This is a genomic window from Pseudomonas sp. P1.31, from assembly GCF_001269815.1.
In the GTDB taxonomy this organism is placed as follows: Bacteria; Pseudomonadota; Gammaproteobacteria; order Pseudomonadales; family Pseudomonadaceae; genus Aquipseudomonas; species Aquipseudomonas rustica.
This window is the reverse complement of record NZ_LHVN01000007.1, coordinates 346,030-461,372: the sequence shown is the minus strand read 5'-3', so window position 1 is coordinate 461,372 and position 115,343 is coordinate 346,030. Positions and strand designations below refer to the sequence as shown.

Genomic DNA, 115,343 nt, shown 5'->3' with positions numbered 1-115,343 from the left:
CACCTCACCGCCTTGCACGCGCAAAGCGCCGATCAGCGGGCACTTGGCGTCGGGGCTGTCGGATTGCCGGGTGACGCGCAGATCAGAGCTGCTCAACGCTTGAGCGCAAAGTTCTGGATCACTGCGCAAGCGCATCAGCTTGTAACCGGTGAGCCAATTAGGCGCGGCTTTCACGTCCAGCGGCGCCCAAGGATTCCATTGCGGCGGCACCTGCAACCAGCCGCGCCAGACACTGAACGCGGCACCGCCGATCATCAACAGCACCAGGCAAAATATCCATCGCCCCATGTTCAGCCTTTGAAGAACTGATTGGCTTTGGCGTACGGCATCGACTGCGAGGTGAAGCCGAACGTGCCGGACTGCTGAATTTCTTCAGCGGCGCGGAAGAACTCGCCGAACGCCGCCAGCGCCAATGCCGAACCGGTGCTGATGCGGCGCACGCCCATGTCCTGCAAGTCTTGCACGGTCAGTTTCAAACCGCCGGACATCAACACGTTGACCGGTTTCGGCGCCACCGCGCGCACCACCGCCAACACTTCTTCGGCGTTGCGTAAACCCGGCGCGTACAGCACGTCGGCGCCTGCGTCGGCGAAGGCTTTCAAGCGGCGAATGGTGTCATCGAGGTCAGGATTGCCGTGCAGATAGTTCTCCGCACGCGCGGTGAGGATGAAAGGAAATGGCAGCGTGCGCACGGCCGCGACAGCGGCTTCGATGCGCGCGACGGCATGTTCGAAACAATAGATCGGCGCATCCGGGCGGCCCGTCGCATCTTCGATCGAACCACCGACCGCGCCCGCTTCGGCGGCACGCAACAAGCTTTTCGCGGACTCGGTCGGGTCATCAGAAAAGCCGTTTTCCAGATCCACCGCCACCGGTAAATCGGTCGCAGCGACAATCGCGCGGACGTTGGCCAAGGTCTCATCAAGACTCAACGCGCCATCGGCCTTGCCCTGGGAAAACGCATAACCGGCACTGGTCGTGGCCAAGGCCTGATAGCCGAGGCTGGCGAGCATCTTCGCCGAACCTGCATCCCACGGATTGGGAATGACGAAGACTTGCGCACGCTCATGCAGCGCTTTGAAGGCGTGGGCTTTACGGGTTTGTGCTTGAAGGTCTGAGGCGTCCATCGGCTGGCTCCCGGGCAGGAAAACGAATCCGCCTCAGAGCAGGCCAAGTTGCTCGGCGGCGGGTTCTCTGTATAGCTCAGGCAGCGGTGGCAGGCCAGGCAAACGTTGCATCAATTGTGCGTGAAAACGTTGCGCCAGCTTCGCCGCCAACAGGTTGTCGGCGGTGTGCAGGAAGATGTACGGCGTGCGGCCCTCTTCGATCCACTCGGCGATTTTCGCCACCCACGGCACGAGGAACGTATCGTTGGCTTCAAGCTCGGGATGGCCGATGAAGCGCACCTGCGGGAATTGCGTGAACGCCGCCGGGCGCGTCGGCACGCGGGGCTTTTTCGATTGCGCGTGAATCACCGAGGATTCGGTCGACAGGCAACTGAACAGCGCACGCGGATCAAGGCAGATGCGCTCGACGCCACGGTCGAGCAACAAGCGATTGAGCAGGCGTTCGCTCTCACCCTTGGCGAAGAACTGTTCATGGCGCACTTCCACCGCCAGCGGGCAATCCAGCGCATCGATGAACGCCGCCAGTTCCGGCAGCCGATGTGGCGTGAAGCTTTTCGATAATTGCAGCCACAACGGCGAAACACGCTGACCGAGGGGTTTGAGTAATTGCAGGAAGGTTTCGGCGGCGGTCAGTTGCTCGCGCAAGTCGCCGCTGTGGCTGATGTCGCCGGGGAATTTGGCGGTGAAGCGAAAGTGTTCGGGCATGACCTCGGCCCATCGCTGCACGGTGGCCGGCGACGGGCTGGCGTAGAAGGTCGTGTTGCCTTCGACGGCGTTGAACACTTGAGAGTAGAGACTGAGGAAGTCAGAGGTTTTTGCATCTACCGGGTAGAGATACTCGCGCCAGGCGTTTTCGCTCCAGGACGGGCAACCGAGGTAGTAAGGCAAATCCATCAGATGTACAGATCGAGGCCCAGCACGTCTGCATCCCAATCGACAAAACCGGCAGTGCTCAGGTAGCTGGCGAGGGCCATCGCTACGCTTTTGCTCATGGCGCGGTGGTAAATCATGTCTTGTTGGCGGGCGGGCAGATTGGCCAGGCGTTGTGCGGAAGCTTTGGCAGCGCGGGCGGCCAGTTGCTCTTCAGTCGGGAATTCCAGCTCGCCGTCGATATCGTCGACGGATTCATCCACGGTCACATTGCCTTTGCGAGGCTTGCGCTTGATGGGATAGGACTGAGAGGAGAGGCCGTCTATACGCATAAGTTCATGCTCGGTATCGATGATGGCAATTTAGCGGCACCGGGCCGACTTAGCAAACTGCCGAGTGATAACTAGAACACATAAAGCGCAAAAGGTTTAAAGCGAGGGGGTGGAAACTGACGATTGGCAGACTTCTGGCAGCGCACTGCCCACTGTGGGAGCGAGCTTGCTCGCGAAGAGTTCAGCACATTCAACATTGATATAGGCTGACACGACGCCTTCGCGAGCAAGCTCGCTCCCACAGGGAATGTGTTGAATCAGCGAGCCTTGGGGGTGGCGACTTTGTCGCGCAGGTAAACCGGTTGTGCGTCATCTGCCGGGATCGACTCGCCGCGCTCCCAAGCGAAGCGCGCCAGCGTCAGCAAGTCTTCAGCGTGAGGAAGCATGCCCGCATCCGAGCCCGTCAGATTGACGGCGATGCGCTCGGAATAGCCCCAACCGGTGCCGGCACCAAACCAGTCGCCACTGGCATCCGCCGGCAGCGCGACCACTTCCGGCGGCAGCACCGCTTCGGCGCCGACCAGACGCATCTCCCCCGCCGTCTCGCGGTAGCAGCCCCAATACACTTCATCCATCCGTGCATCGATGGCCGCCGCGACCTGGCTCACGCCATGTTCACGCAAAGCCCGCTGCGCCAGCACCGCCAGGTTGGACACCGGCAACACCGGGCGATCCAGCGCAAACGCCAGGCCCTGCACGACACCAATGGCAATCCGCACCCCGGTAAACGCACCCGGCCCGCGACCGAAGGCAATCGCATCGACCGCTTGCAACGTGGTGCCAGCGTCGGCCAGCAGTTGCTGAATCATCGGCAGCAGCTTCTGCGCGTGCAGGCGCGGGATCACCTCGTAATGGCTCGTGACCTTGCCGTCATGCAGCAAGGCAACGGAGCAAGCTTCAGTCGCGGTGTCCAGGGCCAGCAAGGTGCTCATCGATGTTTCCAAAACAGGGGTGGGAAAAAGTGCGTCAGTATAAACAACTACGGCCCGCAAGCGGGCCGTGGATGATGCTGCGATTCAGACTTTTCAGCTCAGCGCTGCCAGCACCTTGGCGGTGATTGCATCAACCGAACCTACGCCTGGAATGTGGCTGTACTTCGGCTTGCCAGCATTTTTGGCGGACAGGTTCTGATAGAACTCCACCAGCGGCTTGGTCTGCGAGTGGTAAACCGACAGGCGATGACGCACGGTTTCTTCAGTGTCGTCCTTGCGCTGTACCAGCTCTTCGCCGGTGATGTCGTCTTTGCCAGCGATTTTCGGCGGGTTGTAGACGATGTGGTAAACGCGGCCGCTGGCTTCGTGAACACGACGACCGGCGATGCGTTGAACGATTTCTTCGTCTTCAACTGCGATTTCAACCACAGCGTCCAGCTCGACGCCGGCGGTAACCAGTGCTTCGGCCTGCGGAATGGTGCGCGGGAAGCCGTCGAACAGGAAGCCGTTGGCGCAGTCAGGCTGAGCGATACGATCTTTTACCAGTGCGATGATCAGGTCATCCGACACCAGGCCGCCGGCATCCATGATGCTCTTGGCTTGCACGCCCAGCGGAGTACCGGCCTTGACCGCTGCACGCAGCATGTCACCGGTGGAAATTTGTGGAATGCCGAATTTTTCGGTGATGAACTTTGCCTGAGTACCTTTACCGGCCCCGGGAGCTCCCAGCAGAATGACGCGCATTAGATGTGCTCCTCAATTTTTTTATAAAAAGCTTTTACAAAACAAAGGATTCGCCTCTTGGGACGAATCCTGAAAATACGGGACGTGGCCGCAGAAACGGCCAAAGGCTGATCAAGATACACAGCAGGCTGCGCCCACACAAGACGCCAAAAGTCGGAGAAACCTTCGCCCGCCGCGACCCTGCGACGCGGTGACCCAAGTCGCAACCCCATCATTAACTGTCGCCTGGCGGCACTTTCACCCGTCAGGCAAAGCGGCAACCGACGCCTGTGGCCGGTGCCGCATGTCGCCACAAAATCGTTAGCCGGTGTTGCGCAAACCGGCGGCGATCCCCGCCACAGACACCAGCAACGCCTGTTCCACCGGGCTGCCCTGCTCGACATTCTGCTGCCGTGAACGGGCCAGTAACTCGGCCTGCAATAGATGTAGCGGGTCAAGGTAAGTATTGCGCAGACGGATGAATTCGAGGGTGTCCGGGCTATGCGCCAGCAGCTGCGACTGACCGGTCAGACCAAGCACCACCGCGCACGCCTGCGACAATAGGTCGCGTAACTGCGCGCCCAACGGCAGCAAATCCGCCTCGACCAGACGCTCGTCGTAGGACAACGCGATGTCCGCGTCGGCCTTGGCCAGCACCATTTCCAGCATGTCGATGCGCGTGCGGAAGAACGGCCACTGCTCACGCATCTGCCCGAGCAACTCGCCTTCGCCGCGCTCCAGCGCTTTGCTCAACGCCGATTCCCAGCCGAGCCACGCCGGCAGCATCAGCCGCGTCTGCGTCCAGCCGAAGATCCACGGTATCGCCCGCAGACTTTCGATGCCGCCCGCGCGGCGTTTCGCCGGACGACTGCCGAGCGGCAAGCGGCCCAACTCCTGCTCCGGTGTGGACTGACGGAAATACTCAACGAACTGCGGATTCTCTCGCACCACCTGACGGTAAGCACTGACACCATCGGCCGCCAATTCATCCATCAGATGGCGCCATTCCGGCGTCGGTGGCGGCGGTGGCAGCAACGTCGCTTCAAGCACCGCCGCCAGATACAGATTGAGGTTTTGCTCGGCGATGTCCGGCAGGCCGAATTTGAATCGAATCATTTCCCCCTGCTCAGTGGTACGGAAACGCCCCGCCACCGAGCCTGGTGGCTGCGACAGAATTGCCGCGTGCGCCGGGCCGCCGCCACGGCCGACGGTGCCGCCGCGACCGTGGAACAGCAGCAATTCAACTTGCTGCTCACGACAGATTTCCACCAAGCGTTCCTGCGCACGATATTGTGCCCAGGCCGCTGCAGTGGTGCCGGCGTCCTTGGCCGAGTCGGAGTAACCGATCATCACTTCCTGCGGGCCTTGCAGCCGTGCGCGGTAGCCCGGCAACAGCAAAAGTCGCTCCATCACCGGCCCGGCGTTGTCGAGGTCGGCGAGGGTTTCGAACAGCGGCACCACACGCATCGGCCGCAACACGCCGGACTCTTTGAGCAGCAGTTGCACGGCGAGCACATCGGAAGCGGCGCCAGCCATGGAGATCACGTAGGAGCCGAGCGAAGCGCCCGGTGCGGCAGCGATTTCCTTGCAGGTGTTGAGCACTTCTGCGGTGTCGGCCGACGGTTTGAAGTGCGCCGGCAGCAATGGCCGGCGATTAGTCAGTTCTTGCGTGAGGAAACGGATGCGCTGTTCTTCATCCCAATCTTCGTAGCGACCGAGGCCGAGGTAGTCGGTGATTTCAGTCATCGCCGAGCTGTGCCGCGACGAATCCTGACGCACATCGAGGCGCACGAGGAACAGGCCAAACGTCACCGCGCGACGCAGGCAATCGAGTAACGGCCCGTCGGCAATCACGCCCATGCCGCATTCGTGCAGCGAGTTGAAACACAGCTCCAGCGGATCGAGCAGGTCGCGATTGTTGCTCAGCACATCGGCTGGCGCAGGCGTTGGCGCGGTCAGTGCGGCGTGTGCCCAATTGCGCGTGGCACGCAGGCGTTCGCGCAGTTGCTTGAGGACTGCGCGGTACGGTTCGGCGCTGTCGCCCGCCTTGGCTTTGAGCGCATCGCTGGCCTGCTGCATCGACAGCTCGGCCGCCAGATGATCGACATCGCGCAGGTACAAATCGGCGGCCATCCAGCGCGCCAGCAGCAACACTTCGCGGGTCACTGCGGCGGTGACGTTGGGATTGCCGTCACGGTCGCCGCCCATCCACGAAGCGAAGCGAATCGGCGCGGCTTCCAGTGGCAGCCGCAGGCCGGTCGCTTCAAACAAGGCCTTGTCAGCCTTGCGCATATGGTTGGGAATCGCCTGCCACAGCGAATGTTCGATCACCGCGAAACCCCACTTGGCTTCGTCAACCGGCGTCGGTCGCGTGCGGCGGATTTCTTCGGTGTGCCAGGCTTCGGCGATCAGCCGTTGCAGAGTGTTTTGAATTTGCTCGCGTTCGGCGCTGGTCAGGTCGCGATGATCCTGCGCGGCGAGTTGCCCGGCGATCGCGTCGTACTTCTGGATCAGCGTGCGTCGCGCCACTTCGGTCGGGTGCGCGGTCAGCACCAGTTCGATTTCCAGTCGCGACAGCTGGCGGGCCAGCGATTCGGCGCTGTGGCCTTCGTTGCGCAAACGTGCGAGCAACTCGGGCAATACGCGGGATTCGAACGGCGCCGGCTGCGACTCTTCGCGCCGATGGATCAACTGATACTGCTCGGCGATGTTCGCCAGATTGAGAAACTGGTTGAACGCGCGCGCCACCGGGAGCAATTCGTCCTCGCTCAATTGATTGAGGCTGGCGCTCAGTTCAGCGTCCATCGAGCCTCGGCGGTCGGCCTTGGCGCCCTTGCGAATCTGCTCGATCTTGTCGAGGAACGCCTCGCCGTACTGGTCTCGAATCGTATTGCCCAACAGCTCTCCGAGCAGGTGAACGTCTTCGCGCAAGCGTGCATCAATATCGGTCATCAGCAATTCCCCAGCAGTAATCCGGACGGCTTAGAAACGAGTGCATGACCTAGAGAGTGCCGCTCTGCGCCGCTTCTTACAAGCATCCGACCAAGGGACTTTAAACCTTGTGGCCGAAAGCTAGTCTCAACAGTAAGCCGTACAACGGCTTGCCGCCGGCCCCGGCGGACACTCACCCAGACCTGCCATGAGCAGGTGCGAAATGAGGTCATCATGAAAATTCGTGAACTCGCCCAGCATTGGGAAGAAAACGCCAAAGGTCGCCTGACTGACACTGGCTACACGATTCATCTGGACGTTGAAGCGGCTGCGCGACTGGCCGCGATTGCCGAGATGTACCCCAAACGGCATGCCGAAGAATTGCTCGGCGAACTGATTGGCGCAGCGCTTGAGGAGTTCGAAGCGAGCCTGCCGTATGTGAAAGGTTCGACGGTAGTGGCGACGGATGAGGAAGGTGATCCGCTTTACGAGGACGTCGGGCCTACGCCGCGTTTTCTGGCGCTGTCGCGGCGGCATTTGCATGACCTCTCGGCTGTTGAAGGCAAGCAAAAACACTGACACAACACACATCAAACTGTAGGAGTGAGCCTGCTCGCGATAGCGGTTTTTCATTCAACATTTTTATTGTCTGATACGACGCCATCGCGAGCAGGCTCACTCCTACAGAAATCGTATTGCAAGCCGAAAATCGTTTGTTTTCTGGCTTTTAGAACCCCGCGCGTACCGCTCTATCCCGCCAAAGTTCCCGCTTTAGAGCCTTGTCCATTCAGTCAAAAAATATTTTGGCGATTAGCCATCTTTTCTGAACTTTTGAAAAATCACTCCGGTCGGAACCTGTAACCACGCCTGGAACGAGCGTTTCAAAAACGCCTTTCACACGACGCTTTTCGGCTCCTCGACCAGGATGGATTTAGATGTTTTCAGGAGATGCCTAATGGAGTTGAAGACCATGAAAAACCAAACCTCGTTTACCCACCTGCGCGGTCTGAAACTGGCTGCTCTGGCGATCGGCACCAGCTTCGTTCTGGCCGGTTGCGCCGGTAATCCACCGACCGAGCAATACGCCGTGACGCAATCGGCCGTGAACAGCGCCGTCAGCGCTGGCGGTACCGAGTTCGCAGCAGTCGAGATGAAGCAAGCGCAGGACAAACTGAAACAAGCCGAAATCGCCATGCACGACAAGAAGTATGACGAAGCCCGCACCCTGTCCGAGCAAGCCGAGTGGGACGCTCGCGTAGCCGAACGCAAAGCTCAGGCAGCCAAGGCTGAACAAGCCGTGAAGGATTCCCAGAAAGGTGTTCAGGAACTGCGTCAGGAAAGTCAGCGCACCGTGCAATAAGCGCGCATCCCGACCGCAAAGCTGAAACTTTTATCGATAGAAAGGACGACAAATTATGCGTAAGCAACTGATGATCCCAGCTCTTCTGGCCGCAAGCGTTGCCCTGGCTGCCTGCTCCACTCCGCCTAACCCGAATCTGGAAAACGCGCGCACCAACTACGCCGGCCTGCAAGCCAACCCGCAGGCAAGCAAAGTCGCAGCGCTGGAAACCAAAGACGCCAGCGATTACCTGGACAAAGCCGACAAGGCTTATCTGGACAAGCAAGACGCGGCCAAGGTTGACCAACTGGCTTACTTGACCAATCAGCGAGTAGAAGTGGCCAAGCAGACCATCGCCCTGCGCACCGCTGAAAACAACCTGAAAAACGCCGCTGCCCAACGTGCTCAAGCGCGTCTGGATGCCCGTGATCAGCAGATCAAACAACTGCAGGACAGCCTGAACGCCAAGCAGACCGATCGCGGTACGCTGGTGACTTTCGGTGACGTACTGTTCGCTACCGATCGTGCTGACCTGAAATCCAGCGGTCTGGTCAACATCAACAAACTGGCGCAGTTCCTTCAGGAAAACCCGGATCGCAAAGTGATCGTCGAGGGTTACACCGACAGCACCGGTACTGCCAGCCACAACCAGACCCTGTCTGAGCGTCGCGCCAACTCCGTGCGTACCGCACTGGTGAAAATGGGCGTTGATCCAGCGCGCATCGTCGCTCAGGGTTATGGCAAGGAATACCCGGTTGCCGAGAACAGCAACGCTTCGGGCCGTGCGCAAAACCGTCGTGTGGAAGTGACCATTTCCAACGACAACCAGCCGGTTGTGCCACGTTCGGCTGTTAGCTCGAACTAAGCTGTAGGCTGTAACGCAAAAGCCCCGCCTGAGTGATCAGGCGGGGCTTTTTTCAGATCAAAAGATCGCAGCCTTCGGCAGCTCCTACAGGGAACGCATTCCAATGTAGGAGCTGCCGAAGGCTGCGATCTTTTGCTTTTATGGCTGGAGCTTTTGCGGGGTCTCTTCACCCATGCAGCGCACGGCTTTTTTCTGCGCATTGATCAGCACACCGGTCAAACCTTTCTGCTCGGTATCAAACAACACCAGCACGCCATCAATGCACTGCGCCACTTGCGCTGCCGGCTCCAGCGAAACTTTGTAATCCTCCCCCGGCACCGTTTTGAGCATGGTGAATTCGTTGAGCAGCAACGCATCCTCGGGTTTGGCGAAGTGCAGGTAACCGTAGTACCACAGCGCCCCGACGGTGCCGAGGATGCTGCAGATACCGGTGATGATCAGCGGGATGGCGTTGCGTTCTTCAGTCATTGCGGACTCTCATCTTCAGAATTCGGGGGTGTCGGGTAATTGGGGATTTCACCGAGGCGGCGCAGGCCGTTGAAATGCTCGGGATCTTCCAGATAGCGCAGCATCACCTGGCGCCACACCGGGTCGCCGAAGGTTTGCACATGGCCGCCGCGAGTCAGTTGCAGCACGCGCGGTGGCGGCGCAGCTTGATACAGACGGATGCCGTTGGAAAGCGGAACCAGCGGATCGTCGATGCTGTGGAAGATCAGCTTCGGCACGCCATTCAGCTGCGGCATCGAGTTGATCGCACTGTCGCCATCCGGCACCAGCCACGACAGCGGTACTTGGAATGGCCAGGTCAGCCACGACGTGCTCAGCGCGTATTGGCCGACGCTGCGGTAACTGGCAGGTACGCCGTCGAGCACCAGCGCCTTGAGCTGCTTCTGCCGCTCCGGATGCTGCACCAGCCAATGCACGGCCATCGAACCGCCAAGGCTCTGGCCGAGGAGCACCAGCGGTTTGCCTTTGACTTCCGGCGCCTTGTCGAGCCAGGCGAACGCGGCGTCGATGTCCTGATAGATCGCCGGCAAACTCGGTTCGCCCTCGGACAAGCCATAACCGCGATAGTCGACCAGCAGCACTTGATAGCCGTTCTTCGGCAACCACCAACTGCCGCCCAGATGCATCGGTAGATTACCGCCGTTGCCGTGCAGGTGCAGGACGGTGCCTTTGACCTCGACGCCGGGCTTGGCCGGTAGCCACCAGGCGTTTAGCTTGAGGCCATCGGCGGTGACCAGCGTGACGGTGCGGTATTCGAGCTTGGCTTTTTCCGGGGTGAAGATCTGGCCCGGTTCGGGGTAGAACAATAACGAGCTGCAACCGCTGAGGGTCAGGAGCAGGCAGAAAATGCCGAGGATTCTCATCCGGTGAAACCTCGCAGAATTTGATAGTACGGTTCGGAGAAAAACCTATAACCCTGTGGGAGTGAGCTTGCTCACGAAGGCGGAGTGTCATTCGACATATGCGCTGAATCTCAGACCGCTTTCGCGAGCAAGCTCGCTCCCACAGGTTAAGGGTGTGGGTTAGAGGATATTGGAGTAGTCCGCTTCGATCCGGTCCAGGCTCAGGTGATTGAGAAAGTTGGAGAAGCACATCCACGCCGACAACGCGTTCAAATCGCGGAACTGATCCGGCAAGTATTTCGGCGCCACCACCAATCCCTCATCCACCAACTGACGCAAGGTACGCATGTCTTCCAGCGTGGTCTTGCCGCAGAACAACAGCGGGATCTGCTCGAGCTTGCCCTTACGCACGGCCAACTGAATGTAGTTGTAAACCATGATAAAGCCCTTGAGATAGGACAAGTCTTTGGTAAATGGCAGCCCCGTCGGCGTCGATCCACGGAACACGCGACTGGCGTTGCCGTAGCTTTCCGCCATCTCGAAGCCCTGCTCGCGGAAGAATTCGAACACCTGCAAAAAGTCCGCGCCCTCCTCGACCATGTGAATCGCGCGGGTACGGTTGGTCAGTTTGCGCAGGCGGCTCGGGTAGGAGGCGAAGGTGATGATTTCCATCAGGATCGCCAGGCCTTCCTGGGTCACCGTCGACGACGGCGGGCCTTTGGAGAGGAAGGTGCAAATCGGCTGATTCAAACCGTTGAGCGTGGTGCCGACGTGTACCAGCCCTTCGTGAACTTCCAGCGCGCGCACGTCGCGATCGTTGAACATCGCGTCGGTGCGGATCTTGATGTAATCCGCGCCCGCCGCCGCGTCAGCGACGATGCCGTCGGACTCGAACACGCGAATGGTTTCCTCGGCCTCACCGAAGACTTTGTTCAGACGCGTCTGCAACAGGTGCACGGCGTCTTTGGCGGTGAGGGTTTTCGGCTCATCCTTCAGGTCGCCACGGCCGTCGATGTTGTTGAGGTAGTCGGACATCATCAGGCCAAGGTCGGCCAGGGTCGGGTCGCCGGCGTGGAACGCATCGGACGCGGCGCCATACAGCTCTTGCGAGATCAGACCGAAATCCTCGGTGCCGCGCGCTTCGAGCATGCGCACGACCATGCGGTATTCCTTGCACATGCGCCGCATGATCTGCCCGACCGGGTTGAACTGGCCGAGCTGACGGGTGATGTCGCGCTCGATGTTCTGGAATTCCAGTTTGACCTTGCTCGAATCGAAACTCAGTGGCCGATTGAGGTAGTAGTCGCGGTCGATCGCCGGCATTTCCTTGCCTTTGGCCTTGAGAAAACCCTTGCGGATGTTCTCGTCCCACTTGACCGCGTCGAGGACACGGATCGGCGTTTGCGCCAGCACAATGCGGTCGGACAACATGCGTATCGTCTGCTGGTAATCGTCCACCCGAAACTCCTGTAGATACGTGACGTACTGAATTTATTTGGCGCGGGCCTGGCGCTGGTAACGCACGGCCTCGACGAAAACATCGGAATTGGCCGGATCATCGAGGTAAGCAAAGACCTTGTCGAGGCTGCTGTCGACCTGCACGCCGTCGCCATCGTCGGTCTGGAAGGCCTGACCGTCGAGGGCTTTTTGCTTGATCGCTTGATTGATCTGCTCGAGATCGAGGTTGTAGACCACCAATTCGTGTTTGTCGGTGAGCTCGAAACCGGCGATGGTGAAGTGGCCGCCGTACTGCGCCGGGACTTTTGCCGACAAGTACCAGCGGTTGCCGTGGCGCGAGACGGTGAACGGATAGGCTTCGCGTTCGCGGGGTTTGGCTTTGAAATACGCGACCGCCTGATAGCGATCATTGCCCAGGCGCGTCAGCTCGAGGTTCATCGGTTCACCCCAGGCGTTGGTGCTCGACCATTTGCCGAGCAAACCTTTGGGCGCCGGCTCACTGGCGTTCAGCGGCTCCTTGAACGTCACCAGACAACCACTGAGCAGCAGGAACGACAAGGCGATCAGCACGCTACGCCAGGCTTTCATTCGATACTCCCTATGAACATTCGCCGCCCTTGAATACGCCACCGAAACTGTGGGAGCGAGCTTGCTCGCGAAAGCGTCAGCACAGCCAACATTAACGTTGAATGTCAGTCCGTCTTCGCGAGCAAGCTCGCTCCCACAGGGTTCGGTGTTTCCCCAGAGGATCAGACCGACGCGAGCACCAGGTGCATGTAGCGCGTCAGAATGCCGAGCATGTCCTCTTCGGCCAAAGGCTCGGCGTCGTTGAGCAGGCCCTGATATTCCATCCGTCCGATAATCGCCGTCAACACCTTGGCATCTTGCTGCGGTTCGCGCGAGCCCAGCACCTGAAACAATTGGCAGGTGCCCTGCAACAGAATCTGCTGATGCGAGCGCACCAGAATCGCCAGCCCCGGGTTAAGCAACGCTTCCTGTCGGAACGCCTGCTCGGCCATCAAATGCTCGCGACGGTTGACCAACTGCCGGTGCACATAGTCGGCCATCAACCGCGCAATATCGTCCGCCAGTTGCGAACGCGACTCCGGGCTGCCATCACCGCTGACGACCATCTCACGCAACAGGCCTTCGTTGTTGTTCCACAACTTGGCCATGTATTCCGCGCTGCGCTCGACATATTGCGCGAAGGTATCGGTGAGCAGGTCATCGATGTCCTTGAAGTAATACGTAGTCGCCGACAGCGGCACACCGGCCTCGGCCGCCACCGCACGATGACGCACGGCGCGCACACCATCACGCACGACAATGCGCATCGCCGCGTCGAGAATGTCCTGGCGACGCTGCTCGCTGCCCTGTCGGCTGGCCTTGCGACCCTGGTACTGAACACTTTCAGCGACCGCAGTGGCGATACCCGCTGCACCTTCTTGAGCTATTGCACCCATCACGACCGGACTTCCTCTGCTAATTCCAAAGTAACCAATTGATACATTTGTACCAGACAGGCAATAAAAAGCCGCCTGTTTTAGGCGGCTTTTTAACTGAAACGTTTACGCTTGCGGTCGCATGTGCGGGAACAGGATCACATCGCGGATCGACGGTGAGTTGGTCAGCAACATCACCAGACGGTCGATGCCGATGCCTTCACCGGCCGTTGGCGGCATGCCGTACTCCAGCGCGCGAACGAAGTCGGCGTCGTAGTGCATGGCTTCGTCGTCGCCGGCGTCCTTGTCGGCCACCTGCGCCATGAAGCGCTCGGCCTGGTCTTCCGCGTCGTTCAACTCGGAGTAGGCGTTGGCGATTTCACGGCCACCGATGAACAGCTCGAAGCGGTCGGTGACGTTCGGGTTGTCGTCGTTACGGCGAGCCAGCGGCGACACTTCGAACGGGTACTGAGTGATGAAGTGCGGCTGTTCCAGCTTGTGCTCGACCAGTTCTTCGAAAATCATCACCTGCAGTTTGCCCAGACCTTCAAAGCCCAGCACCTTGGCGCCGGCCTTCTTGGCGATGGCACGGGCCTTGTCGATGTCGTTCAGATCATCGGCAGTCAGCTCAGGGTTGTACTTGAGGATCGAGTCGAATACCGACAGACGTACAAACGGCTCGCCGAAGTGGAACACCTTATCGCCGTACGGCACGTCGGTGCTGCCCAGAACCAGCTGCGCCAGTTCACGGAACAGTTCTTCGGTCAGGTCCATGTTGTCTTCGTAGTCGGCGTACGCCTGGTAGAACTCCAACATGGTGAATTCTGGGTTGTGACGCGTCGATACGCCTTCGTTACGGAAGTTGCGGTTGATCTCGAAAACCTTTTCAAAACCACCAACCACCAGACGCTTCAGGTACAGCTCCGGGGCGATACGCAGGAACATTTCCATGTCCAGCGCGTTGTGGTGGGTTTCAAACGGCTTGGCTGCGGCGCCGCCCGGAATGGTCTGCAGCATCGGCGTTTCGACTTCGAGGAAGTCGCGCTTCATCAGGAAGCTGCGGATGTGCGCGATCACTTGCGAACGCACGCGGAACGTCTGGCGCACTTCTTCGTTGACGATCAGGTCAACGTAACGCTGGCGGTAGCGTTGCTCAGTGTCGGTCAGGCCGTGGTGCTTGTCCGGCAGCGGGCGCAGCGACTTGGTCAGCAGGCGCACGTTGGTCATTTCAACGTACAGGTCGCCCTTGCCGGAACGCGCCAGGGTGCCTTCGGCGGCAATGATGTCGCCCATGTCCCAGGTTTTCACCGCGGCCAAGGTGTCTTCCGACAGGGTTTTACGGTTGACGTAGACCTGAATGCGACCGGTCATGTCCTGAATCACCATGAACGAGCCACGGTTGAGCATGATGCGACCGGCAACCTTGACCGGGATTGCAGCCTCTGCCAGCTCTTCCTTGGTCTTGTCCGCGTATTTCTTCTGCAGATCTTCGCAGTAGTTTTCGCGGCGGAAGTCGTTCGGGAAGGCGTTGCCCTTGGCGCGCTCGGCAGCCAGCTTTTCCTTGCGCAGGGCGATCAGGGAGTTTTCTTCCTGTTGCAGGGCTTGCGGGTCGAGTTGTTGGTCGCTCATGTCTTTAGATATTCCATCACAGGTTCGTTACCCCCGGCGTGGCGCCGGGGTTCGCGGGCAAGCCTTGCTCCTACAGGGTCGCGTATTACCGCGACCACTGCAGAGCAGGCCTTACAGCCCTGATTTCAGGCTGGCATACAGGTATTCGTCGATGTCGCCGTCGAGTACCTTGTCGCAGTCGCTGCGTTCGATGTTGGTGCGCAGATCCTTGATCCGCGACGCATCGAGCACGTACGAGCGAATCTGGTGACCCCAGCCGATATCGGACTTGGTGTCTTCCAGCGCTTGCGACGCGGCGTTGCGTTTCTGCATTTCCTGCTCGTACAACTTGGCCCGCAGCATTTTCATGGCGGTGTCTTTGTTGGCGTGCTGGGAACGTTCGTTCTGGCAGCTGACCACGGTGTTGGTCGGTACGTGAGTGATACGTACGGCCGAGTCGGTGGTGTTTACGTGCTGACCACCGGCACCCGAGGAACGATAGGTGTCGATCCGCAAGTCTGCCGGGTTGATTTCGATTTCCACCTTGTCATCGATCTCTGGCGAGACGAAAACCGCGGAGAACGAGGTGTGACGACGGTTGCCGGAGTCGAACGGGCTCTTGCGCACCAGACGGTGTACGCCGATCTCGGTGCGCAGCCAGCCAAAGGCGTATTCGCCCTTGATGTGCACGGTCGCGCCTTTGATACCGGCGACTTCACCGGCCGACAGTTCCATGATGGTCGCGTCGAAACCGCGCTTATCCGCCCAGCGCAGGTACATGCGCAGCAGAATGTTGGCCCAGTCTTGCGCTTCGGTGCCGCCGGAACCGGCCTGGATGTCCAGGTAGGCGTTGTTCGGATCCATTTCATGGCTGAACATGCGGCGGAATTCCAGCTTGGCCAGATTTTCCTCGAGACGGGCCAGCTCGGCGACGACATCGCCCACTGCACCTTCGTCGTTTTCTTCGACGGCCATGTCCAGCAGATCGCGGCAATCGGCCAGGCCGGCGTTCAGTTCATCGAGGGTGTCGACGATCTGCGCCAGCGCCGAACGCTCGCGGCCCAGCTCCTGGGCGTATTCAGGTTTGTTCCAGACACTCGGATCTTCAAGCTCGCGATTGACTTCAGTCAGACGCTCATGCTTTTGATCGTAGTCAAAGATACCCCCGAATAGTTTCGGAGCGCTCGGACAGGTCCTTGATGGTGTTCAGGATCGGGTTGATTTCCATGACGGGCAGCACTCGTTGGCGAACTTTTGAAAGCCGGCGAGTATAACGTAATCAGGCTGTGACGGCAGCCCGTCTGGCGGGTGTGGCGGCGATTCACTTGACGCCTTTCACCTGTAGGAGCCGCCGAAGGCTGCGATCTTTTGACTTTGATTTTAAAAACAGATCAAAAGATCGCAGCCTTCGGCAGCTCCTACAGGGGATTGCGGTGGTTATTCGATCCCGACTTGGTTACGGCCATTGTTTTTGGCCAGATACAACCCGCGATCTGCCGCCGAAATCAGCAACCGGCAATCCGTGCCCGACTGCGGCACCATGGTCGCCAGACCAATGCTGATGGTCAGGCTTACGCCTTCCGCCGGGGTGTTGTGCGGGATTTTCAGCGACGCCACGGTCTGCCGCAGCTTCTCCGCCACCAACCGCGCCCCACCCGGCGAGGTGTTCGGCAGCACCAGCGCAAACTCTTCGCCGCCATAGCGCGCTGGCAAGTCCGACGGTCGCGCACTGGCGTCGCGGATCGCCGTTGCCACTTTGCGCAACGCTTCATCCCCTTCAACGTGGCCAAAACTGTCGTTGTAGGACTTGAAGTAATCAACATCGATCATCAGCAACGACAACTGGCTCTGATCACGCAACGAGCGGCGCCATTCCAGTTCAAGGTACTCGTCGAAATGGCGACGGTTGGACAGCCCGGTCAGGCCATCGGAGTTCATCAAGCGTTGCAGCACCAGATTGGTGTCGAGCAACTGTTGCTGACTGACCCGCAGCGCGCGGTATGCCGCATCGCGCTGCAGCAACGTCATGTACGAGCGCGAGTGATAGCGGATCCGCGCCACCAGTTCGATGGTGTCCGGCAGTTTCACCAGATAATCGTTGGCCCCGGCCGAGAACGCCGCGCTCTTGATCAGCGGGTCTTCCTTGGTCGACAGGACGATGATCGGGATGTCCTTGGTCGCCGGGTGATTGCGGTATTCGCGCACCAGGCTCAGGCCGTCGAGGCCGGGCATCACCAGATCCTGGAGGATCACCGTCGGCTTGATCCGCACCGCCTGGGCGATGGCCTGATGCGGGTCGGAGCAGAAGTGGAAGTCGATGTTTTCCTCATTCGACAGCCCACGGCGCACGGCTTCGCCGATCATCGCCTGATCGTCCACCAACAACACCATGGCGGCGTTTTCGTCGGTTTTAATGTCGTCGATCTGTAAATCAGTCATGGGCGGTCACCTGAGTACTGCGGGGGCCAGGATTGCGGATAAATCGGTTCATTTGGGGAAAATCTCCAGCAATCGTGGCGCTATCTTTTCCAAGGGGCGGATTTCTACGGCGGCATCGATCGCGGCGGCGGCCTTGGGCATGCCGTACACCGCACTGCTTTGCTGATCCTGCGCGATGGTCAGATAACCCTGTTGACGCAAAAGCTTAAGCCCTTGCGCGCCGTCGCGTCCCATCCCGGTCAATAAAACCCCGACCGCATCACCGTTCCAGTAACTGGCGACACTTTCGAAAAACACATCAATCGAGGGTCGGTAGATCTCGTTGACCGGTTCGGCGGTGTAGGCCAGCGTGCCGTTCTTGAGTAAACGAATATGATGGTTGGTGCCGGCCAGCAACACCGCGCCGGCTTGCGGCGGCTCGCCTTCGCGGGCCAGACGCACATCGAGGCCGCTGGCGCTGGCCAGCCATTCGGCCATGCCGGCGGCGAACACCTGATCGACGTGCTGCACCAGCACAATCGCCGCCGAGAAGTCCCGCGGCAGGCCTTTGAGCAAGACTTCCAGCGCTGCCGGGCCACCCGCCGATGAACCGATCGCCACCAGTCGCTGGCGCGAGCCGGAGCTTCGCGGAGGTGTCGGTGCCGGGCGCGAGCGCGGTGCCTTGTCGCCGATCAGCCAGCCAATATTAAGGATCTTTCGCAGCAACGGCGCCGCCGCTTCCCGCGCGTCGCCGGCACCGAGGGCCGGGGTGTCGACCACGTCCAACGCGCCATGGCCCATGGCCTCGAACACGCGATGGACGTTCTGCTGGCGATCAACCGTGACAATCACGATCGCGCACGGCGTTTCGGCCATGATCCGCCGTGTGGCTTCGACGCCGTCCATCACCGGCATGATCAGATCCATGAGGATCAGATCCGGGGTGTTTTCGGCGCACAGTTGCACCGCCTCGGCGCCGTTGCGCGCGACCCAGACCACCTGATGCGCCGGCTCGAAGGCCAGCGCACGGCGCAGCGCCTCCACCGCCATCGGCATGTCGTTGACGATTGCGATCTTCATGCCCGCGCTCCTCCGATGAGCTCGACCACTGCGTCGAGCAGGGCGTCGTCATGAAAACTGGCTTTGGCTAAATAATAGTCCGCCCCGGCGTCCAGTCCACGGCGGCGATCCTCTTCACGATCCTTGTACGACACGACCATCACCGGCAGCGATTGCAGACGGTTGTCGCGGCGCAGCAAGGTGACCAGCTCGATGCCGTCCATGCGCGGCATGTCGATGTCGGTAATCAGCAAATCAAAATCCTCGGAGCGCAGGGCGTTCCAGCCGTCCATACCGTCCACCGCCACCGCGACGTCGTAGCCGCGATTGAGCAGCAGCTTGCGTTGCAACTCGCGTACGGTCAGCGAATCGTCGACCACCAGCACGCGTTTGCGCGCCGCTTCCACAGCCTGATTGCCATGGCGGGCGATGCGCTCAAGGCGCCCGGTATTGAGCAGTTTGTCCACCGAACGCAGCATGTCCTCAACGTCGACGATCAACACCACCGAACCGTCGTCGAGCAAGGCGCCGGCAGAGATGTCCTGCACTTTGCCCAGACGCTCATCCAGAGGCAAGACCACCAAGGTGCGCTCGCCAATGAAGCGCTCCACGGCCACGCCATAAATCGCGTCGCGCTCGCGGATCACCACGACTTTCAGGGTTTCGCCGCTGTTCTGGCTGGCCGGGCGATTGAGCAATTGACTCGCCGCAACCAGCCCGACATGCCGGCCTTCGTGCCAGAAATGCTGGCGACCTTCGACCTGCACGATGTCTTCGGGCTCCAGATCGCACATGCGTTCGATGTGCGCGAGCGGAAAGGCGTAGGCCTCCTCGCCGACTTCTACCACCAGACTGCGCACCACCGACAGGGTCAGCGGCACCTCCAGATGGAAACGACTGCCCTCGCCCGCCGTTTGCTCCAGCTCTACCGCGCCGCGCAACTGGCGCACCATGTGCTGCACCGCGTCGAGGCCGACGCCACGGCCGGACACTTCGGTGACCGTGTCGCGCAGGCTGAAACCGGGCAGAAAGAGGAACGTCAGCAGTTCTTCTTCGCTCAACTGCGCGGCGGTTTCGGCTGGGGATAACTGCCGTTCAATAATGCTGCGGCGTACCTTTTCCAGATCGACGCCGTTGCCGTCATCGCTCAGCTCCAGCACCAGCAAACCGGCCTGATGCGAGGCGCGCAGACGGATCAGGCCTTCCTCGGATTTGCCCTTGAGCAGGCGCTGCTCCGGGGTTTCGATGCCGTGATCGACCGCGTTGCGCAGCAAATGCGTTAGCGGTGCTTCGAGTTTTTCCAGCACGTCGCGATCGACCTGGGTCTTTTCACCTTCGATCTCCAGCCGCACCTGTTTGCCGAGACTGCGGCCCAGATCACGCACCATGCGCACCTGACCGGTGAGCACGTCGGCGAACGGGCGCATGCGGCAGGCCAACGCAGTGTCGTAAAGCACTTGCGCGCGCTGGCTGGCCTGCCAGGCGAACTCATCAAGTTCGGCGTTTTTCTCGCTGAGCAGTTGCTGCGATTCAGCGAGCAAGCGCCGCGCGTCTTCCAGAGCTTCCAGCGCTTCAAGGCTCAGCGCGTGTTCCTTGAGGTGCACGTTGAGGTTTTCCAGTGCGCGCAGGCCGTTGTTCTGCATGCGCTTGAGGCGCTGCATGGTCGCCAGATGCGGCTTGAGGCGCTGGGTTTCGACCAGCGATTTACTCGACAGATCGAGCAGGCTGTTGAGGCGTTCGGCGGTCACGCGCAGCACGCGTTCGCCACCCTCGGTGGTGCGTCGGCTTTTCTGAGGCGTGGGCTCTGGCGTTTCAACCGGCGGCTCGAAAGCAGGCGCAGCCGGCGCTTCGAGTTGCAACTCGGCCATCAGCGGCGCAGCGACGGCAGTTGGCAGCGCTGACGGATCGAGCAACTGCCCCATCAACGCCACGTACGCTTCGATATCGCGCGGTTGCGGCGCATTCGTCGGCGTCGCAATGCGCATCAACAGATCGGTGCCCTGCAACAACGCATCGATGTGTTCCGGGCGCAACAGCAATCGGCCTTCCTGCGCGCTGACCAGACAATCTTCCATCACATGGGCAACGCTAACGCCGCTGTCGATGCCGACGATCCGCGCCGCACCTTTAAGCGAGTGCGCCGCGCGCATGCACGATTCGAGTTGATCGGCCTGGGTCGGATTGCGTTCCAGCGCCAGTAGCCCGGTGCTGAGCACTTGGGTCTGCGCTTCGGCTTCGAGGCTGAACAGCTCCAGCAAGGAGGCGTCGCGCATTTGCTCGGGGGTCATGTGAGGCTCCGGGTCACGGCGGACAGCAACTGTTCTTCATCCAGCCAACGCAGGCTGCGACCGCGAAATTGCAGGACGCCACGGGTGTATTTGGCACTGGCCTGCGCCCCGGATTGCGAGGCGGCATCGAGGATGCGCTCGTCAATCGCGTGAATGCCGTCGACTTCATCCACCGGCACCACCACCGGCCCTCCATGCGCAGCGATGATCAGCATGCGCGGCATCACCCGCCCGGTGCTGACCGGCACGGCATTGGCGTCCAGATCAAGCAACTCAACCAGCGACAGACACGCCACCAGTGCGCCGCGCACGTTGGCCACGCCGAGCAAGGCGCGCGAACGCTGGTGCGGCAACGAGTGGATCGCCTGCATCGGCGCCACTTCGACCAGACTGCGCGTTGCCAGCCCAAGCCATTCTTCGCCGAGACGGAACATCAGCAACGAACGGGTTTTGACGTCGGTTTCAACCACGCTGGCGACCGGATCGCGCTCATCCTGCTGCAGCGAGTAACGGTCGAGCAATCGCGTGGCGGCGGCGGAATACACCGAGCAGTTGCGGCAATGAATGTGTTCTTCCAGCAGCGGACAGGACTTGTCGCCATGGATGCCGATGCGGTTCCAGCAATCGTCGATGGCCCGGGCGTCTTCGTGGGTGACGTTCAAGGTGTCGGACGCGATCATCGTTTACGCTCACTGTCGGCGGTGCGGCCGCTGCGGGCAGCGCGCTCCTGCAATCGTCTGGCACCGGCGCTGTCACCCTGGGCCTGCAGCAATGCGGCCAGGTGCATCAGCGCTTCGGGGTGTTGCGGTTCGAGGTACAAGGCCTTGCGGTAGAAGCCTTGGGCTTCAAGGGTCAGGCCGGCGACATCGCTGAGCAGACCGAGCCAGTAGAACACCTGCGCCACCGGTTCGTGGCTGCGCAAATACTGTTCACACGCAGCGCGGGCCTCGGCGCTTTTGCCTTCGTTGGCCAGCGCGGCGATGTTCGCCAGCAGCGTTGCCGCGTCCGGGTTGGCGCTGGCGCGGGTGGTCGGCATTGGCGTCACTGCGCTGAACGGCCGATTGCGTACCGGCGTTGGCGGCATGCTGCGCGGCGGTGGGCTGATCGGCAACGTGACCGGTTTTGGCGTCGGCAGCGGCTCGGGATGCGGATCGCTGTGACGACTGAACGCGAACGACTGCGGGATGCCGATCGAACGCATGCCCAGACGCCCGAGCAGACTGCCCTCGGCCGGGCCGATGAACAGCACGCCGTCGTCATGGGTGAGGCGTTTGAGCACTTCGAACACTTGCTTCTGCGTCGCTTGGTCGAAATAGATCAGCAGGTTGCGACAGAACACAAAATCGAACGGCGGATCGCTGGCCCACAACGTTGGATCAAGCACGTTGCCCACCTGCAAACGCACCTGCTCGCGAACGTTCTCGTTGAGCAAATGACCGTCCTGTTGCGCACTGAAATGGCGCTCGCGATAGTTCAGTTCATCGCCACGAAACGAGTTCTTGCCGTACAGCGCGCGCCGGGCCTTTTCCACCGACAAAGGGCTGACGTCCATGCCGTCGACTTTGAATTGATGCGGTTTGAGCCCGGCATCGAGCAAGGCCATGGCAATCGAATAAGGTTCTTCGCCGGTCGAACACGGCAGGCTGAGGATGCGCAGCGCACGCATGTTGTTTAGCTCGCCAAGGCGTTTGTGCGCCAGTTTGCCCAGCGTCGCGAAGGATTCCGGGTAACGGAAAAACCACGTTTCCGGGACGATCACCGCTTCGATCAGCGCTTGCTGTTCATCGCGCGAACCTTGCAACAACTGCCAGTATTCTTCGGCGTTGGCCGCTTGCGACAGCGTGGTGCGCTGACGCACCGCACGCTCGATAATCGCCGGGCCCACCGAGGTCACATCGAGGCCGATGCGCTCTTTGAGGAAGTCGAAAAAGCGCTGATCGCTGCTCATGGCTGCCCCTCGAACTGCGCCGGACTCAGCGGCGGATCAGGGAACAGCAAGGCGCGCACGCCGTCATCGAGCAAATCGTTGACCCGCACCCATTGCACCAGCCCCTGAGCATCTTCGCGCACCGGGCCGAGATACGGCGCCTCGCGATTGTCGAGGCCGTACGGCTGAAAATCCTGCGGGTTGCAGCGCAGCGTGTCGGTGGCCTGTTCAAGAATCAGCCCGAGCCATTGCCCCGGCTGCGACTCGTCCGGGCGGTAATGCACCAGCACCAGTCGCGTGCTGGTGCGCGCCTCGGCCGGTTGACCGAATGTCAGCGCGCTGAGGTCAATCACCGGCACCACCGCACCACGATAAGCGAAGACCCCGGCGACCCATTGCGGCGCCCGCGCGATCGGTTTCAACGGCAGGCGCGGCAGCACTTCCGCCACCTCGGTCGCGCGCAACGCGTAACGTTCGCTGCCAATGCGAAACAGCAGGAATAACACCTGCTTCGCCAGCGGTGCGACGTTACGTTTGGCGATGATTTCGCTCATCAGACTTTGAATCGCGAAACGCCGCTGCGCAGCCCGACGGCTACCTGGCTCAGTTCGTCGATGGCGAAACTGGCCTGACGCAACGATTCGACGGTCTGGCTACTGGCATCGCCCAACTGCACCAGCGCGTGGTTGATCTGCTCGGCGCCGGTGGCCTGCGCCTGCATGCCTTCGTTGACCATCAACACGCGCGGCGCCAGCGCCTGCACTTGATGAATGATCTGCGACAGTTGCTCGCCGACCTGCTGCACTTCCGACATGCCGCGACGCACTTCTTCGGAAAATTTGTCCATGCCCATCACACCGGCCGACACCGCCGACTGAATCTCGCGCACCATTTGTTCGATGTCATACGTGGCGACCGCAGTCTGATCCGCCAGACGTCGCACTTCGGTGGCGACCACGGCAAAACCACGGCCGTATTCACCGGCCTTCTCGGCTTCGATCGCGGCGTTGAGCGAGAGCAGGTTGGTCTGGTCGGCCACTTTGACGATGGTCACCACCACCTGATTAATGTTGCCGGCCTTCTCATTGAGGATCGCCAGTTTGGCGTTGACCAGATCGGCGGCGCCCATTACCGAGTGCATGGTGTCTTCCATGCGTGCGAGGCCTTGCTGGCCGGAGCCGGCGGCCACCGACGCCTGATCGGCAGCGGTTGAGACTTCAGTCATGGTGCGCACCAGATCGCGCGACGTGGCGGCGATTTCGCGGGAGGTCGCGCCGATTTCGGTGGTGGTCGCGGCGGTTTCGGTGGCGGTGGCTTGCTGCTGTTTGGAAGTGGCGGCGATTTCAGTCACCGAGGTGGTCACCTGCACCGATGAGCGCTGCGCCTGGGACACCAGCGAGGTGAGCTCGGTCATCATGTCGTTGAAGCCGGTTTCCACCGCGCCGAATTCGTCTTTGCGGTCGAGGTTCAAGCGCGAGCTGAGGTCGCCGGTGCGCATGATTTCGAGGATTTTCACGATGCGGTTCATTGGCGCCATGATCGCGCGCATCAACAGCAGACCGCACAAGCCGGCGGCCAGAACGGCGACCAGCAGGGAAATGATCATGCTGACTTTGGCGGCTGCCACAGCCTCATCGATATTGGCCATGGCCTGATCGGCGACTTTTTTGTTTTCGCCGATGATGTCGTTGAGCTTCATGCGGCCGGCGTACCAGGCTGGCGTCAGCTTTTCGTGGAAGACCTTGATCGCATCGGCTTCCATGTTGCGTTTGTGCAAGTCGAGCACCACGTCCTGAAGTTGCAGATAGGCGTCGTGATACTTCTCGAACGCGGCGAACTCGCGGCGATCCTCGTCGGTCGCCATGGTCTTGCGGTAATTTTCCATCTGCTCCAGCAGGCGCGACTCGAACGACTTGTAATCGGCCTCGTCTTCGCTGCTGATGCCCTGCCCTTCCTTGAGCCCCAACAGTTCCTGAGTCTGCAAATAGCTGTCGACCCACGCGCCGCGAATCATCGAGCTGTAATAAACCCCGGGAATCGCGTCGTCGCGGACACTGTTTTCACTGGCTTCGATCTTCAACAGTCGCGAATAGGAGAGCACCACCATCAGCAACATGATGGCGATAATCACCGCAAAGCTCGCCAAAATGCGTTGGCGCAACGTCCAGTTCTTCACAGTGATTCCTCGTGCCTAGGTCGAAATGCGGGGAGTATAGCCGAGGGCGGTGTTTCATTTATAAGACGCTTTTTAACCCCCGGGCCTGCCCGACGCGGTTGGCGGGAGGCTCTGGGGTGGGACTGTCCGACAATCAGGGGTGGGCGTGCCAGCGATGAAACGGCAAAAAGAGGCGGCGCAATGGCCATTACGCAGATGACTGGGCTGCAAATGCGATCAACTGTAGGAGCCGAGCTTGCTCGCGAAAGCGGTGGATCAGTTGCCGATGATGTTGGCTGACACACCGCTTTCGCGAGCAAGCTCGGCTCCTACAAATTTCAACTGCGTTGCGAGATTTAGGTCAACGCCTGGCGTACCTGCTTCTCCAGTTCGATTTTCAGACCGGGCTCCAGCTTCAACTGCCGCGCCAGTTCATCCAGATACGACCTCTCCATGAAGTTCTCTTCGTCCACCAGCATCACACTGGCGATGTACATCTCGGCGGCCATTTCCGGCGTACTCGCGGCGCGGGCGACGTCGGTGGGATCCAGAGGTTTGTTGAGTTCAGCGTGCAGCCAGTGTTGCAGCTCCTGATCGTTGTCGAGTTTGGTGAATTCACCTTCGATCAACTGGCGCTCACGATCATCGATGTGGCCGTCAGCCTTGGCGGCGGCGACCAGTGCTTTGAGAATCGCCTGACTGTGTTGTTCGACTTGCGCCGCTGGCAGACGGTCGATCGTCTGCGGTTCAGTTTGCGGCGCGATGCCTTTCTGCGCGTTGTAGTTGCCATAAGCCTTGTAAGCCAGGACACCGAGCGCCGCGAGGCCGCCGTAGATCGCGACTTTGCCGCCGACCTTGCGCACTTTCTTGTTACCGAGCAGCAGGCCCATCGCGCCAGCCGCCAGCGCTCCGCCACCCGCGCCTGACAACAGGCCGCCGAGGCCACCGGAGCCAGATGCTCCACCGAGCAAGCCGCCCAAGCCTCCACCGGAGGATTTGTTCTGCGAACCACCGGCCTTGTTCTGCAACAGATCCTGGCCGGACTTGAGTAGTTGATCGAGCAATCCACGGGTGTTCATGTTCCGCCTCCAAAACAGGGGTTATCCGGATCTATAAGGCCTCCAGCCTAGTTCGAAAGTGCCCGTGACCGGCCTGCGAGTGTGCTTCCAGATGTTGCTCGCTGCCCGCAGGCCTTCGTGAAAATAGATATACACTCAGATCCATCTATAAAAACCGCCCACCGGGTATTCCCGTCATGATGACCCTGCGTCAGATTCGTCACTTTATCGCTGTGGCCGAGACAGGCTCGATCTCCGCCGCCGCGCAAACCGCGTTCATTTCCCAGTCGACCCTGACGTTAGCGATCCAGCAACTGGAAGAAGAAATCGGCGTCAGCCTGTTTAGCCGTCACGCCAAAGGCATGACCCTTACGCACCAAGGTCATCAATTCCTACGTCAGGCGCACCTGATTCTTGCGACTGTGGACAACGCCAAACGCAGTCTGCAACAGAGCACCGACCAAGTTGCCGGGCAGTTGATCATCGGCGTGACCAGTCTGGTTGCCGGTTATTACCTGGCGGATTTACTCACGCGTTTTCAGCGTGCTTACCCGAATGTCGAGATTCGGGTGATGGAAGACGAGCGCCCGTATATCGAACATTTGCTGGTCAGCGGCGAGATCGACGTCGGCGTGTTGATCCTCTCCAACCTCGAAGATCGCCACGCCTTGCAGACTGAAGTGTTGACTCACTCGCCGCACCGTTTGTGGCTCCCGGCCCAGCATCCACTGCTGGAGCACGACAGCATCAACCTCGCCGATGTCGCCCGCGAGCCGTTGATTCAACTCAACGTCGATGAAATGGATCGTAATGCCCAACGCCTATGGCGCGGCGCCGGCCTGCAACCAAAAATCACCCTGAGAACCGCATCGACGGAGGCTGTGCGAAGTCTGGTCGCCGCCGGTTTGGGCGTATCGATCCAGCCAGACATGACCTATCGCCCTTGGTCACTCGAAGGCGACATCATCGAAGCAAGACCGATTGCCGACTTGAATCAAACCCTTGACGTCGGCCTGGCCTGGCGCCGTGGCACCGCGCGCCCCGCTCTTGTCGATCCATTCCTGACCGTCGCCCGAGAACAACCCCACGGCGGGCGCAAGCCATCTATTTAATCGAATGCTGCCTTCAGTATTTAGAATTTGTCGACCTCGGAGCCGCGCACTAGTCTTGCTGCATCTATAAGACGGTCGGCTCCCGATATCAGGGAGCAACAATGGCCACACAAGAAAAGAGAACGCGGAAAATGGCTGGCGCGCAGACCCCGATGTGTACCGCGTTGTTGATCGACGGCGAATTGGTCGCCGGGGAAGGTTTCGTCGAGCCAATTCTCAACCCGGCCACCGGTGAAATTCTCACCCACATCGCCGAGGCCAGCACCGAGCAAGTCGAAGCCGCCATCCTCGCCGCCCACCGCGCCTTCGCCGAATGGTCGCGCACCACGCCGCAGCAACGTTCGAACCTGCTGCTGGACATCGCCAACGCCGTCGAAAAACACGCCGACCACCTCGCCCGCCTCGAATCGCTGAACTGCGGCAAGCCATTGCACCTGGCGCGTCAGGACGATCTGACAGCGACCGTCGATGTCTTCCGGTTCTTCGCCGGCGCCGTGCGTTGCCAGACCGGTCAGCTCAGCGGCGAATACCTGCCGGGCTACACCAGCATGGTGCGCCGCGATCCGATTGGCGTGGTCGCCTCGATTGCGCCGTGGAATTACCCGATCATGATGGCCGCGTGGAAAATCGCCCCGGCCCTCGCCGCCGGCAACACGCTGGTGTTCAAACCCTCCGAACACACGCCGCTGTCGATCCTCGCACTGGCGCCAGCGCTGGCCGAAATCCTCCCGCGCGGGGTGATCAATATCATCTGCGGTGGCGGCGAAGGCGTCGGCAGCCATTTGGTCGGCCACGCGAAAGTGCGCATGGTCTCGCTGACCGGCGATATCGTCACCGGCCAGAAAATCCTCCAGGCCGCCGCGAAAACCCTGAAACGCACGCACCTCGAACTCGGCGGCAAAGCCCCGGTGATCGTCTGCAACGACGCCGACATTCAAGCCGTGGTCGAAGGCGTGCGCACTTACGGTTACTACAACGCCGGCCAAGACTGCACCGCCGCGTGCCGAATTTACGCGCAGGCCGGGATTCACGACAAATTGGTCGCCGAACTCGGCGCCGCCGTCAGCAGCCTGCGCTTCGCCGGCAAACGTGATGCCGACAACGAGATTGGCCCGCTGATCAGCACCCGCCAGCGCGACCGCGTCGCCAGTTTCGTCGAACGCGCCCTCGGTCAGCCGCACATCGAACGCGTGACCGGTGCAGCCGTGCATTCCGGTGCCGGTTTCTACTATCAACCGACCCTACTCGCCGGTTGCAAACAGACTGACGAAATCGTCCAGCGCGAAGTATTCGGCCCGGTGGTCACCGTGACCCGTTTCGACGAACTCTCGCAGGCCGTGGATTGGGCCAACGACTCCGAGTACGGCCTCGCCTCGTCGGTGTGGACACAGAATCTAGACAAGGCGATGCAGGTTGCCGCGCGCCTGCAGTACGGCTGCACGTGGATCAACAGCCATTTCATGCTGGTCAGCGAAATGCCCCACGGCGGGCTGAAACGCTCCGGTTACGGCAAAGACTTATCCAGCGATTCGCTGCAGGACTACAGCGTGGTGCGGCACATCATGGCCCGGCATAGCCGGGAGCTTTAAGCGGCGAGCTACAAGCCGCAAGTTAAAAGCAAATCCGCTGTGTCTTGCAGCTTGGGGCTTGCAGCTTGCGACTACTCTTAACAGAAATCTAAAAAACGAAGAGGTGTGTCTCATGTTCGTGCACAAGACCGCACTGCTCAGTGCAATCACCACGGCCCTGCTGGCCAGCGCCAGCCTGCAAGCCGCCGAGCCGTTGAAGGCCGTCGGCGCCGGCGAAGGTCAGCTGGATATCGTTGCGTGGCCGGGCTACATCGAACGTGGCGAGAGCGATAAAGCCTACGACTGGGTGACCGGTTTCGAGCAGGAAACCGGCTGCAAGGTCAACGTGAAAACAGCGGCCACCTCGGACGAAATGGTCAGCCTGATGGCCAAGGGTGGTTACGACCTGGTCACCGCGTCGGGCGATGCGTCGCTGCGATTGATCGTCGGCAAGCGTGTGCAACCGATCAACACCGCGTTGATCCCGAACTGGGACACCCTCGATCCGCGCCTCAAAGACGCGCCGTGGTACGTGGTCAACAACCAGACTTACGGCACCCCGTACCAGTGGGGCCCGAACGTGCTGATGTACAACACCAACGTGTTCAAAACCGCGCCGACCAGTTGGAACGTGGTGTTCGCCGCGCAGGATCTTCCCGACGGCAAGCCGAACAAGGGCCGCGTGCAGGCTTATGACGGGCCGATCTACATCGCCGACGCGGCGCTGTATCTGAAGTCGACCAAGCCAGAACTGGGCATCAAAGACCCGTATCAACTCACCGAAGATCAATACAAAGCCGTGCTCGATCTGTTGCGCGCGCAGCAGCCGCTGATCCACCGCTACTGGCATGACACCACGGTGCAGATGAGCGACTTCAAAAACGAAGGCGTGGTGGCATCGAGTGCCTGGCCGTATCAGGTCAACGGTTTGATGAACGAGAAGCAGCCGATTGCTTCGACCATTCCGAAAGAAGGCGCCACGGGTTGGGCTGATACCACCATGTTGCACGCCGAGGCCAAGCACCCGAACTGCGCGTACAAGTGGATGGACTGGTCTCTGAAACCGAAAGTCCAGGGCGATGTGGCGGCGTGGTTTGGTTCGTTGCCGGCTGTTCCTGCGGCGTGCAAGGACAGCGAGTTGCTTGGCGCTGAAGGTTGCAAGACCAACGGTTTCGACCAGTTCGACAAGATCGCCTTCTGGAAAATCCCGCAGGCTGAAGGTGGCAAGTTTGTGCCGTATAGCCGCTGGACGCAGGACTACATCGCGATCATGGGCGGCCGCTAGCTCTCGACAACGACGCGGTCTGCTCCCTTTCCCCCTCGCCCCCTTGGGGGAGAGGGCTGGGGTGAGGGGGTAGCTTTTGACTTTGCTCTTGATCTCAGAGCAATGGCCGAAACCGCCACCCTCACCCCCCGCCCTCTCCCGGAGGGAGAGGGAGCTAAAAGCAATCTCAGCACCCTGCACACTTCCTGTAGGAGCTGCCGCAGGCTGCGATCTTTTCGACGCACACACGACTTTTTTGAAAGCCCGTTTTACCGGAGCACCGCACCATGACGCTTGCAGTCCAGTTCACCAACGTTTCCCGGCAGTTCGGCGAGGTGAAGGCCGTTGACCGGGTTTCCATCGATATCGAGGACGGCGAGTTCTTTTCCATGCTCGGCCCTTCCGGCTCGGGCAAAACCACCTGCCTGCGCCTGATCGCCGGGTTCGAACAACCGAGCGCCGGTTCGATCCGCATTCACGGTGCTGAAGCGGCCGGTCTGCCGCCGTACCAGCGTGACGTCAACACGGTGTTTCAGGATTACGCGCTGTTCCCGCACATGAACGTGCTCGACAACGTCGCCTACGGTTTGAAGGTCAAAGGCGTCGGCAAAAACGAGCGGCACAAACGCGCCGAAGAAGCCTTGGACATGGTCGCCCTCGGCGGTTATGGCGCGCGCAAACCGGTGCAGTTATCCGGCGGTCAGCGCCAGCGCGTCGCCCTCGCCCGCGCCTTGGTCAATCGTCCGCGCGTGTTGTTGCTCGATGAGCCTCTGGGCGCGCTCGATTTGAAATTGCGCGAACAGATGCAAAGCGAACTGAAAAAGCTGCAACGCCAACTCGGCATCACTTTCATCTTCGTCACCCACGATCAAACCGAAGCGCTGTCGATGTCCGACCGCGTTGCCGTGTTCAACAAGGGTCGCATCGAACAAGTCGACACGCCGCGCAATCTGTACATGAAACCGACTACCACATTTGTCGCTGAATTCGTCGGCACCTCGAACGTGATTCGCGGCGATCTGGCGCGTGAAATCAGCGGTCATCCGCAACCATTTTCGATCCGCCCCGAACACGTGCGTTTCGCCGAAGGCCCACTCGCAAGTCACGAAATCGAAGTCAGCGGTCTGCTCCACGACATCCAGTACCAGGGCAGCGCCACCCGTTATGAATTGAAGCTGGAAAACGGCCAGACTCTGAGCATCAGCCACGCCAACAATCAGTGGATCGACAGCAGCGCACAACACCAGACCGGCCAGCGCCTGAGCGCGCGTTGGGCGCGGGAAGCGATGATTCCGCTGCATGACACCGTGGCGAGCGGGGTGTGACATGAGCACGCTCGCGATGACAACATCGCCGCCGTTGCGCAGGTTTTCCAACCTGCTCTACCGCAAGCCGAACCTGTATCTGTCGATGCTGCTGGTGCCGCCGCTGCTGTGGTTTGGCGCGATTTATCTCGGCTCGCTGCTGGTGCTGTTGTGGCAGGGTTTCTACACCTTCGACGACTTCACCATGGCGGTCACCCCTGACCTGACCCTGGCGAATTTCGCCGCGCTGTTTCAGCCGTCGAACTTCGACATCATCCTGCGCACGCTGAGCATGGCCATCGTCGTGTCGATCGCCAGCGCCATCGTCGCGTTCCCGATTGCCTACTACATGGCGCGCTACACCACCGGCAAGACCAAGGCGTTTTTCTACATCGCGGTGATGATGCCGATGTGGGCCAGTTACATCGTCAAGGCCTATGCGTGGACGTTGCTGTTGGCCAAGGGCGGCGTGGCGCAGTGGTTCGTGCAGCACTTGGGATTGGAGCCGGTATTGCAGTTCATTCTGGGGATTCCCGGGGTGGGCGGCAGCACTCTGTCGACCTCGCATCTGGGGCGATTCATGGTGTTTGTTTATATCTGGCTGCCGTTCATGATCCTGCCGATTCAGGCGTCACTGGAACGTCTGCCACCGTCGCTGTTGCAGGCCTCCGCTGACCTTGGTGCGAAGCCGCGTCAGACCTTTATGCAGGTGATTTTGCCGCTGTCGATTCCGGGCATCGCGGCAGGTTCGATCTTCACGTTTTCGCTGACCTTGGGCGACTTCATCGTGCCGCAACTGGTCGGGCCGCCGGGGTACTTCGTCGGCAGCATGGTCTACGCGCAGCAAGGTGCGATTGGCAATATGCCAATGGCGGCGGCGTTCACGCTGGTGCCGATCGTGTTGATCGCGATTTACCTGTCCATCGTCAAACGACTGGGGGCTTTCGATGCGCTCTGATTCTTCATCACAAGGGCATGCCTCTCTAGGCCTGAAAATCGCAGCGTGGGGCGGGTTGGTGTTTTTGCACTTTCCGATCCTGATCATCTTCCTGTACGCCTTCAACACCGAGGAAGCCGCGTTCAGCTTTCCGCCGAAGGGCTTCACGCTGCACTGGTTCAGCGTGGCGTTTTCGCGGCCGGATGTTCTGGAGTCGATCAAGCTCTCACTGCAGATCGCAGCGATCGCCACGTTGATTGCGATGGTGCTTGGCACACTCGCATCGGCCGCTTTGTACCGCCGGGATTTCTTCGGCAAACAGGGTATTTCGCTGATGCTGATTTTGCCGATTGCGCTGCCGGGGATCATCACCGGGATCGCGCTGCTGGCCACGTTCAAAACCCTGGGGATCGAGCCGGGGATGTTCACCATCATCGTCGGCCACGCGACCTTCTGCGTGGTGATCGTCTACAACAATGTTATCGCCCGCCTGCGCCGTACTTCGCACAGTTTGATCGAGGCCTCGATGGACCTCGGCGCCGATGGCTGGCAGACCTTTCGCTACATCATCCTGCCGAACCTCGGCTCGGCGTTGCTGGCCGGCGGCATGTTGGCGTTTGCGCTGTCGTTCGACGAAATTATCGTCACCACGTTTACCGCCGGGCATGAGCGCACGTTGCCGTTGTGGCTGCTCAATCAACTGAGCCGGCCACGGGATGTGCCGGTGACCAACGTCGTCGCGATGCTGGTGATGATGGTGACGATGCTGCCGATCCTTGGCGCGTATTACCTGACGCGCGGTGGCGAAAGCGTCGCTGGCAGCGGCGGAAAATAAACATCTATCGGACACCAAGATCCACTGTGGGAGCGAGCTTGCTCGCGAAGAGGCCATGACATTCAACATTGATGTCGGCTGACACACCGCCTTCGCGAGCAAGCTCGCTCCCACAGGTTTCTTGATTCGGCCAGAACAATAAAAGCGTTAGTGAGGACAACAGACATGCAAACCAAACTCTTGATCAACGGCCAACTGGTCAACGGCGAAGGCCCGGCGCAACCGGTGCTCAACCCTTCGCGTGGCGAAGTCCTGGTAGAAATCAACGAAGCCACTGAAGCCCAGGTCGATGCCGCCGTACGCGCTGCCGATAACGCCTTCGCCGACTGGTCGCAAACCGCGCCGAAAGATCGCTCGCTGCTGCTGCTCAAACTCGCCGACGCCATCGAAGCCCACGGCGAGGAGTTGGCCAAACTCGAATCCGATAACTGCGGCAAACCCTACAGCGCCGCGCTCAACGACGAGATTCCGGCGATTGCCGACGTGTTCCGTTTCTTCGCCGGTGCCAGCCGTTGCATGAGCGGTTCGGCCGGTGGCGAATACCTGCCCGGCCACACCTCGATGATCCGTCGCGACCCGGTCGGCGTGATCGCCTCCATCGCGCCGTGGAACTACCCGCTGATGATGGTCGCCTGGAAAATCGCCCCGGCGCTGGCCGCCGGTAATACCGTGGTGCTCAAGCCGTCGGAACAAACCCCGCTGACCGCGTTGCGACTGGCCGAACTGGCGTCGGAAATCTTCCCGGCCGGTGTACTCAATCTGGTGTTTGGTCGCGGTCCTACCGTTGGCAGCCCGCTGGTTACTCACCCGAAAGTGCGCATGGTCTCGCTGACCGGCTCCATCGCCACCGGCGCCAACATCATTTCCAGCACTGCCGACAGCGTCAAACGCATGCACATGGAACTGGGCGGTAAGGCGCCAGTGATCATCTTCGACGACGCCGACATCGATGCGGCGGTGGAAGGAATTCGCACGTTTGGTTTCTACAACGCTGGGCAGGATTGCACCGCCGCCTGCCGGATCTATGCGCAGCAAGGCATCTACGACAAGTTCGTCGAGAAGCTCGGCGCGGCGGTCAGCAGCATCAAGTACGGCTTGCAGGATGATCCGTCGACCGAGCTGGGGCCGTTGATCACTGCACAACATCGCGACCGTGTTGCCGGGTTTGTCGAGCGTGCTGTGGCGCAGTCGCACATTCGTTTGATTACTGGCGGCAAGGCTGTCGACGGTAACGGCTTCTTCTTCGAGCCGACCGTGTTGGCCGATGCGCAGCAGGACGACGAGATCGTTCGCCGCGAAGTGTTTGGGCCGGTGGTCTCGGTGACCAAATTCACCGATGAAGCGCAGGCGCTGGAATGGGCCAACGATTCGGACTACGGCCTCGCGTCCTCGGTGTGGACAGCGGATGTAGGGCGCGCGCATCGCATGTCAGCGCGTTTGCAGTACGGCTGCACGTGGGTGAACACGCACTTCATGCTCGTCAGCGAAATGCCCCATGGCGGTCAGAAATTGTCCGGTTACGGGAAGGACATGTCCATGTATGGACTGGAGGACTACACCACGGTTCGGCATGTGATGTTCAAGCATTAACGGCGAAAAGATCGCAGCCTGCGGCAGCTCCTACATGATGGACACCGCTCCCCTGTAGGAGCTGCCGCAGGCTGCGATCTTTTCCGCGACACACGGATGATGTCGGCGATTCACCACCAGGCTTCACCGAAACCAAAACAACAACTACCGAACCGGACGGCGCCTGCATGGCCCCGCCACGGCCTCGGCCATCCGAAATCTGCCGATTTCACGGAGCAAAACACACATGAGTTCCTCACCCGATCTCGCCACAGCCGTTGCCGACAGCGATGCCGAACAACTGCGCAAACTGGGTTACACCTCGAATTTCAACCGCAGCATGAGCCTGTGGGAAAACTTCGCCTTGGGCTTCACTTATCTGTCACCGGTCGTAGGGGTTTATACCCTCTTCGGCCTGTGCCTTGCCGCTGGCGGGCCACCGATGTTCTGGGCCTATTTGCTGGTTGGATGCGGCCAATTGCTGGTGTGCCTGATCTTCGGCGAAGTGGTTTCGCAATTCCCGATTTCCGGCGGCGTTTACCCTTGGGCACGTCGCTTGGTCGGTAAAAAATGGGCATGGATGGTCGGCTGGATCTACTCCATCGCCCTCTGCGTCACCATCGCTGCCGTTGCGGTCGGCGCTGGCCCGTACTTGGCCGCGATGCTCGGTTTCGAGCCAAGCAACAACACCAACATCGTCATCGCCCTGGTGCTGACCCTGTTCGCCACACTGGTCAACCTCAGCGGCACCAAAGTGCTGGCACGCATCGCCATGTTCGGCTTTCTCTGCGAACTGGTTGGCGCGGTGATCGTTGGCGTTTACTTGTTGGTGTTCGAACGCCATCAACCGCTCAGCGTGCTGTTCAACACCTTCGACATCAGCGTAGACGGTTCATACCTGCCGGCCTTCCTCACCGCATCGCTGGCGGGGATGTTCCTCTACTACGGCTTCGAGGCCTGCGGCGACGTCGCCGAAGAAACCCCGAACCCGAGCGCAAAAATCCCGGTGGCCATGCGCATGACCATCTACATCGGCGGCATCGCGGCGATGTTCGCCTGCCTGGCGCTGATCCTCGCCGTGCCGGACATGCAAGCGGTGATCAACGGCACCGACAAAGACCCGGTCACCACCATCCTCAACAACGCCTTCGGCCCGGTCGGTTCGAAAGTAGTGATGGGCGTGGTGATGATTTCTTTCATCTCCTGCGTCATCAGCCTACAAGCAGCGGCGAGCCGTCTGCTCTACTCCTACGCTCGCGACGAAATGGTCATCGGCAGCCGACTGCTGAAAAAGATTTCTCCTACAACCCAAGTACCGGTTGCCGCACTGTTCGTGTCCGGCGTCCTGCCGGCGCTGATCATCGCCCTCGGCTTCTTCCTGCAAGACGCCGTCGCGACCATCGTCAGCTTCGCCGCCATCGGCATCTACCTCGCGTTCCAGATGATCGTCCTGGCCGCGCTGTACGCCCGCAGCAAAGGCTGGAAACCGAGCGGCAAATTCACCCTCGGCGCATGGGGCTGGCCGGTGAACATCGGCGCGCTGGTGTACGGCGTCGGCGCAATCATCAACATGGCCTGGCCACGCACGCCGGATGCGCCGTGGTATGTGAACTATGCGATGGTGTTGAGCACGGCGATCGTGATTGGCTTGGGGCTGGTTTATATGTGGATTGGCAAGCCGTATGACCATGGCAAGGCGCCGGCTGGAGATGCTTGGAAGGTGAGTCGCTAAAGCAGAATCGCCCCGGTAGGTTCATTCTTATCGGGGCGATTTGCGAGACCGCTCGTCGTGTAGCAATCCATAAGCTCAGGACGGCGTTATCAATTCGACTGAAGGGAAATAATTGCGGTAACGCTTGGAGTCTCTCGTCAACAAGGGTAATTTTTTTACGGCCGCATGTGCTCCGATGAAAAAATCCGCCAGAACATTATGCTTTCCACCGCCAACCTTCCGATACTTCACGAAGGCCTTACCAGCTAAAAACAGTGCGGGTCTAGGAATGTCCTGCATGACCAATCCCAGTTGACTCACTACTCCGTCCAATGTCTCAAACGTCGAAAATGTCTGTGATAGCTCTGCATAAACTATCGGGTTGATGGCTAACTCATGGATCAGTGATTGAGCACGAAGTTGCTGAATCGACCAATCGGCCCAGACCGGATCGTCTTCGAGCACATCAATCAACACATTCGTATCGACCAGCACCATCAATCATCCCCTCGGAGCAAGGCCATTAAATCATCGGTTCGCCATTTGATATCGGCTTTGCCCCTTACGGCATCAAATCGATCAGGAGCTCGCGCTTTTCCCGATTCGCGCTTAGCACTATGCAGAACCACTTCGCCATGATCATTGACGCTGAACTCAATGGCCGAGCCCGGCGTAAGATGCAAAGCATCACGAATTGGCTTGGGGATTGTAACTTGCCCCTTGCTGGTCATGGTCGTCGACATGTCATACCCCTAAAGTATTACTCAATGGAACAACGTATTACTTGATCGAGATATCTGCAACCGCCGCTTATCGCAGGATTATTTTTACCGGATTGCAGGCCTCGACCTCTTAGCCCTGATGGCACTCATGCAGTTCATTCCGTGGATCCGAATAGATAAAGGAAAAACTACGGCTTGGGCGGTCGGTTGCTGCTGACACTGCAAAATCAGGCATTTCCTACAGATACTGCCTTCAGAGACAAGCCCGCTTTCCTACAGCAGGTATCGACAGAGCCGACTTGGCGTATTGGGTGGCTAGCCGATAGGCTTTCTCTCGGCGGCGAAATCAGCGGCCCGGTGTCGGAGCCGGAATAAATATCAACACGGCGTGACCGCACTCATTTGAGTGGCGGCTCTATTCTCAATATTGGAGTCGACAAATGCCTAACTGCGTACAAATTCCTTCTGAAAGCTCCGCTTTCTTCACCCCCACCATCTTCACCCGCCACAACCGCTTCCTCCACGCCTTCATGCAAGACCACGAAGCCTGGTTCTGCGTTCAGGATCTCGGTCGCTTGATGGGCTATCCGCTGAACGAACGTCTCACCCTGAAACTCGATCCCGACCAGCGTCGCAATGTCCTCCTGCGCAAGGACGGCGAAATCGTCGATTGCGCGATGGTCAGCGAATCCGGACTGTTCGCCCTGCTCGTCCACCACGTCGTCCCGGAAAACCGCTACCTGCGCCAGTGGCTGAGCCATGAAGTCATCCCGATGATGCGCGAAACTTATTCAAGCCCAATGGAAAACCACCCGAGCCTGAGTTCGATGCATTGGGCAGGCGTCACCGTGCCGCTGCTGCACTGGCAACAGAAGGCGTGGGTCAAATGGCGGGATGTGCCGGAGTTGATGCACGGCCAACGGCCGTATCCGGTTCTGGCCACTTGCAGCTAAAGCTCATAAACAAAAAACCTATGGCGAGGGAGCAAACTCCCTCGCCATAGGTTTAGCGTGCCCATCTCTAACGAGTTGAATTCAAATGAGTAGAACCGTACTCAAATTTCCTCAGATTGAGGAAGTCATTCCCTGTGATGAAAGCTTTGCGATCTCTTACCTGAAACCAAACGACGATACCGAGCTTCAGAAAGCCATTCACGTCGGCATCGCCGATGCCGACGCAGGCAAATTGATTGATCTGGCCAACGTAAAAGCCAAATGGCTTTCACGGTGCCCACCCCAGCGTTAAAACCGTGAAACACTCCGCATCGCATCCACCAGATACCGCATCGCGATCCGGTCACTTTCCGACAGCTCGCGATAACGCTCCACCAGCTTCAGCTCCTCCGAGTTCAGCCGACGCCTTCTGCGCCCGCTGCCCAAGCAAGGAAAGATGCCCAACATGTCGGTAATGCCTTGTATTTTTGCCATGGACGATGTCCTTCTCTAGTACCGCAAAGAATTGCTTAAACACCACATCGCCCTGCCCCTTACAGCAGCGCCTTGTGCCCTGCCGGCCAAATGGGTCGCGCCGGTCATGCCCATAGAATAGAAATTTATTCGGCGCTGAAAAGCAGTTTTTAGAGTAATTAGTCGAAAAAAGCAGATATGCCATGTAAATCAGACAGGCCTGTCAGATTTTTAACCGACATGTCTTGTTTCATTGACACCCTGTCGTACTGAATCAACGAATTTTGCATTGCGAGCGAACGGTTTAAGCTAGCGGGCATCTGTTTATAGTCCGTTGCGTTTGGCCGAAGGCTTGTCCGAACCGTAATTTCTGATCCAGCACGCGCCAGGAACGGCGCGGGATTGCACACGACAGGTTGTATCTATGCACCGCAGGAATTTGCTCAAAGCGTCCATGGCCATTGCGGCTTACACCGGTCTTTCGGCCACCGGCCTGCTGGCGACCCGCGCATGGGCGGCCAGTGGCGGCGCCGCTGATGGCGAGGCGCAGGCCTTCGATTTCGAAGCGCTCAAGCGCCAGGCCAAGCAGCTCGCTGGCAGTGCCTATCAGGACACTAAACAGGTGCTGCCGCCGACGCTGGCGACGATGACGCCGCAGAATTTCAACGCGATCCGCTACGACGGTAATCATTCGTTGTGGAAGGAAAACAAGGGCCAGCTCGACGTGCAGTTTTTCCACGTCGGCATGGGTTTCCGCCAGCCGGTGCGCATGTACAGCGTCGACCCGAAGACCCGTACCGCGCGCGAGGTGCATTTCCGCCCGGCGCTGTTCAACTACGAGAACACCTCGGTCGACACCCAGCAGCTCAAGGGCGATCTCGGTTTTGCCGGTTTCAAACTGTTCAAGGCGCCGGAACTCGATCGCCATGACGTGGTGTCGTTCCTCGGCGCAAGTTATTTCCGTGCGGTGGATGCGACTGGCCAATATGGCCTCTCCGCGCGCGGTCTGGCGATCGACACTTACGCCAAGAAACGCGAAGAATTCCCTGACTTCACCAAGTTCTGGTTCGAGACCCCGGATCAGAACGCCACGCGTTTTGTGGTCTATGCCCTGCTCGACTCGCCGAGTGCGACCGGCGCGTATCGCTTCGATATCGATTGCCAGGCCGAGCGTGTGGTGATGGAGATCGACGCGCACATCAATGCACGCACCGCCATCGAGCAACTGGGCATCTCGCCGATGACCAGCATGTTCAGCTGCGGCAACCACGAACGGCGCATGTGCGACACCATCCACCCGCAAATCCATGACTCGGATCGCCTGGCGATGTGGCGCGGCAACGGCGAGTGGATCTGCCGTCCGCTGAACAACCCGGCGACTCTGCAATTCAACGCGTTTGCCGATACCGATCCGAAAGGTTTCGGCCTGGTGCAGACCGACCATGAGTTCGCCAACTATCAGGACACCGTCGACTGGTACAGCAAGCGTCCGAGCCTGTGGGTAGAACCGACCACTGCGTGGGGCGAGGGCTCTATCGATCTGCTGGAAATTCCTACGACTGGCGAGACGCTCGATAACATCGTCGCGTTCTGGACACCGAAAAAACCGGTGGCTGCCGGGGATTCGCTGAACTACGGCTACAAGCTTTACTGGAGCGCTTTGCCGCCGGTGAGCACGCCGTTGGCGCGGGTGCAGGCGACTCGTTCCGGGATGGGCGGTTTCGTTGAGGGTTGGGCACCGGGCGAGCATTACCCGCCGGTGTGGGCGCGTCGTTTTGCTGTGGACTTCACTGGCGGCGGTCTGGATCGTTTGCCGCAGGGCACCGGGATTGAGCCGGTGGTGACGTGCTCGAACGGCAAGGTGCAGGATTTCAGCGTGCTGGTGCTGGATGACATCAAGGGTTACCGGATTCTGTTTGACTGGTACCCGACCAGTGACAGCGTTGAGCCGGTGGAGCTGCGGTTGTTTATTCGCACCAACGATCGGACGTTGAGCGAGACGTGGTTGTACCAGTACTTCCCGCCGGCGCCGGATAAGCGCAAATACCCTTGATGTTTCTTTAGCGTCTGATTGGGCCTCATCGCGAGCAGGCTCACTCCTACATTTAATCTGCGTCGAACACACATTCTGTGTACGGCAGAATACCTGTAGGAGTGAGCCTGCTCGCGAAAGCGTCCGCCCAGGCAGTACAAAAACACCCATCAAAAACAAAGCCCCGGCCATCACTGACCGGGGCTTTTTGCTTTATCGCTAATTAATCAATCGCGCAAATCAGACTCATGAATCGGCTGATCACGATGCGTCGCGCGCTGATACTGCGCCGGCCACACCGCTTTGCGCCCCCCGAGATCATCGTCGGCGTGCAGCGGCCAGTACGGATCACGCAGCAGCTCGCGGGCGAGGAAGATGATGTCGGCCTGACAGGTGCGCAGAATGTGCTCGGCCTGCGCCGGCTCGGTAATCATTCCCACGGTGCCGGTGGCGATGCCTGACTCCTTCCGGACACGCTCGGCGAAGCGCGTCTGATAACCCGGCCCGACGGGGATTTCGGCATTCGCTGCGGTGCCACCCGAAGACACATCGATCAGATCGGCGCCAAGGGTGTGCAGGCGTCGCGCCAGCTCCACGGTTTCATCCGGATTCCAGCCGTCCTCTACCCAGTCGGTAGCCGATACGCGGACAAACAACGGCAACTCTTCCGGCCAAACCGCCCTCACCGCTTCAGTCACTTGCAGCACCAGACGAATACGATTTTCAAACGAACCACCGTACTGATCGCGGCGCTGGTTGCTCAGCGGCGAGAGAAATTGATGCAGCAGATAACCATGCGCCGCGTGCACCTCAACCACACTGAAACCGGCCTTGAGCGCGCGTTTGGCAGCATCGACAAAGGCCTGGATGACGTCGGCAATCTGCCCTTCATCCAGCTGTTTCGGTTGCGTGTGTTGCGGGTCAAAGGCAATCGGCGACGGTCCGACCGGAGTCCAGCCGCCGTCATCGGGTTTAACGCTGCCATGCTTGCCGAGCCAAGGCCGATGGGTGCTGGCCTTGCGCCCGGCGTGGGCCAGTTGAATGCCGGCGACCGCGCCTTGGGAGGTAATGAAGCGAGTGATGCGTTGCAGTGGTTCGATCTGTTCGTCGTTCCATAGGCCAAGGTCTTCGGCGGTGATCCGCCCGTCGGCAGTGACCGCCGTGGCTTCGGTAAATACCAGACCGGCACCGCCCACCGCGCGGCTGCCGAGGTGTACCAGGTGCCAGTCGTTGGCCAGGCCGTCGACGCTGGAGTACTGGCACATCGGCGAGACGGCGATGCGGTTTGGAAGGGTCAGTTGGCGAAGGGTGAAGGGTTCAAGCAGCAGACTCATGGGGCACCTCTCAAATCAGTGGGCAGGCTCCAGGGTTCTGTTTGAATAGTCGACGAGTGACAGGAAAAGGTGCAGCACCCGCCCCCGCGGGCAAAAAATTCGACAAGACGTCACAAGGCCAATCAAGCAGTGCTTAGAGCCTAGTCGACAACGGGGGATCGGGGGAAATTCAAGAAAAGATCGCAGCCTTCGGCAGCTCCTACAGAAAAGCGCATTCCCATGTAGGAGCTGCCGAAGGCTGCGATCTTTTGATCTTCAGCGCGGTTCGATATGAGCAATCATCAACTGAACGGTCTCATTACCCCGAAACTCGTTAACATCGAGCTTATAGGCGAGCTCAACCCACTTGATCGTCGGATTCGGCCAGATATCCCGGTCAATCCCAAACGCGATGCCATCCAGCTTTACCGAGCCACACTCGCTCTTCAGCACCACTTTCAAATGCCGCTCACCGACCACCCGCTGTTCAACCAACTGAAACACCCCGTGAAACAGCGGCTCCGGGAAGTGCTGCCCCCAAGGCCCAGCGTGGCGCAGAGCGCGAGCCAGTTCGAGGTGGAATTCTTCCACCGCCAGCGTGCCGTCCGAGAGCATGCGCCCGGTCAGATCTTCCTCGCGAAGTTGCCTACGCACCTCAGCGTCAAAGGCCTCGGCGAACAGCGGAAAATTCTCCTGCGGCAAGGTCAGACCGGCGGCCATCGCGTGACCACCGTACTTGGCGATCAGGGTCGGATGCTGCGCTGCAACAACGCTCAGCGCGTCACGAATATGGAAGCCCTGCACCGAGCGCCCCGAGCCCTTGAGCAAGCCATCACCCGCATCAGCAAAGGCAATGGTCGGACGGAAATAACGTTCTTTCATCCGTGATGCGAGGATACCGATCACGCCTTGGTGCCACTCCGGATCAAACAGGCACAGACCAAACGGCATCGACTCCACCGGCAAGTCCTTGAGCTGCGCCAGCGCTTCACGCTGCATACCCTGCTCGATGGATTTGCGATCCTGGTTCATACCGTCCAGTTGCGCGGCCATTTCCCGGGCAACGTTGGCGTCGGCAGTGAGCAGGCATTCGATGCCCAGGCTCATGTCATCCAGACGCCCGGCAGCGTTCAGGCGCGGGCCGACGATAAAACCGAGATCGGTGGAGGTGATGCGAGTGGCGTCACGCTTGGCCACTTCAAGGATCGCTTTGATCCCCGGCCGTGCGCGACCGGCGCGAATTCGCTCCAGGCCTTGGTGCACCAGAATCCGGTTGTTGGCGTCCAGCGGCACCACGTCGGCAACGCTACCCAGCGCGACCAGATCAAGCAACTCGCCGATGTTCGGCTGCGGCTTGTTCTCGTACCAGCCGAGGCTGCGCAAACGCGCGCGCAACGCCATCAACACATAAAAAATTACGCCGACGCCGGCCAGTGCCTTGCTCGGAAACTCGCAGCCAGGCTGGTTCGGATTGACCAGCGCATCGGCCTGCGGCAGCTCTTCGCCGGGCAAGTGGTGGTCGGTGATCAAGACCTTGAGGCCAGCCTTCTTCGCCGCCGCAACACCTTCGACGCTGGAAATACCGTTGTCGACAGTGACCAGCAAATGCGGCTCGCGAGTCAAAGCGACTTCGACGATTTCCGGGGTCAGGCCGTAGCCATATTCAAAGCGGTTCGGCACCAGATAATCGACGTGCGCCGCACCGAGCAAACGCAAGCCAAGCATGCCGACCGTGCTGGCCGTCGCACCGTCCGCATCGAAGTCGCCGACGATGAGGATGCGCTGGCGTTGCTCCAGCGCCGTCACCAGCAAGTCCACCGCCGCATCAATGCCCTTGAGCTGCTGGAACGGGATCAACCGCGCCAGGCTCTTGTCCAGCTCTGCCTCGGACTGCACGCCCCGCGCCGCGTAGAGGCGGGTCAGCAGTGGCGGAATATCACCGAGAAAAGGCAGAGTTTCGGGCAGTAGGCGAGGTTCGATGCGCATGGGGTGACGGAGACTTCTCTTTAATACGTGGGATTAATCAGCTACAGGCGCGGGATCAGCCGCGCTCACCTTGCAGCCATTGCAACTGGACTTCGTGCTGACCACGGTCGTCGGTGACAAAGATCGTCCCTTCACTGATCATCACGTCCCACTTGATAACGCGGGGCATGTCCTTGGCCAAGGTCTCCAGCACTTCCTGCGGGACGGCGGCGATGTTGACGTTTTTCAGGTTCTTGATCGCCGGGATCACTTTGGTTTCCCAAACGCGCAGGCTGCCGTAGGCCAGCAAGCTGGTGCGCTCGGTGCGACGCGAGCACCAGGTCAGGCGATCGGCGTCTGGCTGGCCGACTTCGATCCAGTGCAGAACGCGGTCGTCCAGGCTCTTTTCCCACAGCGCAGGTTCATCCACGTCTGACAGACCGCGACCAAACGACAACTGCTCGTTGTACCAGAGGGCGTAGGCCAGCAGCCGCACGGTCATGCGTTCTTCGGTTTCCGAAGGGTGACGGGCGATGGTCTGCTTGACGCTCTCGTAGACGCTGCGGTCGAGGTCGGTGAGGTTCAGTTCAAATTTGTAGGTAGTGGACGGCTGGGCCATGAACGGGCTTCTTGATACGAGGAAAGGCGGCAAGTCTAACCGATGCGGTAGGCAATCATCGAATTGATGGCGATCAACCTGCGGCGTCTGACAGCCGGCTATGTTAAAACGCTGTATCCGCACAGCCTTGTCCTACAGGATTCAGCATGCCGTTTTCCAACAAGCCGCTCAGCGGCGTGAAAGTCATTGAATTGGGTACGTTGATCGCCGGGCCGTTTGCCTCGCGTATTTGCGGCGAGTTCGGCGCTGAAGTGATCAAGATCGAATCGCCGGATGGCGGTGATCCATTGCGCAAATGGCGAAAAATGTATGAAGGCACGTCCTTGTGGTGGTTCGTGCAGGCGCGCAACAAGAAATCGCTGACGCTGAACCTCAAGCATCCTGATGGCCTGACGATTCTGAAAAAGCTGCTCAGTGAAGCCGACATCCTCATCGAAAACTTCCGCCCCGGCGTGCTGGAAAAACTCGGCCTGAGTTGGGAAACCCTGCACGCGCTGAACCCGAAACTGGTGATGGTGCGTCTGTCCGGTTTCGGCCAGACCGGGCCGATGAAAGATCAGCCAGGCTTCGGCGCGGTTGGCGAATCCATGGGCGGTTTGCGCTACATCACCGGTTTTGAAGACCGCCCGCCCGTGCGCACCGGGATTTCCATCGGCGACTCGATTGCCGCGCTGTGGGGCGTGATCGGCGCACTGATGGCGCTGCGTCATCGCGAAGTCAATGGCGGGCTCGGCCAAGTGGTCGATGTGGCTTTGTACGAAGCGATTTTCGCGATGATGGAAAGCATGGTGCCGGAGTTCGATGTGTTCGGGTTTATCCGCGAGCGCACCGGCAACATCATGCCCGGCATCACACCTTCCTCGATCCACACCAGCGCCGACGGCAAGCACGTGCAGATCGGCGCCAACGGCGATGCGATCTTCAAGCGCTTCATGCTGATCATCGGTCGCGAAGATCTGGCTAATGACCCGATGCTGGCCAGCAACGACGGGCGCGACAGTCGCCGCGACGAGTTGTATGGCGTGATCGATCGCTGGGTCAATTCGCAGCCACTGCAAACGGTGCTCGATCTGCTCAATCAGGCCGAAGTACCGGTCAGCCGTATTTTCAGCGCCGAAGACATGTTCAGCGACCCGCAATACCTCGCCCGGGAGATGTTCCTGTCCGCCAAGTTGCCGGACGGCAAGGACTTCAAGATGCCGGGCATCGTGCCGAAACTTTCCGAGACACCGGGCAGTTCCGAATGGGTCGGGCCGACGCTGGGTGAACACAATGCGCAAGTGCTCAACGACCTCGGTTACGACGCGCAGCAGATCGCCCGATTGCGCGAAGACGGAGCCATTTAAGCTGAAAAACCTGCATCCCTCAGACGCCAACCGCGCTCACCAATGGTGGACGTGGCGTCTGTTCGGCCTGTTGTTTTTGCTGGCCTCGCCAACGTGGGCGCAGGCGAAGCCAACGTTGATCTGGTTGCTGCGCGATTTACCGCCGATGACGATTTTCGAAGGCCCGAAAAAGGGTCAGGGGGTGATCGATCATTTGATGCCGCAACTGATTGCCGGCATGCCGCAGTACGAACACAAGATCATGCGCGTCAACCGTGCGCGTGGTTTGCAGATGCTGCACGAAAACCCTTTCGCTTGTGACCCTGCGCTGCTGTGGAACAAAGAGCGCGCGCAGTGGGTGGCGTATTCGATTCCGGCGATTCGCGCTGTAGCCAATGGCTTGGTGGTGCGTCAGAAAGATCGCGCGGTACTTGAACCGTATTTGGTGGACGGTGCGGTGGATTTTTCTGCGCTGCTGGCCAGTGGTGAGCGAAAAGTCGGCGTAGTTGCCGAACGCAGTTACGGCGAATACATCGACGGACTGTTGCGCCACGCCCCCAGCGGCGCATTGACCCCGCACTACGGCAATGATGCACTGAGCAATTTGCTGTCGATGCAGCGGCTGAACCGATTACAGGTGGTGCTCGGCTATTGGCCAGAGATCCGCTATCAGGCGAAACAGGCACAAATTCCGGAAGATGAGCTGGAGTTCTATTCGATTCGCGGCACCGAGAAATATCTCTCAGGCTATGTCGCTTGTTCCGACACCACGCAGGGCCGTCAGGCCATCAGCGAAATCAACCAACTGCTGCGCACCCTGCCCCACGAGCATTTGAATCAACTCTACGCGGCGTGGCTGGATCCCGAACGACAAGCGGATTATCTGCAGCAGGCGCGGACGTTTTTCGAGCAGCAAGCCGCGCAATAGACAAACGCCAGACAAAAGAAACCCCGAGAAGTGGGGAGACGACTCGGGGTTAAACGTGGCCTACATAAAGACCAGTAGCAGCAAGCGACAAGCACCGGAGCACAATGCTTGATCCTGCTGTTACTGGGTCTGACTGACAGGGATGCAGGAAGGTTCCCACAAAAAATATTTCATCTTTACAGCGTCGGACGTTTATCCAGCGCTGCGTTGCGCAATGCCGCGATCACACAGGGTTCCAGCCGTCCTTCGGCAATCAGCACGTCACGGTGCAGGCCGTCGACGACATCGGTCAGCAAGCGTTTGTCGCTCAACTGCGCCTGATTGAATTCGCGTTCCACCACAATGGCGCCGTTGCTGTTCTTCAGGGTCACCAGGCATTCGCCATGGCTGCCGCGAGGGGTCAACGTCACTTGATACGGGCTCAGAGCCTCACCGAGCAATAGACTGATACTTTCCATCTCGATCTCCACTCAATAGTCCGAAAACACAGTGCCTGGGGCGTGTTCACAATAAATGACCACCGGCCCGAGAAGAAAGTTCTGCCTGCGATTGCTCCATCCCTGGAGCCTTACCGGTCTATGGAGCATGCACGGCGAAGATGACAGTAAAAATACCCGGCGTTTCAAGCCCCGACAGGTTGATGCAACGCGCTGAGGTATTGATCAAGCAAACCGCGCATCAACACCGCCGAAACCGGCGTTTGCAGGCGTCCGAGCAGTTGCAGCTCATGCGCGTGCAGCAGCGTTTCAAGGTCGGTCAGCAGGCTCGGCGCCACGTTGCCCAGCAGAATCAATGCGCGTGACTGCTCCTGCCGGGTCAGATGATGGATCAACGCCAGGCCATCGCCGCCCTTGAGTTGCGGATCGCAGATGGCGATATCGATGACGCCGCTTTGCTCCAGCGACCCCAAGGCCGAACTCAGCGACGGCGCGGTCAGTACGTTGTAGATGCCGATGGCGTTGAGCATCTGGTGCAACGCCATCAGCTGGAACGGATTGGGTTCAAGGATCAGGACTTTGAGCGAACGCATAGGCGACCTCTGCAACGGCGGGTGCGGACTCTCACCGCAGACACCGTTCACTCTAGGGCAGCCGTCCTCAGCCTCCCATCGGAAAAGGCCTCAGGGGTTATAGGACTTTTCCCAAACTCAGTGCAGACGTCCGCTCATGTCTGTCCAGCCACCGAGCAGTCCGCGCAGTTTTCCGTCGGCGCTGTAAAACGGCACCGTCCATTGGTAGATCTCCCGCGAGCCGTTTTTGAATTGCAGTTGGCGCCGGCAGAATCGCGTCTTGCGCGTCTGCAACTGCGCCATGAATTCGTCGTGAAGCATGCGCGACGTGATCTGTGGCAGGGCATCAACCTCCATCAGCGAGCGTCCCTGAACTTGATCGAAACGAATGTCGAGCGCCTCCTCATAACTGCGATTGCACATGATCAAGCGACCCAGCAGGTCGCGGACGAACACCGGATCGGGCATTGAATTGATCAACGCATGCTGAAACGCCAACTGGTCGCCGAGATCTTTTTCAGCTTCAGTGCGTTGCCTGATTGCCGCGCGCAATCGGCGATTCCAGACCAGCGACAACAGACCGAACGTGCCAATCACGGCCATCGCCCAACAGCCCCAACTGGCGATGCGCTGCCACACAGAGGGCACCCGCAACGGGGAAACACCGTCGAGCCATTTGAGCCGAATCGCGCGCAACTCCTCCGGCGGAAAAGCCTCAAGCGCCTTGTTGAGGATGCTCAACAACTCCGGCTGGCCCTTGCGCACCGCCAAGTGATCTGCCTCCCATTTTCCTTCGAGCAAATCGCCGACCCTGAGCAATCCGGAAGGAAACAGCTGCGCGCCAATCTCGTTTTCAATCGTGGCATAAGCCTCACCGCTTTCGACCAACGCCCGTGCTTCGGCATAGGTTTTCACCGAGCGGATCTCAATGGCCGGATAGTCGCGGCGAATGATGCCTTCCAGCGCGTGCCGGGCCGGCAGCACCAGCACACGTTTGGCCAACTGCTCCAGCGACTGAACCTGTGGTTCGCCAACACGCCCGACAAACACCCAGCCGGCACCGCCAAAGGCATGACTGAAATCGAGGAACGCCTTGCGCTCATCGCTCATCGCCAGCGTGGTGCTGATGTCCGCTTCACCGCGCTCCAGCCGTTCGAGCAGGTGGTCGGTGGAAAAAGACTCTTGATGCACAAACTGCAGGCCAGTCATCGCGCTGATGCGCCTGAGCACATCACTGTTCAGGCCGTTCCAGTGCGCATGTTCATCCTGGAACAGGTACAGCGGATACTGCACGGACGCGACGATGACCCGCGGATTGTCGCGGATCCATTGCTGCTCTTCTGCGCTGAGCTCGATGGGCTGAAACTTGCTGACTTCGCCGTCATGCTGCATCAGTTGCGCCGCTACCCCCCAGCGCATGAACCCCAGCATTGCCAATAAAAACAGCCAGCACAGGGCTGGCTTCAAATCTCTGGAAAACCACATTGCCACTTCCTTCGTGATCAACTCACCCGTCCTTCGTGGGTGAAAACCCGAGCAGTGTGGCAGCAGAAACAAAAAAGCCCGTCAGGAGACGGGCTTCAAAATGTGACAGCTTTTGCGGCTTACAGCGGCTTGCCGCGGTTGCCATGCTGGCTGACAAAGGCTTGCACGGCTTTCAGCTCGTTTGGCAGAACGGTGCAGCGCTCATTTCGCTCAAACAAATCAGAAAGATGTGCAGGTAGTTCGAGCGCTTTTCCTACACCGGCTTTCTCTACGGCTTCAGGGAATTTCACCGGGTGAGCGGTGCCCAGGATGACCATCGGGATATCCAGGCTGCGACGGCATTCACGCGCAGCTTTAACACCGATGGCGGTGTGCGGATCCAGCACTTCGCCAGTCTGCTCGTAGACTTCAGCGATGGTTTCGCAAGTCTGCGCGTCATCCACGGCCAGCGAATCGAACAGCTTGCGCGCTTCGGTCCAGCGTTCTTGCTCGACGCTGAAACCGCCGCCCTGCTTGAACGAATCCATCAGACCGGCGATTGCTGCGCCGTTGCGACCGTGCAGGTCGAACAGCAGGCGTTCGAAGTTCGACGAGACCATGATGTCCATCGACGGCGATAGCGTGGCGTGCAGGGTGTCCTTGACGTACTGATTGCCGCTCATGAAGCGGTGCAGGATGTCGTTGCGGTTGGTGGCGACGATCAACTGGTTGATCGGCAGGCCCATGTTGCGCGCCAGGTAACCGGCAAAGATGTCGCCGAAGTTGCCGGTTGGCACCGAGAACGACACCGAGCGCGCCGGGCCGCCCAACTGCAGGGCGGCGTGGAAGTAGTAAACGATCTGGGCCATGATCCGCGCCCAGTTGATCGAGTTCACCGCGACCAGACGCGTGCCTTTGAGGAAGCTCTGGTCGGCGAAGCTCGCCTTGACCATTTCCTGGCAGTCATCGAAGTTGCCTTCAATGGCGATGTTGTGGATGTTCTCGCCGAAGATCGTGGTCATCTGGCGACGCTGCACTTCCGACACGCGCTTGTGCGGGTGCAGGATGAAGATGTCGACGTTTTCGCAGTGCTTACAGCCTTCGATGGCGGCCGAACCGGTATCACCGGAGGTGGCGCCGACGATCACTACGCGCTCGCCGCGTTTTTCCAGCACATAGTCGAGCAAACGACCGAGCAGTTGCAGGGCGAAGTCCTTGAACGCCAGGGTCGGGCCGTGGAACAGCTCCAGCACCCATTCGTTGCCGTTCAGCTGACGCAGCGGCGCCACGGCGCTGTGGGCGAACACGCCGTAGGTTTCTTCAAGAATCTTTTTGAAATCGGCATCCGGAATGCTGCCGGTGACGAACGGGCGCATCACCCGGAAGGCCAGCTCGTGATACGGCAGGCCGGTCCAGGAAGCGATTTCTTCCTGGGTGAAACGTGGCAGGTTTTCCGGAACGTACAGACCGCCGTCGGTCGCCAGACCAGCCAGCAGGACGTCTTCGAAATTCAGGGCCGGTGCCTGGCCGCGGGTACTGATGTAACGCATAAGGGCAAACCTTCGGTTTGGGCTTCAAGCTACGAGCTACAAGCTGCAAGTAAAAGCCAGACCGCTTTTCTTTTGCCGCTTGCAGCTCGAAGCTTGCAGCTGCTTCTATTTAGTTCAAGTGCTCGACGCGGATCCGTACGACCGGACCATTCACGCCAGCCAGCGCTTCGAGGGCGGCGATGGCATCGTTGATGCGCTGCTCGACCACACGGTGGGTCAGCAGGATCATCGGCACCAGACCGTCGTGTTCCTCAACTTCCTTCTGCATGATCGACTCGATGTTGATGCCGCGCTCCGAGAGGATGCTCGCCACCTGAGCCAACACACCCGGATGATCCTTGGCCTGAATGCGCAGGTAGTAAGCGCTTTCGCAGGCTTCGATCGGCAGAATCGGGTGGGCCGACAGAGAGTCCGGCTGGAAGGCCAGGTGCGGCACACGGTTTTCCGGATCGGAGGTCATGGCGCGAACCACGTCGACCAGATCGGCGATCACCGACGAAGCGGTTGGCTCCATGCCGGCGCCGGCACCGTAGAACAGCGTCGAACCGGCGGCGTCACCGTTGACCATCACCGCGTTCATCACGCCGTTGACGTTGGCGATCAGACGATCGGCCGGGATCAGCGTCGGGTGCACGCGCAACTCGATGCCGGCAGCGGTGCTGCGCGCCACACCGAGGTGCTTGATGCGATAGCCCAGCGCTTCAGCGTAATTAACGTCAGCGGTGGTCAGCTTGGTGATGCCTTCGGTGTAAGCCTTGTCGAATTGCAGCGGAATGCCGAACGCGATCGAAGCCAGAATCGTCAGCTTGTGCGCGGCGTCGATGCCTTCAACGTCGAAGGTCGGATCGGCTTCGGCGTAACCCAGTGCCTGCGCTTCGGCCAACACGTCTTCGAAGGTACGACCCTTCTCGCGCATTTCGGTGAGGATGAAGTTACCAGTGCCGTTGATGATCCCGGCGACCCAGTTGATGCGGTTGGCGGACAGGCCTTCACGGATCGCCTTGATCACCGGAATGCCACCGGCCACGGCCGCTTCGAACGCCACGATCACGCCTTTCTCGCGAGCCTTGGCGAAAATTTCATTACCGTGAACGGCAATCAGAGCCTTGTTCGCGGTGACCACATGCTTGCCATTCTCGATGGCCTTGAGTACCAGCTCGCGGGCAACGGTGTAGCCGCCCATCAGCTCTATAACGATGTCGATCTCAGGGTTTGTGGCCACTTCGAAGACATCGTTGGTAATCGCAATACCGGTCGTCTGGAACTGAGGCTTTGGCGTGCGCATGGCAATTTGTGCCACTTCGATTCCACGCCCGGCACGACGAGCAATTTCCTCGGCGTTGCGCTGAAGTACGTTGAAGGTACCGCCACCGACGGTGCCTAACCCACAGATGCCTACTTTGACCGGATTCACTGTGAACTCCCCATAAAACGGCCGACGCTGGGTCGGCCGGAAAACAACCGCGTACTCGCGGCTCTCTATTGATGGCCCGGCAATGTTGCTGCCGGACCATGATCGTCAGCGGATGACCGTGACGATGCGAATTACTTCGCGCCCAGCGCCAGTTTGGCGACTTGTGGCGCAGGCTGGTAGCCCGGAATGACTTGTCCGTCGGCCAAAACGATGGCCGGTGTACCGTTCACGCCAATCGACTGACCCAGAGCGAACTGTTTGGAAACCGGGTTCTCGCACTTGGCGGCCTTGATTTCCTTGCCATCGACCATTTTGTCCATGGCAGCTTTCTTGTCTTTCGAGCACCACACGGCTTGCAGTTGCTCGTCACCCGGCGAACCGAGGCCCTGACGCGGGAACGCAACATAGCGCACTTCGATGCCGCGCTTGTTCAGCTCAGGCACTTCGGCGTGCAGCTTGTGGCAGTACGGGCAGGTGGTGTCGGTGAACACGGTGATGTGCGATTTGGTTTCGCCAATGGCCGGGTAAACCACGGTTTCGGCAACCGGAATGGCGTTGACCAGTTTGGAGACGCCCAGGCGTTCGGTTTTCTCGGTCAGGTTGACTGGTTTGCCGTCCTTGAGCTGGAACAGGTAACCCTGAACGATGTACTGGCCATCGGCGCTGGCGTAGAGCACGCGGCTGCCTTTGAGTTTGACTTCGTACATGCCTGGCAACGGGCTGGCATTGATGCTTTCTACCGGAACCTCGAGTTCGAGTTTTTCCAGGCTTTGACGAATCGCTTTGTCGGCCGCGTCATCGGCGACGGCAAAGGTGCTGACCAACGCAATGGCTGCGGCGGCGAAAATCTGGGTCAGACGCATGAGAACTCCTGAAGGCGGACAAATGGAACGATCAGAACGCCCGTGCCGGAACACCGGGTCATAACCGTCCATCGTGCAAACCGGCAAAGCCTAACACATAAGGCCACGGTGGCCGAATGCGCCTGTCGCCATACATCCATGTGTAACTGACACACCTTCATGCTTGTACAACTGACCCACAACGACATTCATCTGACACTCATTATTGTGGCGAGGGGATTTATCCCCGATGGGTTGCGAAGCAGCCCCAAAACCATCCAACCCGATCTATCAGACAAACCGAGCAAGCCAGGTTTGGGGCCGCTGCGCAGCCCGTCGGGGATAAATCCCCTCACCACAGATAAGTATTTCAAACAAAGGGGATGTGTCAGCCGCGCGGGTGGTGTTTGGCGTGCAGCTCTTGCAGACGGGCGCGGGCGACGTGGGTGTAGATTTGCGTGGTTGAAAGGTCGCTGTGGCCCAACAACGTCTGCACTACGCGCAACGCATTGCCTCTGCAACTGCTACCCCATATGTGACTGACACACATTATTGTGGTGAGGGGATTTATCCCCGCTGGGTTGCGAAGCAGCCCCAAAACCATCCAACCCGATCTATCAGACAAACCGAGCAAGCCCGGTTTGGGGCCGCTGCGCAGCCCGTCGGGGATAAATCCCCTCACCACAGATAAGTATTTCAAACTTTGCGTGGTGGAGAGGTCGCTGTGGCCCAACAACGTCTGCACCACGCGCAACGCATTGCCTCTGCAACTGCTACACCCACATGTAACTGACACACATTATTGTGGTGAGGGGATTTATCCCCGCTGGGTTGCGAAGCAGCCCCAAAACCATCCAACCCGATCTATCAGACAAACCGAGCAAGCCAGGTTTGGGGCCGCTGCGCAGCCCGTCGGGGATAAATCCCCTCACCACAGATAAGTATTTCAAACAAAGGGGATGTGTCAGCCGCGCGGGTGGTGTTTGGCGTGCAGCTCTTGCAGACGGGCGCGGGCGACATGGGTGTAGATTTGCGTGGTGGAGAGGTCGCTGTGGCCCAGCAGCATCTGCACCACGCGCAAATCCGCGCCATGGTTGAGCAGGTGCGTGGCGAACGCATGGCGCAACGTATGCGGCGACAACGACTTGCCAATCCCCGCGACCTTGGCCTGATGCTTGATGCGGTGCCAGAATGTCTGCCGGGTCATCTGCTCGCCGCGCTGACTGGGGAACAGCACATCGCTGGGCCGCCCGCCGAGCAGTTCACCGCGCCCATCGCGCATGTAGCGCTCGACCCAGACAATCGCTTCCTCGCCCATCGGCACCAGCCGCTCCTTACTGCCCTTGCCCATCACCCGCAACACACCCTGACGCAAGTTGACCTGTTCCAGCGTGAGGCTGATCAATTCGGTCACCCGCAGGCCGCAGGCATACAACACTTCAAGCATGGCGCGATCACGCTGACCGATCGCTTCGCTGAGATCCGGCGCCTTCAGCAGCGCTTCCACGTCAGCTTCCGACAACGACTTGGGCAACGGCCGACCCAGCTGCGGCATTTCGACACGTAACGTCGGGTCGACGGAAATCATCTTCTCGCGCAGCAAGTAGCGATAGAAGCCACGCACCCCGGAGAGAAATCTCGCCGTCGAGCGCGGTTTGTAGTTTTGCTCAAGCCGCCAGGCCAGATGATCGAGGATCAATTCGCGACCGGCATTGATCAGCTCGAGATTTTTCTCCTGCACCCAGCCGTTGAACAACGCCAGGTCACTGCGATAGGCGTCACGGGTGTTGTCGGACAGGCCTTTCTCCAGCCATAAAGCGTCGAGGAATTGATCAATCAGCGGGTGGTCAATGGCAGCCATGGGCACTCTGCACGCACACGCAAAAGCGCTGTACGCAAATAGAAAATGAACAGTAATAATGCGCGCTAGTCTTTCACAGCGCGCCATTTCAAGGAACAGGGAGCTTCAATGAACGAGCAGCAAATCCTATTGGCATTCGGTGGCATCGGTGTCGCCGCATTGGGCTGCCAATGGCTGGCATGGCGCCTGAAGCTGCCGGCGATTCTGTTTCTGCTGGTGACGGGGATTTTGGTCGGGCCGGTGTTGGGCCTGCTCGATCCACAGGAAATGTTCGGCCCTTTGCTGATGCCGCTGGTATCGCTGGCGGTGGCGCTGATTCTGTTCGAGGGCAGCCTGACGCTGCACCTGTCGGAATGGAAGGAAATCGGCAGCGTCGTGCATCGTCTGGTGACCATCGGTGCGCTGTCGACCTGGGTCGTCATCGCCGTCGCCACGCACTATCTGCTGGGTTTCGACTGGATGCTGGCCATCCTCTTCGGCAGCCTGACGCTGGTCACCGGCCCGACGGTGATTGTGCCGATGCTGCGCGTAGTGCGGCCGAAATCTTCCATCGCCAACATTCTGCGCTGGGAAGGCATCGTCATCGACCCGATCGGCGCCCTCCTCGCCGTTGTGGTTTACAGCTTCATTATTGCCAGCGCTGAAGGGCATGGGCTCAAACAGAGTCTGTTTACGTTTGGCGGGGTGATTCTGTGTGGCGCGGTGTTCGGCGTTGTCGGTGGCTGGCTGCTGGGGACGGTGATCCGCCGGCAATGGCTGCCGGAGTATCTGCATAACCTCGCGTCGCTGGCGGCGGTGCTGGGGATTTTCATTGCCTCCAACGAGGTGATGCACGAGTCCGGTCTGCTGGCGGTGACGCTGATGGGCATGTGGCTGGCGAATATGAAAGGCGTGGACGTGCGGCACATTCTGCACTTCAAGGAAAACCTCAGCGTGCTGCTGATTTCCGGGTTGTTCATTTTGCTCGCGGCGCGTCTGGATTTGTACGCGTTGATGGGCCTTGGGCCGTTGGTACTGATTTTGTTGGTGGTGATTCAGTTCATCGCCCGACCGCTGAACGTGCTGCTCAGTACGGCCGGTTCGAGCCTGAGCTGGCGCGAGCGTGCGCTGCTGTGCTGGATCGCGCCGCGCGGAATTGTCGCGGCGGCGGTGTCGGCGATTTTTGCGATTCGTCTGCACGAGGCCGGACATGAAGGTGCGCTGCTGCTGGTGCCGCTGACCTTTGCGGTGATCATCGGCACGGTAGTGCTGCAAAGCGCGACGGCGCGCCCGTTGGCACGTTTGCTTAAGGTGGCCGAACCGGCGCCGAGCGGCTTCCTGATCGTCGGTGCCAATGGCCCGGCACGCGAACTGGCCAAGTCACTGCAGCAATTGGGCAGCCGGGTATTGCTGACCGATTCAAGCTGGGAAAACATTCGTGCGGCGCGCATGGAAGGTTTGCCGACGTACTTCGGCAATCCGGCCTCGCAGCATGCCGATGCGCATCTGGATCTGGTCGGGCTGGGGCATTTGCTGGCGCTGTCGCCGTCGGGTGAGCTGAATACCTTGGCGGCGATGCGTTTCCGTCATGACTTCGGGCATCAGCGCTTGTTTGGCTTGGCGAGTGGTCAGGAAAGCCGTCGCAGTGACAAGCACCGGGCGAGTCTTGAGCATCGTGGCAATCAGCTGGGCAGCGAGGCGTTTACCTACGCGAAGCTGGCCAGTCAGATCGGCCAAGGGGCGGAGTTGTACAGCACGACGTTGACGGATGGCTTCAGTTGGGATGATTACCGGGCGCTGCATGGTAATCGCGCGACGTTGCTGTTTATGCGCGATGACAGCGGCTGGGTGCATGTGGTGACGCCGGAGACTGTCGTGAAGCCGGGGTCGGGGTGGACGTTGTTGGCGTTGATTCAGCCTGAGGCACAGCAGGCTTAAAAGCAAAAGATCGCAGCCTTCGGCAGCTCCTACAGGGAAAACGCATCACATGTAGGAGCTGCCGAAGGCTGCGATCTTTTAAAGATTCAAGCTGCAAAACCCGGCAGCACCGGCACCGGCCGCTTATCGTCATCAATCGCGACAAAGCTGAACTGTCCATGAATCGCTTTCTCACGACCATCACAGCTCATGCTTTCAACAAACACTTCCACCTCAACCTTGAGGCTGGTGTTGCCGACCTTGATCACCTTGCCCACTAACTCAACGATCGAACCCGCCGGGATCGCGTGGTTGAAGTCGATGCGGTCGGTGGACACGGTCACCAGTGGCAAGCGGCAGAAACGCGTGGCGGTGATGAACGAGACTTCGTCCATCCACGCCAGCGCCGTGCCGCCGAACAGGGTGTTGTGGTGGTTGGTGGTCGGCGGGAAGACGGCTTTGGTGACGCGGGTCACCGAGAGTTCGGTGCGGCGTTCGATTTCCTGGTCGCGGGTGGTCATGTCGGGCAGCTCGTAAACAGTGGATTGCCGATCGAAAGCAAGATCAAAAGATCGCAGCCTTCGGCAGCTCCTACAGAGGATCGGTGAAATTCGGGCAACAAAAAAGCAGCCCGTAGGCTGCTTTTTTCTGCATCGGAAGCTGGACTTAAGCCAGTTTTTCCTTGATGCGAGCTGCTTTACCCGACAGGTCGCGCAGGTAGTACAGCTTGGCTTTACGTACGTCACCGCGACGTTTAACAGCCATGCTGTCGATCTGCGGGGAGTAGGTCTGGAAAGTACGTTCTACGCCAACACCGTTGGAGATTTTACGAACGGTGAACGCACTGTTCACGCCGCGGTTACGCTTGGCGATTACAACGCCTTCGAACGCTTGCAGACGGGAACGATCGCCTTCCTTCACTTTCACCTGAACGACAATAGTGTCGCCTGGGGCGAAGGTAGGGATTTCTTTGGTCATCTGCTCTGCTTCGAGTGCAAGGATGATTTTGTTGGTCATGCTGTGCTCCTAAGGTAAATCGTTCGATCTACCATCGATACGTTGTTAACTATCGTCCCGCTCGCGGATGTATTCCTCGAGCAGCTTCTTCTCTTCTCCAGAAAGCGAGCGGCTTTCCAGAAGATCGACGCGTCGTTCATAGGTCCTACCAAGGGACTGCTGTAAACGCCAACGCCGGATATGCGCGTGATTGCCACTTAGCAACACGTCGGGAACACGCTGATCCGCATACACCTCAGGTCGGGTGTAGTGCGGGCAATCCAGCAGACCATCCGTAAAGGAATCTTCCTCGGCGGAGTCCGCATGCCCTAAAGCTCCAGGCAGCAGTCGTGTAACCGCATCGATCATGACCATTGCCGGCAGCTCGCCGCCAGACAATACATAGTCACCAATCGACCACTCTTCATCGACATGAGCTTCAATAAAACGCTCGTCAATGCCTTCATAGCGGCCGGCAATCAGGATCAATGCATCCGATTGTGCCAACTCGCGCACCGCCGACTGAGTCAGTTGACGGCCTTGGGGGGACAGGTAAATCACCTTCGCCGCCTCCCCGGCTGCTGCCTTGGCCTGAACCAGAGCATCTTCCAGGGGCTTGATCTTCATCACCATGCCCGGACCACCGCCAAACGGGCGATCGTCCACAGTGTGATGCCGATCCGTCGTGTAATCCCGCGGGTTCCAACAGGTCAGCTGCAAGAGCCCCTGTTTGACCGCTCGACTGGTGATGCCGTAGTCGCCGATGGCGGAAAACATCTCGGGAAACAAACTGATCACTTCTACGCGCAATTTAGCCACGCTTAGAAGTCCGCATCCCAATCCACCTTCATCTCGCCCGCTGCCAGATCAACTGCCAACACACACTGCGCCGTATAGGGCAGCAAGCGTTCGCGATCATCCAGGCTGCCAGCACAAGGCTTGACTACCATTACATCATTGGCGCCGGTTTCCAGAAGATGATCGACTTTCCCGAGCATTTGCCCCAGTTGATCGATAACCTTCAGACCTTCCAGCTGGTACCAGTAGTACTCGCCGTCGGTCAATTCAGGGAACAGGTTGCGCGGCACGCAGATCTCATAACCGGCCAGAAGACGAGCTTCTTCACGATCATCAAGACCCTTGAGCTTTGCGACCAGGAACTTATCGCTCCCGCGTCCACTGACCAGCTCGACCTGTTTGACATTGCCTTCGCGCTTGAGCGTCCAGGTTTTGTACTGCAACAGGTTTTCAGTCGGATCAGTAAAGGAATAAACCTTCACTTCGCCGCGAACGCCATGAACAGAATAAATTTTGCCGATAACGATCAAATCATCAGCAACAGCTGGCGTCGCGTTCATATTGCTCAGGCCGCAGCCTTTGCAGAGTCCTTCAGCAACTGAGCAACACGCTCAGAAGGCTGTGCACCAACGCTCAGCCAGTAGGCAACGCGCTCTTGGTTCACGGACAGACGAACTTCCTGACCACGGGCAACAGGGTTGAAGAAACCAACCTGTTCTTTGTGGGAGCCGTCACGCGGGTTACGCGAGTCGGTTACGGTCAGGTGGTAAAACGGGCGCTTTTTGGAGCCGCCAAGGGCAAGACGGATTGTTAGCATGTGAACATCGTTCCTGTAGTCGGTGCTGCAAATCTAAATGCACAGCGGGCATGGGTGCCCGAAAGGCCGCATATTCTAAGTAATATCCGGACTTTTGCAAATGACTTTTTCCGGCGCCTATGGCATGCCGTGCAGATCTGCATATAGAGCCGTCGATAAAAACGGCCGGTCAGCTCCCGCCGTGTGCGGGTTTGCTGTTGATCCTGCGTCCTTGCAGGGTCTGCGCCGGTGCGACGACCGGCGCGGATTCTTTACATTTTCGGCATGCCGCCGCCGGGCAACATTCCGCCCATGCCGCGCATCATTTTCGCCATCCCGCCTTTCGCGGTGAATTTCTTCATCATCTTCTGCATCTGCTTGTGTTGCTTGATCAAGCGACCGATGTCCTGCACCTGAGTACCGGAACCCATGGCGATACGGCGTTTGCGCGAACCGCTGATCAGCTCAGGGTCGCGGCGCTCGGCCGGGGTCATGGAGTTGATGATGGCTTCCATCTGTTTGAATTGTTTCTCTGCGGCGTTCTGGGCATTGCCCATTTGCGACAGGTTGACGCCGCCGATGCTCGGCAGTTTGTCCATGAGGCCGCCGAGGCCGCCCATGTTCTTCATCTGTTGCAGCTGATCGCGGAAGTCTTCGAGGTCGAAGCCCTTGCCCTTCTTCAGCTTCTTGGCCAGTTTGTCGGCCTTGTCTTTGTCGAGGGTCGCTTCGGCCTGTTCGATCAGGCTGAGCACGTCGCCCATGCCGAGAATGCGCGAGGCGATACGCTCAGGGTGGAACGGATCGAGCGCTTCGCTCTTCTCGCCCATACCGATGAACTTGATCGGCTTACCGGTGATGGCGCGAACCGACAGCGCAGCACCGCCACGGGCGTCACCGTCGACCTTGGTCAGGATCACACCGGTCAGCGGCAGCGCATCACCGAAGGCCTTGGCCGTGTTGGCCGCATCCTGACCGGTCATGGCGTCAACCACGAACAGGGTTTCGACCGGGTTGATCGCAGCGTGCAGCGCCTTGATCTCGCCCATCATCTCTTCATCGATGTGCAAACGACCGGCGGTATCGACGATGACCACGTCGATGAATTTCAGTTTTGCTTCTTTAATAGCAGCTTGCGCGATGTCGACCGGCTTCTGGCTCAGGTCGGACGGGAAGAAGGTCACGCCCACTTCACCGGCGAGCATTTCCAGCTGCTTGATCGCTGCAGGACGATAAACGTCCGCCGACACGACCATGACCGACTTCTTCTTGCGCTCTTTCAGGAAGCGCGCCAGTTTGCCGGCGGTGGTGGTTTTACCGGCACCCTGCAAACCGGCCATCAGAATGACGGCGGGCGGCACGGCGCTCAGGTTCAAGTCTTCGTTGGCCGCGCCCATCAGGCTTTCGAGTTCGGCCTGGACGATCTTCACGAACGCCTGGCCCGGCGTCAGGCTGCGCGACACCTCGGTGCCGACAGCGCGCTCCTTGACCGAATTGACGAAGTCCTTGACCACCGGCAGGGCGACGTCGGCTTCGAGCAACGCCATGCGCACTTCACGCAGGGTGTCTTTGATATTGTCTTCGGTCAGCTTGGCCTTGCCGGTGACATGGCGCAGCGTCTGCGAGAGACGGTCGGTTAAGTTTTCAAACATTGCGCGATCCTTTCAGGCCCTGTGTAGACCGGGATAATGGCGGCCCAGACCGGAATCAACATGTGCTCGGCGAGCCTGCGGCGTGGGCAGGTCGCGGATTATAGCGAAGACTGCGGCTGGCGGACACCTCGCCGTCAGCTTCCTGAGTCTTTCGTGCCATGGCGGTTCTATGCCAAACTCAGCCCCTTTCGGGCTTGCCTAACAGGATTTATGCTCCCCTTGTCACCCAGTTTGCTGACCACCCTCGCCGCCGCCCTTCTATATGCCGCTGCGACTCTCTATCAAGGCACGCGTCTGGCCGCCGGTGCCAAGGCGAACAAGCGCCTGCTGGTTACGCTCGGCGTGCTCGCCGTGGTGGCCCAGTTCGCCAGCCTGTTCACGCATTTGCTGACGCCGATTGGCCTGGGCCTGGATTTTTTCAGCGCCTCCAGCCTGATCTCGGCGGCGGTGATCGCCCTGACCTTGATCGCCTGCTCACGGATTCCGGTGGAGAACCTGCTGGTGCTGCTGTTCCCGCTCGGCGCGGTCACGGTGTTGCTGGCGCAGTTCGCGCCGACCGGCACTGTGCAGATCATCGACGAGGAGCCGGGCATTCTCGCGCACATTCTATTGTCGCTGCTGGCCTACGGCATGTTCACCATCGCGGTGTTCCAGGCCTTGCTGGTGCTGGTGCAAGATCACCAGCTCAAGCACAAACACCCGTCCGGACTGATCAAGAACTTCCCGCCGCTGCAAACCATGGAAAGCCTGTTGTTCGGCTTCCTCTGGGCCGGCTGGACGCTGTTGTCACTGTCGCTGATCTCCGGCTGGCTGTTCGTCGAGAACCTGTTTGCCCAGCATCTGGTACACAAAACCTTGCTGGCGTGTCTGGCCTGGATCGTGTTCAGCGTGCTGCTGTGGGGCCGCAACCGTCTCGGCTGGCGCGGTCACAAGGCGATTCGCTGGACTCTCGCCGGTTTCTGCCTGCTGATGTTGGCGTATTTCGGCAGCAAACTGGTTCGTGAATACATCCTGCACATCTGACGGGCGGCATAAATGGACGGTTTGCCCATAGGGCCGATGCTCGCGGTATTTGTCCTGCTGATTTTATGGTCAGGGCTGTTTACCGCCGTCGAAATCGCGCAGCAGCATCTGCTCGCGCAACGCACCGCCTCGCGCGCCAGCGATAAACCGCTGGCGAAGCTGAGCTTCCCGCTCGACAGCCTGATTCTCTGCAACACCTTGTGCCGAGCACTCGCGGTGGTCATCGCGACGTTGCTGGCGATTTTCCTCTGCGAGGAAAACGGCCCGTGGGCAGCGTGCCTGGGTGCCGGTGCGGTGTTGCTGGTGTTCGCCGATTACTTCCCGCGCACCCTCGCCCAACGTTATCCGGATGCCGTGCTGGCCTTCGGCAATTCGTTGTTGGCGGTTCCGCTGAAGATTGTTTACCCACTGGCCTGGCTGTTCAGCCGTGTCAGCGTTTTGCTGATCCGCCCGTTCGCGCGCAAGCCGCAAGTGGTGCAGCAGAGCGACGACGACGCGCCCGGCGATCGTCGTGATGACCCCGAGCATCCTGTTCACGCACACCCGGTTTCGGGAATTCATGCGCTGGACAACATCACCGTCAACGACATTCTGGTGCCGCGCAGTGACGTCGACGGCATCAACCTCGACGATTCGATTGAAGCGATCATTGAGCAACTGCGCCAGAACAAGCGCACGCGCCTGCCGATGTTCCACAGCGACATCAATCAGGTTGAAGCGGTGCTCAATACCCGCCAGATCCGTCATTTACTGAACAACGGCGATCTGACGCTAGAGGCGTTGTTGGCGGCGAGTTACGAGCCGTATTTCGTCCCGGAAAGTACGCCGCTGCAACTGCAACTACTGAACTTCCACAAGCAGCAGCGGCGCCTGGGCATGGTCGTCGATGAGTACGGCGAAGTGCTCGGCATCGTTACGCTGGAAGATATTCTTGAAGAGATCGTCGGCGAGTTTGAGAGCGAGCACAGCCTGGAGAACCCGCACATTCATCCGCAGGCTGACGGGCGGATGGTGATTGATGGCACCGCTTCGATTCGCGAATTGAACAAGTGCCTGGGCTGGCATTTGCCGAGTGATGGGCCGAAAACGCTGAACGGGTTGGTGACTGAGGCGCTGGAGACGATTCCCGAGAGTGCGGTTTGCTTGAAGATCGGGCGCTATCGACTGGAGATTCTTGAGACTGAGGAGAACCGGGTGAGCAAGGTGTTGATCTGGCATACCTCGTCTGTGCCTGCTTTGGTGCCGGCCCGATAGAAGATCAAAAGATCAAAAGATCAAAAGATCGCAGCCTTCGGCAGCTCCTACATTGGAATGCGTTCCAAATGTTCCAAATGTTCCAAATGCCCCAAATGCCCCAAATGTCCCAAATGTCCCAAATGTCCCAAATGCCCCAAATGCCCCAAATGTTCCCAATGTCCCATATGTCCCAAATGTAGGAGCTGCCGAAGGCTGCGATCTTTTGCTCTTGTTTGATTGTTAGCCCCCTTCCTATAATCAAATCCGCTTACCCAAGCGTTGCCAAACCGCGTGCTTACCCCGCACCAGACCGGTTTCGGCCATTTCCGCTGTACTCCGGCGACTGTTCCTACCTGAAACAGCGACCGCGCCTCATCCCACATCCCTGGGTGTTCGACCATAATAATTCGCTCCAACGGAGCTCATGACTGTCAGGGATCACCGCATGACGACCAGTACCGCTTTCAGCGACACCGCGCCTGCCCAACCGACCAACTCCGCCACCCGCGTGGCGACGGCGAGTTTTATCGGCACCGCGATCGAGTTCTACGACTTCTATGTTTACGCCACGGCGGCTGCGCTGGTGATCGGGCCGGTGTTCTTTCCGCAGACGTCCGGCACGGCGCAGATGCTTTCGGCGTTTCTTACTTTTGGCATCGCTTTTCTGGCCCGACCGTTGGGCTCGGCGCTGTTCGGCCATTTCGGTGACCGTATCGGGCGTAAATCGACGCTGGTCGCATCTCTGCTATTGATGGGCGTGTGTACGACGCTGATCGGCGTGCTGCCGGGTTACGCCACGATTGGCGCGTGGGCGCCGATTCTGTTGTGTGTGCTGCGCTTTGGTCAGGGCCTGGGATTGGGCGGTGAATGGGGCGGTGCTGCACTGCTCGCCACGGAAAACGCGCCGAAAGGCAAACGCGCGTGGTTCGGTATGTTTCCGCAACTCGGCCCTTCGATTGGTTTTCTTGCGGCCAATGGCTTGTTCTTGACCCTGGCCATGACTCTCGATGACGAGCAGTTCCGCAGTTGGGGCTGGCGCATTCCGTTCCTGCTTAGCGCGGTACTGGTGATGGTTGGCCTGTATGTGCGCCTGAAACTTCACGAAACGCCAGTCTTCGCCAATGCCATCGCGCGTCAGGAACGAGTGAAAGTGCCGCTGGTTGAACTGTTCAGCCAGTATTGGGCACCGACCTTGTTGGGCGCGGCGGCGATGGTCGTGTGCTATGCGCTGTTCTATATCTCGACGGTTTTTTCCCTGAGTTACGGGGTTTCCACGTTGGGTTATAGCCGCGAGACATTCTTGGGGTTGCTGTGCTTTGCCGTACTGTTCATGGCGGCTGCGACGCCATTGTCGGCTTGGGCCAGCGATCGTTATGGGCGTAAACCGGTGTTGATCATCGGTGGCGTGCTGGCGATTCTGTCCGGGTTCTTGATGGAACCATTGCTGACGCAAGGCTCGACCTGGGGCGTGGCGCTGTTTCTGTGCATCGAGCTGTTTTTGATGGGCGTGACGTTTGCACCGATGGGCGCACTGTTGCCGGAGCTGTTTCCGACCCACGTGCGTTATACCGGTGCTTCGGCGGCGTATAACCTGGGTGGGATTGTCGGGGCCTCGGCGGCGCCGTTCTTTGCGCAAAAACTGGTGGCGATGGGTGGTTTGAGCTATGTCGGCGGGTATGTGTCGGGGGCGGCGGTGCTGAGTTTGATTGCGGTGCTGTGTCTGAAAGAGACGCGGGATAACGATCTGAATCGGGTGGCCTGACAGACCGCCATCGCGGGCAAGCCTTGCTCCTACAGATCAGCGTCGCAACGCGACCTTATGCAGGAGCAAAGCTTGCTCGTGAATGCCGCGACCCGGTTTAGAGTTCTACGACAACAGCCTGAGCAGCACGGGTCGCCTTGGCACGCGCAGCCTCGATCGACTCATCCCGCGCCAGCGCCACGCCCATACGGCGCTGGCCATTCACTTCTGGCTTGCCGAACAAACGCAACGCCGTGTCCGGCTCGCTCAACGCCGCACCCAGATTGGCGAACGCTGTCTGGGTCGACTGCCCTTCCACCAGAATCACCGCCGAAGCCGAAGGCCCGAACTGACGGATCAACGGCACCGGCAGTCCCAGAATCGCGCGAGCGTGCAACGCGAACTGCGACAGATCCTGGGAAATCAACGTGACCAGACCGGTGTCGTGCGGGCGTGGCGAGACTTCGCTGAACCATACCTGATCACCTTTGATGAACAGCTCAACGCCGAACAGACCACGGCCACCCAGCGCCTCAGTCACGGCTTTGGCAACACGCTCGGATTCAGCCAGGGCAATCGGGCTCATGGCTTGTGGCTGCCACGATTCCTGGTAGTCGCCCTTCTCCTGACGGTGGCCAACTGGCGCACAGAACGTGGTGCCGCCGATGTGGCGCACGGTCAGCAGGGTGATTTCGTAGTCGAAATCGATAAAGCCTTCAATGATCACCCGACCTTTGCCGGCGCGACCGCCCTCTTGCGCGTAATCCCAGGCTTTCTGCACGTCATCGGTGCTGCGCAGCAGGCTCTGGCCTTTGCCCGACGAGCTCATCACCGGTTTGACCACGCATGGGAAACCGAGGTCTTCAACGGCTTTGCTGTAGTCCTCGAAGGTGTCGGCAAAATGGTAAGGCGAGGTCGGCAGATCCAGCTCTTCAGCGGCCAGACGACGGATACCTTCGCGGTTCATGGTCAGTTGTGCAGCGCGCGCGGTCGGGATCACGGTGAAGCCTTCGGCTTCCAGTTCAACCAGGGTGGCGGTGGCGATGGCTTCGATTTCCGGCACGATGAAGTGCGGCTTCTCGGCTTCGATCACCGCGCGCAGGGCGGCGCCGTCGAGCATGTTGATCACGTGGCTGCGATGGGCGACTTGCATGGCCGGCGCGTTGGCGTAGCGGTCAACGGCGATCACTTCAACGCCCAGGCGCTGCAGCTCGATCACCACTTCCTTGCCCAACTCACCACAGCCACACAGCAATACGCGGGTCGCGGTTGGCGACAACGGAGTTCCGATACGGGTCATCTCAGGTCCTCAAAGCAGCGGATCATCGAGGAAAGCGACGCCAGACGCGCTTTCCATGGGGAGAAAGCGCGGCATTTTACATGAACCCGAGGCTTTGGCTTCAGCTGGCGACGGCCTGTTTGCGATCGCGCCAGGCCATGATCAGCCAGACGACGGTTACACCGGCGAATTTCGACAGCAGTGCGGTGATGATCACCGGTGGCGTCATGGCGTCGATCATGCCGAAAAAGATGAAGGTATCGAGAGGAATGCTCAGCGCCGAGCTGATCCACAAGCGGTCGCGCAACGGACGTTTGGTGATGCTGAACACCAGCCAGTCGATGATTTCGGAGACCGCGAACGCCGTGGCGCTGGCCAATGCGATGGAGGGGTCGGAGGTGACGTAAGACAGCACCAGCGCCGCCAGCATCGCCGCGATTGCACCGTGACCGAAACGGATTTGCACCATGTCGCGCAGCACGAACACCAGACCGCCCCAGGCCGACCAGATGATGTCCAGGTGCGGCGCGGTGGAGAAGGCGAAGTTGATCAGCACGACACTGCTGATGTAGGCGATGAGGAAAATCATGGGGGCGACCTGGCAGATTGGCGCACAGATTACTTCAGCCAAAGCAGAATCAAAAGATCGCAGCCTGCGGCAGCTCCTACAAGGGAACGCATTTCAAATGTAGGAGCTGCCGAAGGCTGCGATCTTTTGATCTTAATGCCCGGGTGTCTTACCAATCATCCACACCAACCCACTCGCCTTTGCCCGTTCATGACACAACCCCAGCACCACCCGGCGCTCGTCATTGTTCATGCGGCCCCAGCGCGTAATCTCTTCCACCGTACGCTGGCACCCGGTGCAAATATCATCCTCATCCAGCGCACAAATATTCACGCACGGCGAGGCAACCGGTCTTTCTGGCGTGTTCATTCTTCCTGCTCAACCAGATCACGCGCATAACGCTGGGAGTTATGCACATAGTGCGCGGCGCTGGCTTCAAGCATCTTCTTCTGCGGCTCGGTCAGCTCACGCACAACCTTGCCCGGCGAGCCCATCACCAGCGAACCATCCGGAATTTCCTTGCCCTCACCAATCAGCGAGTTGGCGCCAATGATGCAGTTCTTGCCGATCTTCGCGCCGTTGAGAATCACCGCGTTGATACCGATCAGGCTGTAATCGCCAACGGTGCAGCCATGCAGCATGGCGTTGTGGCCGATGGTCACGCCGGTACCGATGGTCAGCGGATAGCCCATGTCGGTGTGCATCACGGTGCCGTCCTGCACATTACTGTTCTTGCCGATCAGGATCAGTTCGTTGTCGCCACGCAGCACAGCGTTGAACCAGACGTTGGCGCCCTCTTCCAGTTTGACCTTGCCCACCAGCACGGCATTGGGGGCGACCCAGCTCTGCGGGTGGGTCTCGACACGGGCGTCGCCCAGGCGGTATTTCATCTTGTTTTCCTCAGGGCTCACGGTGATGGCCATTCGAACGATGGCTTAGGTGTTAATAAAGCTTTTAGGCGGAGTATGCAGACTGATCTTGGCGTCATAGAGCAGATTGATCAACTCGACGATCATGATGGCGGTCAGGCCCCAGATCTTGAAATCGCCGTAGCGATAGCTCGGCACGTACCAACTGCGACCTTGATAGTCGATGCGATGGGTGTGTTCGCGGGGGTCTTTGCGGAAGAATTCCAGCGGCACGCTGAACACCGCAGCGATCTCGGCATCATTAGGCTGATACTCGACAAAATCGGGGATTACGCCGACATAAGGCGTGACCTTGATGCCGTGCAGGGAAATCAGCGGGCTGAGCGGGCCGATGACTTCGACCAGTCCCGGCGGCAGGCCGATCTCTTCTTCGGCTTCGCGCAGGGCGGTGAAGATCAGATCCGGGTCTTCGGGATCGCGGCGTCCACCGGGGAAAGCCACTTCGCCGCCATGGGTCGAGAGCCCGCTGGCGCGCAGGGTCAGAACCAGTTCCGGTTGGTCACTGCGGGTGATCGGCACCAGAACGGCGGCCTCGGGGAAACGTTTGTCGGTCTCCAGCGTGCGCGGTGTGTGGTTGCTTACCCTATGCAGTAGCTCGTCCAGCATGAGTGTTCTCGATCGGTGCCTTACCCTGCATCATGCACCAATCATTGCAGCCGCCCAAGCCCCCGAATCTCGCCATGTCGCGAAACGACAACTTGCCGACCGACACCGCTGCACGCCAAGATAGGCGCAGCATTCAGGAAGCCCAGCATGAAATTTTGCAGCCACTGCGGTAACCCGGTCACCCAGCGCATTCCCGAAGGCGATTCGCGGCGGCGATTTGTCTGTGACAGCTGTCAGACCATTCACTACCAAAACCCCAATATCGTCGCCGGTTGCGTGCCGACCTGGGGCACAAAAGTGCTCTTGTGCCGCCGTGCCATCGAGCCGCGCCTCGGTTACTGGACGTTGCCTGCCGGGTTCATGGAGAACGGAGAGACCATCGAACAGGCCGCTATCCGCGAAACTGCCGAAGAAGCCTGCGCCCGCGTGCGTAACCTGAGCATCTATACGCTGATCGACGTGCCACACATCAGTCAGGTGCATGTGTTCTTCCGCGCGGAGCTGGTTGATCTGGACTTTGCCGCCGGCCCCGAGAGCCTCGAAGTGCAACTATTCGACGAAGCCGACATTCCATGGGACGAGCTGGCTTTCAGGACGGTGGGGCGTACCTTAGAATGCTTCTTCGCTGATCGGCGGGTTGAGGTGTATCCGGTGCGTTCGGAATCGATTCCGCCGTTGGTGCAGCCGGTGATTGTCGGTTAGAAGATCAAAAGATCGCAGCCTGCGGCAGCTCCTACACAACACTTATCTGCGTCACTCCTTGGGGAATCGTTTCAATGCGCTGGTTGCTTGCCCTGTTCTGCCTGTCGTTCGTTAGCGTTTCCCAAGCGTCCTTCGTGACCACCGTGACGCCGGCGAATACCCCGCTTATCGAAAAAGTCCTGGTGCTCAAATCGGCGCATCAGCTGCAGTTGATCGCCGACGGCAAGCCGCTGAAGACCTATCGCATCTCCCTGGGCAAGGGCGCGAAAAAAGGTCCGAAACTGATTGAAGGCGACAAGCGCACACCGGAAGGTTTTTATTGGATCGACTGGCGCAAGACCAGCGACAAATTCAACCTGTCGATGCACATTTCCTACCCGAACATCAGCGACTCGGCCCGCGCCCGGCGCGAAGGCGTTGAGCCTGGCGGGATGATCATGATCCACGGCACGCCGGATTCCGAAGAAACCCCGGAAGACCTGTTCCACACCCTCGACTGGACCGACGGCTGCGTCGCCATGCGCAATGTGGATATGCGCGAAGTGTGGAGCCTGGTGCCGGACGGCACGATGGTTGAAATCCGCCCTTAACGATTGACCGCTGGTCACCCGCAAAAAAATAAATCAAAAGATCGCAGCCTTCGGCAGCTCCTACAGAGGTGATACCACTTCAACGTGTAGGAGCTGCCGCAGGCTGCGATCTTTTGCGTTTACACCCCCACCCCTAATACCACTTAGAACCACCCTACTCCAAAGCCTCGATCCATAAGGGTTTCCGGCCCTGTCACCACGTTGACATGGTATTCAAGTGGTATTAATTTTCGCTGCATTCACGGGCGACAACCACTCCAATACCCGCACCGGACACCGACATGAACGACCTCCAGGCCTTGCGCCCTGACGACCAACAAGCGACGCCGTTGTACCTGCAACTGGCGCGCAATCTGGAATCGGCGATTCATGCCGGCCAGTGGAAAGCCGAACAGGCGATGCCGTCCGAGCGCAATCTCAGCGAGTTGCTCGGCATCTCCCGCGTCACCGCGCGCAAAGCCCTCGAAGTCCTCCTCGATCAAGGCCTGATCCGCCGCCTGCAAGGCTCCGGCACCTTCATCACCCCACGCCTCGAACAACCGCTGTCGCGCCTGTCCGGTTTCAGCGAGATGCTGCGCTTGAAGGGTTTCGTACCCAGTTCGAAATGGCTGGAGCGCGAAATAACCCTGCCGACCCACGAAGAATTGATCCGCCTCAGCCTGTCGCCGAACGACAAGGTCGCGCGCATGAAGCGTCTGCGCAAAGCCGATGACACGGTAATGGCCATCGAGATGAGCACCCTGCCCGCCTCGATCATGCCCAAGCCGCAACTGGTCGGCGATTCCCTCTACGAATACCTCGACGGCATCGGCAAACCGATTGTCCGCGCCCTGCAGCACATTCAGGCAATCAACGCCTCGGACGAGTTCGCCGCGCTGGTCGGCATCGCCCCCGGCACCGCGATGCTGCTGATGACCCGGGTCGGTTACCTCGAAGACAACACACCGATCGAAGTCACCGACACCTATTGCCGCAACGACTACTACGACTTTGTTGCAGAGCTTCGCCGTTAAGCGCAGCCATAAGCGAGAACCGAAATGTCCGAAGACAACATCCTCACCGCCAGCGGCTGGATTCGCGGCCGGCTGATCCACGAACACGGCAAAGTCGTGTCGATCGAAGGCGTGCCTTGCGATCCGGCAACCAATGATCTGCCGTATCTGCTGCCCGGTTTCATCGACCTGCACGTGCATGGCGGTGGCGGCAAAGACATCATGGAGGGCGCCAGCGCTTTCGAAACCATCACCAAAACCCACGTGCGTTTCGGCACCACCTCGCTGCTGGCCACCACCATGACTGCGCCGAGTGCCGAGATCTCCAGCGTGTTGAAGGACGTCGGAGAGTTCTGCGAACAGCGTCCGAAAGGTGCCGCGCGCGTTCTCGGCGTCCACCTCGAAGGCCCGTACATCAATCCCGGCAAACTTGGTGCGCAACCGAACTTCGCCCACACCGCGTTGATGGCCGAAGTCGAAGAATATCTGGCACTGGCGCCGATCCGCGTGATCACCATCGCCCCGGAAATCGCCGGTCACGACGGCTTGATCCGCGAACTGAGCAGCCGTGGCGTGCGCATGCAAATCGGCCACACCCTCGGCAGTTACGAGGAAGGCGTTGCTGCAATGGAGGCTGGCGCGACCAGTTTCACTCACCTTTACAACGCCATGAGCCCGCTGCATCACCGCGAGCCGGGCATCGTTGGCGCGGCATTGGCCCACGCCAAATTCGCCGAGCTGATTCCGGATTTGCTGCACGTGCATCCCGGCGCCATTCGGGTGGCCCTGCGCTCGATCCCGTGCCTGTATTGCGTCACCGATTCGACCGCTGCCGCCGGCATGCCCGACGGTGAATACAAGCTCGGCAGCCACATCGTGACCAAATGCCTGGGCGGCGTGCGCCTGCCCGATGGCACGTTGGCCGGCAGCACGCTGACCATGGATCAGGCCCTGCGCAACCTGGTGAAGATCGGTTTGCCGATCGCCGAGGCTTCGCAGCGTCTGTCGCAATTCCCCGCCGACTACCTCGGCATCACCGAACGCGGGCGCCTTGCACCAGGTGCCTGGGCCGACTGCGTGCGTCTCGATCGCTCACTCACACTGACCGCCGTCATGGTCGAAGGAGAAGACATTGACTTCAAAAATGCTTGAGGAGGCGCTGTCCTCCTTCGAGGCCGTGCAAGCCCAACTGCAACAGCTCGACCCGCAAATGATCGAGATCGCCGGGCGCCTGCGCCGTCAGCCGCCGCAAGTGGCGATGACCGTTGCGCGCGGCAGCTCCGACCACGCGGCGAGCTACTTCGCTTACCTGACCATGCAGCAACTGGGCGTGCCGGTAGCGTCGTTGCCGATGTCGGTGGTGACCATGCAGCAAGCGCCGTTGAAGGTCAGCGGTCAGGTCGCGTTCGCCTTTTCGCAATCGGGGCAGAGTCCGGATCTGGTCAACAGCTTGCGTCTGCTGCGCAAACGTGGCGCGCTGAGCGTGTCGATGGTCAACGCCGCCGATTCGCCACTGGAAGCGGCGTGTGAATTCAGCGTGCCGCTGCTCGCCGGGACTGAAAGCAGTGTCGCCGCGACCAAGAGTTTTATCGCCACCCTCAGCGCCAGCGCCCGGTTGATCGCGCACTGGAAAGAGGACAGCGAATTGCTCGAGGCCGGTAACGCCCTGCCTGAAGGCCTGCGCGAAGCGGCAAAACAGGACTGGAGCGTGGCCATCGAAGCGTTGCGCGATTGCGAGCGTTTGATGGTGATTGGCCGTGGTGCCGGTTTCGCCATCGCCCAGGAAGCGGCGCTGAAATTCAAGGAAACCTCGGCGATTCAGGCCGAAGCGTTCAGCAGCGCCGAAGTGCGTCACGGCCCGATGGCGCTGATCGACGAACACTATCCGTTGCTGGTTTTCGCACCGCGCGGTGCTGAACAGGCTGGCTTGTTGAGCCTGGCGGCAGAAATGCGTCAACGCGGCGCTCGTGTGTTGCTGGCCGCGCCGGATGACGTGAGCGAACGCGACCTGACACTGACCCGCGCCGAGCACCCGGCGCTCGATCCGATTCTGGCGATCCAGAGTTTCTACGTGATGGCGGCAGGTTTGGCCGTGGCCCGTGGCATGGATCCGGATCAGCCGCGCCACCTGAGCAAAGTGACCCGCACGCACTGACACCATCTGATCGACGCATGACCCAATCGGCGGACGCAAAACAGCCGATTGATGCACAACCCTGTCGGCGGACGCGAAAACCGCTGATGGGTGCACAACCTCTGTAGGAGCTGCCGAAGGCTGCGATCTTTTGATTTTGATTTACAAAAAACAAGATCAAAAGATCGCAGCCTTCGGCAGCTCCTACAAGGGCCAGCGAAATTACTGATGAGACCGAGCCATGCACAACAACAATAAAGAGCTGACCCTCAGCGCCCCGCTCAGCGGCCCGGTGCTCACGCTCGCCAAAGTCCCGGACGCGGTGTTCGCCAGCGGCGCAATGGGTGACGGCATCGCCATCGACCCAATCAACGACACGCTGTACTCGCCGTGCGCCGGGGTGATCATCCACGTCGCCCGCACCGGCCACGCACTCACCGTGCGTGCCGACAACGGCGCGGAAATTCTCCTGCATCTGGGCCTCGACACCGTTGAACTGAACGGCGAAGGTTTCTCGATGCTGGTCAAGGAAGGTGGTCGCGTGACTCAGGGCCAGCCGTTGTTGCGCTACGACCTGGACAAGGTCGGCCAGCAGTGCAAAAGCTTGGTCAGCCTGTTGATTCTGACCAACAGTCAGGATTTTCAGGTACGTCCGATTACGCTGAAGGCGGTGAAAGTCGGCGAACCGTTGCTGCACATTGTTGCGCGCAACGCTTCGACAGCGAGCGCCGAAGTCGTCGGCGGCCCAGAGGTTCATGGTCATGTGTTGGTGGCGCATCGTGGCGGTTTGCATGCTCGCCCGGCGGCGTTGATTCGGCAGACCGCGCAAGGTTTCAAGAGCCAGTCGCAACTGCACTTCGCCGGCAAATCGGCGCCGTGCAACAGCCTGATCGGTTTGATGGGATTGGCGGTTGGCGAACAGGATGAAGTGCAGGTCAGCTGTCAGGGGCCGGATGCTGAAGCGGCGCTGCAAGCGTTGCTCACGGCGCTGGCGACTGCCCTGCCGGATGATCATCACGCGGCGGCACCGGTCAGTATTGCCCCTCTTAAGCGCCCGGCCGAGGCAGGTGTGTTGCACGGTGTCTGCGCCGCGCCGGGACTGGTCGGTGGACCGCTATTCCGTTTGAATGCGATCAGTTTGCCGGCGGATACGGGCAATCATGACCCGCTGCAACAGCAGCAGATTTTTGAATCCGCGCTGACGCAAGTGCGCGACGAAATCGAAGGCACCCTCGCCCAAGCGAAGAAGCACAAGAATGCCGATGAAGAAGCAATCTTCGCCGCGCATTTGGCGTTGCTGGAAGACCCGGCGCTGCTCGACGCGGCACAGCAATCCATCGAACAAGGCACTGCGGCGACTCACGCCTGGAGCCAGTCGATCGATGTGCAGTGCGAAGTCCTGCAGCACACCGGCAGCGCGCTGCTGGCTGAGCGCGCCAACGATCTCCGCGATCTCAAACAACGCGTGCTGCGTGCGTTGCTCGGCGAAGCATGGAATTACGATGTACCCGCCGGTGCCATTGTTGCGGCACATGAACTGACGCCTTCGGATCTGCTGCAACTCAGCGCCCAAGGTGTCGCCGGGTTGTGCATGGCCGAGGGTGGCGCGACATCGCACGTGGCGATTCTCGCTCGCGGCAAAGGTTTGCCATGCATGGTGGCGCTGGGTTCGGCATTGCTTGATCAGCCGCAAGGTCAATCGGTGGTGCTCGATGCCGATGGCGGTCGTCTGGAACTGACGCCAAACGCTGAGCGCTTGGCTGAAGTTCAGCAGGCGCAAATCGATCGCCAGCAACGTCGCGATGCTCAACAGGCCAAAGCTCATCTGCCGGCCGAAACCCGTAATGGCGTGCACATCGAAGTCGTCGCCAACGTCGCCTCCAGCGGTGAAGCGGCAGATGCCTTTGCCAACGGCGCCGATGGCGTCGGACTGCTGCGCACCGAGTTTTTGTTCGTCGACCGGCAGACTGCTCCGGACGTGGAAGAGCAACGCAGCGCCTACCAAGCTGTGATCGATGCGATGGGCGATAAGTCAGTAATCATCCGCACCATCGACGTCGGAGGCGACAAGCAACTCGATTACCTGCCGCTGCCGATCGAAGCCAACCCGGTGCTCGGTCTGCGCGGCATTCGTCTGGCTCAGGCCCGCCCGGAAATCCTCGATCAGCAACTGCGCGCGCTGCTGCAAGTCAGCCCGCTGCGTCGCTGCCGAATCCTGTTGCCGATGGTTACCGAAGTCGACGAACTGCTGCACATCCGCCAACGCGTCGATGCGTTGTGCCTGGAGATGAACATCTCTCAGCGTCCAGAAATCGGCGTAATGATCGAAGTCCCCGCCGCCGCGCTGCAAGCCGAACAACTCGCTGAACACGCCGACTTCCTCTCCATCGGCACCAACGATTTGTCGCAATACACCCTGGCCATGGATCGCGATCACGCCGGTCTGGCTGCCCGCGTCGACGCCCTGCACCCGGCGCTGCTGCGCCTGATCGCCATGACCTGCGAAGGCGCGGCGGTGCACAAGCGTTGGGTCGGCGTCTGCGGCGCCCTCGCCTCTGATCCGCTGGCCACGCCGGTGCTGATTGGTCTGGGCGTTACCGAATTGTCGGTCAGCCCGGTGCAGATCGGTGAAATCAAGGATCGCGTGCGCCAGGTGCACGAAGCCGAATGCCAGCGCCTCAGTCGCGACCTGCTCAAGTTGAGCAGCGCCGCCGCCGTGCGCCACGCCTGTCATCAACATTGGCCACTGCGCTAACAAAAACAACAAGGACAAACGCCATGTATCAACTCTTCATCGAAGGCCTGCAACGCCTCGGCCGCGCGCTGATGCTGCCGATCGCGATCCTGCCGATTGCCGGCCTGCTCCTGCGTCTGGGTGACACTGACCTGCTGAACATCGCGATCATCCACGACGCCGGCCAAGTGATCTTCGCCAACCTGGCCATGATCTTCGCCATCGGCATCGCCGTCGGTTTCGCCAAGGACAACAACGGCACCGCCGGCCTCGCCGGGGTGATCGGTTACCTGGTGATGATCTCCACGCTGAAGGTGCTCGATGCGACCATCAACATGGGCATGCTCGCCGGCATCGTCGCCGGCCTGATGGCCGGCGCGCTGTACAACCGCTTCAAGGACATCAAGCTGCCGGAGTATCTCGCGTTCTTCGGTGGCCGGCGGTTTGTGCCGATTGTTACCGGGTTTGCAGCGGTCGGTCTGGGCGTGGTGTTCGGCTACATCTGGCCGCCGATCCAGCACGGCATCAACGCTTTCGGCGCCCTGATGATGGAAAGCGGCAGCATCGGCGCGTTCGTCTTCGGCGTGTTCAATCGCCTGCTGATCGTCACCGGCCTGCACCACATCCTCAACAACATGGCGTGGTTTGTATTCGGCAACTTCACCGACCCGACTACCGGCGCATTGGTAACCGGCGACCTGTCGCGCTACTTCGCCGGCGATCCGAAGGGCGGCCAGTTCATGACCGGCATGTTCCCGATGATGATCTTCGGCCTGCCGGCGGCGTGCCTGGCGATGTACCGCAACGCCCTGCCGGAACGCCGCAAAGTCATGGGCGGGATTTTCCTGTCGATGGCGCTGACCTCGTTTTTGACCGGGGTGACTGAGCCGATTGAATTCGCCTTTATGTTTCTGGCACCGCTGTTGTATCTGCTGCATGCGTTGCTGACCGGGTTGTCGATGGCGATTACCAATGCGTTGAACATCCACTTGGGCTTCACCTTCTCCGGCGGCTTTATCGACATGATTCTCGGCTGGGGCAAATCCACCAATGGTTGGCTGGTGTTCCCGGTTGGGTTGGCTTACGCGGTGATCTACTACTTCGTCTTCGACTTCTGCATTCGTCGCTTCAATCTGAAAACGCCGGGGCGTGAGGATGTCGCTGTCAGTGAAAAAGCCGTACTGACTGAGAACGAGCGCGCCAGTGCATACATCAAGGCATTGGGCGGCGCTGAAAATCTGCTGACGGTTGGCGCCTGCACCACGCGGCTGCGGCTGGAGATGGTTGATCGCAACAAGGCTTCGGATGCTGATCTGAAAGCGCTGGGTGCGATGGCGGTTGTGCGACCGGGTAAAGGTGGCAGTTTGCAGGTTGTGGTCGGGCCGATGGCGGACAGCATTGCCGATGAGATTCGTCTGGCGATGCCGGCGTTGGGGCGTGCTGTTTTGGTTGAAACCGCTGTTGTTGATGAGCCTAAAGTTGTGGCCGTTGCCGGTTCCGAGGCGCAGCAATGGCTGAACGCGTTGGGCGGCGGCGACAATGTGCTGCAACTGGATTGCATTGCGATGACACGGATTCGCCTGCAATTGGCGGATGGCAAGGCGTTGTCCGAGGCGCAGTTGAAGGATCTGGGGTGTCACGGTGTCAGCCAGTTGGATGGCGGGGTCTGGCATTTGCTGGTGGGGGATAAGGCGGCGAGTTTGAGTGGGGCGCTGGAAAGCCTGGTCAACCGCAGCGAAGTCAGCGCCAAAGTCTGACCCCACACATCACCCCTGTAGGAGCTGCCGCAGGCTGCGATCTTTTGATTTTGCTTTTTTACAATCATAAGCAAGAGCAAAAGATCGCAGCCTCGTTTCACTCGACAGCTCCTACAGGGAAGCTATCAATCCGAAGAATCAGGTCGGCCATCAGGCCGTCATCGCTGGCAAGCCAGACTCCCACAGGTTCTTCACTGTTCTCAAAATTGTGCACGACCTTGTGGGAGCCAGCCTGCTGGCGATGAACGATGACGCGGTCGTCAGGTTTGTGGATCGACTCGATCCAGTGCGCGGTTTACTGCGAGTTCGGCGAGCATGATGATTTGCTGGATGGCCAGTGCCGTGCTGCGTTGCAAGCCGCCTAGCTCGGTTGCGAAGTTGCTGGCCATGGCGTTCGCTGAGGCCAACGATTCACAAGCGTGGGCGAGCAGGCTTTCGGTGTCGACGCTGGGGTGGACGAGGAACATCGTGCTCGGTTGTCGGGGTTTGGCGGGTTCAGGGCTGAGGTAGAAATCGAGGGCGCGTTTGATGGCTTCGCGGTTTTTTGCCAAGTCTTCGGCGCGGATGGCGGCTTCGAGTGGGGTGGTGGTTTCGGGGGGTGGATCTGGGATTAGTTTGTCCATCGAACAAGTCCTTTAAGTTTGCAGCCACTTGCTCCCGATCTCACTCGAAGAAGAGGTGGCAGCCATGTACGGAGTGAGATCACCGATAGAACCCCAAAACCGGCCGGACCGAAGTCCGCCCGCACATAGCCGCCATAAGGAATTGCTGACAGCGTTAGCTGGCCGCAATTATGGGGGCACTTGTCTGGGGATCCAAATCGGGTATCTCACCTCCCGGTCGCTGAATTGGCAGCGACAGGCAAAGACTAGAGAGCGCGCGTCCGACGGACAACCTGAAAACCTTGTGGGAAGGTTCTGCTATTTCTACACAAACCTAAACAGACTCTGATTCTTTGGTGATTGGACTGACCCCATCGCCAGCAGGCTGGCTCCCACAGTTTTGACCTGATGTATTCAGACAGAAATTGGTTGGGTGTCAGGCCGCCATCGCTGGCAAGCCAGGCTCCCACAGGGATTGAGTACATCTGCGGGTGATTGGTTGCTGTGAGGTTGTTATCGCGAGCAGGCTCACTCCTACAGTTGGATTGGGTACACCTGAAAGAAACAGGTCGGCTGGCAGTACGCCTTCGCGAGCAAGCTCAGCTCCTACGACAGCAAGATCAAAAGATCGCAGCCTGCGGCAGCTCCTACAAGGACAGAAGCCGAACGCGCCGCGCTCCTCACCACTCAATAGGCCGAGTGTCAGCTCGCCTGCTCTTGATCTTGATCCACAGGCCCCGTCGGCAGGCTGAGTGGAGGGATTTATCCGGGGGTGGGAGCGCAGCGACCGTTTGGCGCAGCCAAATGCATCGAGAGGAGGTGCAGCGAAGCAAACCGTAGGCGATGCGCCCGGATGGATCCCGGAGCGAAGGAACCCCGAGCCTTAGCGAGCGGGCCGAACGTTGGGGCAAAGCCTTTTGGGTTACCTTTTCGGCGTTTGGAAAAGGTGACCCGCCGTAAGGGCGGAACCCTAAGAAGCCGTTACCACAGCAACGGATATGTACCCGGTCAGCCAGAACATCGTTGCCTGATCCGGCGCCTTCGCGAGCAAGCTCGCTCCCACATTGGAACCCCATCACCCGGAAAATCGTAAGCAACAAAAAACCCGCAGACGATCTCTCATCTGCGGGTTTCTTGTAATAAGCGGCTATTAGAAATCTTCCAGCCGCCACACTTCATAAGCCGGTGTCTCGTAGGGATGACTAAGCTTCAAAGCCGCCACAACAGCAACAATCAACTCATCCACCACCACCAGCTCAACCTTCCATTCCTCAACCCGCCCAACCTGCCCCGCCTCACCAATGAACGGCTGACTCCCGTCCAAAGGTCGAAACTGGCCCAGACCAAGCACCTGCCAGGCACAGTGGTCATGGTCACCGATCCGCCCACCACCGGCAGCGAACACAGCCCCTTTGACCACCTCGACATGACTGTCAGGAACAAAAAACGCCAGCTTATACACAGGCCTTAGTTAACCCAGACGCGTGCATTACGGAACATACGCATCCAAGGTGCGTCCTCGTTCCAGTCCTCCGAACGCCACGAGTTCTGCACGGCACGGAACACTCGCTCCGGGTGCGGCATCATGATCGTCACACGGCCATCACGGCTGGTGAGACCGGTAATCCCGCGCGGCGAACCGTTCGGGTTAGCCGGATACTTCTCGGTGACCTTGCCATGGTTGTCGACGAAACGCATCGCCACGCAACCCGACAGATCGGCTTCCAGCAGTGCTTCTTCGCTGGAGAATTCAGCGTGACCTTCACCGTGAGCAATGGCGATCGGCATACGCGAACCGGCCATGCCCTGCAGGAAGATCGAGTTCGATTCCTGAATCTGCACCATCGCCACGCGCGCTTCGAACTGCTCGGAGCGGTTGCGCACGAAGTGCGGCCAGAACTCGCTCCCCGGAATCAGCTCGTGCAGGTTGGACATCATCTGGCAACCGTTGCACACGCCGAGGGTGAAGCTGTCGTTACGCTCGAAGAAACCCTGGAACGCATCGCGGGCACGGCTGTTGAACAGCGCCGACTTGGCCCAGCCTTCACCGGCGCCGAGCACGTCGCCGTAGGAGAAACCACCGCACGCCACCAGACCTTTGAACTCGTTCAGGTCGACACGGCCGGCGAGAATGTCGCTCATGTGCACGTCGATCGCGTTGAAACCAGCGCGGTCGAACGCTGCGGCCATTTCCACCTGACCGTTGACGCCCTGCTCACGCAGCACGGCAACCTGTGGGCGAATGCCTTTCTTGATGTAAGGCGCGGCGATGTCCTGGTTGACGTCGTAGCTGAGCTTGACGCTCAGGCCCGGGTTGTCCTCTTCAAGCAGCACGTCGAACTCTTGCTCGGCGCAGTCGGCGTTATCACGCAGACGCTGGATCTGGTAGCTGGTTTCAGCCCAGGTACGTTGCAGCAGACGACGCTGGCCTTCGAACACGGTGTCACCGTTGAAGGTGATGTTGATCTGGCCATTGTTGATCGGCTGACCGATCACCGACACGCAGTCGCCCAGACCGGCCGCGCTGAATTGCGCGAGGATGTCTGGCGTGGCGTCCTGACGAACCTGAATCACTGCACCCAGTTCTTCGTTGAACAGGATGGCGGCGATGTCGGCGGTGGTTTCTGCCAGACCGTCGAGGTTCAGGCTCAGACCGCAGTGGCCGGCGAAAGCCATTTCCACCACGGAGGTCAGCAGACCACCGTCGGAACGGTCGTGGTACGCCAGCAAGTGACCGTCGGCGTTGAGGCCCTGGATCACCGCGAAGAAGGCTTTCAGGTCTTCGGCGTCATCAACGTCCGGCGCGTGTTTGCCGAGCTTGCCGTGTGTCTGAGCAAGGATCGAAGCACCCATACGGTTCTGACCGCGACCGAGGTCGATCAGGATCAGGTCGGTGGTGCCCTTGTCCATGCGCAGTTCCGGGGTCAGGGTCTGACGGATGTCAGCCACTGGCGCGAAACCGGTCACGATCAGCGACATCGGCGAGGTCACGGTTTTTTCTTCGCCGTTATCGCTCCAACGGGTGGCCATGGACATCGAGTCCTTGCCCACCGGAATGGTGATGCCCAGCTCAGGGCACAGTTCCATACCGACCGCTTTCACGGTGTCGTACAGACGCGCGTCTTCGCCCGGGTGGCCGGCAGCGGACATCCAGTTCGCCGACAGTTTGATGTCGGAGATCTTGTTGATGCGCGACGCGGCAATGTTGGTCAGGGTTTCGCCGATGGCCATGCGGCCCGACGCCGGAGCGTCCAGCAGAGCCAGCGGAGTGCGCTCGCCCATTGCCATCGCTTCACCGGTGTAAACGTCGAAGCTGGTGGCGGTGACGGCAACGTCGGCCACCGGAACCTGCCACGGGCCGACCATTTGGTCACGGGCCACGAGGCCGGTGATGGTGCGGTCGCCGATGGTAATCAGGAAGCTCTTGCTCGCCACGGCCGGGTGATGCAGAACGCGTTCGATGGACTCGCTGATGTCGAGGTTCGACGGATCGAAGTCATCGCCCATTTCAGCTTCGCGAACCACCGAGCGGTGCATGCGCGGGGCCTTGCCCAGCAACACTTCCAGTGGCATGTCCACCGGGTTGTTGCCGAAGTGGCTGTCGGTCACGGTCAGTTGCGGTTCAGCAGTGGCTTCACCGACGACGGCAAACGGGCAGCGCTCGCGCTCGCAGATCGCCTGGAAGCGCGCGAAGTCTTCAGGGCCGACGGCCAGTACGTAACGTTCCTGGGATTCGTTGGACCAGATTTCGTGCGGGGCCATGCCCGGCTCGTCGTTGGGAATGTTGCGCAGTTCGAAACGGCCACCGCGGTCGCCGTCGTTGACCAGTTCCGGGAAGGCGTTGGACAGACCGCCCGCGCCGACGTCGTGGATGAAGCTGATCGGGTTCTTGTCACCCAGTTGCCAGCAACGGTCGATGACTTCCTGGCAGCGACGCTCCATTTCAGGGTTTTCACGCTGCACGGAAGCGAAGTCGAGATCCGCCGAGCTGGTGCCAGTGGCCATCGAGGAAGCCGCGCCGCCACCCAGACCGATCAACATCGCCGGGCCGCCGAGCACGATCAGCTTGGAGCCAACGACGATCTCGCCTTTCTTGACGTGTTCTTCGCGGATGTTGCCCATGCCGCCGGCCAACATGATCGGCTTGTGGTAACCACGAACTTCGTCACCATGCGGGGTGGTGATCGACTGTTCAAAGGTACGGAAGTAGCCAGTCAGGGCCGGACGACCGAATTCGTTGTTGAACGCGGCGCCGCCGAGCGGGCCTTCGATCATGATGTCCAGGGCGGTAACGATGCGCTCAGGCTTGCCGTACGGCACTTCCCACGGCTGTTCGAAGCCCGGGATTTGCAGGTTCGATACGGTGAAACCGGTCAGGCCAGCCTTTGGCTTGGCGCCACGGCCGGTTGCACCTTCGTCACGGATTTCGCCGCCGGAACCGGTCGATGCACCCGGGAACGGAGCAATCGCGGTCGGGTGGTTGTGGGTTTCAACCTTCATCAGGATGTGCACCGGCTCCTGCACCGCGCCGTACTGGCGGGTCTCAGGGTTCGGGAAGAAACGGCCGGCGACGTTGCCGACGATCACCGAGGCGTTGTCCTTATAAGCCGACAGAACGCCTTCGCTGTGCATCACGTAGGTGTTCTTGATCATGCCGAACAGGCTTTTTTCCTGGTTCTCACCATCGATATCCCAACTGGCGTTGAAGATCTTGTGACGGCAGTGTTCGGAGTTGGCCTGAGCGAACATCATCAATTCGATGTCGTGCGGGTTGCGCTTCAAGCCGTTGAAGGCGTCGACCAGATAGTCGATTTCGTCTTCAGCCAGGGCCAGGCCCAGCTCGGTGTTGGCTTTTTCCAGAGCAGCGCGACCGCCACCGAGGATGTCGATCGCGGTCAGCGGCTTCGGTTCGGCGTGGCTGAACAGACCGGCGGCCTGTTCGAGGTTGGCCAGCACGATTTGCGTCATGCGGTCATGCAACACGTCGGCAATCTGCTGGGCTTCGGCGTCGCTGAACTGACCGGCAACGTAGAAGGCGATACCGCGCTCCAGACGCTGGATCTTGCTCAGGCCGCAGTTGCGGGCGATGTCGCTGGCCTTGCTCGACCATGGCGAGATGGTGCCGAAACGCGGCAACACCAGAAACAGACGACCGGTCGGCTCTTGTACCGGAACGCTTGGGCCGTACTTCAGAAGGCGCGCTAGCACCTGCTGTTCGTCGCCGGTCAGGACGCCGGTGACTTCGGCGAAGTGAGCGAATTCAGCATACAGGCCACTGACAGCTGGAACCTTCTGGCTCAGTTGCTCAAGGAGTTTGCTGTGGCGAAAGGCAGAAAGGGCAGGAGCGCCGCGCAGGATCAACATCTTCGGGACAGCCTCGGGAAGGGGTGTGCTTTGAGGCCGTGCATTCTAGCCTAAACCGCCCTCAACATCACCCGAAACGCTACGCACGGTTGCACTCGGGTATCAATCTGTGTTTCCGACTCCGGAGTCAGGTAAATCAGCGATTTGAGACCTGCTTATTTTTACTGTAACAAAAACCCGCGAAGCCCCGTGCCTGCTGGGTTTCGTGCGGTTTTGTGACGGCCAACAGAGTCATCCTGCACTGTCGAGATATGGCGCCAGTGGCCGTTTGCGTATACTGCGCACATGTTTTTCCCAACGGCTTTGCGTCCGCGGTACGCCAAATGGCTGATCGCAACCGGACTCTTCCTGATGCTCAGTGGCTGTGTTGATAAACCCAACACGCTGGAGCGCATAAAGGAGGATGGTGTGCTGCGCGTGATTACACGCAACAGCCCCGCCACCTACTTTCAGGATCGCAGCGGTGAAACCGGCTTCGAATACGAGCTGGTGAAGCGTTTCGCCGACGATTTGGGGGTCGAGCTGAAGATCGAGACCGCTGACAACCTCGACGACCTTTTCAATCAGATCGGCAAACCCAACGGCCCGGTACTCGCCGCCGCCGGTCTGGTCAGCAGCGAGCATCGCAAGCAACAGGTGCGTTTCTCCCACTCTTATTTAGAAGTCACCCCGCAGATCATTTATCGCAACGGCCAGTCGCGCCCTACCGACGCCGGCGATCTGGTCGGCAAGAAGATCATGGTGCTCAAGGGCAGCACCCACGCCGAGCAACTGGCGGAGCTGAAAAAGAAATTCCCCGGCATTGAATACGAAGAATCCGACGCGGTTGAAGTGGTCGATCTGCTGCGCATGGTCGATGAAGGCCAGATCGACCTGACCCTCGTCGATTCCAACGAAGTGGCGATGAACCAGGTGTACTTCACCAACATCCGCGTCGCCTTCGACCTTGGCGATGCCAGCAACCAGAGCTGGGCCGTGGCGCCAGGCGAAGACAACAGCCTGCTCAACGAGATCAACGCGTATCTGGACAAGGTGCAAAAGAATGGCACCCTGCAACGCTTGAAAGATCGCTACTACGGCCACGTTGACGTACTCGGTTACATGGGCGCGACCACCTTCGCCCAGCACTTGCAGCAACGCCTGCCGAAGTACGAACAGCACTTCAAGAATTACGCGAAGAAAGAGAAAGTCGACTGGCGCCTGCTGGCGGCGATCGGTTATCAGGAATCGCTGTGGCAGCCGACCGTCACCTCGAAAACCGGTGTGCGCGGGCTGATGATGCTGACGCAGAACACCGCGCAGGCGATGGGCGTGTCGAACCGACTTGATCCGAAGCAGAGCATCATGGGCGGCGCCAAGTACCTGGCTTATATGAAGGATCAGCTCGACGATTCGATCAAGGAACCGGATCGCACTTGGTTCGCCCTCGCGGCGTACAACGTCGGCAGCGGCCACCTCGATGACGCGCGCAAACTGACCGCCAAAGAAGGTTTGAATCCGGACAAGTGGCTGGACGTGAAGAAGATCCTGCCGCGTCTGGCGCAGAAACAGTGGTACAGCAAAACCCGTTACGGCTATGCCCGGGGCGGCGAACCGGTGCATTTTGTGGCGAACATTCGTCGTTATTACGACATTCTGACCTGGGTGACGCAGCCGCAGCTTGAGGGTGATCAAGTGGCTGAGGGCAATCTGCATGTGCCTGGCATCGACAAGTCAAAACCCGCTCAAGAACCTGCCCCGCTTTAAAAGCAAAAGATCGCAGCCTTCGGCAGCTCCTACAGAGTTATGTGTACACCTGTAGGAGCTGCCGAAGGCTGCGATCTTTTGATCTTAGCCCTTGAGAGCAGCAGCCAGAATCAGCGCTTTCATCTCGGACACAGCGGACTTGAAGCCCACGAACAACGCATGCGCCACCAGCGCATGGCCGATGTTCAGCTCGTTAATCCCTTTGATCGCCGCCACCGCCTCAACGTTGTGGTAATGCAGGCCATGGCCGGCATTGACGATTAAACCCTGCGCCAAACCAAACGCCACGCCATCCGCAACGCGCTTCAGTTCTTCAGCCACTTCCGTCGGGGTTTCAGCATCGGCATAACGCCCGGTGTGCAGCTCGATCGCCGGTGCGCCAACGCGCTTCGACGCCGCAATCTGCCGCTCATCAGCATCGATGAACAGCGACACTTCGCTGCCAATCTTCGACAGACGCTCAACCGCAGCCTTGATCCGTTCTTCCTGCCCCGCCACATCCAGACCACCTTCAGTGGTCAACTCCTGACGGGTTTCCGGCACCAGGCAGATGTGCGCCGGACGAATGCGCTCAGCGAACGCCATCATTTCTTCGGTGATGCCCATTTCGAAGTTCATGCGGGTTTGCAGCACATCCTTGAGCAGCAGTACGTCGCGCTCCTGAATGTGCCGGCGGTCTTCACGCAGGTGAACAGTGATGCCATCAGCGCCCGCCTCTTCCGCGTCCAGCGCAGCCTTGACCGGATCCGGGTAGCGCGTACCACGGGCCTGACGCAGGGTGGCGACGTGGTCGATGTTCACGCCAAGAAGAATGCGATTGCTGGTGGTCACGGGTGCGCGCTCCTGAAGAAAAAGATTCGGCGCACAGCATACACGGGGCTAGGGTTTGCGAAACAGCTCGCGACTGACGAGAGGACGGCCGCCCAAGTGGACGGCGAGGGCTTGGCGCATCAGGCGCTTGGCTGCGGAGAGTGCGCCCGGTGCAGTCCAGTCGGCTTCGGCCATGGCCAGTAATTCGACGCCGTTGAACAATCCCGGTTGCAGCAGGAAGACCCGCTCCAGGCCGGCATCGACTTGCAGGCGATAGAGACCGTCCTCGGCAATCGGCTCGCCGTGGATATCGGTGTTCAGCGAGAAACCGTAGCCAAGATCGTCGAGCAAGCGCCATTCGAATGAGCGCAGCAGCGGCTCCAGCGGACGGCCCTCAGCCAATGCCAGCAAGGTCGCGGCGTAGTGATCGAATACACCGGGGTGTGGATCCTCAGCAGGGAGCAAACGGATCAGCAGTTCATTGAGATAGAGACCGCTGAACAGCGCCTCACCGTTGAGCCACGCCGAAGTGCCGGCACTTTCCATGCGCCCGACATTCTTCAACTCACCCTTGCCGCGAAACTCGACTTCCAGCGACACGAACGGCCGGGCCAACGTCCCGGCCTTGCCCCGCGCACTGCGCAACACCGCCCGCAGCCGACCTTGCGGCGTGAGGAAATCCACCAAGGCACTGGTTTCGCGATAGGCGCGAGAGTGCAGGACGTAGGCGGGTTGGGCGGGAGGTGGGTTTGAGGACATGGAACTCTCATGGGAAAAGCGCGATTTTATATTCACCCCAAAACCACTGTGGGAGCGAGCTTGCTCGCGAATTCGGTGTGACAGTCAACATCGATGCTGAATGTTACATCCTCTTCGCGAGCAAGCTCGCTCCCACAGGTTTCTTCGGTGTTGCGACAACCGCGTGTTTACAGGTCGCCGTAACCCAGCGAACGCAGTGCACGCTCGTCGTCGGACCAGCCGCCCTTCACCTTCACCCACAGGTTGAGCATGATCTTGGAGTCGAACAGCAGCTCCATGTCCTTGCGCGCTTCGGTGCCGATGCGTTTGATGCGCTCGCCCTTGTCGCCAATGATGATCTTCTTCTGACCGTCACGCTCAACGAGGATCAAGGCGTGGATATGCAGGGTTTTGCCCTGCTGCTTGAACTCTTCGATCTCGACGGTGATCTGGTAAGGCAGCTCGGCGCCCATCTGGCGCATGATTTTCTCGCGCACCAGTTCGGCTGCGAGGAAACGGCTGCTGCGGTCGGTGATCTGGTCTTCCGGGAAGAAGTGATCGTTCTCCGGCAGGTGATCGGCGATGACTTTTTCCAGCGCGTCGAGGTTGTGCCCGTGCTGTGCGGAAATCGGAATGATCTGCGCGTTCGGCAGTTGTTCCTGCAACCAGCTCAGGTGCGGCATCAGCTCGGCTTTGTCTTCGATGCGATCGGTCTTGTTCAGCGCGACGATCAGCGGGCCGGTCACGTACTGCACGCGCTCCAGCACCATCTGGTCTTCATCGGTCCACTTGGTGCGGTCAACGACGAAGATCACCACGTCGACGTCTTTCAACGCGGCCGAAGCGGTTTTGTTCATGTAACGGTTCAGGGCCTTTTCGCCACCCTTGTGCATGCCCGGGGTGTCGACGTAGATCGCTTGCACGTCACCCTCGGTTTTGATCCCGAGCATGTTGTGGCGAGTGGTCTGCGGCTTGCGCGAAGTGATCGCGAGCTTCTGGCCGAGGATGTGGTTGAGCAGCGTCGACTTACCGACGTTGGGACGGCCGACGATGGCAACATAGCCACAGCGAGTTGCGTTTGTATCAGTCATTGCCATTCTCCACGCCCAGGGCAATCAGTGCTGCAGCGGCCGCTACCTGTTCGGCAATACGACGGCTGACACCCTGACCTCGGCTTTTTTCGTTCAGTAAGACAACTTCGCACTCGACGAAGAAGGTTCGGCAGTGCGGCTCGCCCTGGATATCCACCACTTCATAGCGTGGCAGATCGCAACCGCGCGATTGCAAGTGTTCCTGCAGGCGGGTTTTCGGATCTTTGTTGGTGTCGACCAGGGTCAGACCTTCGAACTCGCCAGCGAGCCAGGCCAGGACGCGTTCGCGCGCCATGTCCATACCGGCATCGAGGTAGATCGCGCCGATCAAGGCTTCGAGGGCATCGGCCAGAATCGATTCGCGACGGAAACCGCCGCTCTTCAGTTCACCGGAACCCAGTCGCAAGTAGTCGCCAAGGTCGAAACCGCGCGCCAGTACGGCCAGCGTCTCACCTTTTACCAGACGTGCGCGCAAACGCGACAATTGGCCTTCGCGGGCCAGCGGGAAGCGATCGAACAGCGCCTCGCCAGCGACGAAGTTGAGGATGGCATCGCCGAGGAATTCCAGGCGTTCGTTGTTGCGCCCGGCAAAACTGCGGTGCGTGAGGGCCAGCAGCATCAGCTCCTGATCCTTGAAGGTGTAACCGAGCTGTCGCTCGAGACGGCTTAATGAGGCGCTCACGGTTTACCCACGCTGTGTTCAAAGCTGGATTCCACCGCCATCGCCGGGGTACGGCGCGGGCCTGGGACAATTAACGCTGTGTTCAAAAATTACATCCTGAATATCGTTGGCTTCATGCCCCGGAGCCGATTGTGTCGACGCCAGAAATGCATTCGGCGCTGTGTTCAACAGCGCCGTGTGTGATTACTTGATCAGGCCAACCCGCGAGAAATTCGGCAGGTGACTGAGTTTCGGTTCCGGCCAGCTCATCCAGACCGCGAAGGCCTTGCCGACGATATTCTGGTCGGGAACCATGCCCAGCAGATCCTTGGGAATCTTTGGATCATCCCAGTAGCGACTGTCGTTCGAGTTGTCGCGGTTGTCGCCCATCATGAAGTAGTGCCCGGCAGGCACTGTCCACGAACGATCCGGGGTGGCGCGGTAGCGGCTCATTTCCTTGCGGATCAGGTGCTCGGCAGCGCCGAGTTTTTCCTTATAGAGCTCGGCACTGCCCAGGGTGCCCGGCTCGGAGCCGATCATCTGCTCGGCAATCGACTCGCCGTTGACGAACAAATGCTTATCAGCGGTGTAGCGAATCGTGTCGCCCGGCAGACCAACTACACGCTTGATGTAGTTGACGTTCGGGTCGCTCGGGTAGCGGAACACCATGACATCGCCACGCTGTGGGTCACCGACTTCGATGATTTTCTTGTCGATCACCGGCAGGCGGATCCCGTAAGAAAACTTGTTCACCAGAATGAAGTCGCCGACGTCCAGGGTTGGCTTCATCGAACCGGACGGGATCTGGAACGGTTCCACGAGGAACGAACGCAGCACCAGCACGATGAACAACACCGGGAAGAACGACTTGCCATATTCAACCAGCAGCGGCTCTTTGTTGAGTTTCTCGACCACCACGACATCTGGCTGACCGACACTGCCCTGATAAGAGGCAATGGCGGCACGCCGACGCGGTGCAAGGATCAACAGATCAAGCAACGCCAACAGGCCGCAGACGAACACGGCGATGACCAGCAACAGCGGGAAATTTAGTGACATAGGACCTAACTATCCAACCTGAGCACTGCAAGGAAGGCTTCTTGTGGAATTTCCACGTTGCCGACCTGCTTCATGCGTTTTTTACCGGCCTTCTGCTTTTCAAGCAGTTTTTTCTTACGGCTAACGTCACCGCCGTAGCACTTGGCCAATACGTTCTTTCTGAGCGCCTTGACGGTTGTCCGTGCCACGATCTGACCGCCAATGGCGGCCTGGATCGCCACGTCGAACATCTGACGAGGAATCAGTTCTTTCATCTTCTCGGTCAACTGGCGACCTTTGTAGTGCGAGTTGTCACGGTGCACGATCAGCGCCAGAGCGTCGACCTTGTCGCCGTTGATCAGCACGTCCAGCTTCACCAGATTAGCCGATTGGTAACGATCGAAATGGTAATCCAGCGAAGCATAGCCGCGGCTGGTGGATTTGAGACGGTCGAAGAAGTCGAGTACCACTTCGTTCATCGGCAAGTCGTAAGTGACCTGCACCTGATTGCCGAGGAACAGCATGTCGACTTGAACGCCACGCTTCTCGATGCACAGGGTGATGACGTTACCCAAGTGCTCCTGCGGCACCAGGATATTGGCGCGCACGATTGGCTCACGCATGTCTTCGATCGACGACACATCCGGAAGCTTGGATGGGTTGTCGACGTAAATTGTTTCACCGGTCTTCAAAACCAGTTCGAAAATTACCGTCGGCGCGGTGGTGATCAGATCCAGGTCGTACTCGCGCTCGAGGCGCTCCTGGATGATTTCCATGTGCAGCATGCCGAGGAAACCGCAACGGAAGCCGAAGCCCAGTGCGTCGGAGCTTTCCGGGGTGTATTGCAGCGACGAGTCGTTGAGGGTCAGCTTCTGCAACGCTTCGCGGAAATCCTCGAAGTCGTCGGAGCTGACCGGGAACAGACCGGCGTAAACCTGCGGCTGGATGCGTTTGAAGCCAGGCAGCACTTCAACGTCCGGGGTCGAACTCAGGGTCAGGGTGTCACCGACCGGTGCACCGTGAATGTCTTTGATGCTGGCGATGATAAAGCCCACTTCGCCGGCCTTCAGGTCAGCAGTAGCGGTGTGCTTCGGGTTGAACACGCCAACGCTGTCGACCAGATGGATCTTGCCAGTGGACTTGACGAGGATCTTGTCGCCCTTCTTCACGCGGCCATGACGCACGCGCACCAGGGAAACAACGCCCAGGTAGTTGTCGAACCAGGAGTCGATGATCAACGCTTGCAGCGGATCTTCGATGTTGCCGGTCGGCGCAGGAATGGTGTGCACCAGACGCTCGAGCACTTCGTCGACACCCAGACCGGTTTTGGCGCTGCAGGTGACGGCGTCGGTGGCATCGATGCCGATGATCTTCTCGATTTCGTCTTTGACGCGATCAGGATCAGCCTGTGGCAGGTCGATCTTGTTCAATACCGGCATGACCTCAAGGCCCTGCTCGATGGCGGTGTAGCAGTTGGCCACGGACTGGGCTTCAACGCCTTGACCGGCGTCGACCACCAGCAGTGCACCTTCACACGCGGCCAGGGAACGGCTGACTTCGTAGGTGAAGTCGACGTGGCCCGGGGTGTCAATGAAGTTCAGCTGGTACTTGATACCGTCTTTGGCGGTGTAGTACAGGGTGACGCTGTGGGCCTTGATGGTGATCCCGCGTTCACGTTCCAGATCCATGGAATCCAGCACCTGGGCTTCCATTTCACGCTCGGCCAGGCCGCCGCACATCTGGATGAAGCGATCGGCCAGCGTCGACTTGCCATGGTCAATGTGGGCGATGATGGAGAAATTGCGGATATGACTCAAATCACTCACGGATCAACACTCAAAAAGGCTGCAGGCATAGCCCGCCGAAAAATAGCCGGGAATTGTACCTGATACACGGCGCAAGCGTCACGTTCACCTGTCACCCGGATTGCATGCAAAAACGCCCCGGTCTGTCGACCGAGGCGTTTTCGAGGTTAAAACACTGGCAAAACCGGCGGCATCAACCGGCCCGTCTCAGCAGCCAGACACCGAGCAGCGCACACACGCCGGCCGGCACCAGCACCGCAAACAGCGGCGAGAAACCGAACACCAGGCTCGAAGGGCCGAGCAAATCCTGGACGATGCGGAAGGTGAAGCCGACCAGCACACCGGTGAACACACGCTGACCAAGGGTCACGGAACGCAGCGGGCCGAAGATGAACGAGATCGCCATCAACACCAACGCAGCAGTCACCAGCGGCTGCAACACCTTGACCCAAAACGCTAGCCAATAACGGCCGTTGCTCAGGCCTTGTTCAGACAGATAGTGGATGTAACCCCACAGACCGCTGATCGACAGCGATTCCGGCGCCATCACCACCGTGCTGAGCAACTGCGGGCTCAGGGATACGTCCCAACGCTCGGCCGGCACATTGACCACTTCGGTTCTGCGCTCATGGAAAACCGTGGTGGTGACACCGCTAAGCTGCCAGTGATCTTTGTCGAATTCTGCTTTTTTGGCGAAGCTCGAACTCAGCAGATGACGCTCTTTGTCGAAGTGATAACGGGTCACGCCGTACAGCAAACCGTTGGGTTGAACGGCGTTGATGTGGATGAACTCTTCACCCTGACGGTGCCACATACCGTGCTTGGCACTTTGCGCATCGCCGCTGCCCTGAGCCAGCGAGCGATTGGCCTGAGCCATGCTTTCGGTGGCCGGCGCGACGTATTCGCCGATCAGCAAACCGGCCAGCATCAGCACCAGCATCGGTTTCATCACTGCCCAGACGATGCGTCCGATTGAGACGCCAGCGGCGCGCATCACGGTCAGTTCGCTGCTGCTGGCCAGACTGCCGAGACCGATCAGACAGCCAATCAGCGCGGCCATCGGCAGCATTTCGTAGAGACGGCGCGGCGCGGTGAGCATCACGAAGCTCAGCACATCCATCAGCGTGTAGGTGTCGCTGACGTCGCTCATTTCATCGATAAAAGCGAACAACGTCGCCAGACCCAGAATGATCGCCAGCACGGCGATGATCGCCATGAACACGCTGCTGCCGATGTAGCGGTCGAGTTTAACCACGAGCCACCTCCAGCGCAGCGCTGCGACGGCTGGCCATCTTCAAGCGTAGAGGCTCCCAATAGAGCAGGCCGAGACCGATAAACAGGAAGATCGCGTGCACCCACCACAACCCGAGGGTCGGCGGGATCTTGCCTTTTTCGAGGGCGCCACGGGCGGCAATCAGGATGGTCAGGTAAGCCATATAAAGAAGAATCGCCGGCAGCAGCTTGAGGAAACGCCCTTGACGCGGATTGACCCGCGACAGCGGCACCGCCATCAGGGTCACGATAAACACCAGCAGCGGCAGGGAAAGGCGCCATTGCAGTTCGGTTTTGGAGCGGATGTCATCACTTCCAAGCAAGGCTGAGGTCGGCATGGCGTCACGGTCGGTGACTTCTTCACTGACTTCCGGCTTGGGCAGCTGCACACCGTAGGTCTCGTAATGCACCGCACGATAATCCGCCTGACCCGGGCTGCCGTCATAGCGGTAACCGTTTTTGAGGATCAGGTAGCGGGTGCCGTCCTTGCGACTTTCCTGAAGACCTGACTCGGCCACCAGAATGGAAATCCCGCGATCCTTCTTGTCGGCACCGAGGTTTTTCTGCGAAATGAATACGCCGCCCAGATTGATCCGGTCGTCGGTCAGGGTTTCGGTGTACGTCACCCGCGTACCGTCGCGCAGCGCCTGGAAGCGACCCGGTTCGAGGGTGTCGAATTCGGTCAGCGCGTCCTGCTTGTTCAGCAGCAACTGAAACTGGTTGGCGCCTTGCGGGGCCAAGCCCAGGCTCAGCCATGCCACCACCAACGCCACCAGGGTCGCCGGAAACAGGGTCATGCGAAACAGCTTCTGCTGGCTCATGCCGGTGGCCGAGAGCACGGTCATTTCGCTTTCGAGGTACAGGCGACCGTAGGCCAGCAGGATCCCGAGGAACAGGCCCAGCGGCAGAATCAGTTGCAAGAACCCCGGCAGACGAAAGCCCATGATCAGGAACAACGAGCCCGGATCGAGCTGGCCGGCAGCGGCCTGAGCCAGATATTTGATGAAGCGACCGCTCATGATGATGACCAGCAGCACGGCACTCACGGCGCTGAGGGTCAGCAGGACTTCGCGGGACAGATAACGGAAGACGATCAAACCAGACACTCCAGGGTTGTCAGGCTAAGGCGGCCAAACAAGCAAACACACCGACCGGCCCGCAACGCAGAGCCGTCGGAAAAAGATGCGGCATTATCCTGTGATTGGGGGCGCCTGTCACTGCGCACACTCATCCATGTCTGTAATCCGTTGCAGATCGTACAACCGAGGGTTGTCAGGCGCGGGGAGCGAGGTTCAAACTGCGGCCCTTGTCGCAGGCTTTGGCCTGCGCCTCTTCTATTTATAAGCAGGCGACTGCGGACACCGTCGAACGCCTGCATGTTGACCATTCATTCAGGGATCCGGACATGGAACTGGTTGTAAAAAGCGTTAGCCCAGAAACGTTGAAAACCGCCACCCTGGTGGTTGCCGTCGGCGAAGGCCGCAAACTCGGCGTCGCCGCCAAACAGGTCGACGAGCTGAGCGGTGGCGCGATCAGCGCCGTCCTCAAGCGTGGCGATCTGGCCGGCAAAGTCGGTCAAAGCCTGCTGCTGCACAGCCTGCCGAACCTGAAAGCCGAGCGCGTGCTGCTGGTCGGCGTGGGCAAGGATGAAGAACTGGGCGACCGTCCGTTCCGCAAAATCGTTGCCGGTATCCTCAATACTCTGAAAGGCCTGAACGGCAGCGACGCCGTGCTGGCGCTGGATGAAGTTATTGTTAAAAACCGCGACAGCTACGGCAAAACCCGTTTGCTGGCGGAAACCCTGGTGGACGGCGAATACACTTTCGACCAGTTCAAGAGCCAGAAAGCCGAACCGCGCGCACTGAAAAAAATCACCCTGCTGACCATCAAGGCTGCCCAGGCTGAAGTGCAGCGCGCCGTGAATCACGCCACCGCGATCGCCAACGGCATGGCCTTCACCCGTGATCTGGGCAACCTGCCACCGAACATCTGCCACCCGACCTTCCTTGGCGAACAAGCCAAAAACCTGGGCAAAGAATTCAAGGATCTGAAAGTCGAAGTCCTCGACGAGAAGAAGATCAAATCTTTGGGCATGGGTTCGTTCTACGCCGTCGGCCAAGGCAGCGAGCAACCGCCACGTCTGATCGTCATGCAATACAACGGCGGCAAGAAATCCGAGAAGCCGTACGCACTGGTCGGCAAAGGCATCACTTTCGACACCGGCGGCATCAGCCTGAAGCCGGGCGCCGGCATGGACGAAATGAAGTACGACATGGGCGGCGCTGCCTCGGTGTTCGGTACCCTGCGCGCCGTGCTTGAGCTGAAACTGCCGATCAACCTGGTGTGCATCCTCGCTTGCGCGGAAAACATGCCGAGCGGCAATGCGACCCGTCCAGGCGACATCGTCACCACCATGAGCGGCCAGACCGTGGAAATCCTCAACACCGACGCCGAAGGCCGTCTGGTGCTGTGCGATGCGCTGACCTACTCCGAGCGCTTCAAGCCACAAGCAGTGATCGACATCGCCACCCTGACCGGTGCTTGCGTCGTCGCACTGGGGGCGCACACCTCGGGTCTGCTGGGCAACAACGACGAACTGATCGGCCAACTGCTCAGCGCCGGCCAGGCTGCTGACGACCGCGCCTGGCAACTGCCGCTGTTCGACGAGTACCAGGAGCAACTGGACAGCCCGTTCGCCGACATCGCCAACATTGGCGGCCCGAAAGCCGGCACCATCACCGCCGCGTGCTTCCTGTCGCGCTTCACCAAGAACCTCAACTGGGCGCACCTGGACATCGCGGGCACCGCATGGACCAGTGGCGGCAAGGACAAGGGCGCCACTGGCCGTCCGGTGCCATTGCTGACCCAGTACCTGCTGGATCGCGCCAAAGCCTGAACCCGCTGATGGGCGGCGGCGTCACTCTCGGGTGACGCCGCTTGCCGCTCTGGAACCGCAATGACCAAAGTCGATTTTTACATTCTGCCCAGCGCCGACCCTTCGGCTCGCCTGGACTTCGCTTGCAAGCTCACCGAGAAAGCCTGGCGCATGGGTCACCGCATCTATCTGCATTGCAGCGATGCCGCCCAGCGTGACGATCTCGATGCGCGCCTGTGGGCGTTCAAGGGCGAAAGCTTCGTGCCGCATGGCCCTGCCGACAGCGAACCGGACGGTTTGATCGTGCTGGGTGTGGGTGATGACTGCGGTCAGCATCAGGATTTGCTGGTCAACCTCGACCTGAAAGTCCCGGCCTTCGCCAACAAGTTCGCCCGGGTGGCGGAAGTGGTGGTCGAAGACCCGACGATTCGTGCCGCGGCGCGGGAGAGTTTTCGCTTCTACCGCGAACAGGGCTATCCTCTGCAAGATCACCGTTTACAGCGACTCTGAGCATTCCAATGGACACTCCGAAACCGCAGCAAAAGCCGACACACCTGCTGGACGATCTCGAATCGATCCGTCAGTTGCTCGGCGACGACAACCTGCAACCACCGCTGCTGACCGATACGGTCGATGAAGGTGAACAGGAACAGATTCCGATGTTGTTCGAGGCGGTCGGCCAAGAGCAGCCAGCCGTCGAACCGCAACCTGCGCCAACGCCGGCGCCGGCCGCGCAACCTGCGAAACCGGTGAATAAAGGCCCGGACGCCCTGCTCCACCTCGACAGCGAACTGCGCGCCGCCGCGCAATTGATCATGCAAGACGTGATCGACGACTTCGCGCCGCACATCGAAACCGAAATCAAACGGCGCCTTGATGCGCGGATGGAAAGGCTGCTCAGCCAATACGAATAACCCCCCCCTCCTTGTGGTGAGGGGATTTATCCCCGATCGGCTGCGCAGCAGTCGTTAACCCTGCAAACGCGCAGCGTGATTGAAATATTGGGGCTGCTGCGCAGCCCATCGGGGATAAATCCCCTCACCACAAAGGTTCCCCCCCAACATTAGTGTCCGCGCGACCTCCCCCCGCTCGCCCTCGGCCCCATGCCCCGCTATACTCGTCGGCTTTTCCTGAATTAATGCCAATAGGGTCCCGCCGCGCATGGATAAGACCTACCAGCCGCACGCCATTGAAACTTCCTGGTACAACACCTGGGAGTCCGAGAACTACTTCGCCCCGCAAGGCGCGGGCGACTCCTACACCATCATGATCCCGCCGCCGAACGTCACCGGCAGCCTGCACATGGGTCACGGTTTCAACAACGCGATCATGGACGCCTTGATCCGTTTCCGCCGCATGCAGGGTCGCAACACCCTGTGGCAGCCGGGCACCGACCACGCCGGTATCGCCACGCAGATGCTGGTGGAGCGTCAACTTGAAGCCCAGGGCCAGAATCGCCACGATCTGGGTCGCGGAAAATTCCTCGAGAAAGTCTGGGAATGGAAGGATCAGTCCGGCGGCAACATCAGCCGTCAGATCCGCCGTCTCGGCTCGTCCGTGGACTGGAGCCGCGAGCGCTTCACCATGGACGACGGTCTCTCGGAAGCGGTTAAAGAAGCGTTCGTGCGTCTGCACGAAGACGGTCTGATCTATCGCGGCAAGCGTCTGGTCAACTGGGACACCAAGCTGCACACGGCGATTTCCGACCTCGAAGTGGAAAACCACGACGAGAAAGGTTTCCTGTGGAACCTGAAGTATCCGCTGGCCGACGGCGCGAAAACCGCTGAAGGCAACGATTTCCTGATCGTCGCGACCACCCGTCCGGAAACCATGCTCGGCGACTCCGCCGTTGCGGTTAACCCGAACGATGAGCGCTACCAGGCCCTGATCGGCAAGTTTGTCGAGCTGCCACTGGTTGGCCGCCGCATCCCGATCATCGCCGACGATTACTGCGATCCTGAATTCGGCACCGGCTGCGTGAAAATCACCCCGGCCCACGATTTCAACGACTACGAAGTCGGCAAGCGCCACAATCTGCCGCTGCTGAACATCTTCGACAAGAACGCCAACGTGCTGCCGGCAGCCCAGGTGTTCAACCTCGACGGTACGTTGAACGACAGCATCGACGGCGCAATTCCAGCTGAATACGCCGGCCTCGAGCGTTTTGAAGCGCGCAAGCAAATCGTTGCCGCCTTCGACGCCGCCGGTCTGTTGGTCAGCGTCAACGACCACGCCCTGAAAGTACCGAAAGGCGATCGCTCCGGCACCATCATCGAGCCGTGGCTGACCGACCAGTGGTACGTGTCGACCAAGCCTTTGGCCGAGCCTGCGATTGCTGCCGTTGAAGACGGTCGCATCCAGTTCGTACCGAAGCAGTACGAAAACATGTACTTCTCGTGGATGCGCGACATTCAGGATTGGTGCATCAGCCGTCAGCTGTGGTGGGGCCACCGGATTCCGGCCTGGTACGACGAGTCGGGCAAAGTCTACGTCGGTCGCGACGAAGCCGAAGTGCGCGCCAAGCACAACCTCGGCCCGGACGTGGCGCTGCAACAGGACAACGACGTTCTCGACACCTGGTTCAGTTCCGGTCTGTGGACGTTCTCCACTCTGGGCTGGCCGGAAAAGACCGAATTCCTGAAGAATTTCCACTCCACCGACGTACTGGTGACGGGCTTCGACATCATTTTCTTCTGGGTTGCCCGGATGATCATGCTGACCATGCACCTGATCAAGAACGAGGACGGCACGCCGCAGGTACCGTTCAAGACCGTTTATGTACACGGTCTGGTGCGTGATGGTCAGGGCCAGAAGATGTCCAAGTCCAAGGGCAACGTCCTTGACCCGCTGGACATCATCGACGGTATCGAGCTGGAAGACCTGGTGCAGAAGCGCACCTCGGGTCTGATGCAGCCGAAACTGGCGAAGAAGATCGAGAAGCAGACCCGCGACGAGTTCGCCGACGGCATCGCCAGCTACGGCACCGACGCCCTGCGCTTCACCTTCTGCTCGCTGGCTTCGACCGGTCGCGACATCAAGTTCGACATGGGCCGCGTTGAAGGCTATCGCAACTTCTGCAACAAGATCTGGAACGCCGCGCGTTATGTTCTGGACAAGGGCGAAGATTGCGGCCAGAACGGCGAAGCCTACGAACTGTCGCTGGCGGATCGCTGGATCATCTCGCAACTGCAACGCACCGAAGCCGAAGTGACCCGTCAACTCGATCAGTTCCGTTTCGACCTGGCGGCGCAAGCGCTGTACGAGTTCATCTGGAACCAGTACTGCGACTGGTACCTGGAACTGTCCAAGCCAGTGCTGTGGGACGAGAACGCGCCGGTTGAACGTCAGCGCGGCACTCGCCGTACGCTGGTTCGTGTGCTGGAAGTGGCGCTGCGTCTGGCGCATCCGTTCATGCCGTTCATCACTGAAGAAATCTGGCAGCGCATCGCGCCGCTGGCCGGTATTCAGGGCAAGACGATCATGCTGCAACCTTGGCCAGTGGCCAACGAAGAGCGCATCGATCCGGCCGCCGAGAACGACATCGAATGGCTCAAGGAACTGATGCTCGGCACGCGCAACATCCGTGGCGAAATGAACATCGGCCCGGGCAAGCCACTGCCGATCTATCTGAAGAACGTCAGCGCTGAAGACCAGCGCCGTCTGACCGAGAACGAAGCGCTGCTGAAGAAGCTGGCGCGTCTGGAATCGATCACCGTTCTGGCGGCTGGCGAAGAAGCGCCGCTGTCCGCCACCGCGCTGGTTGGCGAGATGGAAGTGCTGGTGCCGATGGCCGGTCTGATCGACAAGGGCGCCGAGCTGGCGCGTCTGGACAAGGAAATCTTGCGTTTGCAGGGTGAAGTCCAGCGTGTTGGCGGCAAATTGTCCAACGCCGGATTCGTTGACAAGGCCCCGGCCGAAGTCATCGAGAAGGAACGCGCCAAACTGGCCGAGGCTGAACAAGCCCTGGCCAAACTGGCCGAGCAACACGCGCGGATTGCCAGTCTGTAACGGCAAATCGCACTAAAAAAAGGGAGGCCCAAGTGGCCTCCCTTTTTTATGCCCACCACATTTCCCCTGTAGGAGCTGCCGCAGGCTGCGATCTTTTGATCTTGCTTCTAAAAATCAACATCAAAAGATCGCAGCCTGCGGCAGCTCCTACATGGGATCGGCGCATAGCTCGTCAATGTGGGACAATACCCGCCACTTTCAGCCATACCCGAATCGACCACGCCCATGAACGCCCCCCGCACACCCAAACCTGCGCGCAAAAAGCCCGACTCCGCGACCCCGGCCAAGACCGTCGAGCCGCGTGAAAAGGCCAGCCTGCACCCGCGCAATCGCCATCAGGGTCGTTACGACTTCCCGGCGCTGATCAAGACCACGCCGGAACTGGCGAAGTTTGTGATCATCAACCCGTACGGTAAGGAAAGCATCGACTTCGCCAGCCCCGACGCGGTGCGCGTGTTCAACCGGGCGCTGCTCAAGTCGTTCTATGGCATCCAGCATTGGGACATCCCGGCAGACTACCTCTGCCCGCCAGTGCCGGGCCGTGCCGATTACGTGCACTTCCTCGCTGACCTGCTGGCGAGCATGAACGACGGTAAGGTGCCGCGCGGCGCAATCGTCAACGTGCTGGACATCGGCATGGGCGCCAACTGCGTGTATCCGTTGATCGGTAACAGCGAATACCGCTGGCACTTCCTCGGTTCTGAAATCGACCCGACGGCGGTGGCTGCCGCCAAAGCTATTGTTCAGTCCAACGACTTGAACAAGGTGATCCAGTTGCGCTTGCAGGAAAACCGCAAGCACATCCTGATTGGCTTGCTGGAGCCAGGTGAGCGTTTCGACCTGACCATGTGCAACCCGCCGTTCCACGCCTCGATGGACGAAGCGACCAAGGGCAGCGAGCGCAAATGGCGCGCCCTGGGCAAGGCCGATCCGAAACGTAAACTGCCGGTGCTGAACTTCGGTGGCCAGTCAGCCGAGCTGTGGTGTGAAGGCGGCGAAGCGCGTTTCGTGACGCAACTGATCGCCGAGAGCGCGAATTTCCAGCACAAAGTGCTGTGGTTCAGCACCTTGGTGTCGAAAGCCTCGAACCTGCCAGCGATCGAAACCGCACTGAAAAAGGCCGGCGTGCTGGAAAGCCAGGTCGTGGAGATGTCGCAGGGCCAGAAGCAGAGCCGCTTTGTGGCATGGACGTTCCAGACCAAGTCCGAGCAGCAGATCTGGCGCCGCGAGCGCTGGGTGCGCTAACCCTGGGCTGCCCCCTGTAGGAGCTGCGGCACGCTGCGATCTTTTGATCTTGATTGATTTTTAAACACAAGATCAAAAGATCGCAGCGTGCCGCAGCTCCTACAGGGGTAAAGCATCAAATCGCAGGCACAAAAAAACCGTGCCCGGATCACTCCGGAGCACGGTTTTTTATTGCTGCGTCTTACTTGTTCACAGCGTCGGTCAGGCCTTTGGCCACAACCAGCTTGATCACTTTCTTCGCAGGGATTTCGATGGCAGCGCCAGTCGAAGGGTTACGGCCAGTGCGGGCAGGACGCTCGGTCACTTTCAGCTTGCCGATACCTGGCAAGGTGATTTCGCCGCCGTTTTCCAGCTGATCGGCAACGATTTGGCCCAGTTGGTCCAGAGCGTTACGCGCGGTGGTTTTCGGCGCGTCGATAGCTTCAGCGATGTCGGCGATCAGTTGGTCTTTAGTAAGAGCCATGTAGTGTTCCTTCCCTATCAAATTCATATGGATTGCAGAGTGCAGTGTCAGCCATCGAGCCCGATCTTCTGGATCTGGCACCCTCGGCGATAACCACGACGAGTCGGGTTATAGATACCGAAATCAGGGTTTGGTTCGACCTGACAAATGCTGATTGCACGCTTAACGCAGTGACTTCGCGTAAGACCGGGCAAAACTAGCACAGAGACAAGGAAATATCCGCCTCTAGCTACCCATTTGGTCAGCTTTATTGCTCTAAACCGCGAAAAAACTGCATAAGCCCGGTCGCACGCCCCGGTTTTGCCCTACAACCCCACGTTTACGCTGCCGCTGACGCGGTTTCCCGCTTATGTAGGAGCTGCCGCAGGCTGCGATCTTTTGATCCTGTTTTATTAAAATGCCAGATCAAAAGATCGCAGCCTGCGGCAGCTCCTACAACTGGCCCGTGCCGAGAATCGGGTACACTTAGCGCTTTTTCGGGGGAGCCTGCCCTCCTCCCTTCCAACAGCCGAGAAGCCCATGCCGATCCGTCATTGCATCGTCCACCTGATCGACAAAAAACCCGACGGCACGCCCGCAGTTCTGCACGCCCGTGACACGGAACTGGCCGAGTCCGCGGCCATCGAGAACATGCTCGCCGACCTCAACGAAAGCTATAACGCCAAACAGGGCAAAGCCTGGGGCCTGTTTCACCCGGAATCCGGCGCGTTCCCGTTCAGCGGCTGGCTGAAGGAATACATGGAGGGCGGCAAGGACTTCACCGCATTCAGCAAAGTCGCGGTCGAGCACCTGCAGAAGCTGATGGAAGAGTCGAACCTGTCGGTCGGCGGCCACGTGCTGTTCGCGCATTATCAGCAAGGCATGACCGATTACCTCGCTATCGCCCTGCTGCACCACAGCGAAGGCGTGGCGGTGACCGATGAGCTGGACGTGACCCCGTCGCGCCACCTCGACCTCGGCCAGCTGCACTTGGCGGCGCGGATTAACGTCTCCGAGTGGCAGAACAACAAACAATCGAAGCAGTACATCTCATTCATCAAGGGCAAGAATGGCAAAAAGGTCTCGGAATACTTCCGCGACTTTATCGGCTGCCAGGAAGGCGTCGACGGCCCGGGCGAGACGCGCACGCTGCTCAAGGCCTTCAGCGATTTCGTTGAAAGCGAAGACCTGCCGGAAGAGTCCGCGCGCGAGAAGACCAAAACCCTGGTCGATTACGCCAGCAGCCAGGCCAAACTCGGCGAACCGATGGGCCTGGAAGAACTCTCCGAGTTGATCGACGAAGAGCGCCCGAAAGCCTTCTTCGATCACATCCGCAATAAGGACTACGGCCTGTCGCCAGAGATTCCAGCGGACAAACGCACTTTGAATCAATTCCGCCGCTTCACCGGCCGCGCCGAAGGCCTGTCGATCAGCTTTGAAGCGCACCTGCTGGGCTCGAAGATCGAGTACGACGAAGAGGCTGGCACGTTGGTGATCAAAGGTTTGCCGACGTCGCTGACCGATCAGCTGAAGCGGCGCAACTGATGCTCGCCAATGTGCTGAAAAAGGTTGCGCTGGTTCTGCTGGTGGTCGTGGTGTATCAGAATTGGGGCAAGATCGAGCGGGTATTCAATCCGTCGCAGATGGTTGCCGAGCAGACGCGGGCGCAAGCCAACGTCGTGCTCTACGCCACCGACTGGTGCGGTTACTGCAAGCAGACCAAGCGTTTTCTCGACAGCAAGGGGATTGCGTTCAAGGAGTTCGATATCGAGAAGGATGCCGATGCGCGCAAGGCGTATGAGGCATTGGGTGGACGCGGGATTCCGTTGATTGATGTCAACGGCACGTTGATTCGCGGGTTTGACCCGGACGAAATCCTCGCCGCCCTGAAATAAAACTCTGTAGGAGCAAGGCTTGCCCGCGAAGAACGATAATCCGGTTTATCAGAGACACCGCGTCATCGTTCTTCGCGAGCAAGCTTAGCTCCTACAGATTTAGCGGGCCTCGATGCGGAAACCGAAGCGTGGGAAGTGCACGTGCACCACGCCGCCGCGCTCGTCTTCGCGACGAATGATCAGCTCTTCGCTACCGGCAAACAGCAACTCACCGACCACCGGATCAACACCGTAATCCGTCGCCGAGATCGCCACTTGCTGGCCTGCCTTGAAACCATTCGGGTCGATGAACTGCTCTTTCGGCAGATCCGCTGGCGTCGCACTGCGTGCAACTTCCAGCGCCTCCTCAGAGGTCATCGCACTCGCCGCGCCATGACCAAAGCCCAACACTCGACCCAACCAGGCAGAAACAGCCGGATACTCATCCACCAACGGCGCGGTGACGTGAGTAGCTTTGAGGAACCACAGCGGATGCGCCAGCGCGAAGTCGGCAATCGACGGCTCGCCGAACAGGAAGTCGCCCTGCTCGCGCTGCAGTTGTTGCTCCAGACGCAGCATGATCGTCGGCCATTGATGCTTGGCCTGCTCAGCGGACAAACGTGTGGCGCTGCCGCCACTGAACAAACCGGCGCGGTCAGCCATAAACGCTTTGATCGCTTCCGGCGGCAGCTTGCCGAAACGCACGGCAACCGATTCCGGCTGAAACACCAGGCTCACCGCATGTTGAAACACCACCGAATCAACCCAGGTGGCGAAACTCGCGGTGGTCATTTCCTGGCCTTCAGGGAAGAAGCTCGGCAGGGCTTTTTCCTGCTCAAGGCGACGGGCGATCAGCGAAGTGTCGCAATAGATGTCGGCGCCGATTTGCAGCACCGGGGTTTTGCGATAGCCGCCAGTCAGTGCGGTCAGATCCGGCTTGGGCATCACTGGCGAAATGTGCACCGAGCGCCACGACAGGCCTTTGAAACCCAGCAGCAGGCGGGCCTTCTCGGCAAATGGAGAAGTCGGGTAATGATGCAGAATCAACTCGGACATGCTCGGCTCCGCCGCTCAGAAAGTGAGCCGGCAGCTTAGCGTGCATTTGCTTAGCAGCCTACAGATCTGGCTGATGGGAACCGATCAGTCAGATTGATAAGACGCGACCAGGCATTCCTTGGCGCTCTTGCGCAGTTTTTTGATCAGCCGCTCCTGACGCAATGCATCGCTTTTATCGCCACAAAGCTCGGTGTACACCAACGCCATCGCCGGGCTGGAAAGGAAGAACCGCGCGCCTTTGCCGCTTTGATGCTTGGCGAAGCGACGCGCCGGGTCATCGCTGATGCCGCAGTACAGCGAACCGTTGGCCGCTCGAACCAGGTAGACGAACCAGGACTTGCTCACCGGTTCGGCCACATCGACAGATTTTTCGCTAAGGCTGGTCACTTCGGGATCAAGACGTGTAGGAAACAGGCCGCGATCTTATCAGCGACCGGCCTGAAATGCCTTCAGTCCCTTCAACGCCTGCGCACGCACGGCGTTGCGTACCAGAGGCGTCCAGCCCAGCAGCAGACCTTTAAAACCCAGAGCCTGACGCGACCAGCGCCACAGATCGAAATGGTCGTGGTGCTCGCAGATCTTGCCGTCACGGAAGACGAAACGGGCCTGGATATCGTTGATCACAACGTTGCCGGTCTGGCTGAACAGGTAGGTCGCAACCCAGTGCGCGCCGCCGCTGCGCTCATCGGCGCGGACGTTGTCGAAGGTCAGGGAGAAGTCTTTGGCGCGGGTGGTGAGCATGCGCCACATGTCGCCGGCATCGCGCCCGCGCAGTTCGCCGAAGGCCGGATCGCTGAACACCACGTCATCGGTGTAGCACGCGGCCATGGCCTCGGCGTCCAGACGTTTGAAGGCTTCGTAGAAGCGGGTGATCAACGCGCTGTGGGCTTCGCTCATGGGCAATCTCCAAAATAGGTACAGATTGCCAGCACGATAATCCGCAATACGAAGAAACACTATCGGCATTCGCACATCGAATACCATGCAAGATCTTAAAGGCGCCCCAAAAACTGTGGGAGCGAGCTTGCTCGCGAAGAGGCCGGCACATTCAACATGATCTGTGCCTGAACCACCGTCTTCGCGAGCAGGCTCGCTCCCACATTTGAAATGTGTGGATTCAGATTCTTTCGCTTTGTACTTGCACGTACAGCGCACGCCCGGCGCCGAGGCCGGCGATGATCGCGCCGGTGCCGATGATGCCGAAGATCCAGCCCACCGCATTCCAGCCGCCCGTCCAGTCATGCACCACGCCGACCGCAAACGGCCCCATCGACGCCAGCGTGTAACCGAAGCCTTGGGACATGCTCGACAGGTTCGCCGCGACGTGCGAATCGCGCGAACGCAAGACGATCAACGTCAACGCCAGACTGAACGTGCCGCCCTGCCCCAGGCCCAGCAGAATCGCCCAGCCCCACAGGCCTTCGATCGGCGCATACAGGCAACCGAACAGGCCACCCAGGGTCAACGCCATCACCACGACAATTGCCAGTCGCTGATCCTTGCCGCGAGTGGCCAGCCAAGGCGCGGCCAGCGAACTGGCGAGCTGGATGATCACCGAGCCGGACAACACCAGCCCCGCTTGCGTCGGCGTCAGCCCGCGACCAATCAGGATCGACGGCAACCAGCCGAACACGATGTACGCCAGCGACGATTGCAGGCCCATATACAACGTCACTTGCCACGCCAGCGGATCACGCAGCAAACCGCGCACGCGATAGGCGACGTTGTGTGCACCGTGTTTCTGCCCGACCTGTGGCAGCCAGAACAACGCCGCCACCAGCGCCGGGATGACCCAGAAGCCCAGGCCAATTGTCCAGTCTCCGCCAAAATGCTCGCTCAACGGCACACTGGTGCCCGCCGCCATCGCCGCACCGAGGCACAGCGCCATGGTGTAGACGCCGGTCATGGTGCCAGCGTGTTTGGCGAAGTCACGTTTGACGATACCCGGCAGCAATACGCCGACAATGCCGATGCTTGCGCCGCCCAATACGCTGCCCGCAAACAGGCCGATTTCACCAAAGCTGCTACGCAAAATGATGCCGCAGGCCAGTGTCAGCAGGATGCCCAGCACCACGCGTTCGGCGCCAAAACGTCGCGCCAGAATCGGTGCCAGCGGCGCGAACAAGCCGAGGCACAGCACCGGCAGTGTGGTCAGCAAACCGGCCTGCGCCGCCGACAAGCCGAGGCTTTTGGAAACGTCGCTGAGCAGCGGCGCCATGCTCGACAGCGCCGGACGCAAGTTCAACGCCACCAGAATCAGCCCCAGCAGCAACAGCCACGGCCGGCGCACCAGCGGATGGCTTTGTTGCACCTGCTCGTCATCGGCCTCGGCGTCGATCAACAGCTCTTCAAGCTCTGCCGTGCGTTTCGGGGTTGTGGATAGCTCACTGCGGGACATGGATTTCTCGGTTTCAAGGTTCATTGATCAACTGCCTCGACAAGGCTTTGGCCCGTTCCGGGTCGCGTTGTTCGACGGCATCGAGCAACTCGATGTGCAGGTCGAACACTTCCTGACGGCGCGGGACGATGTTCAGGGTCTGGCGCAATTGCGCGCCGACGATGCTGGAGAAATAGCGATACAGCTCGCTGAGGGTCGGGTTGTGCGCGGCGTCGACCAGTCGGCGGTGGAACACCAGATCGCAGGCGATGTAGGTGTCGAGGTCGCCATGGTAGTGACTGCCGCTGGTGCCGAGGGCTTCGCGCAATGCGGCGAGGTCTTCATCGGTGCGACGCAACGCCGCCAGACCGATCGCCTCGACTTCGAGGATGTGCCGGGTTTCCCGCGCCTGCTCCAGCGAGCAACGCGACAACGCTTTCAGCGTATCGAGCGGATCAACCAGCGCGCGCAAATAACTGCCGTCGCCCTGGCGAATCTCGATCAACCCGGAAAACGCTAACACACGCATGGCTTCGCGCACGGTATTGCGGCTAATGCCCAACTCAGCGCAGAGCTCGGGTTCGGTCGGCAAGCGCTCGCCGACCTGCCAGGCACCGCTGTTAATGCGCTGGCGGAGTTGATCCAGGGCCTGATCGACCAAGGATCGTTTGATGAGTGGAGAAATGTCTGACATAGGATTCGCCCTTTCATCCAATCATAGGATGAATTTTCCGACATGTTAGTCAGACCCATGTAGGACGGCAACCACCTAGGGTCAAAAGGCGACACATGGAGCGGCATTTTCGATTAGTCAAAATTACCCTTTAAGGGTAATTTCAGGGACAGGGTTTTGGTTTCTTATGGAAAAGAACACACCCCATTATGAGCTGGCGGTGATCAAGGCTGAGGTCAGGCGGTTAGGTCAAAAAGCTTTCACCAAAACTTCGGTCAAATCAGCTGAGAAGCTCGGCTTCAACCTCAGCGAAATGCTAGAGATCGTCTTCGAGCTGCAAACCAGGATGTTGTACAAATCGATGACTACTTATGACGATCATCGAATCTGGCAAGACGTGTATCACATCAATTCACGAGATCAGGAGATTTACATCAAGGTGACCTACCGCCCCGGCGGCGGCCCACCGGTAATCTCTTTCAAGGAGAAAAACCCATGAAAACCCAGCAATGTGTCAGCTGCGGTGCACGTGAGGGAATGAGGCATTTCCAGGGTCGCGGAGAAACCCTGAGTGTCAAAGGCATGGAGCGCCGGGTAGACGATCTGTCCGGTTGGGAGTGCCAGAAGTGCGGTGAAGTGGAATGGGATTTCGACAGCGATAGTGCACAGCGGTACTGCAACGCCGGTGACGAGTTGGTTCTCGCTGCCAGACAAATGATCGGCGCCGAGATGAAACGCATTCGACGCAAATTGCACCTGACGCAAAAAGAGACGGTGCAATTGCTCTCCGGTGGCGGGCATAACGCGTTCTCTCGTTACGAGCGTGGTGAGTTACTTCCACCCAAAGCATTGGTGCTGCTGATGCGTTTGCTGGATCGACATCCCTACATGCTCGTCGATATCCAGACCTTGGCTGAAGGCGCTGACCTGCGCGGTTTCAAGCACACCGTCCACAAAGAACACGAAACCCTCACCGTCTCCTGACCCCAAAAAAACAAACCCGGCACAAGGCCGGGTTTGATTTACGCAAAAACCATCAATGCAAAATCTGACTCAAGAACAACTTCGTCCGCTCATTCTGCGGGTTGTCGAAGAAGTCATTTGGCGCCGCCTGTTCAACGATCTCACCCTTGTCCATGAAGATCACACGGTTCGCCACAGTCCGCGCGAAGCCCATTTCGTGGGTCACGCAAAGCATGGTCATGCCGTCTTCCGCCAAACCGATCATGGTATCCAGCACCTCTTTCACCATCTCCGGATCGAGCGCTGAAGTCGGTTCATCGAACAGCATGATTTTCGGTTTCATGCACAGGGCGCGGGCGATCGCCACACGCTGTTGCTGACCACCGGACAGTTGCCCCGGGAATTTATGCGCCTGCTCCGGAATGCGTACGCGTTCCAGGTAATGCATGGCGATTTCCTCGGCCTTGCGCTTGGGCATCTTGCGCACCCACATCGGCGCCAGGGTGCAGTTCTGCAAAATGGTCAGGTGCGGGAACAGGTTGAAGTGCTGGAACACCATGCCGACTTCGCGGCGGATCGCTTCGATCTGCTTGAGGTCGTTGGTCAGTTCCACGCCGTCGACGACGATGCGGCCCTGCTGGTGTTCTTCCAGACGATTGAGACAACGAATCGTCGTCGATTTGCCGGAACCCGACGGGCCGCACAAAACGATACGTTCGCCCTGTTTTACGTTGAGGTTGATGTCTTTCAGCACGTGGAACTGGCCGTACCACTTGTTGACGCCCTGCATCTGAATAATGCCTTCAGGGCTCACAGGCTTTTTGATTACTTCACTCATCTCAAAACTCCTAACGCTTGTGGCCAGTGTCGAGCTTGCGTTCCAGATGCATGGAATAGCGCGACATACCAAAACAGAAAATCCAGAACACCAGGGCGGCGAATACGTAGCCTTCGGTGGCCATGCCCAGCCATTTCGGGTCGGCAGCGGCTTGCTTGACGCTGTTGAGCAGGTCAAACAGGCCGATGATGATCACCAGACTGGTGTCCTTGAACAGCGCAATGAAGGTGTTGACGATGCCGGGGATCACCAGCTTCAGGGCTTGCGGCAGAATCACCAGACCCATCGAACGCCAGTAACCGAGGCCCATCGCCGCAGCCGCTTCGTACTGACCTTTGGGAATCGCTTGCAGACCGCCGCGCACCACTTCGGCGACGTAGGCCGACTGGAACAGGATCACGCCGATCAGCGCCCGCAGCAGCTTGTCGAAGTTCATCCCTTCAGGCAGGAACAGCGGCAGCATCACCGAGGACATGAACAGCACGGTGATCAACGGCACGCCGCGCCAGAATTCGATGAAGGTCACGCAGACCACCCGAATCGCCGGCATGTTCGAGCGTCGACCCAATGCCAGCACGATCCCCAGCGGCAAGGCGCCGGCGATACCGACAGTGGCGATCACCAGGGTCAGCATCAGGCCGCCCCATTGGCTGGTCGCCACCTGTGGCAGGCCGAACACGCCGCCGTGCAGCAGGCACCAGGCAACAATCGGGTAGATCACCAGGAAGCTCAGCCCGTACACCGCTTTACGCGGGAAGCGCGAGATGAACAGAGGCGCCACGCCGATCACCGCCAGCCACACGGTCAGGTCGACGCGCCAGCGCCATTCAGCCGGGTAATAGCCGTACATGAACTGGCCGAAACGCTGCTGAATGAACACCCAGCAGGCGCCGTCCTTGGTGCAGTCGGCGCGGGTGGTGCCGACCCAGTTGGCATCAATGATTGCCCAACTGAGAATCGGTGGCACGACGAGGTAGATCAGGTAGAACGCAAACAGCGTCAGCAAGGTGTTGAGCCAGCTGGAGAACATGTTCGCGCGCATCCATGCGACCACGCCGATGCTGCTGTTCGGTGGGGGCATGTCGGGTTTGAAAGTATGAGTACTCATGCGCTTTTCCTTACCGCTCGATCAGCGCAATGCGCTTGTTGTACCAGTTCATCAGCAGGGAAATGCTGATACTGATCGCCAGGTACACGCTCATGGTGATGGCAATCACTTCGATCGCCTGACCGGTCTGGTTAAGCACGGTGCCGGCGAACAGCGAAACCATTTCCGGGTAACCGATACCGGCCGCCAGCGAAGAGTTTTTCGCCAGGTTGAGGTATTGGCTGGTCAGCGGCGGAATGATCACGCGCAGGGCTTGCGGGATGATCACCTTGCGCAGGGTCGGGCCGTTGCGCAGGCCGAGCGAACGCGCCGCTTCGGTCTGGCCGTGGCTGACCGACTTGATCCCCGAACGCACGATTTCAGCGATGAACGCCGCGGTGTACACGGTCAGGGCCAGGGTCAAGGCGAGCAGTTCCGGGATCAGCACCCAGCCGCCAACGAAGTTGAAGCCTTTGAGCTCGGGCATTTCCCAGTGCAGCGGCGCGCCGAAGATCAGTGCGCACAAGGTCGGGATCACCAGCAGAATCGCCAGCCCTACCCAGAACTTGTGGAACGGCACGCCGGTCGCTTCAAAGCGTTTGTTGGCCCAACGGCACATCAGCACGATGCCGACGATGGCCACCACGACGCTGATCACGAACGCCCAGAAACCATCAGCGGCCAGCGCGGCCGGCATGTTCAGGCCACGGCTGCTGACGAAGAAGGTGTCGCCGAAGTTATGGCTGTTGCGCGGCCCCGGCATGGTCAGGAATACCGCGAAGTACCAGAACAGGATTTGCAGCAGCGGCGGAATGTTGCGGAAAACTTCCACGTACACCGTCGCCAGTTTGCTGATGATCCAGTTCTGCGACAGCCGTGCCACACCGATGATGAAGCCGAGAATCGTCGCCAGAATCACGCCGATCACTGTCACCAACAAGGTGTTGAGCAAACCGATAACGAAGACGCGGGCATAACTGTCCGCTTCGGTGTAGTCGATCAGGTGTTGAGCGATGCCGAACCCGGCACTGCGCTCCAGAAAGCTGAAACCGGAAGTGATGCCCCGGTGCTGCAGGTTGGTTTGAGTGTTGTCGAACAGGAACCAGCCCAGCGAAACCACCGCGACAATCGTGATGATCTGGAATAGCCACGCACGCACTCGTGGATCGCTGAGGCTGAGCCTCTGCTTAGGTGCGCCGATTGAATTTTGCATGAAGTGCCCCGCAAAAAATGGAACAAGAACATCACCCGGCGGTTGGCCCGCCGGGCGATAGAACCATTAGCGCACTGGTGGTGCGTACTGAATGCCGCCGTTGTTCCACAGGGCGTTCAAGCCGCGGTCGATTTCCAGCGGAGTGCTCTTGCCGAGGTTTTTCTCGAAGATTTCGCCGTAGTTACCGACTTGTTTGACGATCTGTACTACCCAGTCTTTCGGCAGTTTCAGGTCTTTGCCGTATTCGCCGTCAGCACCGAGCATACGAGCGACGTCCGGGTTTTTGGTCGACTTGGCTTCGGCTTCGACGTTTTTCGAAGTGATGCCGGCTTCTTCGGTGTTGAGCAGCGCGTAGCCAACCCAACGCACGATGGCCAGCCACTCGTCGTCGCCATTACGTACGACCGGGCCCAGGGGTTCTTTGGAAATGGTTTCCGGCAGAACCACGTAGTCCTTCGGCGCTGCCAGCTTGCTGCGCTGGGCGAACAGCTGGGACTTGTCGGAGGTCAGCACGTCGCAACGACCGGATTCCAGCGACTTGGCGCTTTCATCGGAGGTGTCGAAAGTGATCGGGGTGTATTTCAGACCGTTGCCACGGAAGTAGTCGGAAACGTTCAGCTCGGTGGTGGTACCGGCCTGGATGCAGATGGTTGCACCGTCCAGCTCTTTGGCACTTTTCACGCCGAGCTTGTTGTTCACCAGGAAGCCGATGCCGTCATAGTAGGTAATGAAGCCCGGGAATTTCAGGCCCATGCCCGCGTCACGCGAACTGGTCATGGTGGTGTTGCGCGACAGGATGTCGATCTCGCCGGACTGCAGCGCGGTGAAGCGCTCCTTGGCGTTCAACTGACTGAACTTGACCTTGGTCGCGTCGCCGAAAACGGCAGCGGCCACAGCGCGGCAGACGTCAGCGTCGATCCCGAGGATCTTGCCGGTTGCATCCGGTACCGAGAAGCCCGGCAGACCATCGCTCACGCCACACTGCACGAAACCTTTCTTCTGCACTGCATCCAGGGTTGCACCCGCCTGAGCGAACCCGCTGACACCGAGTACTGTTGCTGCAGTCACGATGGCCAGGGTGGATTTCAACATCTTCATTCAAACCTCCAGTTTTGCTCTTGTTGTGTCGGAGCTTGAGTCCAGTCGCACCCTTTTGAGGCGGTGTTGACCCTTGTTGGCTTTTTATTGGGTCAACCGACGTAAGACCTTCGCTATGAGTCTAGTAGGAGAAGATCCACAAAATGGATCACTCACTTCTCACCAATCGGCCGAACGGGCGGTAGCCCTTTCACGTTCGCGAAGCCCGTAGCGGCCCTTGGCGAACATCCATCACCGGATTTTTTGCAATCCCGGCCCACGGGGTACACTGATAGTGTTACCGCCAGGCGCGAGATCGGTTGCACGCCTGAAGCCATAGCAAAGCCCGTACCACACCGTTCGCTGAAGCGCTTTAGCGACAGGTCAATAGCAAAACTTGTACCCTTGCGACATCTTCTTAACAGATCAATCGGGCGCGCCCTTCAATCACGCACTCAATGAGAGCGCCCGCACACAATTGGAGCAGCCATGACCGAGCCCTTGATTCTTCAGCCTGTTAAGCCCGCAGACGCCTGCGTGATCTGGCTGCACGGCCTCGGCGCCGACCGCTATGACTTCCTGCCGGTGGCCGAAGCGTTGCAGGAAAGTTTGCTGAGCACGCGTTTTGTGCTGCCGCAGGCGCCGACACGTCCCGTTACGATAAATGGCGGATATGCCATGCCGAGCTGGTACGACATCAAAGCCATGAGCCCGGCGCGTGCGATCGATCGCGATGAGCTGGAAGCGTCTGCCGATCGCATCATCGAATTGATCGAAAACGAGCGCGCCAGCGGAATAGACGCCTCGCGGATTTTCCTCGCCGGTTTTTCCCAGGGTGGCGCCGTGGTTTTGCACACCGCTTTCCTGAAATGGCAGGGGCCGTTGGGTGGCGTGCTGGCGTTGTCGACGTATGCACCGACGTTCAGTGATGAGCTGGAGTTATCGGCCAGCCAGCAGCGGATTCCGGTGCTGTGCCTGCACGGTCAGTTCGATAACGTGGTGCAGAACTCGATGGGCCGCAGTGCTTACGAGCACTTGGTGAAGCATGGTGTCACCGTGACATGGCAGGAATACCCAATGGAGCACGAAGTGTTACCCGAAGAAATTCGCGACATTGGCGTCTGGTTGAGCGAACGTCTGCGCTAATCGCGACAGCATTGCCTGCCCGTTGATCATCACACTACGCCGCGCCCGTTTCTTGCATTACACTGGCCGGCGTACATTCCTTAACCAATTGATGAGATGACCGTGCTCGAAGCACTCAAGAAAATGTTCGGTAAAAGCGAGGCTGAGCAGCTCGCGCCAGTTCCCAGTGCGCCGTCGCACGCCCCCGGTCATCGCCACGATGCGCCCCAGGCCGACCGCCCCGCTGCCGTAGCAGCACCGAAGCAAGACCCGCAACCCGCTCCGGCCGCGCCCATCGCCGCCGAGCCTGCGCGCAGTGAAGAGCCGAAACCGGCCAGACCGCGTCGCGAACCGAAGCCCAAGGCATCGGTCATTCCGTGGAAACTCGAAGATTTCGTTGTCGAGCCACAAGAAGGCAAAACCCGCTTTCACGATTTCAAACTAGCGCCAGAACTGATGCACGCCATTCAGGATCTGGGCTTCCCGTATTGCACGCCGATCCAGGCGCAGGTGTTGGGTTTCACTCTCGCCGGCAAAGACGCCATTGGTCGCGCGCAGACTGGTACCGGCAAAACCGCCGCGTTCCTGATCTCGATCATCACCCAGCTGCTGCAAACGCCGCCGCCGAAGGAACGCTACATGGGCGAACCCCGTGCGCTGATCATCGCGCCGACCCGTGAGCTGGTGGTGCAGATCGCTAAAGACGCCGCTGACCTGACCAAGTACACCGGCCTCAACGTGATGACCTTCGTTGGCGGCATGGACTTCGACAAGCAGCTCAAGCACCTCGAAGCGCGCCACTGCGACATTCTCGTCGCGACCCCGGGCCGCCTGCTCGACTTCAACCAGCGCGGCGATGTGCATCTGGACATGGTCGAAGTGATGGTGCTGGACGAAGCCGACCGCATGCTCGACATGGGTTTCATCCCGCAAGTCCGCCAGATCATTCGTCAGACCCCGCCGAAAAGCGAACGCCAGACCTTGCTGTTCTCCGCGACCTTCACCGAAGACGTGATGAACCTCGCCAAGCAGTGGACGACCGATCCGTCGATCGTCGAAATCGAAATCACCAACGTCGCCAACGAAAACGTCGAGCAACACATCTACGCCGTGGCCGGTGCCGACAAGTACAAACTGCTCTACAACCTGGTCAACGATAATGGTTGGGAGCGGGTGATGGTCTTCGCCAACCGCAAGGACGAAGTTCGCCGCATCGAAGAGCGCCTGGTGCGCGACGGTGTGAACGCTGCGCAGTTGTCCGGCGACGTGCCGCAACACAAACGCATCAAGACCCTGGAAGGTTTCCGCGAAGGCAAGATTCGTGTCTTGGTCGCCACCGATGTGGCCGGTCGCGGCATTCACATCGACGGCATCAGCCATGTGATCAACTTCACCCTGCCGGAAGTGCCGGACGACTACGTGCACCGCATCGGCCGTACCGGTCGCGCGGGCGCTGATGGCGTGTCGATCAGCTTCGCCGGGGAAGACGACTCTTATCAGTTGCCGTCCATCGAAGAGAAGCTCGGTCGCAAGATCAGTTGTGAAACGCCACCGACGCATCTGTTGCGTGCGGTCGAGCGTAAGCGTCCGCAGTAAGCGACGTTTAATAGAAAAGCGCAGCCGGCAACGGACTGCGCTTTTTTTTCGCCCGGGATTTGATCGGACGCTTGCGAGAGAATACTAAAAGTCCATAATGGACTAATAAGTTTAGATTCGGATTCCGGAGCCCTACATGTCCAGTACGCCCTACGTGATCGACCAGCATCAGGCCCGCGAGTTGTTGGCGCGTCTCGATGTGCCGCAGATCCTGCGCAAGCTGTTTCGCGACCTTGCGGCGGGTAGCGCCGTGCAACCGGCGCAGCAACTGGTGGAATTCCCGCAGGGTGCCGGTGACTTCATCAACTATCTGGGTGTACTGGCTGAAGACGGTGTGTACGGCATGAAGACTTCGCCCTACATCGTTCGCGAGCAAGGCCCATTGGTGACGGCGTGGACGCTGTTGATGTCGATGAAAACCGGTCAACCGCTGCTGCTCTGCGATGCCGGTGAATTGACCACCGCACGCACCGCCGCGACCACTGCCGTGGCAGTTGACGCCCTCGCGCCGTTGAATGCCACGCGACTGGCGATCATCGGCAGCGGCAAGGTTGCGCAGGCGCATCTGCATTACGTGAAGTCGCTGCGCGACTGGCAGAGCATCAGCCTGTATTCGCCAAGCCTGTCCGCCGACGCGCAGACCCAGGCCCTGTTGAAAGCCATCACGCCCAATCTGAAGATCGTCGACAGCCGGGAAGCCGCCCTCGCCG

107 protein-coding genes and 1 pseudogene (2 of these 108 only partly in view) are annotated in these 115,343 nt (G+C 59.5%); 40 read left to right on the top strand and 68 right to left on the bottom strand.

Annotation, left to right across the window (positions count from 1 at the left end; genetic code table 11):
• The 7 genes from AD669_RS05330 to ppc all read right to left on the bottom strand — a co-directional run.
• Positions 1–288, bottom strand: partial view of an extensin family protein gene (locus AD669_RS05330; RefSeq protein ID WP_053117570.1) — the 5' end (the start) only. 405 nt of this gene lie to the left of the window's left edge; the window shows 288 of its 693 coding nt (coding positions 1–288); it begins with the start codon at positions 286–288; its stop codon lies beyond the left edge, outside the window.
• A gap of 2 nt (positions 289–290) precedes the next feature.
• On the bottom strand, positions 291–1,127 hold the full coding sequence (locus AD669_RS05325; RefSeq protein ID WP_053117568.1) for an oxaloacetate decarboxylase: 837 nt from the start codon (positions 1,125–1,127) through the stop codon (positions 291–293).
• Positions 1,128–1,160: 33 nt separating this feature from the next.
• The gene (locus AD669_RS05320) at positions 1,161–2,021 is read right to left on the bottom strand and encodes a DUF72 domain-containing protein (RefSeq protein ID WP_053117567.1); all 861 of its coding nucleotides are present in this window, start codon (positions 2,019–2,021) and stop codon (positions 1,161–1,163) included.
• Positions 2,021–2,329: a hypothetical protein gene (locus AD669_RS05315; protein WP_053117564.1), complete on the bottom strand. Its 309-nt coding sequence runs from the start codon at positions 2,327–2,329 to the stop codon at positions 2,021–2,023. Before AD669_RS05315 ends, AD669_RS05320 begins: the two co-directional genes overlap by 1 nt.
• A 257-nt stretch (positions 2,330–2,586) precedes the next feature.
• Positions 2,587–3,261, bottom strand: coding sequence for a tRNA (adenosine(37)-N6)-threonylcarbamoyltransferase complex dimerization subunit type 1 TsaB (gene tsaB, locus AD669_RS05310; protein WP_053117562.1), 675 nt, complete (start codon positions 3,259–3,261; stop codon positions 2,587–2,589).
• A gap of 93 nt (positions 3,262–3,354) precedes the next feature.
• A complete protein-coding gene (adk, locus tag AD669_RS05305; RefSeq protein ID WP_053117556.1) occupies positions 3,355–4,005 on the bottom strand; it encodes an adenylate kinase in 651 nt (216 codons plus the stop codon).
• Positions 4,006–4,305: 300 nt separating this feature from the next.
• Complete coding sequence (gene ppc, locus AD669_RS05295; protein WP_053117550.1) at positions 4,306–6,936, bottom strand: phosphoenolpyruvate carboxylase; 2,631 nt, start codon at positions 6,934–6,936, stop codon at positions 4,306–4,308.
• Between the two features lie 213 nt (positions 6,937–7,149).
• Here ppc and AD669_RS05290 point away from each other — a divergent pair, with 213 nt between their 5' ends.
• The 3 genes from AD669_RS05290 (at position 7,150) to AD669_RS05280 (ending at position 9,119) form a co-directional block, all read left to right on the top strand.
• Positions 7,150–7,494 (top strand): hypothetical protein, encoded by a 345-nt coding sequence (locus AD669_RS05290; RefSeq protein WP_016983304.1) that lies wholly within the window; start codon positions 7,150–7,152, stop codon positions 7,492–7,494.
• Between the two features lie 376 nt (positions 7,495–7,870).
• On the top strand, positions 7,871–8,275 hold the full coding sequence (locus AD669_RS05285; RefSeq protein ID WP_034154861.1) for a DUF4398 domain-containing protein: 405 nt from the start codon (positions 7,871–7,873) through the stop codon (positions 8,273–8,275).
• Positions 8,276–8,330: 55 nt separating this feature from the next.
• Complete coding sequence (locus AD669_RS05280; protein WP_053117547.1) at positions 8,331–9,119, top strand: OmpA family protein; 789 nt, start codon at positions 8,331–8,333, stop codon at positions 9,117–9,119.
• Positions 9,120–9,257: 138 nt separating this feature from the next.
• Here AD669_RS05280 and AD669_RS05275 read toward each other — a convergent pair whose 3' ends face one another.
• The 15 genes from AD669_RS05275 to AD669_RS05205 form a co-directional block, all read right to left on the bottom strand.
• Positions 9,258–9,587, bottom strand: a complete 330-nt coding sequence (locus tag AD669_RS05275) for a hypothetical protein (RefSeq protein ID WP_053117545.1) — start codon at positions 9,585–9,587, stop codon at positions 9,258–9,260.
• Entirely contained in the window at positions 9,584–10,489 is a 906-nt protein-coding gene (locus tag AD669_RS05270; protein ID WP_053117543.1) for an alpha/beta hydrolase, read from the bottom strand. The genes AD669_RS05275 and AD669_RS05270 overlap by 4 nt, the downstream gene beginning before the upstream one ends.
• A 159-nt stretch (positions 10,490–10,648) precedes the next feature.
• The gene (locus tag AD669_RS05265; RefSeq protein ID WP_172680080.1) at positions 10,649–11,899 is read right to left on the bottom strand and encodes a flavohemoglobin expression-modulating QEGLA motif protein; all 1,251 of its coding nucleotides are present in this window, start codon (positions 11,897–11,899) and stop codon (positions 10,649–10,651) included.
• Between the two features lie 60 nt (positions 11,900–11,959).
• On the bottom strand, positions 11,960–12,514 hold the full coding sequence (locus AD669_RS05260) for a hypothetical protein (protein ID WP_053117537.1): 555 nt from the start codon (positions 12,512–12,514) through the stop codon (positions 11,960–11,962).
• Positions 12,515–12,675: 161 nt separating this feature from the next.
• Positions 12,676–13,389, bottom strand: coding sequence for a TetR/AcrR family transcriptional regulator (locus AD669_RS05255; RefSeq protein WP_053117532.1), 714 nt, complete (start codon positions 13,387–13,389; stop codon positions 12,676–12,678).
• Positions 13,390–13,494: 105 nt separating this feature from the next.
• Positions 13,495–14,997: a lysine--tRNA ligase gene (gene lysS / locus AD669_RS05250; protein ID WP_053117529.1), complete on the bottom strand. Its 1,503-nt coding sequence runs from the start codon at positions 14,995–14,997 to the stop codon at positions 13,495–13,497.
• Between the two features lie 111 nt (positions 14,998–15,108).
• A protein-coding gene (gene prfB / locus AD669_RS28415) for a peptide chain release factor 2 (RefSeq protein ID WP_102358477.1) occupies positions 15,109–16,204 on the bottom strand; the annotation gives its coding sequence in 2 pieces (ribosomal slippage) (positions 15,109–16,131 and positions 16,133–16,204; 1,095 coding nt in all).
• A 209-nt stretch (positions 16,205–16,413) separates the two neighbouring features.
• Complete coding sequence (locus AD669_RS05240) at positions 16,414–17,415, bottom strand: PleD family two-component system response regulator (RefSeq protein ID WP_053117527.1); 1,002 nt, start codon at positions 17,413–17,415, stop codon at positions 16,414–16,416.
• Positions 17,416–17,463: 48 nt separating this feature from the next.
• On the bottom strand, positions 17,464–18,474 hold the full coding sequence (locus tag AD669_RS05235) for a chemotaxis response regulator protein-glutamate methylesterase (protein ID WP_053117522.1): 1,011 nt from the start codon (positions 18,472–18,474) through the stop codon (positions 17,464–17,466).
• The gene (locus tag AD669_RS05230; RefSeq protein ID WP_053117520.1) at positions 18,471–20,741 is read right to left on the bottom strand and encodes a hybrid sensor histidine kinase/response regulator; all 2,271 of its coding nucleotides are present in this window, start codon (positions 20,739–20,741) and stop codon (positions 18,471–18,473) included. Before AD669_RS05230 ends, AD669_RS05235 begins: the two co-directional genes overlap by 4 nt.
• The gene (locus tag AD669_RS05225; protein ID WP_053117517.1) at positions 20,738–21,421 is read right to left on the bottom strand and encodes a chemotaxis protein CheW; all 684 of its coding nucleotides are present in this window, start codon (positions 21,419–21,421) and stop codon (positions 20,738–20,740) included. The genes AD669_RS05230 and AD669_RS05225 overlap by 4 nt, the downstream gene beginning before the upstream one ends.
• Positions 21,418–22,689, bottom strand: coding sequence for a protein-glutamate O-methyltransferase CheR (locus AD669_RS05220; RefSeq protein ID WP_053117515.1), 1,272 nt, complete (start codon positions 22,687–22,689; stop codon positions 21,418–21,420). The genes AD669_RS05225 and AD669_RS05220 overlap by 4 nt, the downstream gene beginning before the upstream one ends.
• Positions 22,686–23,222, bottom strand: coding sequence for a chemotaxis protein CheW (locus AD669_RS05215; protein ID WP_053117512.1), 537 nt, complete (start codon positions 23,220–23,222; stop codon positions 22,686–22,688). Before AD669_RS05215 ends, AD669_RS05220 begins: the two co-directional genes overlap by 4 nt.
• Positions 23,222–24,844: a methyl-accepting chemotaxis protein gene (locus AD669_RS05210; protein ID WP_053117509.1), complete on the bottom strand. Its 1,623-nt coding sequence runs from the start codon at positions 24,842–24,844 to the stop codon at positions 23,222–23,224. The genes AD669_RS05215 and AD669_RS05210 overlap by 1 nt, the downstream gene beginning before the upstream one ends.
• A 335-nt stretch (positions 24,845–25,179) precedes the next feature.
• Complete coding sequence (locus AD669_RS05205) at positions 25,180–25,902, bottom strand: tellurite resistance TerB family protein (RefSeq protein ID WP_053117506.1); 723 nt, start codon at positions 25,900–25,902, stop codon at positions 25,180–25,182.
• A gap of 176 nt (positions 25,903–26,078) precedes the next feature.
• On the opposite strand from AD669_RS05205, the gene AD669_RS05200 reads away from it, so the two are divergent.
• The 8 genes from AD669_RS05200 to AD669_RS05165 all read left to right on the top strand — a co-directional run bounded on the left by AD669_RS05200 (position 26,079) and on the right by AD669_RS05165 (position 36,202).
• Positions 26,079–26,993: a LysR family transcriptional regulator gene (locus AD669_RS05200; protein ID WP_053117503.1), complete on the top strand. Its 915-nt coding sequence runs from the start codon at positions 26,079–26,081 to the stop codon at positions 26,991–26,993.
• Positions 26,994–27,094: 101 nt separating this feature from the next.
• Positions 27,095–28,582, top strand: a complete 1,488-nt coding sequence (locus tag AD669_RS05195) for a gamma-aminobutyraldehyde dehydrogenase (protein WP_082341391.1) — start codon at positions 27,095–27,097, stop codon at positions 28,580–28,582.
• Between the two features lie 112 nt (positions 28,583–28,694).
• The gene (gene ydcS / locus AD669_RS05190; protein ID WP_053117497.1) at positions 28,695–29,846 is read left to right on the top strand and encodes a putative ABC transporter substrate-binding protein YdcS; all 1,152 of its coding nucleotides are present in this window, start codon (positions 28,695–28,697) and stop codon (positions 29,844–29,846) included.
• A gap of 266 nt (positions 29,847–30,112) precedes the next feature.
• Positions 30,113–31,150 (top strand): ABC transporter ATP-binding protein, encoded by a 1,038-nt coding sequence (locus AD669_RS05185; RefSeq protein ID WP_053117494.1) that lies wholly within the window; start codon positions 30,113–30,115, stop codon positions 31,148–31,150.
• A gap of 16 nt (positions 31,151–31,166) precedes the next feature.
• Positions 31,167–32,087, top strand: a complete 921-nt coding sequence (locus AD669_RS05180; protein ID WP_371262361.1) for an ABC transporter permease — start codon at positions 31,167–31,169, stop codon at positions 32,085–32,087.
• Positions 32,077–32,901 (top strand): ABC transporter permease, encoded by an 825-nt coding sequence (locus tag AD669_RS05175; protein ID WP_016986393.1) that lies wholly within the window; start codon positions 32,077–32,079, stop codon positions 32,899–32,901. Before AD669_RS05180 ends, AD669_RS05175 begins: the two co-directional genes overlap by 11 nt.
• A 165-nt stretch (positions 32,902–33,066) precedes the next feature.
• Positions 33,067–34,491, top strand: a complete 1,425-nt coding sequence (locus AD669_RS05170) for a gamma-aminobutyraldehyde dehydrogenase (protein WP_053117490.1) — start codon at positions 33,067–33,069, stop codon at positions 34,489–34,491.
• A 226-nt stretch (positions 34,492–34,717) separates the two neighbouring features.
• Complete coding sequence (locus tag AD669_RS05165; protein WP_053117488.1) at positions 34,718–36,202, top strand: APC family permease; 1,485 nt, start codon at positions 34,718–34,720, stop codon at positions 36,200–36,202.
• Between the two features lie 75 nt (positions 36,203–36,277).
• On the opposite strand, the gene AD669_RS05160 is transcribed toward AD669_RS05165, so the two are convergent.
• Together AD669_RS05160 and AD669_RS27955 are read right to left on the bottom strand one after the other, a co-directional pair.
• Entirely contained in the window at positions 36,278–36,679 is a 402-nt protein-coding gene (locus AD669_RS05160; RefSeq protein WP_053117485.1) for a type II toxin-antitoxin system VapC family toxin, read from the bottom strand.
• On the bottom strand, positions 36,679–36,924 hold the full coding sequence (locus AD669_RS27955; protein WP_082341390.1) for an AbrB/MazE/SpoVT family DNA-binding domain-containing protein: 246 nt from the start codon (positions 36,922–36,924) through the stop codon (positions 36,679–36,681). The genes AD669_RS05160 and AD669_RS27955 overlap by 1 nt, the downstream gene beginning before the upstream one ends.
• 419 nt (positions 36,925–37,343) lie before the next feature.
• Between AD669_RS27955 and AD669_RS05155 the strand changes: the two genes are divergently transcribed.
• Together AD669_RS05155 and AD669_RS05150 are read left to right on the top strand one after the other, a co-directional pair.
• A complete protein-coding gene (locus AD669_RS05155) occupies positions 37,344–37,856 on the top strand; it encodes a Bro-N domain-containing protein (protein WP_053117481.1) in 513 nt (170 codons plus the stop codon).
• A gap of 85 nt (positions 37,857–37,941) precedes the next feature.
• A complete protein-coding gene (locus AD669_RS05150; RefSeq protein ID WP_053117478.1) occupies positions 37,942–38,148 on the top strand; it encodes a hypothetical protein in 207 nt (68 codons plus the stop codon).
• Here AD669_RS05150 and AD669_RS05145 read toward each other — a convergent pair.
• Positions 38,145–38,330 (bottom strand): hypothetical protein, encoded by a 186-nt coding sequence (locus AD669_RS05145; RefSeq protein ID WP_053117475.1) that lies wholly within the window; start codon positions 38,328–38,330, stop codon positions 38,145–38,147. The genes AD669_RS05150 and AD669_RS05145 overlap by 4 nt on opposite strands.
• 403 nt (positions 38,331–38,733) lie before the next feature.
• Here AD669_RS05145 and AD669_RS05140 point away from each other — a divergent pair, with 403 nt between their 5' ends.
• Positions 38,734–40,362 carry a glucan biosynthesis protein D gene (locus tag AD669_RS05140; RefSeq protein WP_008081609.1) on the top strand — a complete coding sequence of 543 codons (1,629 nt, stop codon included), beginning with the start codon at positions 38,734–38,736 and terminating at the stop codon, positions 40,360–40,362.
• 206 nt (positions 40,363–40,568) lie between these two features.
• On the opposite strand, the gene AD669_RS05135 is transcribed toward AD669_RS05140, so the two are convergent.
• From AD669_RS05135 to AD669_RS05125, 3 genes are all read right to left on the bottom strand, one after another.
• Positions 40,569–41,675 carry an NADH:flavin oxidoreductase/NADH oxidase gene (locus AD669_RS05135; RefSeq protein WP_008081610.1) on the bottom strand — a complete coding sequence of 369 codons (1,107 nt, stop codon included), beginning with the start codon at positions 41,673–41,675 and terminating at the stop codon, positions 40,569–40,571.
• A 255-nt stretch (positions 41,676–41,930) separates the two neighbouring features.
• Positions 41,931–43,640, bottom strand: a complete 1,710-nt coding sequence (gene recJ / locus AD669_RS05130) for a single-stranded-DNA-specific exonuclease RecJ (protein ID WP_053117470.1) — start codon at positions 43,638–43,640, stop codon at positions 41,931–41,933.
• Positions 43,641–43,695: 55 nt separating this feature from the next.
• Complete coding sequence (locus AD669_RS05125) at positions 43,696–44,238, bottom strand: YaeQ family protein (protein ID WP_007908961.1); 543 nt, start codon at positions 44,236–44,238, stop codon at positions 43,696–43,698.
• A gap of 146 nt (positions 44,239–44,384) precedes the next feature.
• Here AD669_RS05125 and AD669_RS05120 point away from each other — a divergent pair, with 146 nt between their 5' ends.
• Positions 44,385–45,584 (top strand): CaiB/BaiF CoA-transferase family protein, encoded by a 1,200-nt coding sequence (locus AD669_RS05120; protein ID WP_053117467.1) that lies wholly within the window; start codon positions 44,385–44,387, stop codon positions 45,582–45,584.
• Complete coding sequence (locus tag AD669_RS05115; RefSeq protein WP_082341389.1) at positions 45,511–46,491, top strand: TIGR02285 family protein; 981 nt, start codon at positions 45,511–45,513, stop codon at positions 46,489–46,491. Before AD669_RS05120 ends, AD669_RS05115 begins: the two co-directional genes overlap by 74 nt.
• Before the next feature lie 176 nt (positions 46,492–46,667).
• Here the strand turns inward: AD669_RS05115 and AD669_RS05110 are convergent, their stop codons facing one another.
• The 8 genes and pseudogenes from AD669_RS05110 to xerD all read right to left on the bottom strand — a co-directional run bounded on the left by AD669_RS05110 (position 46,668) and on the right by xerD (position 54,631).
• Entirely contained in the window at positions 46,668–46,949 is a 282-nt protein-coding gene (locus tag AD669_RS05110; protein ID WP_053117463.1) for a DUF3509 domain-containing protein, read from the bottom strand.
• A 164-nt stretch (positions 46,950–47,113) separates the two neighbouring features.
• Positions 47,114–47,521 (bottom strand): response regulator, encoded by a 408-nt coding sequence (locus AD669_RS05105; RefSeq protein ID WP_053117460.1) that lies wholly within the window; start codon positions 47,519–47,521, stop codon positions 47,114–47,116.
• Positions 47,522–47,638: 117 nt separating this feature from the next.
• Positions 47,639–48,985, bottom strand: coding sequence for a transporter substrate-binding domain-containing protein (locus tag AD669_RS05100; protein WP_053117457.1), 1,347 nt, complete (start codon positions 48,983–48,985; stop codon positions 47,639–47,641).
• Between the two features lie 119 nt (positions 48,986–49,104).
• Positions 49,105–50,514: a threonine synthase gene (thrC, locus tag AD669_RS05095; protein WP_053117455.1), complete on the bottom strand. Its 1,410-nt coding sequence runs from the start codon at positions 50,512–50,514 to the stop codon at positions 49,105–49,107.
• 109 nt (positions 50,515–50,623) lie between these two features.
• Positions 50,624–51,928 carry a homoserine dehydrogenase gene (locus AD669_RS05090; protein ID WP_007908972.1) on the bottom strand — a complete coding sequence of 435 codons (1,305 nt, stop codon included), beginning with the start codon at positions 51,926–51,928 and terminating at the stop codon, positions 50,624–50,626.
• 131 nt (positions 51,929–52,059) lie between these two features.
• Positions 52,060–52,791: a bifunctional protein-disulfide isomerase/oxidoreductase DsbC gene (dsbC, locus tag AD669_RS05085; protein ID WP_053117452.1), complete on the bottom strand. Its 732-nt coding sequence runs from the start codon at positions 52,789–52,791 to the stop codon at positions 52,060–52,062.
• A 367-nt stretch (positions 52,792–53,158) separates the two neighbouring features.
• Positions 53,159–53,284 (bottom strand): annotated as a pseudogene (locus AD669_RS27950) (tyrosine-type recombinase/integrase); the annotation flags it as partial.
• A gap of 450 nt (positions 53,285–53,734) precedes the next feature.
• Positions 53,735–54,631: a site-specific tyrosine recombinase XerD gene (xerD, locus tag AD669_RS05080; protein WP_053117450.1), complete on the bottom strand. Its 897-nt coding sequence runs from the start codon at positions 54,629–54,631 to the stop codon at positions 53,735–53,737.
• A gap of 108 nt (positions 54,632–54,739) precedes the next feature.
• On the opposite strand from xerD, the gene AD669_RS05075 reads away from it, so the two are divergent.
• Positions 54,740–56,548 (top strand): sodium:proton antiporter, encoded by a 1,809-nt coding sequence (locus AD669_RS05075; protein WP_053117447.1) that lies wholly within the window; start codon positions 54,740–54,742, stop codon positions 56,546–56,548.
• 86 nt (positions 56,549–56,634) lie between these two features.
• Here AD669_RS05075 and AD669_RS05070 read toward each other — a convergent pair whose 3' ends face one another.
• The 6 genes from AD669_RS05070 to ffh all read right to left on the bottom strand — a co-directional run bounded on the left by AD669_RS05070 (position 56,635) and on the right by ffh (position 60,766).
• On the bottom strand, positions 56,635–57,048 hold the full coding sequence (locus tag AD669_RS05070) for an acyl-CoA thioesterase (protein ID WP_038357747.1): 414 nt from the start codon (positions 57,046–57,048) through the stop codon (positions 56,635–56,637).
• A 145-nt stretch (positions 57,049–57,193) separates the two neighbouring features.
• Positions 57,194–57,544, bottom strand: a complete 351-nt coding sequence (rplS, locus tag AD669_RS05065; RefSeq protein WP_003175895.1) for a 50S ribosomal protein L19 — start codon at positions 57,542–57,544, stop codon at positions 57,194–57,196.
• A 45-nt stretch (positions 57,545–57,589) separates the two neighbouring features.
• Complete coding sequence (gene trmD / locus AD669_RS05060) at positions 57,590–58,342, bottom strand: tRNA (guanosine(37)-N1)-methyltransferase TrmD (protein WP_053117444.1); 753 nt, start codon at positions 58,340–58,342, stop codon at positions 57,590–57,592.
• A gap of 2 nt (positions 58,343–58,344) precedes the next feature.
• Complete coding sequence (rimM, locus tag AD669_RS05055; protein WP_007908985.1) at positions 58,345–58,881, bottom strand: ribosome maturation factor RimM; 537 nt, start codon at positions 58,879–58,881, stop codon at positions 58,345–58,347.
• 5 nt (positions 58,882–58,886) lie between these two features.
• Positions 58,887–59,138 carry a 30S ribosomal protein S16 gene (gene rpsP, locus AD669_RS05050; protein WP_045059142.1) on the bottom strand — a complete coding sequence of 84 codons (252 nt, stop codon included), beginning with the start codon at positions 59,136–59,138 and terminating at the stop codon, positions 58,887–58,889.
• A gap of 251 nt (positions 59,139–59,389) precedes the next feature.
• Complete coding sequence (gene ffh / locus AD669_RS05045; protein ID WP_053117442.1) at positions 59,390–60,766, bottom strand: signal recognition particle protein; 1,377 nt, start codon at positions 60,764–60,766, stop codon at positions 59,390–59,392.
• A gap of 210 nt (positions 60,767–60,976) precedes the next feature.
• Here ffh and AD669_RS05040 point away from each other — a divergent pair, with 210 nt between their 5' ends.
• From AD669_RS05040 to AD669_RS05030, 3 genes are all read left to right on the top strand, one after another.
• The gene (locus AD669_RS05040; RefSeq protein ID WP_053117439.1) at positions 60,977–61,789 is read left to right on the top strand and encodes an inner membrane protein YpjD; all 813 of its coding nucleotides are present in this window, start codon (positions 60,977–60,979) and stop codon (positions 61,787–61,789) included.
• Positions 61,790–61,801: 12 nt separating this feature from the next.
• Positions 61,802–63,043 (top strand): transporter associated domain-containing protein, encoded by a 1,242-nt coding sequence (locus tag AD669_RS05035; RefSeq protein WP_053117436.1) that lies wholly within the window; start codon positions 61,802–61,804, stop codon positions 63,041–63,043.
• A gap of 427 nt (positions 63,044–63,470) precedes the next feature.
• Entirely contained in the window at positions 63,471–64,787 is a 1,317-nt protein-coding gene (locus tag AD669_RS05030; protein ID WP_053117433.1) for an MFS transporter, read from the top strand.
• A gap of 97 nt (positions 64,788–64,884) precedes the next feature.
• Here AD669_RS05030 and purT read toward each other — a convergent pair whose 3' ends face one another.
• The 5 genes from purT to AD669_RS05010 all read right to left on the bottom strand — a co-directional run bounded on the left by purT (position 64,885) and on the right by AD669_RS05010 (position 68,148).
• Positions 64,885–66,066, bottom strand: coding sequence for a formate-dependent phosphoribosylglycinamide formyltransferase (gene purT / locus AD669_RS05025; protein ID WP_007908992.1), 1,182 nt, complete (start codon positions 66,064–66,066; stop codon positions 64,885–64,887).
• Between the two features lie 100 nt (positions 66,067–66,166).
• Complete coding sequence (locus AD669_RS05020) at positions 66,167–66,634, bottom strand: VUT family protein (RefSeq protein ID WP_053117431.1); 468 nt, start codon at positions 66,632–66,634, stop codon at positions 66,167–66,169.
• Positions 66,635–66,766: 132 nt separating this feature from the next.
• A complete protein-coding gene (locus AD669_RS27940; protein ID WP_082341387.1) occupies positions 66,767–66,982 on the bottom strand; it encodes a DUF1289 domain-containing protein in 216 nt (71 codons plus the stop codon).
• Complete coding sequence (locus AD669_RS05015; protein WP_007954617.1) at positions 66,979–67,503, bottom strand: gamma carbonic anhydrase family protein; 525 nt, start codon at positions 67,501–67,503, stop codon at positions 66,979–66,981. Before AD669_RS05015 ends, AD669_RS27940 begins: the two co-directional genes overlap by 4 nt.
• Before the next feature lie 45 nt (positions 67,504–67,548).
• Positions 67,549–68,148 (bottom strand): CoA pyrophosphatase, encoded by a 600-nt coding sequence (locus AD669_RS05010; protein ID WP_053117428.1) that lies wholly within the window; start codon positions 68,146–68,148, stop codon positions 67,549–67,551.
• Between the two features lie 147 nt (positions 68,149–68,295).
• Here AD669_RS05010 and AD669_RS05005 point away from each other — a divergent pair, with 147 nt between their 5' ends.
• From AD669_RS05005 to nagE, 7 genes are all read left to right on the top strand, one after another.
• Positions 68,296–68,850, top strand: coding sequence for an NUDIX hydrolase (locus AD669_RS05005; protein WP_053117425.1), 555 nt, complete (start codon positions 68,296–68,298; stop codon positions 68,848–68,850).
• Between the two features lie 74 nt (positions 68,851–68,924).
• Entirely contained in the window at positions 68,925–69,440 is a 516-nt protein-coding gene (locus AD669_RS05000) for a murein L,D-transpeptidase family protein (protein WP_008081650.1), read from the top strand.
• 281 nt (positions 69,441–69,721) lie between these two features.
• Positions 69,722–70,453, top strand: a complete 732-nt coding sequence (locus AD669_RS04995) for a GntR family transcriptional regulator (RefSeq protein WP_053117422.1) — start codon at positions 69,722–69,724, stop codon at positions 70,451–70,453.
• A 24-nt stretch (positions 70,454–70,477) separates the two neighbouring features.
• Positions 70,478–71,584, top strand: coding sequence for an N-acetylglucosamine-6-phosphate deacetylase (gene nagA / locus AD669_RS04990; protein WP_053117420.1), 1,107 nt, complete (start codon positions 70,478–70,480; stop codon positions 71,582–71,584).
• Positions 71,565–72,587, top strand: a complete 1,023-nt coding sequence (locus AD669_RS04985) for an SIS domain-containing protein (RefSeq protein ID WP_110721222.1) — start codon at positions 71,565–71,567, stop codon at positions 72,585–72,587. Before nagA ends, AD669_RS04985 begins: the two co-directional genes overlap by 20 nt.
• A gap of 220 nt (positions 72,588–72,807) precedes the next feature.
• Entirely contained in the window at positions 72,808–75,321 is a 2,514-nt protein-coding gene (gene ptsP / locus AD669_RS04980; RefSeq protein WP_053117415.1) for a phosphoenolpyruvate--protein phosphotransferase, read from the top strand.
• Positions 75,322–75,344: 23 nt separating this feature from the next.
• On the top strand, positions 75,345–77,057 hold the full coding sequence (nagE, locus tag AD669_RS04975) for an N-acetylglucosamine-specific PTS transporter subunit IIBC (RefSeq protein WP_053117412.1): 1,713 nt from the start codon (positions 75,345–75,347) through the stop codon (positions 77,055–77,057).
• A 260-nt stretch (positions 77,058–77,317) separates the two neighbouring features.
• Here the strand turns inward: nagE and AD669_RS04970 are convergent, their stop codons facing one another.
• From AD669_RS04970 to purL, 3 genes are all read right to left on the bottom strand, one after another.
• On the bottom strand, positions 77,318–77,680 hold the full coding sequence (locus AD669_RS04970; RefSeq protein WP_053117409.1) for a DUF6124 family protein: 363 nt from the start codon (positions 77,678–77,680) through the stop codon (positions 77,318–77,320).
• A 1,129-nt stretch (positions 77,681–78,809) separates the two neighbouring features.
• Positions 78,810–79,121: a YqfO family protein gene (locus AD669_RS04965; protein WP_053117406.1), complete on the bottom strand. Its 312-nt coding sequence runs from the start codon at positions 79,119–79,121 to the stop codon at positions 78,810–78,812.
• Positions 79,122–79,126: 5 nt separating this feature from the next.
• Positions 79,127–83,023: a phosphoribosylformylglycinamidine synthase gene (gene purL, locus AD669_RS04960; RefSeq protein WP_053117403.1), complete on the bottom strand. Its 3,897-nt coding sequence runs from the start codon at positions 83,021–83,023 to the stop codon at positions 79,127–79,129.
• A 285-nt stretch (positions 83,024–83,308) separates the two neighbouring features.
• On the opposite strand from purL, the gene mltF reads away from it, so the two are divergent.
• Positions 83,309–84,769, top strand: coding sequence for a membrane-bound lytic murein transglycosylase MltF (gene mltF / locus AD669_RS04955; protein ID WP_082341386.1), 1,461 nt, complete (start codon positions 83,309–83,311; stop codon positions 84,767–84,769).
• A gap of 84 nt (positions 84,770–84,853) precedes the next feature.
• Here the strand turns inward: mltF and pdxJ are convergent, their stop codons facing one another.
• The 8 genes from pdxJ to lptF all read right to left on the bottom strand — a co-directional run bounded on the left by pdxJ (position 84,854) and on the right by lptF (position 93,281).
• On the bottom strand, positions 84,854–85,600 hold the full coding sequence (pdxJ, locus tag AD669_RS04950; RefSeq protein ID WP_053117400.1) for a pyridoxine 5'-phosphate synthase: 747 nt from the start codon (positions 85,598–85,600) through the stop codon (positions 84,854–84,856).
• A 48-nt stretch (positions 85,601–85,648) separates the two neighbouring features.
• Positions 85,649–86,338, bottom strand: coding sequence for a DNA repair protein RecO (gene recO / locus AD669_RS04945; RefSeq protein WP_053117398.1), 690 nt, complete (start codon positions 86,336–86,338; stop codon positions 85,649–85,651).
• Between the two features lie 167 nt (positions 86,339–86,505).
• Positions 86,506–87,408, bottom strand: a complete 903-nt coding sequence (era, locus tag AD669_RS04940; RefSeq protein ID WP_007909024.1) for a GTPase Era — start codon at positions 87,406–87,408, stop codon at positions 86,506–86,508.
• The gene (gene rnc / locus AD669_RS04935; protein ID WP_053117395.1) at positions 87,401–88,090 is read right to left on the bottom strand and encodes a ribonuclease III; all 690 of its coding nucleotides are present in this window, start codon (positions 88,088–88,090) and stop codon (positions 87,401–87,403) included. Before rnc ends, era begins: the two co-directional genes overlap by 8 nt.
• Positions 88,091–88,273: 183 nt before the next feature.
• Positions 88,274–89,128: a signal peptidase I gene (gene lepB, locus AD669_RS04930; RefSeq protein ID WP_053117392.1), complete on the bottom strand. Its 855-nt coding sequence runs from the start codon at positions 89,126–89,128 to the stop codon at positions 88,274–88,276.
• A gap of 5 nt (positions 89,129–89,133) precedes the next feature.
• Positions 89,134–90,933 carry a translation elongation factor 4 gene (gene lepA, locus AD669_RS04925; RefSeq protein WP_016986097.1) on the bottom strand — a complete coding sequence of 600 codons (1,800 nt, stop codon included), beginning with the start codon at positions 90,931–90,933 and terminating at the stop codon, positions 89,134–89,136.
• Between the two features lie 172 nt (positions 90,934–91,105).
• Positions 91,106–92,167, bottom strand: coding sequence for an LPS export ABC transporter permease LptG (lptG, locus tag AD669_RS04920; RefSeq protein WP_053117389.1), 1,062 nt, complete (start codon positions 92,165–92,167; stop codon positions 91,106–91,108).
• On the bottom strand, positions 92,160–93,281 hold the full coding sequence (lptF, locus tag AD669_RS04915; RefSeq protein ID WP_053117386.1) for an LPS export ABC transporter permease LptF: 1,122 nt from the start codon (positions 93,279–93,281) through the stop codon (positions 92,160–92,162). The genes lptG and lptF overlap by 8 nt, the downstream gene beginning before the upstream one ends.
• Before the next feature lie 308 nt (positions 93,282–93,589).
• Here lptF and AD669_RS04910 point away from each other — a divergent pair, with 308 nt between their 5' ends.
• From AD669_RS04910 to rlmF, 5 genes are all read left to right on the top strand, one after another.
• Positions 93,590–95,080 carry a leucyl aminopeptidase gene (locus AD669_RS04910; protein WP_053117383.1) on the top strand — a complete coding sequence of 497 codons (1,491 nt, stop codon included), beginning with the start codon at positions 93,590–93,592 and terminating at the stop codon, positions 95,078–95,080.
• Between the two features lie 60 nt (positions 95,081–95,140).
• Positions 95,141–95,569, top strand: a complete 429-nt coding sequence (locus AD669_RS04905; RefSeq protein WP_053117380.1) for a DNA polymerase III subunit chi — start codon at positions 95,141–95,143, stop codon at positions 95,567–95,569.
• Between the two features lie 8 nt (positions 95,570–95,577).
• Positions 95,578–95,973: a hypothetical protein gene (locus tag AD669_RS04900; RefSeq protein WP_053117377.1), complete on the top strand. Its 396-nt coding sequence runs from the start codon at positions 95,578–95,580 to the stop codon at positions 95,971–95,973.
• 247 nt (positions 95,974–96,220) lie between these two features.
• On the top strand, positions 96,221–99,067 hold the full coding sequence (locus AD669_RS04890; protein WP_053117374.1) for a valine--tRNA ligase: 2,847 nt from the start codon (positions 96,221–96,223) through the stop codon (positions 99,065–99,067).
• A gap of 225 nt (positions 99,068–99,292) precedes the next feature.
• Entirely contained in the window at positions 99,293–100,312 is a 1,020-nt protein-coding gene (rlmF, locus tag AD669_RS04885; RefSeq protein ID WP_053117371.1) for a 23S rRNA (adenine(1618)-N(6))-methyltransferase RlmF, read from the top strand.
• A 181-nt stretch (positions 100,313–100,493) separates the two neighbouring features.
• Here the strand turns inward: rlmF and AD669_RS04880 are convergent, their stop codons facing one another.
• Positions 100,494–100,775, bottom strand: coding sequence for an HU family DNA-binding protein (locus tag AD669_RS04880; protein ID WP_003221909.1), 282 nt, complete (start codon positions 100,773–100,775; stop codon positions 100,494–100,496).
• A gap of 519 nt (positions 100,776–101,294) precedes the next feature.
• On the opposite strand from AD669_RS04880, the gene yejK reads away from it, so the two are divergent.
• Positions 101,295–102,299, top strand: a complete 1,005-nt coding sequence (gene yejK / locus AD669_RS04875; RefSeq protein ID WP_053117368.1) for a nucleoid-associated protein YejK — start codon at positions 101,295–101,297, stop codon at positions 102,297–102,299.
• A complete protein-coding gene (locus tag AD669_RS04870; RefSeq protein ID WP_053117366.1) occupies positions 102,299–102,649 on the top strand; it encodes a glutaredoxin family protein in 351 nt (116 codons plus the stop codon). The genes yejK and AD669_RS04870 overlap by 1 nt, the downstream gene beginning before the upstream one ends.
• A 99-nt stretch (positions 102,650–102,748) precedes the next feature.
• On the opposite strand, the gene AD669_RS04865 is transcribed toward AD669_RS04870, so the two are convergent.
• The 5 genes from AD669_RS04865 to AD669_RS04845 all read right to left on the bottom strand — a co-directional run bounded on the left by AD669_RS04865 (position 102,749) and on the right by AD669_RS04845 (position 106,755).
• A complete protein-coding gene (locus AD669_RS04865; RefSeq protein WP_053117363.1) occupies positions 102,749–103,684 on the bottom strand; it encodes a glutathione S-transferase family protein in 936 nt (311 codons plus the stop codon).
• Positions 103,685–103,768: 84 nt separating this feature from the next.
• On the bottom strand, positions 103,769–104,071 hold the full coding sequence (locus AD669_RS04860; protein WP_053117359.1) for a GIY-YIG nuclease family protein: 303 nt from the start codon (positions 104,069–104,071) through the stop codon (positions 103,769–103,771).
• Between the two features lie 39 nt (positions 104,072–104,110).
• Positions 104,111–104,581 (bottom strand): nuclear transport factor 2 family protein, encoded by a 471-nt coding sequence (locus AD669_RS04855; RefSeq protein WP_053117357.1) that lies wholly within the window; start codon positions 104,579–104,581, stop codon positions 104,111–104,113.
• Between the two features lie 220 nt (positions 104,582–104,801).
• Entirely contained in the window at positions 104,802–106,106 is a 1,305-nt protein-coding gene (locus tag AD669_RS04850; protein ID WP_053117354.1) for a CynX/NimT family MFS transporter, read from the bottom strand.
• Positions 106,096–106,755 carry a FadR/GntR family transcriptional regulator gene (locus tag AD669_RS04845; RefSeq protein WP_053117351.1) on the bottom strand — a complete coding sequence of 220 codons (660 nt, stop codon included), beginning with the start codon at positions 106,753–106,755 and terminating at the stop codon, positions 106,096–106,098. Before AD669_RS04845 ends, AD669_RS04850 begins: the two co-directional genes overlap by 11 nt.
• A 166-nt stretch (positions 106,756–106,921) precedes the next feature.
• Here AD669_RS04845 and AD669_RS04840 point away from each other — a divergent pair, with 166 nt between their 5' ends.
• Both AD669_RS04840 and AD669_RS04835 read left to right on the top strand, forming a co-directional pair.
• Positions 106,922–107,233, top strand: a complete 312-nt coding sequence (locus tag AD669_RS04840; protein ID WP_053117347.1) for a type II toxin-antitoxin system MqsR family toxin — start codon at positions 106,922–106,924, stop codon at positions 107,231–107,233.
• The gene (locus tag AD669_RS04835; RefSeq protein WP_053117344.1) at positions 107,230–107,718 is read left to right on the top strand and encodes a type II toxin-antitoxin system MqsA family antitoxin; all 489 of its coding nucleotides are present in this window, start codon (positions 107,230–107,232) and stop codon (positions 107,716–107,718) included. Before AD669_RS04840 ends, AD669_RS04835 begins: the two co-directional genes overlap by 4 nt.
• A gap of 52 nt (positions 107,719–107,770) precedes the next feature.
• Here the strand turns inward: AD669_RS04835 and AD669_RS04830 are convergent, their stop codons facing one another.
• The 4 genes from AD669_RS04830 to AD669_RS04815 all read right to left on the bottom strand — a co-directional run bounded on the left by AD669_RS04830 (position 107,771) and on the right by AD669_RS04815 (position 111,933).
• Positions 107,771–108,535 (bottom strand): amino acid ABC transporter ATP-binding protein, encoded by a 765-nt coding sequence (locus tag AD669_RS04830; RefSeq protein WP_053117341.1) that lies wholly within the window; start codon positions 108,533–108,535, stop codon positions 107,771–107,773.
• A gap of 10 nt (positions 108,536–108,545) precedes the next feature.
• The gene (locus AD669_RS04825; RefSeq protein WP_008080192.1) at positions 108,546–109,643 is read right to left on the bottom strand and encodes an amino acid ABC transporter permease; all 1,098 of its coding nucleotides are present in this window, start codon (positions 109,641–109,643) and stop codon (positions 108,546–108,548) included.
• A 10-nt stretch (positions 109,644–109,653) separates the two neighbouring features.
• A complete protein-coding gene (locus AD669_RS04820; RefSeq protein ID WP_053117338.1) occupies positions 109,654–110,835 on the bottom strand; it encodes an amino acid ABC transporter permease in 1,182 nt (393 codons plus the stop codon).
• Positions 110,836–110,901: 66 nt separating this feature from the next.
• Positions 110,902–111,933: an amino acid ABC transporter substrate-binding protein gene (locus tag AD669_RS04815; protein ID WP_053117336.1), complete on the bottom strand. Its 1,032-nt coding sequence runs from the start codon at positions 111,931–111,933 to the stop codon at positions 110,902–110,904.
• Positions 111,934–112,401: 468 nt separating this feature from the next.
• On the opposite strand from AD669_RS04815, the gene AD669_RS04810 reads away from it, so the two are divergent.
• The 3 genes from AD669_RS04810 to AD669_RS04800 all read left to right on the top strand — a co-directional run.
• Entirely contained in the window at positions 112,402–113,058 is a 657-nt protein-coding gene (locus tag AD669_RS04810) for an alpha/beta hydrolase (RefSeq protein ID WP_053117331.1), read from the top strand.
• 96 nt (positions 113,059–113,154) lie between these two features.
• Positions 113,155–114,633, top strand: a complete 1,479-nt coding sequence (gene rhlB, locus AD669_RS04805) for an ATP-dependent RNA helicase RhlB (protein WP_053117328.1) — start codon at positions 113,155–113,157, stop codon at positions 114,631–114,633.
• Positions 114,634–114,769: 136 nt separating this feature from the next.
• On the top strand, positions 114,770–115,343 hold the 5' portion of the coding sequence (locus tag AD669_RS04800; RefSeq protein ID WP_053117325.1) for an ornithine cyclodeaminase family protein. The gene runs 371 nt beyond the window's last position; the window shows 574 of its 945 coding nt (coding positions 1–574); it begins with the start codon at positions 114,770–114,772; the stop codon falls past the right edge of the window.

Coding starts and splice junctions, on each gene's coding strand:
- AD669_RS05040 (WP_053117439.1), top strand. CDS start 60,977: ATGCTCCCCTTGTCACCCAGTTTGCTGACCACCCTCGCCGCCGCCCTT.
- AD669_RS04900 (WP_053117377.1), top strand. CDS start 95,578: ATGGACACTCCGAAACCGCAGCAAAAGCCGACACACCTGCTGGACGAT.
- AD669_RS05230 (WP_053117520.1), bottom strand. CDS start 20,741: ATGACCCCCGAGCAAATGCGCGACGCCTCCTTGCTGGAGCTGTTCAGC.
- AD669_RS05115 (WP_082341389.1), top strand. CDS start 45,511: ATGCGCAAGTGCTCAACGACCTCGGTTACGACGCGCAGCAGATCGCCC.
- AD669_RS05105 (WP_053117460.1), bottom strand. CDS start 47,521: ATGCGTTCGCTCAAAGTCCTGATCCTTGAACCCAATCCGTTCCAGCTG.
- AD669_RS04840 (WP_053117347.1), top strand. CDS start 106,922: ATGGAAAAGAACACACCCCATTATGAGCTGGCGGTGATCAAGGCTGAG.
- lysS (WP_053117529.1), bottom strand. CDS start 14,997: ATGAGCGACCAACAACTCGACCCGCAAGCCCTGCAACAGGAAGAAAAC.
- ppc (WP_053117550.1), bottom strand. CDS start 6,936: ATGACCGATATTGATGCACGCTTGCGCGAAGACGTTCACCTGCTCGGA.
- AD669_RS05110 (WP_053117463.1), bottom strand. CDS start 46,949: ATGGAAAGTATCAGTCTATTGCTCGGTGAGGCTCTGAGCCCGTATCAA.
- AD669_RS05005 (WP_053117425.1), top strand. CDS start 68,296: ATGAAATTTTGCAGCCACTGCGGTAACCCGGTCACCCAGCGCATTCCC.
- AD669_RS04845 (WP_053117351.1), bottom strand. CDS start 106,755: ATGTCAGACATTTCTCCACTCATCAAACGATCCTTGGTCGATCAGGCC.
- rhlB (WP_053117328.1), top strand. CDS start 113,155: ATGACCGTGCTCGAAGCACTCAAGAAAATGTTCGGTAAAAGCGAGGCT.
- AD669_RS05195 (WP_082341391.1), top strand. CDS start 27,095: ATGGCCACACAAGAAAAGAGAACGCGGAAAATGGCTGGCGCGCAGACC.
- thrC (WP_053117455.1), bottom strand. CDS start 50,514: ATGCGTTACATCAGTACCCGCGGCCAGGCACCGGCCCTGAATTTCGAA.
- AD669_RS05200 (WP_053117503.1), top strand. CDS start 26,079: ATGATGACCCTGCGTCAGATTCGTCACTTTATCGCTGTGGCCGAGACA.
- AD669_RS05220 (WP_053117515.1), bottom strand. CDS start 22,689: ATGAGCAGCGATCAGCGCTTTTTCGACTTCCTCAAAGAGCGCATCGGC.
- AD669_RS05075 (WP_053117447.1), top strand. CDS start 54,740: ATGAACGAGCAGCAAATCCTATTGGCATTCGGTGGCATCGGTGTCGCC.
- AD669_RS05100 (WP_053117457.1), bottom strand. CDS start 48,985: ATGTGGTTTTCCAGAGATTTGAAGCCAGCCCTGTGCTGGCTGTTTTTA.
- recJ (WP_053117470.1), bottom strand. CDS start 43,640: ATGCGCATCGAACCTCGCCTACTGCCCGAAACTCTGCCTTTTCTCGGT.
- ptsP (WP_053117415.1), top strand. CDS start 72,808: ATGCACAACAACAATAAAGAGCTGACCCTCAGCGCCCCGCTCAGCGGC.
- AD669_RS05255 (WP_053117532.1), bottom strand. CDS start 13,389: ATGGGTGCAATAGCTCAAGAAGGTGCAGCGGGTATCGCCACTGCGGTC.
- AD669_RS04815 (WP_053117336.1), bottom strand. CDS start 111,933: ATGAAGATGTTGAAATCCACCCTGGCCATCGTGACTGCAGCAACAGTA.
- yejK (WP_053117368.1), top strand. CDS start 101,295: ATGCCGATCCGTCATTGCATCGTCCACCTGATCGACAAAAAACCCGAC.
- AD669_RS04835 (WP_053117344.1), top strand. CDS start 107,230: ATGAAAACCCAGCAATGTGTCAGCTGCGGTGCACGTGAGGGAATGAGG.
- AD669_RS05185 (WP_053117494.1), top strand. CDS start 30,113: ATGACGCTTGCAGTCCAGTTCACCAACGTTTCCCGGCAGTTCGGCGAG.
- nagE (WP_053117412.1), top strand. CDS start 75,345: ATGTATCAACTCTTCATCGAAGGCCTGCAACGCCTCGGCCGCGCGCTG.
- AD669_RS05320 (WP_053117567.1), bottom strand. CDS start 2,021: ATGGATTTGCCTTACTACCTCGGTTGCCCGTCCTGGAGCGAAAACGCC.
- AD669_RS04890 (WP_053117374.1), top strand. CDS start 96,221: ATGGATAAGACCTACCAGCCGCACGCCATTGAAACTTCCTGGTACAAC.
- AD669_RS04865 (WP_053117363.1), bottom strand. CDS start 103,684: ATGTCCGAGTTGATTCTGCATCATTACCCGACTTCTCCATTTGCCGAG.
- adk (WP_053117556.1), bottom strand. CDS start 4,005: ATGCGCGTCATTCTGCTGGGAGCTCCCGGGGCCGGTAAAGGTACTCAG.
- AD669_RS05325 (WP_053117568.1), bottom strand. CDS start 1,127: ATGGACGCCTCAGACCTTCAAGCACAAACCCGTAAAGCCCACGCCTTC.
- AD669_RS05020 (WP_053117431.1), bottom strand. CDS start 66,634: ATGATTTTCCTCATCGCCTACATCAGCAGTGTCGTGCTGATCAACTTC.
- AD669_RS05155 (WP_053117481.1), top strand. CDS start 37,344: ATGCCTAACTGCGTACAAATTCCTTCTGAAAGCTCCGCTTTCTTCACC.
- AD669_RS04880 (WP_003221909.1), bottom strand. CDS start 100,775: ATGGCTCTTACTAAAGACCAACTGATCGCCGACATCGCTGAAGCTATC.
- AD669_RS05285 (WP_034154861.1), top strand. CDS start 7,871: ATGGAGTTGAAGACCATGAAAAACCAAACCTCGTTTACCCACCTGCGC.
- tsaB (WP_053117562.1), bottom strand. CDS start 3,261: ATGAGCACCTTGCTGGCCCTGGACACCGCGACTGAAGCTTGCTCCGTT.
- ydcS (WP_053117497.1), top strand. CDS start 28,695: ATGTTCGTGCACAAGACCGCACTGCTCAGTGCAATCACCACGGCCCTG.
- rplS (WP_003175895.1), bottom strand. CDS start 57,544: ATGACCAACAAAATCATCCTTGCACTCGAAGCAGAGCAGATGACCAAA.
- AD669_RS05035 (WP_053117436.1), top strand. CDS start 61,802: ATGGACGGTTTGCCCATAGGGCCGATGCTCGCGGTATTTGTCCTGCTG.
- AD669_RS05070 (WP_038357747.1), bottom strand. CDS start 57,048: ATGACCACCCGCGACCAGGAAATCGAACGCCGCACCGAACTCTCGGTG.
- rpsP (WP_045059142.1), bottom strand. CDS start 59,138: ATGCTAACAATCCGTCTTGCCCTTGGCGGCTCCAAAAAGCGCCCGTTT.
- AD669_RS05125 (WP_007908961.1), bottom strand. CDS start 44,238: ATGGCCCAGCCGTCCACTACCTACAAATTTGAACTGAACCTCACCGAC.
- AD669_RS05120 (WP_053117467.1), top strand. CDS start 44,385: ATGCCGTTTTCCAACAAGCCGCTCAGCGGCGTGAAAGTCATTGAATTG.
- AD669_RS05160 (WP_053117485.1), bottom strand. CDS start 36,679: ATGGTGCTGGTCGATACGAATGTGTTGATTGATGTGCTCGAAGACGAT.
- AD669_RS04810 (WP_053117331.1), top strand. CDS start 112,402: ATGACCGAGCCCTTGATTCTTCAGCCTGTTAAGCCCGCAGACGCCTGC.
- nagA (WP_053117420.1), top strand. CDS start 70,478: ATGTCCGAAGACAACATCCTCACCGCCAGCGGCTGGATTCGCGGCCGG.
- AD669_RS05235 (WP_053117522.1), bottom strand. CDS start 18,474: ATGAAGATCGCAATCGTCAACGACATGCCGATGGCGGTGGAGGCGCTG.
- AD669_RS05275 (WP_053117545.1), bottom strand. CDS start 9,587: ATGACTGAAGAACGCAACGCCATCCCGCTGATCATCACCGGTATCTGC.
- AD669_RS04825 (WP_008080192.1), bottom strand. CDS start 109,643: ATGAGTACTCATACTTTCAAACCCGACATGCCCCCACCGAACAGCAGC.
- xerD (WP_053117450.1), bottom strand. CDS start 54,631: ATGGCTGCCATTGACCACCCGCTGATTGATCAATTCCTCGACGCTTTA.
- AD669_RS05225 (WP_053117517.1), bottom strand. CDS start 21,421: ATGATCGCGTCCGACACCTTGAACGTCACCCACGAAGACGCCCGGGCC.
- AD669_RS05180 (WP_371262361.1), top strand. CDS start 31,167: ATGACAACATCGCCGCCGTTGCGCAGGTTTTCCAACCTGCTCTACCGC.
- AD669_RS05240 (WP_053117527.1), bottom strand. CDS start 17,415: ATGACTGATTTACAGATCGACGACATTAAAACCGACGAAAACGCCGCC.
- AD669_RS05010 (WP_053117428.1), bottom strand. CDS start 68,148: ATGCTGGACGAGCTACTGCATAGGGTAAGCAACCACACACCGCGCACG.
- AD669_RS05150 (WP_053117478.1), top strand. CDS start 37,942: ATGAGTAGAACCGTACTCAAATTTCCTCAGATTGAGGAAGTCATTCCC.
- AD669_RS05145 (WP_053117475.1), bottom strand. CDS start 38,330: ATGGCAAAAATACAAGGCATTACCGACATGTTGGGCATCTTTCCTTGC.
- AD669_RS05280 (WP_053117547.1), top strand. CDS start 8,331: ATGCGTAAGCAACTGATGATCCCAGCTCTTCTGGCCGCAAGCGTTGCC.
- AD669_RS05270 (WP_053117543.1), bottom strand. CDS start 10,489: ATGAGAATCCTCGGCATTTTCTGCCTGCTCCTGACCCTCAGCGGTTGC.
- rimM (WP_007908985.1), bottom strand. CDS start 58,881: ATGAACGCGACGCCAGCTGTTGCTGATGATTTGATCGTTATCGGCAAA.
- AD669_RS05265 (WP_172680080.1), bottom strand. CDS start 11,899: ATGTTGTCCGACCGCATTGTGCTGGCGCAAACGCCGATCCGTGTCCTC.
- AD669_RS04855 (WP_053117357.1), bottom strand. CDS start 104,581: ATGAGCGAAGCCCACAGCGCGTTGATCACCCGCTTCTACGAAGCCTTC.
- dsbC (WP_053117452.1), bottom strand. CDS start 52,791: ATGCGTCTGACCCAGATTTTCGCCGCCGCAGCCATTGCGTTGGTCAGC.
- lepB (WP_053117392.1), bottom strand. CDS start 89,128: ATGTCACTAAATTTCCCGCTGTTGCTGGTCATCGCCGTGTTCGTCTGC.
- rlmF (WP_053117371.1), top strand. CDS start 99,293: ATGAACGCCCCCCGCACACCCAAACCTGCGCGCAAAAAGCCCGACTCC.
- AD669_RS05135 (WP_008081610.1), bottom strand. CDS start 41,675: ATGAGTCTGCTGCTTGAACCCTTCACCCTTCGCCAACTGACCCTTCCA.
- AD669_RS05260 (WP_053117537.1), bottom strand. CDS start 12,514: ATGAAAGCCTGGCGTAGCGTGCTGATCGCCTTGTCGTTCCTGCTGCTC.
- AD669_RS05030 (WP_053117433.1), top strand. CDS start 63,471: ATGACGACCAGTACCGCTTTCAGCGACACCGCGCCTGCCCAACCGACC.
- AD669_RS05215 (WP_053117512.1), bottom strand. CDS start 23,222: ATGAGCGAAATCATCGCCAAACGTAACGTCGCACCGCTGGCGAAGCAG.
- AD669_RS04970 (WP_053117409.1), bottom strand. CDS start 77,680: ATGGACAAACTAATCCCAGATCCACCCCCCGAAACCACCACCCCACTC.
- AD669_RS27940 (WP_082341387.1), bottom strand. CDS start 66,982: ATGAACACGCCAGAAAGACCGGTTGCCTCGCCGTGCGTGAATATTTGT.
- AD669_RS05015 (WP_007954617.1), bottom strand. CDS start 67,503: ATGAAATACCGCCTGGGCGACGCCCGTGTCGAGACCCACCCGCAGAGC.
- mltF (WP_082341386.1), top strand. CDS start 83,309: ATGTTTTTCCCAACGGCTTTGCGTCCGCGGTACGCCAAATGGCTGATC.
- AD669_RS04910 (WP_053117383.1), top strand. CDS start 93,590: ATGGAACTGGTTGTAAAAAGCGTTAGCCCAGAAACGTTGAAAACCGCC.
- AD669_RS04850 (WP_053117354.1), bottom strand. CDS start 106,106: ATGAACCTTGAAACCGAGAAATCCATGTCCCGCAGTGAGCTATCCACA.
- AD669_RS05205 (WP_053117506.1), bottom strand. CDS start 25,902: ATGAACACCCGTGGATTGCTCGATCAACTACTCAAGTCCGGCCAGGAT.
- recO (WP_053117398.1), bottom strand. CDS start 86,338: ATGTCCTCAAACCCACCTCCCGCCCAACCCGCCTACGTCCTGCACTCT.
- AD669_RS04995 (WP_053117422.1), top strand. CDS start 69,722: ATGAACGACCTCCAGGCCTTGCGCCCTGACGACCAACAAGCGACGCCG.
- purL (WP_053117403.1), bottom strand. CDS start 83,023: ATGTTGATCCTGCGCGGCGCTCCTGCCCTTTCTGCCTTTCGCCACAGC.
- AD669_RS04905 (WP_053117380.1), top strand. CDS start 95,141: ATGACCAAAGTCGATTTTTACATTCTGCCCAGCGCCGACCCTTCGGCT.
- AD669_RS04820 (WP_053117338.1), bottom strand. CDS start 110,835: ATGCAAAATTCAATCGGCGCACCTAAGCAGAGGCTCAGCCTCAGCGAT.
- AD669_RS05175 (WP_016986393.1), top strand. CDS start 32,077: ATGCGCTCTGATTCTTCATCACAAGGGCATGCCTCTCTAGGCCTGAAA.
- AD669_RS05165 (WP_053117488.1), top strand. CDS start 34,718: ATGAGTTCCTCACCCGATCTCGCCACAGCCGTTGCCGACAGCGATGCC.
- AD669_RS04870 (WP_053117366.1), top strand. CDS start 102,299: ATGCTCGCCAATGTGCTGAAAAAGGTTGCGCTGGTTCTGCTGGTGGTC.
- AD669_RS05000 (WP_008081650.1), top strand. CDS start 68,925: ATGCGCTGGTTGCTTGCCCTGTTCTGCCTGTCGTTCGTTAGCGTTTCC.
- AD669_RS04830 (WP_053117341.1), bottom strand. CDS start 108,535: ATGAGTGAAGTAATCAAAAAGCCTGTGAGCCCTGAAGGCATTATTCAG.
- ffh (WP_053117442.1), bottom strand. CDS start 60,766: ATGTTTGAAAACTTAACCGACCGTCTCTCGCAGACGCTGCGCCATGTC.
- AD669_RS05290 (WP_016983304.1), top strand. CDS start 7,150: ATGAAAATTCGTGAACTCGCCCAGCATTGGGAAGAAAACGCCAAAGGT.
- purT (WP_007908992.1), bottom strand. CDS start 66,066: ATGACCCGTATCGGAACTCCGTTGTCGCCAACCGCGACCCGCGTATTG.
- AD669_RS05315 (WP_053117564.1), bottom strand. CDS start 2,329: ATGCGTATAGACGGCCTCTCCTCTCAGTCCTATCCCATCAAGCGCAAG.
- AD669_RS27955 (WP_082341390.1), bottom strand. CDS start 36,924: ATGTCGACGACCATGACCAGCAAGGGGCAAGTTACAATCCCCAAGCCA.
- AD669_RS05170 (WP_053117490.1), top strand. CDS start 33,067: ATGCAAACCAAACTCTTGATCAACGGCCAACTGGTCAACGGCGAAGGC.
- AD669_RS05140 (WP_008081609.1), top strand. CDS start 38,734: ATGCACCGCAGGAATTTGCTCAAAGCGTCCATGGCCATTGCGGCTTAC.
- era (WP_007909024.1), bottom strand. CDS start 87,408: ATGACTGATACAAACGCAACTCGCTGTGGCTATGTTGCCATCGTCGGC.